The organism is Paenibacillus sp. BK720 (genome assembly GCF_011761545.1).
In the GTDB taxonomy this organism is placed as follows: domain Bacteria; phylum Bacillota; class Bacilli; order Paenibacillales; family Paenibacillaceae; genus Pristimantibacillus.
Genome location: NZ_JAASRQ010000001.1, coordinates 115,344 through 230,686 on the forward strand (window position 1 = coordinate 115,344; position 115,343 = coordinate 230,686).

Genomic DNA, 115,343 nt, shown 5'->3' on the forward strand with positions numbered 1-115,343 from the left:
GCTCACTTTGCTGAAGTGAAGCAGAACGGCGAGAAAGCAAACGCTGCTTGGAACGAGCAGTTCGAAGCTTACAAAAAAGCATATCCAGAGCTAGCGGCTCAATTCGAGCTGGCTACTTCCGGTCAATTGCCTGAAGGCTGGGATAAGGACCTGCCTAAATACACAACGGAAGACAAGCCGCTGTCGACTCGCGTAGCATCGGGTAACGCTCTGAACGGTCTCGTTCACAACGTACCTGCTCTGGCTGGCGGTTCCGCTGACCTTGAGAGCTCGACAATGACTCACCTGAAAGGTTTGGCACAATTCAAACCAGGCAGCTACGACGGCCGCAACATCTATTACGGCGTTCGCGAGTTCGGCATGGCTGCAGCAATGAACGGCATGAGCCTTCATGGCGGCATGAAAGTATTCGGCGGTACGTTCTTCGTATTTACCGACTACCTGCGTCCGGCTATCCGTCTGGCTGCCCTGATGAAACAACCTGTAACTTACGTTCTGACGCATGACTCGATCGCCGTTGGCGAAGACGGTCCTACGCATGAACCGATCGAGCAACTGGCTTCGATCCGCATCATTCCTGACCTGACGGTTATCCGTCCTGCTGACGCGAACGAAACTTCCGCGGCTTGGGCTTATGCGGTTGAGAACCAAAGCGGCCCGGTAGCGCTTGTTCTGACTCGCCAAAACCTGCCTGTACTGGAAGGTACGGTTGAAGGCGTTCGCGAGAACCTGAAGCGTGGCGCGTATGTGGTATCCGATGCGGCAAACGGTGCTCCGCAAGCTCAAATTATCGCTACAGGCTCCGAGGTTCAACTGGCGGTTGCGGCTCAAAAAGCGCTTGCTGAAGAGGGCATCCAAGTCCGCGTAATCAGCATGCCAAGCTGGGATCTGTTCGACAAGCAAGATCAAGCATACAAAGATTCCGTTATCCTGCCTGAAGTCAAAGCTCGCGTAGCCGTCGAAATGGCTCATCCGTTCGGCTGGGATCGTTTCGTTGGCGACAAAGGCGTGGTTATCGGCATCGACCGCTTTGGCGCATCCGCACCTGGCGACCGCGTGATCAAAGAATACGGCTTCACGGTTGAGAACGTAGTAAGCAAAGTGAAATCGGTTCTGTAATTTAATAAGCTATTGGCGTAGAGGAGCTAACCATACCATGTCGCAATTTGAAAACGTAACGGTTGTCAAAGAAGCAAATGTTTACTTTGACGGTAAAGTAACCAGCCGCGCTGTCCTGTTCGCGGACGGCACGAAAAAAACGCTTGGCATTATGCTTCCTGGCGACTACGAGTTCGGCACGGACTGCATTGAGATTATGGAAATTCTGGCTGGAGACCTGAAAGTGCTGCTCCCTGGCGAAACAGAGTGGGTACACATCCAAGGCAAAGGTGAATTCACCGTTCCGGCCAACACGAAGTTCAAGCTTCAAGTAGCGGCTGTATCCGATTACTGCTGCTCTTACATCTACGAATAGCATCAAATGACAAGGGGCCGTCCCATCGTCTTGACGATGGGACGGCCCCTTTTATTCGGTTAAACAGCAAAGTACGCATTCGAATGTTCTTCCGATCGCCATTGCTCGGGGATTCCATGAATGAATATAGAGTGGTTGGAATCCCCGAGCAAAAGCGAACACTAACGTTTCTCCAGAATCATTCGAATTGCTACCTTTGCAATTAACCTATTCATTTCAAAGGCAAGAAGAGATTATTATTTTTTTTCGCCGATCTTACGGCCGATCCATTGCTCGTAGGCTTGCGTTACGCTGCTCATGTCGAGCTCGCCGAGACCCATGGAGTCGCCGATCTGGAACAGGCTTTTTGCGGCCTCCAGCATCGGCGTAGGCACCTTCAGTCCATCCGAAAGCACGGAGGAGAGGCGGAGATCCTTCAGCATCAGCGCGAGGGAGAACTGGACGTCGTAATCGCTGGCAAGCACCTTCTCGCCCTTCAGCTCGGCCGTACGGCTTGCTGCGCCGCCGGATTGGACAAGCTCGAGGAATGCGCTGCCGTTGATGCCGCCGCTAGCCGCAATCGCCATGCCTTCGGCCAGGGCCGCCATATTGATGCCCACGATGGTATTATGCGCAAGCTTTGCCGTTGCGCCGCTGCCGTTATCGCCCATATAGATGATCTTACGGCCCATAGCGGTCAGAACCGTTTCGACCTCTTTCAGCTTCTTCTCGGGACCGCCAACCATAAACGTCAACGTGCCGCCTTCCGCCGCCGGCTTGCTTCCTGTAACCGGAGCATCAAGGAAAGATGCGCCCTTCGACTCTGCCGTTTCCGTAAGCTCTAGAGCGAGAGAAGGAGAAATGGTGCTGCTGTCGATCAGAACGGTACCCGGACGGACTGCGCCAAAAATCCCGTTTTCTCCATAATAAACTTCGCGGATTGCCGCATCGTTGCTGATCATCGTAATGACGATTTCGGCCTCGCGGACCGCGTCGGCCGGAATTGCCGCTTCGCTTGCCCCGCAAGCGATCAGCTCCCCGGCTTTGCCGGCAGTCCGGTTGTAGACCGTAACCTCGAAACCGCTGCGAAGCAGGTTCGCAGCCATCCCGTATCCCATAACGCCTAGGCCGATAAATCCGATTTTTTTCATGTACAGTTCCCTCCAGTGTATCTTTAGGTTCTAAGTAATAATCACTTTTATCTCCTATCATAGCTTAGATTCGGGCGGAATGAAACTTGCCCGGCCGTCAAGGGACGGTGAAGCCGTTTCACCTTATTAAGTTAAATATTACCTCAAGCCATAAAAGCTTTTACTAATCATTATAGATAATCTGCATACCTTTTTCATGGTTTGTTGCTTGTTTTTCAAATCTAAATCCGATATTCTAAAGGCTAAGTAAGACAGGTAATTGAAAAATAGTATCAGGGAGGCTTTTCTTTCATGAGTAAAACGGTAAAATTCGATTACACTAAAGCGCTTGGCTTTATTGGACAACATGAAATTGACAATCTGTCGGAACAAGTTCGTATCGCCCACGAACAATTACATAATGGTACTGGCGCAGGCTCCGACTACCTCGGTTGGATCGACCTTCCTAACAATTATGATAAAGAAGAATTCGCCCGCATCAAGCAATCCGCGGAAAAAATCAATTCCGATTCCGAAGTGCTCGTGGTTATCGGTATCGGCGGTTCTTACCTCGGCGCGCGAGCGGCGATCGAGATGCTCTCGAATTCCTTCTACAACCTGCAAACCAAAGAACAGCGCAAAACTCCGCAAGTTCTGTTCGCGGGCAACAACATCAGCTCGACTTACGTGACGCATCTGCTTCAATTGCTGGATGGCCGCGATTGGTCGATCAACGTCATTTCCAAATCCGGCACAACAACGGAGCCGGCTATCGCGTTCCGTATTTTCCGCGAAGCTCTCGAGAGCAAATACGGCAAAGAGGAAGCTCGCAAACGGATCTATGCTACCACTGACCAAGCTAAAGGCGCCCTGAAAAAGCTGGCGACCGAAGAAGGCTACGAGTCGTTTGTTATCCCTGACGACGTAGGCGGACGTTACTCCGTGCTCACAGCGGTAGGTCTTCTGCCAATCGCCGTTGCGGGCATCGACATCGACGCGATGATGCAAGGCGCGGCGGACGCATCGAAAGAATACAGCAACCCGAACCTCGCCGAGAACGAGGCCTATCAATACGCTGCGGCGCGCAACGCGTTGTACCGCAAAGGCAAAGTAACGGAAATCCTCGTGAACTACGAGCCTAACCTGCACTTTGTATCCGAGTGGTGGAAGCAGCTCTTCGGCGAAAGCGAGGGCAAAGACTACAAAGGGATCTATCCGGCATCCGTTGACTTCTCGACAGACCTGCACTCGATGGGTCAGTTTATCCAAGAGGGCAACCGGAATATCTTCGAAACGGTTATCCAAGTGAATGAAGTTTCCGAGCACATCACAATCGGCAACGATCCTGCGGACCTCGACGGACTAAACTTCCTGACAGGCAAAACGATGGACTTCGTTAACAAGAAAGCATTCCAAGGCACGCTTCTGGCTCATACGGACGGACAAGTACCTAACTTTATCGTCAACATCGCCGACATGACGCCTTATACGTTTGGTTACATGGTGTACTTCTTCGAGAAAGCCTGCGGCATCAGCGGTTACCTGTCGGGCGTGAATCCGTTCGACCAACCGGGCGTAGAGGCATACAAACGCAATATGTTCGCGCTGCTTGGCAAACCAGGCTACGAGAAGGAAAAGGCTGAGCTCGAAGCTCGTCTGTAATGCTGGAGCGTTATTCTACGGTTCGAGGTCCGGGCAGCGAAGAGGTCGTTATCAAGAAGTCCCGTTTCATCGGCTACGCAAAGCCGGTGGAGACGGAGGAGGAAGCCGTTTCGTTTATCGACGAGATCAAAAGGCTTCACCGGGCAGCCACCCATAACTGCTCGGCTTATGTAGTCGGAGAACGCGATCAGCATCAGAAAGCCTCCGATGACGGAGAGCCTAGCGGGACGGCCGGCAAGCCAATCCTTGAGGTCATCAAGCATAAAGGCTTAAAAAACGTGGCGGTTGTGGTTACCCGTTATTTCGGCGGGATCATGCTTGGTGCCGGCGGTCTGGTCCGCGCTTATACGGACGGCGCGGTAGCCGGAATCGAAGCAGCCGGCGAAATCGTGAGGGTGCTGCACCGGGAGGTTTTTGTCGACGTGGACTATACCTGGTACGGCAAAGTGGAGAACGAGCTCCACGGCCGGGGTACGCGTCTTGGCGGCACCGAATTTACGGACCGCGTTACGGTGAAATGCCTGCCCGTTGTATCGGAGGCCGACGCTTTCGTGGCGTGGATGACCGATTTAACGCAAGGACAAGCGGTCATTACGGAAGGCGAAGAGCTTTATTATATCGAAGGCGAATAAGAAAAGCCGCCCGTTGTCTTAGGTACAAGACAGCGGGCGGCTTTTTTCTATTTTCTAAGTAATATTGCTACAGTAAAATTGGACGGCCTGATTACGCATAAAATGTAAATATGGGATTGACTAGACCAGTTGTTCTCTGCTAAATTTAGAATACCAAGTGATCTAATAGGAATTCTGTATTTACTATTGATTAAGTATAAGCAAACACCTACGGTTCGAACCGGTGGTTTGGAGGTCATAAGCAGCATGAATGTCATGTTTCGCAGCAAATGGTGGAGCTTCGGATTCCGGAGCGCGATTATGCTCTATTTTATTGTATTAATTGTACTTCCCATTATCGGAATTTATACGCAGTCGCTATCCGGAGGGTTTGTTCCTTTCTGGGAGAGTATATCGGATCCCCTGGCTTGGAAGGCTGTACTGCTGACCATTAAGCTGGCGCTTATCGCAACTGTCATTAACGTGCTGCTGGGTTCTATGATCGGATGGGTGCTTATCCGGTATCGGTTTCCGGGAAGACGGATTTTGAACAGTTTGGTTGACCTGCCGTTCGCTCTACCGACAGCCGTAACCGGGCTAATGATTCTGCTTTTGCTTGGCCCGGGCAGCTTTGTCGGCGAACTGGCTTCGAAGATGGGCTTTACGATTGTTTTCCATCAGCCGGCGATTGTGATCGCAATGGTTTTTGTTACGTTTCCGTTTGTGATCCGGGCGGTTCAGCCGCTGCTTGAGGAGATCGACAAATCGGAAGAAGAAGCGGCCTACACGATGGGCGCAAGCAAATTCCGAACCTTTTTTAGCGTTATCTATCCTTCCATGCTGCCGGGAGTAATCAGCGGTGCGATGCTGGCCTTCTCAAGAGCGCTGGCGGAATTCGGGGCTGTTGTATTGGTAGCGGGCAATATCCCGGGCAAGACGCTGATTGCCGCCGTTTATATTTTTGGAGAAATTGAAAGTGACAATCCGCAAGGGGCCGCGGCGGTTTCGGTATTGCTGCTGACGCTTTCGTTTATCATTTTATGGACGGTCAACCTGATTCAATCGAGGAGGCCGGGAAAATGACAATTAGACGGACGTGGATTGGACTTTCTTATATCGTGTTTACCTTATTGCTGATTATTCCGCTTATCGAGATCTTTACGGGCTCATGGGCGGACGGCTGGAGCGGCTTTGTTGAAGGGTTAACCCGCAAGCAATCGCTTCATGCTCTGCAGATGACGGCCATTATCGTTGTTGTGGTAACGGCTATTAACACCGTATTTGGCGTTATGCTGGCGCTTTATCTGGTTCGCGCCCATTGGATCGGACCACGCATGAAGCGGCTGCTTAACAGCATCGTGGATCTGCCGTTTGCCGTGTCGCCGGTTATCGGCGGTTTGATGATTGTTCTGTTGTTAGGTCCTAATACCGTCATCGGTTCTTTTTTCGAGGATGCGGGATTTAAAGTCGTTTACGCCCTGCCGGGGATGATTCTTGCCTCCCTGTTCGTGACCTTCCCGCTGATGGTACGCGAGGTGCTGCCGGTTCTACAGGAGATTGGCGCCCAGCAGGAGGAAGCGGCCTCTACTCTAGGCGCATACTCGTGGTATACGTTCTGGAAGGTGACTTGGCCGTCTATCCGCTGGGGCGTGATCTACGGCGTTGTACTGACGGTAGCAAGAACGCTAGGCGAGTTTGGCGCGGTGCTTGTCGTATCGGGCAATATTATGAACAAGACGCAAACGGCTACTACGCTCGTGTATCAGGATGTCGAGAATTTTAATGTTGTAGAAGCAAACGGCGTAGCCCTAGTGCTTGCCGTATTCTCCGTAGGCCTTCTCCTGTTAATGGAATGGGCGAAAAAACGAAAGGAAGTGCATTAAGCCATGCATATTGAAGTTCGTAACTTGAGCAAAAGCTTTGGCGATTTCCACGCCGTGCAGGACGTCAGCTTCGAGATTGAAAAAGGTCATCTGATCGGGCTTCTCGGTCCAAGCGGCGGCGGCAAAACATCGATTCTTCGTATGCTGGCAGGCCTTGAGACGCCAACTTCCGGGGATATCCTGTTCCATGGGAAGCGGGTTAACGATCTGCCTCCGCAGGAGCGCGGGATTGGCTTCGTATTCCAGAATTATGCTTTGTTCAAGCATATGACCGTATATGACAATATCGCTTTTGGGCTGAAGGTGAAAAAGCAGACCAAAGAACAAATCCGCGAGCGCGTATCGACGCTGGTTGAGCTGACGGGTCTAAAAGGCTTCGAGCACCGTTACGTGCACCAGCTGTCCGGCGGCCAGCGCCAGCGTGTGGCTTTCGCCCGCGCGCTTGCCCCGGAGCCGCAGCTGCTGCTGCTTGACGAGCCGTTTGCGGCGATTGACGCCAAGATTCGTACCGAGCTGCGGACCTGGCTGAAAGAAATGATCGAGCGCGTAGGCATCACTTCCATCTTCGTTACCCATGACCAGGACGAAGCGATTGAAGTAGCGGATGAGATTATGATCATCGGCAAAGGCAAGCTGGAGCAGAAAGGCACGCCGTGGGAAATTTACAAAAATCCGGAAACGCCGTTTGTCGCAAGCTTTATTGGCGAATCGACGATCGTGGAGGACGTTAAAGTATTAAAAGGCTTTGATGCCGCATTGTCCTATCCGGGAACAAAAGCTCTCATTCGTCCCGAATATATCGAGATTGGCAAGCCGGGTGAGATCCGCCTGCAGTCCGCGACCGTAAACGCAACGGTAAAGGCCTTGCATTTCCGCGGCAGCGAGTGGATGGTCGAACTGCTTGTAGACAACGTAAAGCTTATTACGTACCGTTCGCTGGAGAAGGAAGTGCTGCAGCCCGGCGAGCAGGTTAGCGTGCTTGTCCATCGCGCGTACCTCTTTAACGATAACGACAGCTGGATTATGGAAAACAGTCTGAAGGTTGACCCAATGCCGATTCATATCTAAGTACTCATCTTAGTGGAAAGAGTTGTATACGAACATGAATATAAATCGAAGAGCAAGCCGGCGGATTGCCGTACTGCTCCTGGCCGTACTGCTGATTATGACAGCAGGCTGCGGCAAGGAGGAGACGAGGCAGCCCGCCGAGTCTACCGCACAAGACGGTGATGTAACGCTTGTCATCGGTGCCTACTCCGTAGTGAAGGATGCGTTCAGCGAGATTCTGCCGCAGTTCCAGGCTTATTGGAAAGAGCAGACAGGTCAGAAGGTTGTATTCCAGGAATCGTACGAAGCTTCGGGGACGCAGGCACGCGCCATAGCCGGAGGCTTCGAGGCGGATGTCGCGATTCTTGCGATGGAAGGCGATCTGGATAAAATCTCGGATGCAGGCTTCATTACGCATGATTGGAAGTCGCAGCCGAATAATGGCTTGATTACGAAATCGATCGTTGTCCTCGGGACCAGAGAAGGCAACCCCAAAGGGATTAAGGACTGGGATGACCTCCCCCGCAAAGGCGTAAAGGTGCTTTATCCGAATCCCAAAACGTCCGGCGGCGCGCAATGGGATATCAACGCCATTTATGGGGCAGGGCTTAAGAAATCGGAGGAAGAGACGGGGACAAAAGATCCGGCCTTTGCCAAGAAATATTTGGAGTCGATTCATAAGAACGTGGAGTCTCTCGATAAGAGCGGGCGCGCTTCCATGGCGGCGTTCGAATACGGAGTTGGCGATGTTATCGTCACTTACGAGAACGAGCTGCTTGGCCGCATTATGAATGGCGTCAAGTATGACGTCGTTGTTCCGAAGAACACGATCCTGATCGAGAACCCGGCTGCCGTCGTGGATAAAAACGTCGATAAACACGGTTCGCGCAAAGTGGCCGAAGCGTTTATCTCGTATCTGCAAAGCGAAGAGGCGCAACGTACGTTCGTCAAATACGGCTTCCGTTCGGTAGACGATAAGGTAGCCGAAGAGTCTAAGGACAAGTATGTCGTGCCGGAAGGTTTGTTCGATATCTCTTATCTGGGCGGCTGGAAGGAAGTCCGTCAGAATCTGTACTCGAAGAAGGGCATCTGGTATCAGGTGCTTGCGGGAATCTAGAACGGATAAGATAAAAAAACTCCATGGCGGAAGCGTCGCTTCCCCGTGGAGTTTTTTTTGAATTTCTCCGGATTGAAACGCGCCTCCCCACCGAAGGACGGCGAAGCCGTTTCACCTTATTGCGCCTGTTTATTTGGCTGCAGGCTGGAGCACGAATTTCTCGATGACATGACGAACGCCCTCTTCGTTATTCGTCAGCGTAATATAATCCGCGATTTCCTTCAGCTTCGGCGTGGCGTTGCCCATAGCGACGCCAAGACCGGCCGCTTCAATCATTTCATGGTCATTCCATGCATCGCCAATCGCGATGGTCTGCTCGACCCCGCAGCCCAAATGCTCGGCCATAAAGCGAAGAGCATGGCCTTTGGTGCCTTCCTTGTGCATAAACTCGAGATAATGAGGCTTGGATTTCGTAATATGGACTCGGTCGCCGATAATCGGCTTTAACTCTTCGGCCAGCCGGTCCAGATAGGCAGGATCGTCGATAATGAGCATTTTATTATTAGGCTTGTCGAGCAATGCTTCGAAATCCTCGGCCACGACATACGGGATATTCGTCAGCGTGGAATAGTTGACCGCTTTTTCGTTGGCTTCCTTCACGTATAAAATATCGTCCGCATAGAGCTGCAAATGCAGGCCGCGCTGCTCGGTGATCGCGTACAGCTCCTTCGCCGCATCCTGCGGCACGCAGCGCTCGTAGAGCACTTCTCCATCCAGGAGCGTCTTCACAAGCGAGCCCTGATAAGTAATGATCGGAACGTTCAGCCGGATTTGATCGGCGATTTTTTTGGCCGAGGCGTACATCCGCCCCGTAGCCAGAGTGACGGTTACGCCTAACGCAATGGCGTCCTCCATCGCTTTTTTCGTGCCTTCGGTCACGATTAATTCGTCATTAAGAAGCGTATCATCGACATCGATTGCGATTAATTTGTACATGTTCTCTCTCCTGTCTCTATTCGTCCAACAAAAGCTAGGTTGATTGTAGCGAAAAACATAGCCGTCTTCAACCCTATATCATGAAGGGGGATCATCCGGCCCATTTGCTCAGCGGACCCCAAATAAGCTACATTAGAATACAGAACATCAGTCATAGTCAGGAGTGACCTTAGTGAAAGAAATCTCGAATGAGGCAGCGAAGCAGCGGATTATAACGTTTGCGGTTCTTGGGGCATTACTATTTACGATTATCGGATTTATTCTTGGCTGGCTCTGGATGGAGGTACGGTACCCGATGCTGAAGGAGCCCGCATTCCGTAATTTCACGGTGTCCTATAACACCATCATGGATAAATACTTAAACGGCGCGAAGTCGGAGGACCTCATTAACGGCGCCTCCCAAGGCATGCTGGCGTCGCTTGGCGATCCTTACTCCAGGTATCTGGTCAAGGAGCAGGGCAGCGCTTATACGCAAGGCTACGAAGGGGAATTCTCCGGAGTGGGCATTACGCTTCAGGAAGCTGACGGCAAGTTTATCGTGGCCAGCGTGACGGAAGGCGCGCCGGCCGAGCGCGGAGGCGTTCATGCGGGGGATGAGATCGTAGGCGTGAACGGGGCCTCGATCAAAGGCAAGGAATACGATGACGTGATCACCGTTCTCCGTGGAGATGCCGGTACCAAGGTAAAGCTGTCCCTTCAACGGGGAGACGCAGCCAAGCCGATTGAGGTAGAGCTGACAAGGGAAGCAATCGCTGTACATACGGTAACCTCGGAAATGCTCAGCGGCGGCATCGGGCATGTAACGATCTCGAAGTTCGGGGAGAAGACCGACGACGAGTTCAAGACCGAGATAGAGAAGCTGCAAAAAGAAGGAATGAAGAAGCTGCTGCTGGACCTCCGCTCGAATCCCGGCGGCTTGCTGCAATCCACGATCCAGATCGCGAATATGCTTGTGCCTAAGGATAAGGCTATACTTGAGGTTGTCTACAAGAACAACTCCAAGACGATCACGTACCGGTCGAAGCAGGATAAGCCGTGGACGATTCCGATCGTTGTTCTTGTCAACGGTCAATCCGCAAGCGCCAGCGAGGTGCTGACGGCAGCGCTGAAGGAGTCCGCCGGCGCGACGGTTGTTGGCGAGAAGACCTTCGGCAAAGGCATTGTGCAGACCTTCCAGCAGTTCAAAGACAAATCGGTGCTCAGCCTGACGGAAGCCCAATGGAAAACGCCGGGCGGCACCTGGATCCATAAGCAGGGCGTGACGCCGGACGTGACGGTAGCGTTGCCCGCATTCGCAAGCCTCAGCCAGCTTCCGTTCGGAACGGAGCTTAAGACGGGAAGCTACGGCGAGAACGTCAAGACGCTCCAGCTGATGCTGCAGGAGCTGGGTTATACGCCTGTCGGAGATATCGGCTTGTTTAACGGGCAGACCGCGGATGCATTGATCCGATTCCAGAAGGATAACAAGCTGGAGGCAACCGGAACGTTTAACGACATGACGGGCTACCGGATTCTCGAGTTGTTAAGCGACAAGCTCAAGGGCGAGGATACGCAGCTTCGCAAAGGGATCGAAATTTTGAATAGTAAATAATTCTGCCGAATTCGCTATTGACAACGGGAATGATAATTATTATCATTCATAGAGGAAAGCATTACACCGTTGCGCAGCGAGGTGAGCCGGTTTGAAGAAGATCAAATATTGCACCCGGAATTTGAAGAACGGAACGAAGCCCGTTTACAAGGCGATGAAGAGCAAATATCCGGACATAAAGATGAAGAAGAAGGACTGTCTTGGCAACTGCAGAACCTGCAAGCGCGAGAGCTTTGCCATGATTAAATCCAGAAGCATCTGCGCGTCGAGCCCGGATCAGCTGTACAAGGAATTGAAGAAATTGATCGGCTAAGCAAATAATTTGGATAATATTGCATGGGACGGCTTTTGCCGTCCTTTCCGTTTGTGTTAGAATAAGACCAAACAAGAAAAAGAGGTGCATAAGCGATGAATGATAAATTAGCGGAAGCGCTCAATGAGCAGATGAATTTTGAATTTTATTCGGCGCATGTGTATCTTGCAATGGCAGCCTATTGCTCCGGCGAAAGTCTCGATGGATTCGCGAACTTCTTCATTATTCAAGCGGAGGAAGAGCGGTTCCATGGTATGAAAATATACAAATTCCTGAATGACCGCGGCCGCCGCGCTACGCTTACCGCGCTGGGCGAACCAAAGAACGAATACGAATCCATGCTTGACGCCTTCCAGCATGGCTACGCGCATGAGCAGCAAAATACGAAGCGCTTCTACAACCTGGCGGATCTTGCGCTTAACGACCGCGAGCACGCAACGATGTATTTCCTGAAATGGTTCATCGACGAGCAGGTCGAAGAAGAAGCGTTGTTCGATAATATTATCCAGAAGCTGAAGCGCATCGATAAAGACAGCAACGCCTTCTACATGCTGGACGCGGAATTCGCGCAGCGCTCGTTCGTAGCTCCGGCAGAATAATAGTCGTCATGAAGAAACGGGACCTGGCAGCAGGTCCCGTTTTTTTATGATAAAGATGGGGGAAATAGAATGTTTATCGCACAGCGCATTTTAGGATATGCGGCTCTTTTATTTGGTCTTCTGATTTCCTTTTCGGGACAAATTGCAGAAGCCGGGATGTTCGCCGCTGCCGGTTTTGTGCTTGTCTCGCTAGCCGAGCTGGTTCGGCTGCAGCAAGGAATGTATCATCTGGCCTTAGGTCTGCCGCTCAGAAATGAACAGATTCATAGAATACTTAGACGAACTCCGCCGGTCATAGTGACCTCAACGACCTTGTCGATTCATCCCTTTAATGAGACCGAATATCCGCTGCTGGAGCTTCAAGGGGAAGCCTATTTACGGGTAAAAGCTTTTATTCCCTATATCGAGCAGTCCGAAACGGAGTACCGTTTCACCTTTCCGGATTCGGCGCCTGTTCTGCTGATTTGCGATCCCCGTTACAGTCAAGGAAGCCGCTTGTTCCAATACAATGACCAAGTATTCGTCAAGCTGTCGGCGCTGCCTCTTTCGATAGAGAAGGAAGGAGACCGACTCCGGGTTGAGGTCGCAGCTCAGCGGCATCAGCTGTAAGCATTAATGATAAAAGAGGATACCGCCGCGGGCTTGCCGCGGTAATAAGCGGGGGAGCTGATATACAGCTCCTCTTCCGCTCTTGTGACGGCGACGTAAGCGAGGCGACGTTCCTCTTCCAGCGCAGCCTCCCCAACATTGTCGCCGGCCTGAATAGCGCTTCTGTCGCTATTCTTCTCAGCGGTGATGGCCGAGCTATGCGGAAGAATCCCTTCGGATACGCCGCATACAAAGACGACCGGAAATTCCAGCCCTTTAGACTTGTGAATGGTCATAAAGTTGACCGCGTCGGCATTGCGGCTGTCTGGCTTCATCCGTTTCATCTCTTCGTGCTTTGCCGCAATCTCGTCGATAAAAGCAAGGAAAGCCGCAATGCCGTCAAACCGTTTAGCCGATGCCTCAAGCTCGTCCAGCATTTCCTTCAAGGACTCCTTATGCTCGGTCAAGGCAGGTCCGCTTTTGTTCGCTTCAATAAATTGATCGTAGAATTCCATGCGAAGCCGCCGGATCGCCGTCTCCGGCTTCAGCTTTTCCAGGGAACGGATTAATTTGATCCGTTCTTTTATTTTATCCTGATGGAAAGACTTAATCTCGGGGAACCGGGTCAGATGGATAAGCGGCCATTTCTTGGCCTGCTTCTTATCCTCATTCCATATAAACGCCATCGCCTGATCCGGCTTGACGTACATCGTGGCGAGCATCGCTTCCATCGCGTCAAAGTTGCGGCGGTCGACGGACAAGCGCAGATGGGCGATAACCGGCTTGACGACCCATTGCTCATACAGAGATTCGCCGCTGCCGTAGTCGATAAAAGGGACCTGACGGATCACCAGCTGATCGAATACCGCCCGGCTGCTGCTGGCTGTCCGGAACAGAATGGCGAAATCGCGGAACGAGCGGCCTTTTTTCTCCTTCTGCTGAAGCAGCGTGTTAACGATCAGATCCGCTTCGTCGTCGCAGTTGCCGGGTCTCGCATACACGGGCGGAAGGCCGTGGGGCTTCGCCGTCAGCAGGGTTTTGCTGCGCCGCTGCTTATTATGACGGATAACGGCGTTGCCAAGGCCAACGATGCCGGAGCCGGAGCGGTAATTGACGTCGAGAATGATGTTCCTGGCGCCGGGGAACTGCTTCTCGAAATTCAGAATATAATCGTTGCGCGCTCCGTTAAAGGAGTATATCGTCTGATCGTCGTCGCCCACCACCATCAGATTCCGGTGGGTCTGAACGAGAAGCTTGATGATCTCGTACTGAATCGTATTGGTATCCTGGAATTCATCGATCATGACGTAACGGAACCGGTTCTGCAGCATGGCCAGCAGGTTCTCGTCCCGCTTCAGCAGCTGATACGCTTCAAGCAGCATATCATCGTAATCGATCAGGTCCAATTGGCGTTTCCATTCTTCATAACTGGTAAAGATAAGCTTAAGCTGCCGATCCTCTTCCGTCTTCTCCGGAAGTTCCGGAACGGCAATCATCTGCATCTTGTAGGAGGAGAGGAGCGAAATGAGCGTCTCCGGCTGGTACGTCTCGTGCAAATTCCGTTCGCGCAGCAGCCGTTTGAAGTAAATCTGCTTGCGTCCGGTTTCGCCCAGGATGTTCTGCTTGTATCCGCGTCTGCGCAGCATAAGAAGACAGAACGAATGGAAGGTGCGGGCTTCAATCCGGGATGCGGCCGCGCTTCCTATATCCGGGAGCTGGCTGATCCGCAGCTTCATTTCGTCGGCTGCTTTTTTGGAGAAGGTCATGAGCAGAAGCTGCTGGGGCGGGATGCCGCGGACGGCCAGCATGTACCCGGTCCGGCAGACGAGGACGGAGGTTTTGCCCGAGCCTGCGCCGGCTAATGTCAGGATGGGCCCGTCGATATGGCGCACCGCAGCGATCTGCCGCTCGTTCAGCCGGATCCCTTGCTTCTCCAAAGCGCGGAAATAGAAGGCGTCCTTGTCGGAAGGCGGGATCAGCTGCTCGCTTGTATCCGCGGAAGCGTGGGCGGCTGGTGTATAATTTTTGTTAACAACGCCGTATGGGCGTTTGTAATAGATCTTATTGTTGGAAGTTGTTGCTTTGTTCATCGTCTGTAATCACCTGTTGTCGATTATAGCATGATAGAATGGATGTTCGTACCGTATAAACCGAAATTACTAATAGTTGGAGAGGAATGAGGCAGCATGATTGGACCGGCAGGCAAGGAAGACGTGGAGCAAGTAATGCCGCTGCTGCATGAGGCTATCGGCAATATCGCCTGCTCGCTTGCGGGAGTGGAGGATGAAGCGGAAGCGATGCGGATCTTGGCGGAATTCTATATCGAAGAGGGGAACCGGGTCAGCTACAGGAATGTATTCGCGGACAAAAGAGACGGCGTGGTTGCCGGTATATTGGTTTGCTATCCGGGGGACGATGCCGAGCAATTGGATCAGCCCTTAGTCGAGCGCGTGGAGCGCGTAACCGGAATTCAGGATTATACGATTTTGACGGAAACGCGCCCGGGCGAGTTTTACCTGGACTCGATTGCCGTCCATTCCTCGTTCCGCAACCAAGGCATTGCCAAGGCGCTGATGGCTGCTTTCGAACGGGAGGCCGTGAAGCAAGGCTATCGGCTGGTCTCCTTGATTGTCGAAGAATACAACGGCCAGGCAAGGCTGCTTTACGAGAAAATGGGCTACAGCGCAGACGGCGAGCTTCTTATTAGCGGACACCGTTATACGAGAATGGTAAAGACTGTATCCGCAGAATAAAGGCGAGGAAAGAAGGAATGCGGCGAGTTATGTCGAAACTGTAGAACCGGCGTAATTATTACAAACGTAACGGGTGATACATAATGAACCTAATCCCTTCCTCTTGGAGTACCCCGACTTTTAGTTGTGAAGATTTGCAGCCATTTGAAATTGGTCTTGTGCAGGAGCTGTACATGGCAAGCGCGCCGGTTGTCTTGTGGGACGGGAAAGAGCATGATCCTCATTATATCGAGCGTTCCTATCATGAAGGCATACTGCCGGAAGGCGGCGTGAAGGACAAGTTCCGGATCCAGGCCATCAGGCTGAAAACAACGGAAGAAATCGTTGGGTTCCTTAGCGTTTATCACGGCTATCCGCATCGGGATTCGCTTTATCTGGCGATGATGTGCATCAGCGGGGACTTTCAGAATCAGGGCTACGGCCAGGAAGTCATGAAGCATTTTCTGCTGGAGATCGGTCTTCTTGGTTACTCGGAAGTCAGGGTGAACGTATCTCTCCGCAATTGGGCAGGCTTGCGCTTCTGGACCAAATCCGGATTCAACCGCATTAGCGGCATCTTTGGCGACAAAGAATTCGCGGAGGGCAAATTTGCGGATATCGAGCTGATTAATCGGTGGTCACTGTGAATTTTTAGATGTCATTGTGTAATAATGATAACTATGTTAAGATTATAATTATTCTAAATTATAATCATTCTAAATAAGCTTGAACACAGCGCATCGGATATTGAAACACAAGGAAAGGCGGGTGAGCTTTATTATGATCGAAGAACAAATGGAAACGATCAACCGTCAATTAAGAACAAAAGGCTACAAATTAACGCCGCAGCGCGCAGCGACTGTCCGCGTATTGCTGGAGAACGAGAAGGATCATCTCAGCGCGGAGGATGTCTACATGCTGCTGAAGCGCAGCAATCCGGATATCGGTCTGGCAACGGTTTACCGTTCCCTGGAGCTGCTGAGCGAGCTGCATGTCGTGGAAAAAGTGAATTTCGGCGACGGAGCGACGCGTTACGATCTGAGAAGCAACGATCAGGAGCATCACCATCATCATCTGATTTGTACCGAATGCGGTACGGTCGAGGAGATTATGGACGACTGGCTGCTTCCGATGGAGAACCGGATTGCGAAGGAATTCGGATTCAAGGTATTGGACCACCGCCTTGATTTCCACGGAATTTGCAAAGCCTGCAAAAGCAAAGCAAGCGACAACGACCGCAAAGCGGTGTCCTAACATAATAGGGAGCCTTGGATCATGAATGGGTCCAAAGGCTCCTTTGTTGTTTAAAAAGGCTTAACAACACGGCTTGCCGTTTATGTAGTAGCTGTCTTCCCGGTACGTTCGGAACGCAACCTCCACTTCGTCAATGCCGATCCGGGCGAGCTGCGCGGTAACGGCCTGCGCGAACCGGTCACGGACCGCTTGTCCGCGTTCGAACCAGCCCACCTCAACGAACGGATACGATTGTCCTTCCGTGAGACCGCCAAAGACGGCTGTCGTATGCAGGCATTCCATCGTAAAGTTGTCCGTTCCGCATTCGCATACGGAGGCCAGTTCCTCGGCAAGCGCCTGGCTAACCGTTGTGAGCCGGTCTGCGGGTACCCCGCGAAACAAAAGCTGCGGCATAATGCTCCCTCCTTAAAATATAGTAACTGCTTTAGCTTTCATCAACGGTGCTATCCCTTAGATTACCTTGACTTCGCCCCTCATTGCAACGGATGCGGAAGCATGGAGGGGGCGGTTGCAGAAGCCGATGCTCTTGCGTTATCGTAAAGACAAGAGCATAAAACGAAGGCCCCCTTCGGATAAGGGAGCCTGCACGCAGGGGTATCAGCTGTATTTCAGCCAAATATTGCTGAGGGCAAGAAGCGGCCAAATATAGTTGTTGCTGGCATAATGGGCATAGACGCTGCCGGGAAGAGCTCCGCCGGTCGGATACGTATAAGTCCAGTCGCGGCGGTCAAGGGACTGCAGGAGAGCTTCCACGCCGCGCTCCAAAGCGGGAGTAGGCTTAGGCAAAGCCGCGGTCAGCCCATCCAGCGCCCAAGCCGTCTGGGATGGCGTGCTGAAGTTTAAAGGAACGTAACGCCTGACTTTATCGCTGATACAGGATTCGCCCCAGCCTCCGTCTTCATTCTGGACCTGAAGCAGCCAGTCGACCCCTTTCTTGACCGCCGGATGATCCTCCGCGATGCCTACGGCCGTCAGCCCTTGAATGGCAGCGCTTGTGCCGTGTACGTAAGTAATGCCCCAGCGCCCGTACCAACTGCCGTTGCTTTCCTGCTGGGACAGGACCCAACGCAGCGTGGATTCGATCCAGCTGTTGCCGGCGTTCATGCCAAGCTCCTGGCCGAGAAATTGCAGCGTGCGCGAGGTCAGGTCGACCGTCGAAGGATCAACCGCGATATCCTTGGCCCCTTCGAAATGAAAGAAAGCTATCGGCAGCCGCGAGCCCTGCCGTTCAAACGCCGGCCAGCCGCCGTTATCATTGCGCATGGTCAGCACCCAATTCAGTCCGCGCTGCCAGTCCGCTTGCAGCTCCGGCGTGCGGGAGCTGTAGGGCTGGATGGCGCGAAGGGCGGCTGTGGTATCGTCCACATCCGGATAAAGGGTGTTTACGTTGGAGAAGCCCCAGCCTCCGGCTGGCGTGCCGGGGTTGCGGATTGCCCAGTCTCCAAGCTGGGTCTGCTGTCTTTGGCGCAGATAAGCCCCGGCGTTCTCCAGAGCGGTGGAGGTAGGATTTACTCCGGCCTTGCGCAGGGCATGAACCAGCATGGCCGTATCCCATACTTCCGAGGAGGCGATCTGCACATGGCTGTTGGCGCACATGACGGAACGGATGCCGGACACCATGCGGTGAATGAGCGGTGAATTTGTAGAATAACCAAGCATCAGAAGCGCCAGAATCATAAACATGGTAGCCGTTGTATAAGTAAGGAGCGTACCGTCCGGTTCCAGCCGTTCGAATAGAAATTGAACCGCTTTTTCCTGCGGGGTGGGCGATTCGAAAGGAAGCAGCTCCGATAGCGACAAGGAACCCACCAACGTAGCCAAGGCCGCAATCCATGGCGAATCGTTCTCGAATCGCTTGGAGCTGCCTTCGAACAGATCGGACAGATCGGGCATGGAGGCGCTATGCTGCACGAACTGGGCGTTAGCGAGCATAATGATCGGCACGATATGTACGCGGGCATGCCCGGACAAGGAAAAGAGATCGATGCCGATGCCGTTGTCGGAGAAAAAGACCTCGAGGGGAATGCGCATCGACTTTGGCCATGCCGCCTGACCTGCCGCGGCGAAGATCGCCTGCGTCAGGAGAGAGCGGATTTTGGACAAGCCGCCTTTGCTTAGAATAAACTGCTTCGCCAGCTGCATGCGGGGATCCAGTTTGTTCAAATAACCGGAATAGAGCAGCGCGAAATAAGCCTCCGCCGTCGCGTCCAGATTGCCGTCTTCTTCGTCGGGATAGATCTTCCAAGTACCGTTAGGAAGCTGCCTGCTCAGGATCCGGCTTGCGATTTGGCGGATAAGCGCCTCATCTTGGCCGTAGCCAAGCATCCGGAGAATAATGATAAAATAACTGTCCGGCATCGTGCCGGAATCAAAGCAAAGACGCCATGAGCCATCGGCTGATTGAAGCTGCAGGAGCTCGCTTCGCATCCGCTCGATCCTTGCGCGGATTCGATCCATATCCATAGTCCGCATTCATTCCTTTGCTGCGATGATATTGCTGCTAGTTATGTATATGCGGGAGCACGAAGGGAAAAGAAGAAGCCTTGCAACTTCAAGGCGTTATATTATGAAGGGAGATTCGGACCATATGTATGACATTACGATAGATTTATATAGAAATTGGATTGATACGGTGAAGGAAGTGTTCCGCGGCTCGGGACATCCGATCCCGGGGGACGTAAGCGATACGGAGGTAGCCATCCTGTATTTCCGGCAGACGGCCCAGTCGGACGAGGAGGCGGCAGTGCAGCAGCAGGCGAACGAGGAAAGGCTTCGCGGCATGCAGCAGGCGATTACGGACCATTTCGAATCGGTTATTTTGCCGGATATCCGGAAACGTACCCGCTATGAAGGCAACCGCTTCTGCTTCCAATGGGTATACAACAACGGCGAGCATATTATCGAGGAGTATTCGTCTTACCGCATCCCGGTATAGGCACGAAAAAAGAGGCTGACCAGTCAAATGACCGGTCAGCCTCTTCATCATTGCTCATCCGCTTCCTTGTAATGCTCCTTGCAGAAAGCAAGCAGCTCCTGCTCCTCGTCTTCCTCCAATTCGAAGTCGAGCAGCTTGTCCGTTACCCGCTCGATCAGCTCATGCTTGATCAGACGGCCGCCGCCTTCCTCTTCGCTGTATACGGCGCGGATATAGATGCCGTTCTTCGAATACAATTCATCTTCCTCATCCAGATCGATATCGATCAGAAACTCGTATCGGCGTCCGGACAGGATGCCGAACGGATCTTTAATAAACTCTACGCTGTAGGTCGTAATCTCAAGCATATGATCATCCTTTGCTTCTTCTGTCTGTTGTAGGCGCCCCGTTCCGGAGCGGATTGTAGAACAGCTTGGGGATGCCGGTATCAAATTTCAGCAGCTTCCCCGTTACCGGGTGCTCGAAGGCAAGAACACGCGCGTGCAGCCCAAGACGGCCGATCGGCTTAGTCTGCGAGCCGTATTTTTTATCTCCCGCGATAGGGTGCCCGATATCTTGCATATGAACGCGGATTTGGTTTTTACGGCCGGTCTCCAGATGGACCTCTATGAGCGAATAGGCTTTTCCCGCCTGCAGCAGCTTGTAGTGGGTTACCGCGTGTTGCCCGTCATTCGGGTGGGGGCTGGAATACATTCGGAGCGTTTTGCTTTCCTTCAGCCAAGAGGAGATGGTGCCCTCCTGCCGTTTCACTTCGCCCTCCACGAGCGCAACGTAAGATCGTTCCTTCACGATCGTCTGCCACTCTTCCTGCAGCCTTTGCTGCACGGCCTCGCTCCTCGCGAACATCAGCACCCCGGAAGTATCCCGGTCGAGGCGGTGAACGATAAAGATCCGGTTCTTCGGATCGGAATCGCGAACATAGGCCATCAACTGGCGGTAAGCGGTCATCTCGGTTTCTTTGTCCGAAGCTATGGTAAGAAGACCGGCCTCTTTGCTGGCCACAATGACATGCTCGTCCTCATGCAGAATCGTAAGTCCGACGAGGGGGAACTTCTCTTTTTCCCGTTCCTTGCGGATGACAACCGTTTGCCCGGGCTGAAGCGGGTAGTTATATTTCGTTTCAGCGCGGTCATTGACGTATACCTGACCATGCGCCAGCAGCGATTTGACGGAGTTGCGGCCCTGGTTCAGATGAGCCAGCAAAAAAGCGAGCAGCTCGGACTCCTCCGTAACGGCAAACGTCTTGTTTGGCGTGGCCGAGCTGTTTTTGGATGAAGCGCTTTTAGCCGGGCCGGGGCTATTAGGTTTCTTTGGCATGACTTTAAGTTCCTCCTGCGCTTGACTTGCTCAAGCTTGACTGCAATCACTATACCATGATCGGCTTTGCAAATTCTACACGGAACCCTTCACACTACGTTCATGTTGGGCCGATATAATAAGCATTGGCATGATTATCCTATGAAACCATTTTCATAGACAAACGAAGGCTGATAGTGGTACGATAGATTAATCTATCATTATCGCTGGTAATACAGTAAAAATTTGGAGGAAAAAGTAATCGTGAAGAAAAAAATATCCTATACCTTATTAACTCCGCTGCTTGCAGCAGGCCTCCTGCTTTCTCCTCTCGGGGCTCCGCAGCATGCCGCAGCCGCAACGTCTCCCGTGAAATTCGCAACTGCGGCCAAAGCTTCCGCCATCAGCGTCTACGTCGACGACAAGAAGCTTTCGCTCTCGAAAGCTCCCTATACGAAAAATGGCGTAACCTTCGTTCCGATGCGCGAGCTGTTCAAAGCCTTGAATGCCTCCGTAACCTGGGAAGAGAAGGCGCAGACGATTATCGTCCGCAAGGATAACACCTCCATTACGCTTACGATCGGCAACAAAGTAGCGCTAATCAACGGCAAGTCCGTGAAGCTGGATGCCGCGCCTGAAATCAAGAACAATACGACTTATGTTCCGGCCCGTTTCGTAGCCGAGTCGCTTGGCGGCACGGTGCAATGGGATAATGCCAAGCAGGCTGTGCGAATCACAACGGAGGAATACGAATACGAACAGGAATACGAGCAGCTTCAGGAGGAGCTGAACAACCGTCCGAAATATACGCCGCAGCAAATCGTCGACATGTACGACGACAGCGTGGTTACCATTACGACCAATTTGGGTCTCGGCAGCGGCGTAGTGATTGGCGACCGTTACGTTCTTACGAATTACCATGTGATGCAGGATGCCTCTTCGGCAACGGTTATTACCGTAAACAATAAGCAAATTAAGGTATCCGGCGTTGTTACATACAGCCAAAACAACGATTTGGCGATTATCCAGACCGACCAGTCGATTGGTTCGACCCCGGTCGAGGTAGGCTACAGCAGCCTGAACGTGAAAAAAGGCGATAAAGTTGTCGCGATCGGAAGTCCGCTTGGTCTTCAAAATACGGTTTCCGACGGTCTGGTCAGCAATGTCATCTACGAGGGCAGCACGCGTTACATCCAGACCAGCGCTCCGATCGACCATGGCAGCTCCGGCGGCGCTTTATTTGATGAATACGGCGAGCTGATTGGCATCACATCCGCGGGCTATACGTCGCAAGCGGATCTGAATTTCGCGGTCTCGACGGTCTATGCGGCGATGCTGATGGAGGATCTTCCGAAGGTGCCTTCCGACAAAGTGAAATTCCTGGATCCAACCTTGCCGGATACGCTTGTTGGTCAATCGGAGGATAAGATTGCGGCTTTATTGAAAGAGCAATTTGGTGTTTTCTCGACGGAACAAGGGGAAGCGGAGCTGAGTAATTGGAAGGTTACGCGTGATTCCCAAGGCTGGCTTGTCATTACGACGGATATGGATCCCGTCTTCTACACGTATTACGGCGGGCAGAACAAAGAGGGCCTTCGCACCTGGGCGATTAACCTGGCCAATGAGCTTCATCGGATGCTGCCTGGCGACAAGATTCAATTCCAGATTTATTACGACCGTATTTTCGGCTTCGAACCTCGCGGCTTTAACGCAAGCGAAGTGAAGGCGCTTGGCAATGACAAATGGGAGGTTCGCTTCCCGATTCTGGATATGCAGTTTAAAGATCAGCTTTATATCGATATGAGGGACTAATTCTCCATTATACAAAAAAGAGGCTTACCGCTAGGGCAGCATGGATGCTCCCGGCGGCGGGCCTCTTCTTTTTTTGCCGTGTTTTCGGTACAATAGGGGAAGCTTGCATGAGAGCAGAAAGAGGTACCGTGATGAAAGTTGTGTTATCCACGTTAAATGCCAAATATATTCATACTTCGCTTGCCCTGCGCTGCCTGAAGGCGTACAGCGGCGAGCATTTCGATATGGAAATCGCAGAGTATACCATTAAAGATCCCGTGATGAATATCGTCTCGGACATTTTTTCGCGCAAACCGGATGTTGTAGGCTTCTCCTGCTATATCTGGAATATTGAAGAGACGATTACCGTCATCAATATGCTGCGAAAAATCATGCCGGAGATCAAGATTGTCCTTGGCGGACCGGAAGTGAGCTACGATACGGAATATTGGATGGAGCGAATTCCGGAGGTCGATTTTATCGTCGTTGGCGAGGGGGAAGAGACCTTCCATCATCTGCTGACGGAGATTGAGGGAGCGGGCAAATACCATATGGTGTTCGGCATTGCTTACCGCAAGCAGCGCGAGGACCGGGTAGAGATTCTTCTCAATCCCGGCCGTCCGAAGCTGGATTTGGCGACGCTGCCGTCTCCGCACCGCTTCGAGGAGGATATTCCTCATCTGGGCAGCCGGGTTGTTTATTTCGAGACAAGCCGCGGCTGTCCGTTCAGCTGCCAATTCTGTTTGTCGAGTATCGAGGTTGGGGTCCGGTATTTCGATATGGAGCGAACGAAGGCCGATATTACGTATCTGATCGATTCCGGCGCGAAGCTGATCAAATTCGTGGACCGTACCTTCAACATCAAGCGGGACTACGCGCTCGAAATGTTTAAATTCCTCATCGAGAACCACCGCGGCTGCGTATTCCAGTTCGAGATTACCGCCGATATCATGCGGCCGGAAGTGCTGGATTATTTGGCGGAGCACGCGCCGCCGGGCGTTTTCCGCTTCGAGATTGGCGTTCAGTCGACCAATGATCCGACCAATGAAGCGGTGCAGCGCCGCCAGAACTGGAAGAAGCTTGTGCGGACCGTTACGAAGGTGAAGGAATCGGGCAAGATCGACCAGCATTTGGACTTGATCGCAGGCTTGCCGCTCGAGAATTACGATACGTTCCGCGGAACGTTTAACGACGTGTTCGAGCTGGGTCCTGAGGAGCTGCAGCTTGGCTTCCTGAAGATGCTGCGCGGAACGGGCTTGCGGCGGGATGCCGATAAATGGGGCTACATTTATATGGACCACGCGCCGTACGAAATGCTTGGCAACGAGTTGATGCCGTTTGCCGATATCGTGCGGATCAAGCGGGTAGAGGATGTGCTGGAGAAGTACTGGAACGCGCACCGGATGGATCGTACTTTGGGCTACCTGGTCACTGAGGTCTTTCCTTCTCCGTTCGATTTCTTCCAATCCTTCGGCGACTTCTGGGAGGAGAGAGGCTGGCAGAAGATCGGGCATCAACTGGAGGACTTGTTCTCAAGGCTCTGGGCGTTCCTGTCCGAGTACAAAGCGGGTGCGGCATCCGAAGAAGCGGCTAAGCTGGATCTGGACGTTGCGCTAGGCCTCATGAAGTACGATTACTTCCTGAACCATAACTACAAGCCGCGGAAAACTTGGTGGGAATTCACGATGGACAAATCGGAATGGAGCGGCTGGATGCGCCGCCTTGCCGAGCGTCCGGAGGAAGTATCCCGTGAATTTGCCGCTCTGCAGCTGAACGAGAAGGAGCTTTACAAGCATACGGTTATCGAGCTGCTTCCGTTTGACCTGCAGCATTATTTGGCGACGGGCGAGATTGTCAAGAGCAGCCATACGCTGCTTGCCGTCCTGTACGCGCTGGGAGGAGGAGAACGTCAAGCGAAGCCGACGCCTAAGCCGGTTATTATGAGGGTAAGCTCGGATGCCCTGTCCGTAGGTTTCTAGAAGAATCAAGGCCGCCCCGGGAGGCGGCTTTTTTTGCCTGCGCCCATATAAAACCATTGCTCGCGGCTGCTCATATGATACAATAGGAAGCTATGTGGAACGTTTGCCGCTCCTATGAGCGGAACAGCCGTTTACGCGGTAATAAAAGGAGTTATTATACATGGAACATGGCATTCCTTCTAATGCGCTTATTACGATAGCCGGTACGGTTGGGGTCGGCAAATCGACGTTAACGTCCGCTTTGGCCGAGCGTCTTGGCTTTCGGACTTCGCTCGAGCAGGTCGAGCATAACCCGTATCTGGAGAAGTTTTACCATGATTTTGAGCGGTGGAGCTTCCATCTGCAAATCTATTTTCTGGCTGAGCGCTTTAAAGAGCAGAAGGCGATTTTTGAAGCAGGCGGAGGATTTGTGCAGGATCGTTCCATATACGAGGACACCGGCATCTTCGCCAAAATGCATGCGGATCAGGGAACGATGACCGCAACGGATTACGCGACGTATACCAGCTTGTTCGAAGCGATGGTGATGACGCCGTATTTTCCGCATCCGGATATTCTGATTTATTTGGAAGGCAGCCTGCCGTCCATTCTGAACCGGATCGCGGCGCGCGGACGGGAGATGGAAATTCAGACGGAACGCGCTTATTGGGAGCGGATGCATGAACGCTACGCAGCCTGGATCGGCGAGTTTAACGCTTGCCCGGTGCTAAGACTGAACATTGACGAATACGATGTTCACGATCCGGCATCGCTGGATGGCATTATAGCGCAAATCAGCCGCGTAATCGGGTCGTCGCGGCTAACGAAGGCGCAGGCGGCTGCAGCAAGCGAATAGGGATAAAATAAACCTGCCGGGCATCCCGGCAGGTTTTTGCGCGTTTATATAGATTGATCTGTACCTGAACCCGAACCTGTGCTTGCGTGCGTCAGGCTGGTTTTTGACCGAAGGAAAATATTGAGCCGTTCCGTAAACAGGAGCATGGCTGCCGTGCACAGGACGATATAGAACGGGAAAATGCCGATTGTAATCGAGGAAGCCAATAAACCGAGAAGCGGCGGCATCAGCGTGCTGCCGGTGTAAGCCACGGCCATTTGGTAACCCATAATGGATTGCGATTGCTTTGTCCCGAACCGTACCGGCGTTTCGTGCAGCATGCACGGATAGATGGGGGCAAGGCCAAAGCCCACAACGATCAAGCCGGCAAGCGCAAAGCCTTCAGGCAGCGGAAGGAAGAGCAGCAGGGCACCGATTAAGGCGATTAGCTGGCCTCCGCGGATCAGATTGCGGTTGCTGACCTTGAAGGTGATAAAGCCCGTAATAAACCGGCCTGCCGTAATGCCTGCATAGTAGAGCGACACCCATTGCGCGGCCGTAGAAGCGGATACGTTTTTCATATTTACAAGATAGCTGCTGCCCCACAGACCTACCGCCGCTTCAATCCCGCAGTACAGCATGAAGGAAACAAGCGCGAGCTTGACGCCTCTGATTTGCAACGGATGGCCGGCTGAAGCTTCCTCCCCGCGCTCGTTTGCGGCTTCCTCCATCACGGCGCGGGACGAGGTTCTGCTGTGAATTTTGGCAACCCGGTCCCACAAGGGAAGGGAGAAGAACAGGATGACCACGAGAACGCATTGGATAGCCGCAACGGTTAGATAGCCGTATCTCCAGGCGTTATTGGAAATGAATTGAGCCATAATGACAGGTCCAAGCGTTGCGCCCACGCCCCAGAAACAATGCAACCAGCTCATATGATGCGCTTTGTAATGGGCGGCCACATAGTTGTTCAGGCCGGCGTCAACCGCTCCGGCTCCAAGCCCTAACGGAATCGCGCAAACGAGCAGCCAGACAAGGGACGGAGAGGTGGCATAACCAAGCAGGGCGCCAGCGGTCATAATACAGCTGACCAAGGTTACTCTTCCGGTGCCAAAGCGAGTAAGAATCGTGCCGCTTGCGAGACTGGAGACGATCGTTCCGGCGGCAATGGTCATATACAGCACGCCCGCCGCTCCAAGGGGAGCGTTCAGCTCCGGCCGCATGACCGGCCACGCCGTGCCGAGCAGGGAGTCCGGCAAGCCTAGACTGATAAAAGCCAAATAAATAATGATCAGAAAAAAAGTTGCCATACTCGTTCACCTGCTTCTTTAATCAATTGGAGATCATCAGATCCAGCCCAAGGCTTTGCAGGCCGTCCAGATAATCCTTCTTCATATCGCTTGCCTTCAGAAGGGGGAGATGCTCCATTGGGATATAATCGGCGCTTCGCTCCAGGATCCGTCCCAGAATGGCGTCATTCACCTCGGCGTTATTAAACACAATCGTATGCGGATTGATAATCGCCGCAAATGAAGCGATAAGTCTGCTGATGGCATCGAGCCTGCTGGCTCCGTCCTTTTTTTGTATCGCTTGTTGGAAGTTCAGCTCATCGTATTGAGGCACGAAGGAGACTTCTCCGGAGAAGAAGGTGCTGCCTCTTACGACATCCCCGTTGATCATAATGCCCGCGCCCGGGCCGAATTGCCCGAAATACAAATAGACGAGGGAAGGATTATTCTCGTGGCTTCCTGTTTTGTAATAGCCCAGCACGGCGGCATTCATATCGTTCTCCACCACGACAGGCAGGGAGAATTGCTCCTCCAGGTATTGCTTCAGGTTCATATTTTGGAAGTTGGAGTAATCCGGGATATGAATGACACGGCCGTTATTGACCGCGCCCGGTACCCCGATCGCTATGGATTTGATGGTTGGATGACTCAGCAGAAGCTGTTCGATATACAAGGTCAGGCTGGGGAGATCATTCATTAATGCGCTTGACGTGGTGCCCTGCTCCTTGATGTCTCCCGCACAGTTAAAGATCGTATAGCTGATCTCCGACTTCTCGAAAAAGAGAGCCAGCCCCAGCATAAACTCCGTATTGTACGCGTAGCGTTGAGCCCTTCTTCCGCCGCTCGAATCGTCCAGCCCTACGGTCAGCAGCTCGCCGGCTTCTTCCATTTGCGTCAGAAACTTGCTGATTGTCGGAAAGCTGAGGCCAAGCTTTTGGCTCAGCTCCGCTTTGGTCGCGCTTCCCATCGTCAGCAGGGCGGAACGCAGGCCGTATAGAATTACATTTTTCATCTCTTTAGGCGTTGCCGGAAAATCGCTCACGGTTGTTTACAACTCCTCTGCACAGACTTATTAAACGTCTTTAATAAGTTGGATTGATCGTATCAAAAATGCTTCCGGAGAGCAATAGGGTTGGCGTGAGAAAATGTTTTACGCTGGCGGCATCGTGTCGGAGGGAATGGGAATCGGGACGATAGATGCGCTTTGCGGGCTTAACGATGCGGGGCATCGTTAAGGTGATGCGCGGAGGCGGTGAAGCGGGAGAAATGTCCTTGCGATAAAAAGCGCGCCCGAAGGGTAATTAAAAAACCCTTCGGGCGCGCCACTTATATCTGCCGGGCAAGCGCCGGGCTGCGCTACCTCTTCTCCACCGCGATCAAATACGGCGCGGTGTCTCTTTGCGGCTGGCGGTACAGCACAGCCGCATACAAAGCCCCGGGCAGCTTCGCTGCCCAGTCGGCGACAATCGCCGCCTCCTCCGCGCCGCCCGGGTGCCCCGGGTACAGCGCGACAGTGACAATGCCGCCGCGGCGCAGCAGCGCCAGCGCCGCGTCAAGGGCGGCGATCGTTGTCGTCGGTACCGTAATGACCGACTCGTCGCCGCCCGGCAAGTAGCCGAGATTGAACATCACGGCTGCAACGTTTCCTCCGGCGGAGGGTCCAACCGCTTCCGCCATCAACGCGTGATTGCGCAGGTGAAGCCGCACCTGCGGCAGCTTGCCGCGCTCCTCCAGCGGGCGGAGCCGCTCGAGCGTCCGGTCCAGCGCATCCTGCTGGATGTCGAACGCGTGTACCGTGCCGCGCGCGCCAACCAGCTCGGCGAGCTTCAGCGTATCGACGCCCCCGCCAGCGGTAGCGTCAATGACAATGTCGCCCGGCTGCACGCGTTCGGCGATCCATTGATGCGCCATGCTGAGAATAGAAAGAAACCCCATTTTACACCGTCCCCCATAGCTTGCCTTGCCATGTACCGCGGCGTTTCAGCTCCGCGTCGATGGCATTCAGCACCACCCATTTTTGCATGCTCCACATCGGCCCGATGAGAAGCTCCTTTGGCGCATCGCCGGTCAGGCGGAGAATGATCATCTCCGGCGGCAGGAATTCCAGCGTGTCTACGATCAGCTTGACGTATTCGTCCAGCTCGAGGAAGCGAAGCAGTCCGGCTTCGTATTGCTTGACCATCGGCGTCTTGCGCATGAGATGGAGCAGATGGATTTTGATGCCCTGCACGTCCATCGCGGCAACCGCGCGGCCCGTCTCCAGCATCATTTCGTGCGACTCCTGCGGCAGACCGTAAATAATATGCGTGCATACGCGGATGCCCCGCTCTCGCAGTCGGCGTACCGCGTCGAGATAGCAGGCCGTATCATGGGCGCGGTTGATGAGCTCCGAGGTGGACTCATGGATCGTCTGCAAGCCCATCTCCACCCACAGGTAGGTGCGCTCGTTCAACTCGGCCAAATATTCGACGATATCGTCAGGCAGGCAGTCCGGCCGCGTCGCAATCGATAACCCGACCACGCCCGGCTGCTGCAAAATCACCTCGTAATGCTCCCGAAGCTCCTCAACGGGAGCATACGTATTGGTATACGCCTGGAAGTAGCCGATATAATTGGCCTCCGGCCATTTCTGATGCTGGCGGTCGCGGATTTTATTGAATTGGATAACGAGATCATCGCGCCGGCTGCCGGCAAAATCGCCGGACCCGCGGGCGCTGCAGAACGTGCAGCCGCCCTTGGCGATCGAGCCGTCCCGGTTCGGGCAGGTAAAGCCCGCATCTAGCGTCACCTTGAAGACTTTGCCGCCAAGCTGCTCGCGCATCTCGTAGTTCCATGTATGAAATCGTTTGTCGCCCCACAGCATCGGCTGCCCGGGCGTCAAGGATAAGGAATGTGCGTTCATGCGGTTCTCCTTTGGTAGGTACGGATAAGAATGGCATTCTCCATTTTATCGGAAAGAAGGGGGAATTGCCATGCCTGCTTGCAGGGGAAGGCCAGGGGCATTTTAAGGATATTCCGAGCCGTAGAACAAGCTGGAAATTATTTTAAAACCGGACCGAAATAGGCTTGCTATACCTTACATGATCTGTTATATTAAAAGTGCGACAAATCAATGAAAAAACCTTACATGCTTAATTCGTAATGATCGTCATAAAACGTCGATAAACTGGAAATGCTGTAGTAAAAAAATCGATGAGGTGATCCCAATGAGTCAACAATCAAGAATTCCGCATGGTGATGAGAAAGTAACGGTTGAATTAACGGTGAAAGAATTGATGGCGCTTACAGGAGTCCGGTTCCACAATAACCATCATATCGAAATTTCCGCGCGCAAGAAGCTGAACGAAATTATCGAGAACACGTACCGCGACATTCAATCCGAAGGTCCGATTGATTACCAATTGCTCGTATAATGATTATGCCAACATCCATACAAACCTAAAGCCTTGGCGATTCAAAAATCGTTAAAGGCTTTTTCTTTTGTCCTCGTCTCAACTGGCATCTTTACAAGGCGACCGAACTTGGGCACAATAAGGACTAGCTTAATTTGTAGGAGGATCTGTACAAGATGCGTTTAAGAGGAAGAAAAGGTATCCGCGAGTCGCTGGAAGCGCAGCCGGAATTAGTCGTATTGGATGCGAAGCCGCTCAAGGGGAAATGGCGCGAGTTTTTCGGCAACGATAAGCCGATCCATGTGGAGCTTGGCATGGGGAAAGGCCGTTTTATAAGCAATATGAGCTTCCGTAACCCAGGCAACAACTATATCGGCGTCGATATGTACGACGAGCTGATCCGCCGGGCAAGCGACAAGGCTCGCAACATTTGGGAGGAAAACGGAGTGGAAGAGCCGCCGAATCTGGCGCTGCTTCGTGCTAATATCGAGCATATCGAAGAAATGTTCGAGCCGGGCGAGATCGAGCGGATTTATCTGAATTTCAGCGATCCATGGCCAAAAAGCAAGCATGCCCGCCGCCGGCTGACGCATCCGCGCTTCCTGCGCAAGTATGCCCAGCTGTTGAATGAACGCGGGGAGATCCATTTCAAGACCGATTCGGAATCTCTGTTCGAGTTCTCCCTTAACAGCTTTGCAGAGGTGGAATTGCAGCTTCGCAATATTTCGCTTAATCTTCATAAAAACGGTCCGCGCGAGGATCTTGTGTTTACCGAATACGAGATGAAGTTTATGGAAAAGGGCCAGCCCATCTACCGCCTGGAAGCGGTAATCGGCGAAGCCGTGCTGCGCGAATACCGCGAAAGCAAGCTGGAGAACGCGCGCCGCGAAGAAGCGGAAGCCGAGCTTGCCGGCGACGACGAAGACGATTCGGCAGAATAACAAAAAGGCTGTTCCCGCCGGGAACAGCCTTTTTACAATTCAAAGTTTTTACAAGTTATTGCTATAAACATGGCTTGGAATTCTCGGGATTGGAACGCGTTCCGCCAAGCCGTTGAACTTGCTTCTAGAATAAAGTAAGAGTCCAGCCGTATTCGACGGTTATGGCCGTCAGCGTGCCGACAAGCGCACCGGCCGCCACGTCGGACGGATAATGCAGCCCGAGATACATGCGCGACCACGCAACCGACAGAGCGAGTACGGCCGCAACGGGCAGAATAATCGGGAACCATACTCCGCCCGCCCCGATAATCGGAACGACATAAGCGAAGATAGCGGTTGTGTGTCCGGAAGGGAAGGAGGAGTCGACGAGCGGGTTTTTACCCGTGTTTACTCCGTTTAACGCCTGATAAGGGCGAAGCCTTTTTAGTTTCCGTTTCACGACATAGACCGGTAGATGACTGATAAATACGGCAGTAAAGCATTGCCAGCCCGTCGTGCTCCAGGGATTAGGAGCAAACATGGCAACGAGGAAAGAGCTGATGAGTGTAAAGGACGCTCCTCCAACATGCGTCACCGTGCTTAAATAAACCCCAAGCAACCGGTGAAGCCTGCTTTGTGATCGGCGTTGATTCGCCCATAGGATCATTTGCAATTCCCGGGTTCGCAACCACCCTATCATTCTTCTCATCCGTTTCCTCCTAAAAGAATTGCGAAGCAATTCTGCTTCGTAAGCATAGACCTAAGATTTGCGATTCCCACACATTATAATCGATATTTGTCTATTATGGTTCAATTAATCAGCTTGTACAAGTTTTAAGTTTATACGAAGAGGCGGGATTTCGAAAGATTAACCAATCTTTAAAATGAGGTTGATTATTCGCTAACAGACCTCCTGTAGAATGGAACCGATCAAGGTTTCATTCCGAAGGAGGCGTTCTTCATGAGAGTTGCGCTTTTTACCGATACGTTTGAACCTGATGTGAATGGCGTGGCGCGCACGCTTGGCCGCTGGACCGATTATTTGAAGCGGCAGGGTGCCGAAGTGCTTGTGATGGCTCCGGATCCGGCCGCAGGCAAGCAAAGCGGCAAACAATCCGCCTCTGTCGAGCGCTTCGCCAGCCTGCCCTTTTTCCTGTATCCCGAGTGCCGCCTGGCACTTCCCAATCCCATTCATATCCGCAGGGCGCTAAAGGATTTTGCTCCAACGATCATCCACGTAGCTACTCCGTTCAACCTTGGACTTTGCGGCATTCATTATGCCCGCAAGCTCCGGGTTCCCCTGGTTGCGTCCTATCATACCCATTTTGATCAATATTTGCCGTTTTACAATTTGCAATGGATGGCAAAGCTGTTATGGAGATATATGGAATGGTTTCACCATGACTGCCGCTCCATCTACGTGCCTTCCCGTTCCACTTACGAGGATTTGAAGGAGAAGGGCTGGGATGACGGCCGGCTTGAAGTATGGAGCCGCGGCATTGATACGGAAGCCTTTCATCCGTCTGTCAACCGGGAGGAGTGGCTCCTCCGGCACGGAATCGACAGCGATCGATTTGTCGTCCTGTACGTGGGAAGATTAGCTCCCGAAAAAAATGTCGATATCGCCTTAGATGCTTTTGCGGAATTTCGGCAAAATATAAGCGAGGAAGCGGTTTTTGTCATCGCCGGCGACGGGCCTTCGTCCGATGGGCTGAAGGAACGGTGCCGCCGCGAAGGAATCGACGCCCGTTTTATCGGTTTTACGGCGATGCCGGATTTGCAAAAATGGTATGCTTCCGCCGATCTGTTCCTGTTTCCGTCGGCGACGGAAACATTTGGCAACGTTGTGCTGGAGGCGATGTCCTGCGGTACGCCTGTCATCTGCGCCGACAAGGGAGGCGTAACGGATTCCGTTCAGCATGGGGTAACGGGCCTGCTGTGCAATCCGGAGGATCCCCGTTCGTTTACGAATGCGATGGGGCTTTTGTACAGCAATCCGGAGCTTCGCTCCGCGATTGCCGAGCAAGGACGCATCTACAGCCAGAAGCAGTCCTGGAACGCTATTTTCGACAAACTGGCCGCCAGCTTTGAACGGTATTCGATCCCCGTACAGCCACATATTCGTCACAAAGCGGAGTGACGGACCGGGAACATTGTATCAACTCTTTACGTATGTATTGGACGTAAGGGCTAAAAAATTAGGAAATGGATGAAAATAAGGGCGATAGGGCGCAAAAGGAGGTAATGGAACCATCTGACTGCCATGCAAGCGTTTTACTGGCTGGATAACGGATAATGGCGGGAATTAGAGCTTTTGACAAAGATAATCATTGTGTGGAAAATCAAAATGTCCCGAGATTCGTTTACACAAACAAAAAAAACGGACCGGACACAAGAGAGAATTATGATAAAGAGCCTGTCGGCGCCTGATGGCAAGGTGTTCAGAACGGGCAATTAAAAAGGGGTCTCAAGGGGGCAGTACCGAAAAATGTTCAACACGATTATGCTTGTTTTCCAGATCGTATTCGCATTGCTGGGCTTGTACCAACTGTTTTTGACATGTTTTGGCTGGCACCGCAAGAAAGAAGATTTATCCCATCCGCCGCAAAAGACGTTCGCGCTTCTGGTTGCGGCGCATAACGAGGAACAGGTTGTCGGAGCGCTTATCGAAAATCTGCTGAAGCTGAAGTATCCTCGCGAGCTGTTTGACATTTTCGTCATCTGCGACAACTGTACGGACGGCACCGTCGATATTGTGAACAGCTACGACGGCGTTTATGCCTGCGTGCGCAATAACAAGAACCAACGGGGCAAAGGTTATGCCGTGGAATGGATGCTGAAGGAACTGTGGAAGATGCCGAAGAGCTACGACGGCGTTGCGATCTTTGATGCCGACAATCTGGTAGCGACCGATTTCCTGCAGTACATGAACAATGATTTGATTAACGGACACCGCGTTATTCAGGGCTACCTGGATACGAAAAACCCGAACGACTCGTGGATCAGCTCCGCTAACGCGATCAACTACTGGTTCTGCAACCGCCTATGGCAGCTGCCGCGCACGAATCTGGGTCTGGCCAACTTCCTCGGAGGCACGGGCATGTGCTTTGACGCCAAGCTGCTGCAGGAAATGGGCTGGGGCGCAACAAGCCTCGTAGAAGATCTTGAGTTCACGGTCCGCTGTATTCAGCGGGGGATTTATCCGAAGTTTAATTTCGAGGCGAAGGTGTTCGACGAGAAGCCGATTACGTTTCAGGCATCGGCACGTCAACGTCTGCGCTGGATGCAAGGACATTTCGACGTTACGCGCAAGTACATGCTGCCGCTTTTGTGGCAGGGCATTAAAGAACGCAGCATGACGAAGATCGACGCTGCGCTGTACGTATTTAACGCATACAACTATCTGGCCGGCTTCTTCATTGCAGCGATCATCTGGGGAGACATGCTTCTCTTTGGCGGCAACAATGTGGAATCGGTATACAACCTGCTGCCGATCTGGCTGAGCATTCCGTATATGGCTTATGTGTTTATCCAGATTCCTTTGTCGATGTATATGGCCAAGGTGCCATGGAAGCTTTACTTGCGGATTCCGACGTTCCTGCTCTTCACCGTGTCGTGGTGGCCGATTACGGTTCATGCGTTCTTCACGCAGAACAACAAGAAATGGAGCCATACGCAGCATACGCGCGTTATTCGTCTGGAGGACGTGCAGAGCAAACAGCTGTAAAAACGCATGGCATAATGGGTTGACACATAGAAATCCATTGTGTTATAGTAAGTCGGTAACGTTTTTGACAAAACATATTTGCACAAGCAGAAGCACCCGCTTCTCACCTTTCGGTAACGCCGGCTGGTTTGCGATAACTGATTAGCTTAACGAGTTGCTTCCCCGTGGAGTAACGAGGGCGGCCACAATGAACGGTTATAACAATGCGGGTTCGTGCGAACCCGCATTTTTTATTTTGCAACACCACACATAAACATCCTATCTTGGAGGTGGCACGTTATTAGCAGAGAACATCAAATCAACGATGAGATCCGGGCCAGAGAAGTACGACTTGTAGGCGCGGACGGCGAGCAAATCGGTATCAAATCGATCCGTGACGCTATGCAGATGGCAATTGACCTGAGCTTGGATCTGGTGAATGTAGCACCGACGGCTAAACCGCCGGTATGCCGGATTATGGACTACGGCAAGTTCCGTTACGAGCAGCAGAAGAAAGAAAAAGAAGCACGCAAGAATCAAAAAATCGTCGACCTGAAGGAAGTTTGGTTCCGTGCCAACATCGACGAGCATGACTATCAAACGAAATACCGCAATGTTGTGAAGTTCTTGGGCGAGGGCGATAAAGTTAAAGCCTCCGTACGCTTCCGCGGACGGGAAATCGCTCATGCTGCCATCGGCCAGAAAATTCTGGACCGTCTGGCGCAAGAGGTTGCCGAAATATGCAGCGTAGAACGTGCACCGAAGCTTGAAGGCCGGAGCATGATTATGATTTTGGCACCAAAAAGCAACAGCTAAATAAAGGGAGGATAATCGACATGCCTAAAATGAAAACACACAGCAGTCTGAAAGACCGCTTCAAAATTACCGGTACTGGTAAAGTGAAACGTTACAAAGCGTTCAGAAACCACTTGCTTTCCCACAAATCCGGTCGTCAAAAACGTGTTCTTGCCGGCCAGCCACTGATGGCAGCAGGCGACGTTCGTCGTATTCAACAAGGTCTCGCTAACCTTAAATAGTAGCAATCGTTCAGATAGCTTAATCAAATTCAACCTACGGGAGGTTTCCACTCATGGCAAGAGTTAAAGGCGGTTTTGTCCGCGCTCGTCGTCGTAAAAGAATTCTTAAACTGGCAAAAGGTTATTTCGGTTCGAAACACCGTCTGTTTAAAACAGCAAAGGAGCAAGTTGGCAAGTCGCTTCTTTACGCATACCGCGACCGTCGTCAAAACAAACGCGAATTCCGCAGACTGTGGATCGTTCGTATCAACGCGGCTGCTCGTCAAAACGGTCTTTCCTACAACAAATTCATGTACGGCCTGAAACTGGCTGGCATCGAAGTAAACCGCAAAATGCTGGCTGACCTGGCTGTTAACGACATCAACTCGTTCAACTCCCTTGCTGGCGTTGCAAAAGCGAAAATCAACGCTTAGTTTTAAGCGTGATATAGAGAAGAGGTTGTCCCTGAGGGGGACAACCTCTTTTTTGCGTTTATGCTAAAGCTCCCGCTCGGAAGAGGGCTGGAGCCGGTAAGCGCGGGGACTGACGCCGTAATAAGCGCTGAAATGGCGGGTGAACGGATGAATCGACGAATAGCCAAGCCGTTCGGCAATCGCGGTTACGGAATAATCCGTTTCGACAAGCAGCTGGGCAGCTTGCTTCATAAGAAGCCTATGGCGGTATACCTGCGGCGTAAACCCGGTCTCCCGCTGAAACAGGGAATGAAAGTAGGAGCGCTTAAGGCCGCACATGGCCGCCCAATCCTCTACTTGGGAGCGGGTCTCGGGATGCTCGTTCAAATGGGCGAGCAGCTTGACGATTCGGAAATCGCTTGGCTGGCGGGTGTGAACTACGTTGTACCAACTGAGCATCCAGGCATAGAGCATGCTGTTCACCAGCTCCGTGCGGTAATGCAGGCTGTTGTCAAACTGCCTGGAGAGCGTAACGAAAGCATCGTACAGCCACGGATAAGGTTGAAGCGAGAAGAAGCTTGGCAGCGAATCCAGCTCCGGGCAATACTCCTCGTCCGAGCTGGGCTCCAGCACAAACGGCTCCGGTGCATGGATGAATATCCGGTTATAAGAGTCGGAAGTCCCTTCCCACATATTGCAATACAGATTATACGAAGATAACGGCTGTCCTTTCCGGATATGGAAGGCATGAGGCTCGCCGGGGCGAAGGAAGATGAGTGTCCCGCGTTCAATCGGATAGAGCTTCCCGTTGACTTCCATTTCCCCGGGACCGTCTACGAACAGATGGAACGCGTATACGTTGCTGACGCGCAGCTTTTCATTCCAGCCTCCCACGTATAGATAACGCATGGAGTCCCCGACATAAGGTTTTATTTCATTTATCGTTTTCATTCGGTTCCCTGCCCTCGAATAAAAATTAGCGGATAAATCGTTAAATAATAGGACTGACGGACAAATACGTTGATTCTGTTCAATGTTACAATAATGCCATGAATTTCGAAAGGGCTTTCACTTTAAGAACGGACAATTAGCTAAAACTTGAGAGGATGAGCAGGATGAAAATGATATATACCGAGCCGGCCGCAGGCTGGAAGCAGGGACTTCCCTTGGGGAACGGACAGCTTGGCGCGGTGCTGCATGGCGGCATCGGCAGCGAAACCTGGAATATGACGGAAATCACCTTCTGGTCTGGCAAGCCGGAGCGGTTCGGCGGATCGCCGGATGCCAAGGAAAAGCTGAAGACGATGCGGGAGGCTTTTTTTAGCGGCGATTATGTACTTGGAGACAAGCTTGCAGCCGAGCAGCTGGAACCGGAGAAAGGCAACTTTGGAACCAATCTGTCCTTATGCGATATTCTGATCGGCTATAAGGATGAGGGCAGTCAGCTGGTGCGCGAGCTGGACCTGGAAAAGGCGGTTGCCGGGGTATCTTACCGAAGCGTTTCCGGAGCGGTTATGCGAAGGGAAACCTTTGCTTCTCACCCGGACGGCGTGCTGGTATCCCGGATTAAAGGGGAGCAGGCAGGCTCGGTATCCCTTGCGCTGCGTATACTGGGCAGAACAACCACGTTTGATGCCCGGCTGGATGGACCGGATAAGCTGGTTTTCCGGACGCAGGCGACGGAGAACATCCATAGCGACGGTACTTGCGGGGTATGGAGCGAAGGCGCTTTAAAAGCTGTGGTTACGGGCGGGCGCGTATTTGGGGAAGCCGGTTCGGTCATGATCGAGCAAGCCGACGAGGTTGTTCTTTATTTTGCGGCAGCAACCGATTACGGCCGAAGCGATGATGCGTGGAAGGCGGAAAGCTCGGAGCGTATAGAAGCGGCGGAGGCAAAAGGCTTCGAGCGGCTGCTGCGGGATCATATTGCGGATTATCAGTCCTTGTATGGCCGCGTAGACCTTGATCTTGGCGGGTCCAAGTCGTATGATTTGCTTCCCACAGACGAGCGCATCCGCAAGCTCAGAGCCGGCGAGTCGGCGGATAACGGACTAATCGCATTATTTTATCAATATGGACGGTATTTGACGATTGCCGGTACGCGGGCGGATTCCCGTCTGCCGCTTCATCTGCAGGGACTATGGAATGACGGCGAGGCTAACGCCATGGCATGGAGCTGCGATTACCATCTGGACGTCAATACGGAGATGAATTATTATCCGACGGAGATCAGCAATCTGGCGGAATGCCATATTCCGCTTATGAATTATATCGAGCAGCTTTCTTATGCGGGGCGAGCGGCCGCGGAAGATTTCTACGGCTGCGAAGGCTGGGTGGCGCATGTGTTCTCGAACGCTTGGGGATTCGCCTCGCCCGGCTGGGGACGCTCGTGGGGGCTGAACGTAACAGGGGGGCTCTGGATTGCAACCCATTTGAAGGAGCATTACGAATATAGCCGTGACCGCGGTTTTTTGACTCGTCAGGCTTACCCGGTCATGAAGGAAGCGGCTCTGTTCTTCCTGGATTATATGACTGTTCATCCGAAATACGGCTGGCTGGTGACCGGCCCGTCGACCTCGCCGGAGAACAGCTTCTATCCGGGACCGGCGGAGCAGGGCGAGCAGCAGCTTTCCATGGGCTCCACGATGGATCAGATGCTGGTCCGCGATTTGTTCGGCTTTGTGCTGGAATCGGCGGAGCTGCTCGCGGTTGACGAAGAGCTGCAAGAGAGGCTGAAGGAAGCGATGGAGCTGCTGCCTCCGCTGCAAATCGGCAGACGCGGACAGCTGCAGGAATGGCTGGAGGATTACGAAGAGGCGCAGCCGCAGCACCGGCATTTCTCCCATATGTACGGCGTTTATCCGGGGAACCAGATTACGCCGGAAAAGACGCCCGAGCTTGGCCAGGCTATGCGGCAAACGCTGCTCGGACGGATGCTGGTCGATGAGCTGGAGGATATCGAATTTACGGCGGCCTTGTTTGCCCTCGGCTTCTCCAGGCTCCATGACGGCAATCAGGCGGTGAAGCATATCCGGCATTTGATTGGGGAGCTTTGCTTCGATAATTTGTTGTCCTACTCCAAGCCGGGCGTGGCCGGCGCGGAGACGAATATTTTTGTCATTGACGGCAATTTCGGCGGAACGGCGGCCATTGCGGACATGCTGCTTCAAAGCCATGCGGGCTCCATTCATCTGCTGCCTGCTTTGCCGGCGGATTGGGCAAGCGGCTCGTACCGGGGACTTCGGGCAAAAGGCAACGCGGAAGCGGCGGCCAGCTGGGAGAACGGGCTGTTGAAGGGTGCGGTTATTACGGCATACTCGGATCTGGAGACGGCCCTGAAATGCGGAGGCAGCCAGATTCATTTGCGGCTGGAAGCGGGCAAGCGTTACGAGCTTGACGGCCAATTGAGGCTGCTTAAGGTTGAAACCATAAAATAGCTTTCCGTAAAAACCGCCAAAGGAAGGGGCAGAGGATGCTTCCTCTTCAAACTTTGGCGGTTTGTCGTATGGTTCGTTAAATATTGGGATTGTTCGAGCCCTGTCTCTATTTTACATTGAAAAGGCAAACTGAAAGCGCTTCACCACATTTCATGCGAACAGGAGGCTTGATGTAATGAAGAAAAAATTTGGGGCATGGTCCGGCAAAGGATGGTTTTTGCTGCTGGCAGCGGTCCTGGTCCTTCAATTGGCGGTAGGTACCTCCGGTCGGGAGGTTGAGGCGGCAAGCGCGGAGGTAACCGCCGCTGCCGATACAGCAGCTGCCGGCAGCTATTCCTTTGAGGCTGAATCCGCCGTTAACACGCTTTCGGGCAAAGCGGAGATCAAAGGATGCGCGGACGCAACCGGCTGCTCGGGCAGCCAAATCGTGGGAGGGCTGTGGGGCGGCTCGTCGCTCACCTTTAACGAAGTAACGGTGGATACAGCCGGCGTATATACGATGACGGTCCATTATATTTCGGGCGATCCGAGATCGGTTGGAGTCAGCGTCAACGGCGGCGCGATTGATCATTACGATTTGCCGAAAACCGCCGACTGGAACACGCTTGGCGTCTATGAACTAGAGCTGGAGCTGAAGGCGGGAAGCAACACGATCCGTCTGGACGATGAAGGCGGTTATTCCCCGGATATCGACCGAATCGAGCTTCGCTTGTCGGAGGGCGGCTCCGGCGAGCCGGGTACGGGTACGGCTTACGAGGCGGAAGCGGCGGGGAACGTTCTGACAGGCAATGCTTCCGTCAGCGGCTGCAGCGCGGCGACCGGCTGCTCAGGCGGGAAGAAGGTTGGCAACCTGTGGGGCGGCTCCACCCTGCAATTCCGTGACGTAATGGCGGAGAAAGCCGGCGTGTATACGCTTAGCGTCTCTTACATATCGGGAGATCCGCGTCCGGTATCGATCGCCGTTAATGACGGCCCTTCGGATAACTACGCTTTTCCGAAAACCGAGAACTGGGACACGCTTGGCGTATTCAAGCTGGAGGCCCAGCTGAAGGCGGGAGCCAATACGATCACGTTTAACGATGACGGCGGCTGGTCGCCGGATATCGACAAGATCGAGATTGCCTCTACGGAAGGTCCGGGCGAGGATCCGGGTCCGGTAGACAACATCGGCCAGATTGGCAAAGCCATTGACTCGAAGAAATACGGCTCGATTAAAGTGACGGCTTACGAAAAGGGAGCGATCTTTGCCTCCGGCAGCTACAGCATCACTTACAACACGGAGTCGGGTCTTTCGGCGTACGCCTGGAACGGCAAAACGCTTGTAAAAGGCGCTTACGCGAGCGCTCAGCTGGAAGATCAGCTGCTGGACAGCCGTAAATACAGCGAGCATAGCTTCAAGCTTGGCAGCGTGGAGAAAATCAAAGACGGACATGGCAAAGGCGTCCGCATTACGGTTGAAAACTATAGCGAAGGTCTGCCGGTGATGAAACAGATTTACCAGCTGTACGAGGATCAGTCCTACTTCCTTGTCTCCCAGCAGGTAACGGGCAGCTCCACAATCAGCTCGAACGATATGGCGCCGCTTGCCGTGAATGCCAGCGGCGGCGTGGATCTGGGAAGCAATGGCGACAACCGTGTCCTGATCACGCCTTATGACAACGATTCTTGGTCCCGTTATCAGGCACGTACGATCAACACGGCTCTGAACAACAATAACTATATCAGCTCCGAAATGACTGCAATCTATGACAATACGAGCCGTGCCGGACTTGTTATCGGTTCGGTAACGCATGACGTATGGAAAACCGGTATTTTCTGGAGCGGCTCGAATGACAAGCTGAACAAATTGAAGGTGTACGGCGGCTTCACTTCGCTTGCATCGACTCATGACAGCATCGGTCATGGCAAAGTATCCGGCAGAACGATCACATCGCCGCAAATTGCGGTTGGTTACTACGCGGATTACCGCGATGGACTGGAGAACTACGGGGAAGCCAACGCGGCGGTAGCGCCGCCGCTCAAGTTCGAGAAGGGCGTGCCTTCCGGCGTGCCGGTCGGCTGGAACAGCTGGGGCGCTTACGAAAGCTCGCTCAGCTATGACAAAGTCGTAGAGGTGTCGAACTTCTTCAAGGACAATCTGCAAAAGTCGTTTACGAATAAAGGCACTGTCTATATCAATATGGATTCCTATTGGGATAACCTGTCCGAGCAGCAGCTTCGCGACGCGGTGAAGGTCATCAAGAAAAACGGGCAAAAAGCCGGTATCTATTATGGACCGTTCGTATACTGGGGCGACAACATGTCGCAGCCGGTAGAAGGAACAAACGGCAAATACACGTACGGCGATATCGTGCTCCGCGATGCGAACGGCAACATTCTGCCGAAGGTGGACGGCGCGTATGCGATTGACCCGACGCATCCGGGCTCGAAGCAGCGTGTCGAGTATATTTTCAACAAGTTCCTGGATTACGGCTTTGAATACATCAAGATCGACTTCCTGTCCCATGGCTCCTTCGAGGGCAAGCATTATGATCCTAACGTGCAGACCGGCATTCAGGCTTATAATCAGGGTATGGCTCATATCGACAAGACGCTGGGCGGCAAAATGTTCATCAGCGCGTCCATCGCGCCAATGTTCCCTAGCCAATACGCTCACGCAAGACGGATTTCGTGCGATGTCGACGGCTCGCTTGGCCGTACGGAATACCAGCTCAACAATCTGACTTACGGCTGGTGGCAGAACGGCACGATCTATTCTTACACCGATCCGGACTACATGACGCTAGCAAAAGGCGGCTCGTTTAACGCAGCCCAGACGCGCGTTAATGCCGCTGCTATTTCCGGCACCGTCTATATGAACTCCGACGACGTCAGCAATGCGGAGACGCAAAAGCTGATGAAATCGCTGCTCACGAACAAAAACGTCAACGATATCGCCCTGCTTGGCGAAGCATTCCGTCCGGTTGAAGGCAACACGGGCAATGCCGCAGCGGATATCTTTGTCCTTCGGGACAACAAGGATTACTACCTTGCCGTGTTTAACTACACGAATGACGCGGTAACCAAAACCGTCGATCTGAAGCGTGCTTTTGGCATCTCGGCAACAACAAAAGTTGAGCTCACGGACGCTTGGACCAACTCCAAAGCCGAAGCGAAGGACACTCTTCAGGTGCAGCTCGACGGCGCTCAATCCAAGCTGTACAAAGTAATTATCAAGAAATAAGCTAAAAAGGCTGTGCCGGGTGAGTACCGGTACAGCCTTTTGTTATGATGGCGTCTTTTGTTTCCGCCCCTTCACGCGATGCGCCCATGCGCCGACCTTACTAGTGCTAGGTTGGATTTCGTCCACTAGAATGATACCCCAATGCACGAATTTAACACGTACGTTGGATTCTATCCTGCGTAAAAGTCCAAAAGCGGACTTAGACGGCCGAAAATGGCTAATTCCGTTGGATGAACTCCAATGAAGGTTAGCTCCGGAGCTCTAATGCATGCAAAACGTTGGACTATATCCAACGTAGCTACCTCCGATGGATTTATCTAAAAAAGTAGACGCGGATGCTCTTGCCAATGCGGGCGAGATGTTAGTCTTTAACAGCAAACGGCTGTGCCGGGTAACCCCGCACAGCCGTTTAAATGCATCACCCCAAAGTGGTGACGTTCTTTTTCTGGGTTTTAAGAACTTAACCTCTAGGTTAAGTGCAGGCGGAGCAATTAAATGATTCTGGAGAAGTGAAACGGTCGCTTTTGCTCTGGGGATTCCAATCCTATTGGAATTGTTCCAAGGAATCCCCGAGCAATGGCGATCGGAAGAACATTTAATTGCGCAGCATACCCTTTAACCTAATCATCAAGTTCTTACTTCCCAGGAATCCGAATCGTCACCGACGTCCCGATTCCAAGGCGACTAAATATCGACACCCCATACGAGTCGCCAAACAGCAGCTTAATCCGGTTATCCACGTTGCGGACGCCGTAGCCCGACAACGTATCCTCGCTTTGCGGCAGATCGCCGCTAGGCATCTTCATGCCCATGCCGTCATCGATAACCTTCAGGATGATGTCTTGTCCCTCGCGGTAAGCCCTGATGATGATATTGATGCCGCACTCATGATCCCAGATCGCATGATTGATGCAATTTTCCACGAAGGGCTGAAGGGTCAGCTTAAGAATCATGCAAGGCAAGACGGATTCCTCGATATCGTAGTGAACACGGAGCAGATTGGCGAACCGAACCTGCTGGATCGATACGTAATAACGGGTCAGCTGAATCTCCTCGTGGATGGACAGCGTGTTTTTTCCTTTGTTTAGAGAGATTCGGTAAAACTTGGCCAAATCGGTTACCATCTTGTTCATTCGCGGATCGTCGTTGCGAATGGCAAGCGAGGAGATCGAAGCAAGCGAATTGTACAGGAAATGCGGATTGATCTGGGCTTGCAGCACGTTAAGCTCCGCCTCCCGCTTGTCGATTTCCTTCATGTAGACGTCGGAGATGAGCGAGCTTAGACGCTGGCTCATTTTTCGCAGCGCATTGCCGATTTGACCGATCTCGTCCCGTCCAAGCGGCCGGATGTCGATAAGCTCGAAGTCCTCCCGTTCGATACGGCGGATCATGCCAACAAGCTTCTCCATCCGCTTGGTGAACAGCCGCGCGGTGACGTAGATCAGGATAGCCATTAGGCCAAGGCTGACCAGCGCGTAAGTCAGTATTCTTTTTGCCGTCAGATGAGCTTTGGACAAAAAGCTGCTGTAGGGAATAAGCGAAACGCTCTTCCAGCCGTATTTGGTCGTGTTGTAGACGACCAGCACCTTCTCCCCTTTATAAGTGCTGTCGAACCGTCCGCTATTCTCCGACGGGAACGGTTCAGGCAGGTCGATGGGCAGGTTCAGAAGGCTTTTGTCCTTGGCGGACATCACGATGCCTTCTTCATTAATAATGAGCACCGTCTTATCGCTTGCTTCCTTCTCCATCAGCCGGAAAATATCGGATTCCAGAATATTGATGGTTAATACGCCGTACGGATTGTTCATGCTGCTGATGTTGAGCAGCCGCGTCAGCGTGAACATCGGAGGCTTATCAGGCTCCGGAGGGGAAGTGACGAACCTTACGTCCCCAAAGCTGCCGCTAAGCGATTTGTAAGCAAGCGAGCTCCGGAATCTCTGGTCCATGGACTTGATGTACATGCCGTCCGTGGGAAGCGTCTCATTGTTAATATAGATGCTCATCGATTCGATGTCCGGATTCGTCGTCAGCATGTTGACGAACGAATTGTTGATGTATTTGTAAGCGTCAACGAACAGCGACGGATCCTTTGAATAATCGTTGGTCAGATAGGCGCGCATATTGGAGTCCAGATACAGCGTTGCGGACAGCTTCGTGTACGTGTCCAGCTTGTTCTCCAGGTTGGAATTGATTTGCGCGACCGTAGAGTTCGTATTGGCGATCATCTGCGAAGAAAGCTCGCTGCGAATCGTCTCGTACGAATATTGAACGAAAAAAAGCAGGGGGAGAATGCCCCCAAGCAAAAACATGACGAACAGCTTCTCGCGAAGCCGCCAATTATAAAACGGATTAATCAGCCATCCGGCCAGCTTCCTCATGATTTAAGACCACTCCAGCCTAAAGTTGCAATTTGCGGTATTCGTTGGGCGTGCTGCCTTTGTGCTTTTGGAATACCGAGCAGAAATAAGAGACATTCTCGTAGCTGACCCGGTGGGCGATGTCGCGTACCTTCAGCGACCGGTCCTTCAGCAGCTCCGCCGCATGATTCATGCGGATTCGGGTCAAGTAATCCAGGATCGTCTCGCCCGTCTTCTCTTTAAAGATGGTCCGCACGTAATTCGGGGACAAATAGACCTCCTTGGCGATATCCTCCACCGTAAGGGGCAGATGATAACGCTCGGCAATCAGCTTCATAATCTGTTCCGCAACCGACTGATGGCGGTCAAGGTCGCGCTCGGCTGCGGCTTTCAGCAGCTCTCTGCAAAAACGGAGCGCGTAAGCGTGATAATGGGCGATTGACGGGAGCGACGACAGCTCCTTCCAATGATCGGCGAGCAGCTGATCGCGAAGCGGCCCTACCATTAGAGAAGCGAAATGCTGCTCCAGTGCGGACAGCAGCTGAATAACCGCCCGGACGGCATAGTTCCGCTCGATTCGTTCCTGACGCATGCCGGAGAACCAGTCGTCCAGCAATTGGCCTGCGCGTTCGCTATCGCCGGCTTGCACGGCCGCAATAAGCGAAGCCGAGGTCGCTTCGACCGAGATATCGGTCTGCTTCACGTTTTCGTCGGTGCCGCTGCTGCGGATCACGGAGCCGGCCTGCCGGTACAGCTTCTCTTCATTGCAGCGCTGCGACTCCTCGAACGCTTCTTTTAACAGATGAAATCCTCTGTAAGGACCCGACAGGCCGATGGTCGCAAACGCCTCACCCTCCGAAGTTGCGGCCAGCAGCTCTTCCCGAAGCAGCTCCCAATAAGCCGTCTCCCACTGCTGGGGTTTTCCTTGAAAGAGGACAAACAGCGTGCTTGGTCCGGTCTCCAGTACAATGGCGGCATCCAACCTCCGCCTTAGCAAAGCGCGGGCCGCTTCCGCCGCATCCGCGGTCAGAATGGATGAAGAGGATGGCTGCGCCGGTTCTCCGTCTAATCCGCCGGACGGAAACGCGGGAGGCTCGACCGTCATGTAAGCGGCTCCAAAAGCCTGGTGCGCCACAAAGCCGGAAGCTCCGTTCTCCCATTGCCGGATCCATTCCATCCGGCGTTCCGGGGAAGGCTCGCGGACGATGCGCAGCAGCAGCCGCTCCAGCTGCCAGCCGCCTCCCTCGCTCGCCAGCTGCTCCTCTTCGAACTTCTTTTTCACCTTTGCCAAGAGCAGAAGCAGCTCCTCCATATCGATCGGCTTCAGCAAGTAGCCGGCTGCTTCGATATTAAGAGCGGACTTGATATATTGGAATTCGTTATGTCCGCTTAAATAAATGATTTTGACGCTTTTGTCGATTTGCTTCGCGCGCCTTCCGAATTCCAGCCCGTCCATAATGGGCATGCGCACATCCGTTACGATGATATCCGGTTTAAGCTCGGTTAGCTTCGCCAGCGCTTCTTTCCCGTTGCGTGCTGTCCCAACGACCTGAATGCCGGCCTGCTCCCAAGGAACGTAATGCTCCATGGTCTCCAGCTCAATCGCTTCATCGTCAACCAGAAGTACTGTATACATGTCGGCACCGCCTTTTTCTCAATAGAAATAAAACCTCATGCTGTACGATGATTCTAGTTTAACGGGTATGCCGTTATTCAACAATGGAGCTGGCGGAAGTGTGTGGGTTTCGAGCATGAATCGGTAGATCTTAATATAGAACGGCCGATTAGCCCGGCTATAATTAAGTCCATAAAGCGATGCAAACGGAAACTATATTCGCGGGAGGGCAACACGATGAACATGCAAACGAAAGCGCATCCACAAAGCAACGGAGCGCTTGCCGTCAAGAGAAACAAAGGCGGGCTGCTGGCGAGGCTCAAGGAACAGCGGCTGCTTTACGTACTGATGCTGCCCGCCATTATCCTGACTCTGATGTTCTCCTATGTGCCGATGTTCGGGTTGTATATGGCCTTCATTAATTATCAACCGGGCGGGGGAACGTTCTTCAAGCAATTTTTCACGACAGAGTTTGTAGGCTGGCAATGGTTTGATTACTTCTTCACCAACGGCGATTTCGTACGGATTATGCGCAACACGCTGGCGCAAAGCTTCCTGTCGCTGCTGTTCGGATTCCCGATGCCGATCATTCTGGCGCTTATGATCAATGAGCTGCGAAACGGCTGGTTCAAACGGACGTTCCAGACCGTCTCCTACATGCCGCATTTTATTTCCTGGGTTATCGCGGCGAACATTATTATTACGATGCTCTCGTCTGGCGGGGTCGTCAACAACATCCTGACCGGGCTTCATATCGTAAACGAGCCTATCCAATTTATGCAGAAGGGCCATCTGTTCTGGTGGATTATCGCCTTCGGGAATGCCTGGAAGGACATGGGCTTTAACGCCATTATGTATCTGGCCGCAATATCGGCGATTAACCCCGAACTGTATGAGGTGGCGAAGGTCGACGGCGCAAGCCGGCTGAAGCAAATGCTTCATATAACCTTGCCTTCCATTCGCCCGACGATTATCATTCTCGCGATTCTCGCGATTGGCGGTATTTTGAACGCCGGCTTTGACCAGCAATACCTGCTCCAGAACAATACGGTAATGGAATACTCGGAAGTTATTGATACCTACACTTACAAGTACGGTCTGCAAAACGGGATGTTCTCTTACGGGGCAGCCGTCGGATTGTTCAAATCGTTTGTGGCTTTCGTCCTTGTCATCAGCGTGAATCAGATGGCCAAAAGAATGGAACAGCAGTCGCTGTTCTAGAACAATAACGCAAAGAGGAGAACACGCTATGGTGAAAGACAAAAAAGATTTTCTGTTTATGGCTGCCGTTTACGCCTTTATCGTTGCGATATTCGTTATCACGTTTTATCCTTTCTGGAATATTTTCATTATTTCGTTAAACAGTGCGGAGGATACTCTACGAGGCCATTTGTATCTGTGGCCGAGAGAGTTCAGTCTCAAGAGTTACGAGCAGATACTCGGCGACAGCGAGATCTGGACAGCCATTCGGGTTACGCTGCTCCGGACCGTTATCGGCACGCCGCTCGCGGTTCTCACGATCAGCATGCTGGCTTTTGCGCTCAGCAAGAAGGAGCTTGTTGCGAACCGCTTCTGGACGCTGTACTTCGTCTTTACGATGTATTTCGGCGGCGGACTGATTCCGTACTACATGGTTCTCAAAAGCTATCATCTGATCGACAACTTTATGGTGTTTATCGTGCCGGGCTTAATGAACGTGTTCTATATGATCATCGTCCGGACGTTTATGCAGGGGCTGCCGCAGGAGCTGGATGAGTCGGCAAAGATGGACGGAGCGAATTATCTCCAGATTTTCTTCCGCATCATTTTGCCGCTGACAACGCCGGTTCTCGCAACGATTGGTTTGTTCACGGCGATCAGCCATTGGAATTCCTGGTTTGACTCGTACGTGTTTACGTATAAACCGGATTTGAAGACGCTGCAGGCCGTGCTAGTCAAAATCCTCAACCAGTATCAGACGGGTTCCATGGTTGGAGACGCGCAGGCGATGGCGAATTCGGCGAAACGCATGCAGGTATCGCCGGACACGATCCGGATGGCGGCAACCATGGTTGCAACGCTTCCTATTATCATGGTGTATCCGTTCCTGCAAAAATATTTTGTTAAAGGCATGACCCTGGGCGCGGTTAAAAGCTAATCCGCCCGGCTTAGCCGGATCAGATTACATGCGAGGAGGTGTGTCACGGCCGGGGATGCCCTGGCAGCTTGCCAATGCTATTATAAGTCCAAGATCAATCATAGGGGGATTACAGTATGAACTCGAAAAAATGGATGCTGTCTTTGCTTACGGCCGTTATGTCGGTTTCCTTGATTTCCGCTTGTTCTTCGAATTCATCGGAAAAACCAAGCAATAGCTCGAACACGGGATCCGCGAATACCGGCACCAATGACAGCGCGACAAAGGATCCAAGCACGGACCCGATTACGATTACCTTCTTTGATAAAAATACAGGCGACAAGTTTGACAACGCGATTGCCAAAGAGATTACGAAGCGTACCGGCGTAACGATTGAGATTCAGCAGCCGACGGGCAACCCGACGGAAAAGCTGAACCTGATGCTGGCGAGCGACGATTTGCCCGACATGATCATGTTCGACCGCTCCAGTGACCTGGTAGCGAAATATACGGAAGCGGGCTCGATTATCCCGCTGGACGATCTGATTGAGAAATACGGTCCGGATGTCAAAGAAATGTACGGCGACGTACTGAACAAAACGCGCTACAAAGACGGCAAGAACTACTACCTGTCCAACTGGTACGGTCTTGAGCATGAGCCGGTGTTTGGCTTCAACATGCGCAAGGACATCGTGAAGGAGCTTGCTCCGGATAAAGCGGATGGCGGAGTGCCGTTTACGCAAAGCGAGTTCAAACAGCTTCTGACCGACTTCAAAGCGAAATATCCGCAAATCGACGGCAAGGATACCATCGCTCTGACGATGGACGGCGAGAACTGGGGCGGAACGCTTGGCACGTTCAAAGGGATGTTCGGCCTGATGCCTTATTACGAGCATGACGGCAAGCTGCAATACGACGTGAAGGATCCGAAGTACAAGGATATGATTCTGTACATGAACGATCTGTACCGTTCCGGTCTTATGGATAAGGAATGGGCGATCAACAAACGTCAAGTGTGGGAGCAAAAAATCGCGACGGGCACGATTTTCTCCTCGACAGGCGCTTATTGGGATCTTGGCAACTCCAACACCATCCTCAAAAAGGATAAAGGCGAAGACTCGCAGCTGTTCGCGTACAAAGTGGTCGCGGACGGCGTAGATCCTTCGAAAACGACTTACGGCGGCCGCAGCTCGCTTGGCTGGGATGCGATTGCGATCACGAAGAAGAACAAAAATCCGGAACGCACGATGCAATTCATTAACTTCCTCGCAAGCGAAGAAGGCCAATACCTGCTCATGTGGGGGATCGAAGGCGTGCATTGGGATATGAAGGACGGCAAGCACGTACCGCGTCCGGAAACGCTGCAAGCGTTCAAAGACGACTGGGCTGCTTACACGAAAGAAACGGGTATCCGCAAGTGGACTTGGTTCATCAAGAACGGCCCGGGCAAAGACGGCACGCCTTATGACCTTCCAGGTCGTTACGAGCGCGCTCCGGTTGACCAAATGGCAATCAAGAATCTTTCCGACAGCGTATTCGATACCGCGATTTATGACGGCATAAGCCCGCAAGGCGGCACGCCGGAGGCTTTGTCCGAGCAAAAAATCAGCGATATCACGAAGCAGGCGATCACGAAAGCGATTATGGCGCCTACGGCGGAAGAAGCAAGCACGATTTTCGACAAAATGCTGTCGGATATGAAAGCTGCCGGCGACGAAAAAGTCGAGGCGGTATACACAACGAATTACGAAGCCCGCAAACAACTGTGGAATTAATTGGGATCATGTCATTTAATAGACAGTAGAAGGGAAGGCCAGCTGTGCTGGCCTTTTTCCTTCCATAGTCATTAGTAGGTTATAACTCTATGGAAGAAGGGGAGCGAGAAAATGATGACGACGGAGATGGGGCAATTCAAGCTGGAGCAGGCTTCGGGAACGTTTGCGGCGGATAACGGGCTGCTGAAGGTTACGGCAAATACGGAAGACGGCACGCTTGCGCTTGCCTGGAAGAGCGGCCAGACGATGACGGGCTTTTACGCGGAAGCGCGTGTTGGCGGTGCCGTTGTCCGTTCTTCCTGGTACGCTGGACATGCGGTTCAGGAAAGCTCGGTGCAAGAGGTGGAGGATCGCTTTGGCAAAGGGATTCGATTCAGCTTTGAGCATACCCAGCCGGGCAGGCCGTCGTTAAAGCAGCATATCCGACTGTATCAGGGATTGCCTTACGCTTTGATAGAGCTTGAGGCGTCAGACTCGCAGGAATGGGAAACCAATGAGTTGACGCCTCTTGCCTCCTATCTGAACGACAACGGCGTACTCGATTTCGGCGACGGTTCAAAGGAAGAGATCCGCTCGCTGTTTATTCCGTTCGATAACGACAAATGGGTGCGATTTGGCTCGCACGCCAATCCGTCCAGCGTCCGCAGCTATGAGGTGACGGCCGTCTACCGCGCCGAATCGCGCCGCGGCTTCGTTATCGGCTCGGTTACCCATGATACATGGAAAACGGCCATTGACGTGGAAGGAACCTTCTCGGAGGCCATCGGGCGCCTGCGGGTCATCTCCGGCGTCGCGGATCTGCAGACCCGCGATACGGCTCCGCATGGCTCGCTCCGCGGCACCTCCATCGTCTCGCCGAAGATACTTGTAGGCGCTTACGAGGATTACCGCGAAGGCATGGAAGCCTACGGAAAGGCCAATGCGGTCATTCAGCCCGCGCTTTCCTGGAGCGGGGGCGTTCCGATGGGCTGGAACAGCTGGTCGGCCGTTATGACGAAGCTGGACTACGACGTATATACGCATACTTCCGATTTCTTCGCGAAGGAGCTGCAGCAAAACGGGTTCGCCGATCAGGAAGGCAGCCTGTACGTCAACTTCGACGCCTTCTCGGATAATCTGAAGGAGGGCGAGCTTGAGGATGCGGTGCGCCGAGTGAAGGCTAACGGCCAGAAGCCGGGAACGTATTACACGCCGTTTGCGTTCTGGGGCAGCAACCCCGATACGCCCGTGGAAGGGACAAACGGTAAGGTTCTGTACCGGGAAATTTTGCTAAAGGACGAAGCTGGCAATCCGCTGCCGAAGCTGGACGGGGCCTTCCCGATTGATCCTTCGCATCCTGAAGCGATCGCGCGCATAATGCGCAAGCTTAATCAAATTGCGGCCGCCGGCTTTGAATATTTGAAAATGGACTTCCTGGCGCATGGCGCAATGGAAGGCATCCATCACGATCCTTCCATCCGAACGGGCATCCAGGCGTACAATTACGGCATGGCGGCTATTGCGGAAGCGTTAAGCCCGGAGAAGCTTGGCCGGCCGTTCCTGATCAACCTGTCCATCGCTCCGCTATTCCCGCATGGTTACGCGCATAGCAGACGCGTATCCTGCGATGCCTTCGGCCTGATCGGCGATACGGAATATATGCTTAACGCGCTGACGTACGGCTGGTGGATCAGCGACAATCTGTACCGCTTTAACGATCCTGACCATATCGTCCTGTTCAAGAGCGATAATCAGCGGGCGACGACGGAGCATGAAGGCCGCAGCCGCCTGAACTCCGGCGTGATTTCCGGTACTTCTCTGCTGCTTGGCGATGATTACCGGATGGAGGGAGCGGCGGAACGCGCGAAAGCCTGGATGACCAACCGGGAAGTTATGGCGCTGGCAAGGCGCGGCGAGTCCTTCCGTCCCGCCGAGGGCCGAAGCGGCATGGGAGGCGAGGATCTGTTCTCGCTAGCCGGCAATGGCGGTACATGGGTGGCCGTCTTCAATTTTGACGGGGAGAACGGGAAGTCGAAGGCAATCGACCTGTCCCGCGTCGGCATCGACGGCGCGAAGGGCTTGACGGTCCGCGATCTGTGGAGCGGGGAGTCGTGCAGCCTGAAGCCGGGCGCCTGCGAGCATGTGGTTGAGCTTGAGCCAGCAGAGTCGAAGCTGCTGTTCTATATTTAATAGAAGAAGCGGTGCAGGAGATATCCTGCACCGCTTTATTTCGCGCTAATCCGTATCTCAGCTCTATCACAGCCTCTCTCCCGGAAAATAGAACCCCCCGATTACAGCGGCGAGTGCTGAAATCGGGGGGTTCTTCATCCGTGGATGATATCTATTCCTGAATTATAGATGAAATAGGTTTGTGCTTAACCCCTAGCAAGGACAAATAAACAGGCAGCCGTGCTTCCTCCTGAATAATCTGTAGAATAACGGGAAGGGAGGGATACTCATGAGCAAAGTGAGCAAAGTTTCTAAAGCACAAGTAAAGAAGCTGATCGGCAAACCCATTTATGCGGTTCGCAAAGACGGAGCTATCGTTACGGGTAAGCTTGTGGAACTGCGGCAAAACAAGCTCGTATTAGCACCTCTGAAAAAAGAAAAGGGGAAAGTCGTTCGGACGAAAGCGATTTTGCCGCTTGTACTGTTTGATCTGCTGGCAATCGGTACGCTTGGATTCTGGGGCGGCGGCGGATGCGGATGCGGCAACGCTGGCTGCGGCGGTTGCAGTGGCGGCGGCTACGGCGGCGGATACGGTGGCGGATACGGTGGTGGCTACGGCGGCGGTTATGGCAGCGGCTACGGCGGCGGTCCGTACGGTGGCGGCGGATTCTATTAATAGGATGGATAAGATGAGGAAGCAAGCGGCTTAATCATCTCATAACAGCGGAGCTCCGGATAATACTGGATGGCCTGATAGCCGAGGCGGGCGTACAGATTCTTGGCCCCGGCATTAATGTCGTCCACGAAAAGTCTGGAGGCTCTGCAGTTTTGGGTTAAGCCGTAGGCTTCGGCGGCAAGCAGCAGCTTCCGGCCCCATTGCCGGTTGCGGTGATCCGGATGGACAACAAGCATATCCAGATACAGAAGCTCCCCCGTGACTTCGAAACGGATAAAGCCGTAAGGCTTGCTAGTTTTTCCTTCTGCGGCTACATAGGTAACACCCCGGCGAAAGCGCACGGGAAGATCCCGGATCGTCTGCGCATCAAGAGGATGCGCCGTATGCGACATCGGAATAAGCTCGGCTTGTATGAGACGGAATATTTCCTTATCGTCCGTTTTGGGGTTGCGTGCTCGTATCATCAGCGATCCCTTCCTGACCGAATGAAATTTCAAAAATTAGGCTATGTTATTGTATGAACGGATGGTCAAATATGCCTCACACAATTTTTCAAATTGTTAGGCACTTTAGCTTGACGAACAGATGTGCAAGGCATATAATAAAGAAAATCTTATCCAAGCATATGTTATCGGCAATGATGAGGACGAAGTGTTAAGGGCTCTTTTGCTCAGAGAGCGGATGGATCAGCTGCAACCATCGCCAAAACCCCTTTTCTACGAGCTCACCTCGGAGCTGTTTTCCTGAAAAGCAACACTGTCAATGTTGGTTATTAGGGAAAATCGCAAGACACGCGTTATTGTGTCAAAGGTATGGGCGTTTTGTGCGCACACGTTCATTACCTATGGAGGTTATGCATCGCAAGATGTATAACGAATTTGGGTGGTACCACGGAAGATATAACCTTTCGTCCCTCAGGCTTCTCTACATGAAGCTCGAGGAACGAAAGGTTTTTTTGTTGTTTTCGAGAGGAGGATGACTAATGGTCACGCAAAGTGCAACGCTGAAGTCAAAAGAAGAAATTATGGAACGGATGAGAAAGCCGGAAGTAATTTCCGGTTCCGAAATATTACTCCGCAGTTTGGTGCTGGAAGGCGTCGATTGCGTGTTTGGTTATCCGGGCGGTGCCGTATTGTACATCTACGATGCGATGCACGGGTTCTCCGATTTCAACCACGTACTCACTAGACATGAGCAAGGAGCGATTCACGCGGCGGACGGCTATGCTCGCGCAAGCGGCAATGTTGGCGTATGTATCGCAACATCCGGTCCTGGCGCAACCAACCTCGTAACGGGGATTGCTACGGCCTATATGGACTCTGTACCGCTCGTTGTTATTACGGGCAATGTTATTTCGTCCCTGATCGGAACGGATGCCTTCCAAGAAGCGGACATTACGGGCATTACGATGCCAATCACGAAACACAGCTACATGGTCCGCGATGTCGAGGATCTTCCTCGCATCATCCATGAAGCCTTCCATATCGCAAATACCGGCCGCAAAGGTCCGGTACTCATCGATATTCCGAAGGACGTATCCGCGGCAAAAACGCTGTTCAAGCCCGTAACGGAAGTGAACATCCGCGGTTACAACCCAACGATGTCGCCAAACAAGCTGCAAGTGGACAAATTGATCAAAGCGATCGAAGCGTCCGAGCGTCCGCTTATTCTTGCCGGCGGCGGGGTTGTATACTCCGGAGCGCATGAAGAGCTGCTGGAATTCGTAACGAAAACCGAAATACCGATCACCACGACATTGCTTGGTCTCGGGGGCTTCCCAAGCGGCAACGATCTGTGGCTCGGCATGCCGGGTATGCACGGGACGTATACGGCGAACAAATCGATTCAGGCTGCGGATCTTCTTATTAATATCGGAGCTCGCTTCGACGACCGCGTGACGGGCAAACTGGCAGGCTTCGCGCCGCATGCGAAGATCGTTCACATCGATATCGATCCTGCCGAAATCGGCAAGAACGTTCCGACCGATATTCCAATCGTAGGCGACGTGAAAACGGTTCTGCAGCAGGTTAATCAGCTTGCGAAGCGGGCGGATAAGGCAGATGCCTGGCGCCAGCAGATTCAAGAATCGAAAGCGCAATATCCGTTCAGCTACAAGGATTCGGATGTTGAACTGAAGCCGCAATGGGTTGTGGAAATGATCCACGACACAACAAACGGCGATGCTATCGTAACTACGGACGTAGGCCAGCATCAAATGTGGGCCGCGCAATACTATAAATTCAACAAACCACGCTCCTGGGTAACCTCCGGCGGTCTCGGCACAATGGGCTTCGGCTTCCCGTCCGCGATTGGCGCCCAAATGGCGAATCCGGATCGTACCGTTGTATCGATCAACGGTGACGGCGGCATGCAAATGTGCGCGCAAGAGCTTGCGATTTGCGCGATCAACAACATTCCGGTTAAGGTTGTTATCCTGAACAACCAGGTGCTCGGCATGGTTCGTCAATGGCAGGAACTGATTCACGAGAACCGCTTCAGCCATATCGATCTGGCAGGCAGCCCTGACTTCGTGAAGCTTGCAGAAGCTTACGGCGTGAAAGGCTTCCGCGCTTCGAACAAAGAAGAGGCGAAAGCTGTATGGGAAGAGGCGCTTCGCCATCCGGGCCCTGCAGTTGTCGAGTTTGTTGTTCGCAGAGACGAGAATGTATACCCGATGGTAGCGCAGGGTAGCACGATCGATCAGATGATCATGGGGGATGCAGAATGAAAAAGCACACGATCGCAGTCATTGTCAACGATCAGCCCGGCGTTCTGCAGCGCGTATCCGGCTTGTTCGGACGCCGCGGCTTCAATATTGAGAGCATTACCGTAGGTGCCAGCGAAGAGCAGGGCTTGTCCCGCATGGTTATCGTCACAACTGGCGATGACCATACGCTCGAGCAAATTACGAAACAGCTGTACAAGCTGATCGATGTCATCAAAGTTATTGACCTGAGCTCCAATCCGATGGTTTCCCGCGAGCTTGCGCTGATCAAGGTAAGCGCGGAGCCTTCGTCCCGTCCGGAAATTCTGGGCGTGGTAGACACCTTCCGCGCAGCGGTAGTGGATATCGGCACTCATTCGCTTATCGTACAGGTTATTGGCGATACGGAAAAAATCGATGCCATGGTAGAACTGCTGAAGCCTTATGGCATCCGTGAGCTTTCCCGTACTGGCGTAACAGCGCTTAACCGCGGTAACGTACGTTAATAAATTAGGAACGTCCCGTTTTGAACGGGAGTTTAAGGGGAGAATTTATAAGGTCCATTCTCTGCTTAAACACCCGTTCAAAAGGGTTAAATAAAAGGAGGCAATCATTAAAATGGCAGTTACATTGTATTATGAAAAAGACGCAGACCAAAGCGTACTTCAAGGTAAGACAATCGCAGTTATCGGTTACGGCAGCCAAGGCCACGCGCAAGCGCAAAACCTTCGCGACAGCGGTCTGAAAGTAGTTATCGGCCTTCGTCCGGGTAAATCCGCAGACGTTGCAGCAAAAGACGGTTTCGAAGTGTTGACTGTAGCTGAAGCGACTAAAGTTGCTGACGTTGTTCAAATTTTGCTCCCTGACGAAACCCAAGCGAAAGTATACGCGGAAGAAATCGAACCAAACCTGAAAAAAGGCGCGGCTCTGATGTTCTCCCACGGCTTCAACATTCACTACGGCCAAATCGTGCCTAGCAAAGACACGGACGTATTCCTGGTAGCTCCTAAATCCCCTGGTCATATGGTTCGCCGTACATACCAAGAGGGCTTCGGCGTTCCTGGTCTGATCGCAATCCACCAAGATGCTTCCGGCAACGCGAAAGCAATTGGTCTTGCTTACGCAAAAGGTATCGGCTGTACGCGTGCGGGCGTTATCGAAACTTCCTTCAAAGAAGAAACAGAAACCGACTTGTTCGGTGAGCAAGCCGTACTTTGCGGCGGCGCTTCCGCGCTCGTTAAAGCAGGCTTCGAAACTTTGGTTGAAGCTGGCTACGCTCCGGAAATGGCTTACTTCGAGTGCTTGCACGAGCTGAAGCTGATCGTTGACCTGATGTATGAAGGCGGTCTGGCTACAATGCGCGACTCGATCTCCAACACGGCTGAATACGGCGACTATGTAACTGGTCCTCGTATCGTTACCGAGGAAACGAAAAAAGAAATGAAACGCGTTCTGGAAGACATCCAATCCGGCCGCTTCGCGCGCGATTTCATCCTTGAAAACCAATCCAACCGTGCTATGCTGACTGCTACTCGCCGCAACGAGGCTGCTCATCCAATCGAGCAAACCGGCAAACAGCTGCGCGAACTGATGCACTGGATTAAGAAGTAATAATATCATAACCCGCAGATAAATGATCCCGGTTCGCCGGAGTGCGCGTAGGTTAGGGTCCAACTTGCCTGTCACGCGCTCTGTGCGGCCGGGATGATTCTGTTCCCGGAGGTGTAAGGCACAAATGCGAAAAATTTATATTTTTGACACGACGCTTCGCGACGGAGAGCAGTCTCCCGGTGTTAACCTGAACACAAAGGAAAAGGTTGAGATCGCGCTTCAGCTTGAGAAGCTTGGCGTTGACCGGATTGAAGCAGGCTTCCCTGCGGCTTCCCCGGGGGACCTCGCGGCGGTAAATGCGGTTGCGAGCGCAGTTAAGAATGCTACGATTATTGGCTTGTCACGCTCCCGCGAACAGGATATCGACGCGGTACGTGAAGCGCTGAAGGGCGCGCAGGATCCGTCCATTCACGTTTTCCTTGCAACAAGCCCCATCCACCGCAAGCATAAGCTTCGGATGGAGAAGGAGCAGGTGCTTGAAACGGCCGAACGTGCGATCACTTACGCGAAGAAGTATTTCAGCAAGATTGAGTTCTCGCTTGAGGATGCAGGGCGTACCGAACTGGATTTTGTCTGCCAAATGACGGACATGGCGATTCGCGCTGGCGCTTCCGTCGTGAATCTTCCGGATACGGTTGGTTATTTGAATCCGCTTGAATACGGCAATATCTTCAAGACGGTGAAGGAAAATGTACCAAACATCGAAAAAATTCAGCTTAGCGCCCACTGTCATGACGATCTCGGCATGGCAACGGCTAACGCCCTCGCGGCTATTCTGAACGGCGCCGACCAGATCGAAGGTACGATCAACGGTATCGGCGAACGGGCGGGTAACACGGCACTTGAGGAAGTCGCGCTGGCGCTCGAGACGCGTTTCGATTATTTTGGCGCAAAAACCGGCCTGAACCTGCAGGAAATCGCCAGAACAAGCCGTCTTGTCAGCAAGCTGACCGGCATGGTTATCCCTGGCAACAAAGCGATTGTTGGGGCCAACGCATTTGCGCATGAGTCCGGCATTCACCAGGATGGCATGCTGAAGGAGAAAACGACTTACGAGATTATCTCTCCGGAAACCATCGGTCTTCGCGATTCCAAGCTTGTTCTTGGCAAGCACTCGGGACGCCATGCGTTCCGCGAGAAGCTGATCGATCTTGGCTACGAGCTGGACGAAGAAGCGGTTAACGTTGCTTTCGCTAAATTCAAGGATTTGGCAGACCGCAAGAAGCATGTTACGGATGAAGATATCCGCGCCTTCTTGGAAGAGAAGCTGGTCGATACGCCGGAAGTTTATACGCTTGAAGCCATTCAAGTCAGCTACGGCAACCAATCTACGCCTAGTGCTTCCGTTCGCATCCGTACGGCTGAGAGCGAAACGCGCGAAGAAGTCGCCATCGGCAACGGCTCCGTGGACGCGATCTACAACGCGATCGATAAAGTTACGGCTGAAGCGGTTGAGCTTGAGGATTATTCCATCAAGTCCGTATCGCAAGGCAAGGATGCGCAAGGCGAGGTACACGTCGTGCTGAAGCAGGACGATATTTCCGCGCAAGGCCGCGGTCTCAGCACGGACATCCTTGAAGCGAGCGCACGTGCTTACATCGACGCGCTGAACCGCCTCATCGAGAAGCGCAAGTCCCCTGGACGACGCGACAAAATGAGCTTGATCTAACAAGCTAAAGCACCAACAAAAGCCAAACCGATAAAGTCTATTCAGACTTGCTCAGTTTGGCTTTTGCGGTTAGTTGAACAAAACAAATGAAGAATGGTACATAGGTTGAATGAAGGGAGCGGAATGAATGATTACCGAGACGCTGCAAACATCAAGAAGAGACGAAATGATTGATATTACGCGCAAGGTAGCTTCTATTGTTGCTCGCGAAGGGATCCAGGACGGGCTTGCCGTTGTGTACTGTCCGCATACGACGGCTGGGATTGCGATTCAGGAGAATGCCGATCCGGACGTGAAGCATGATATTCTGATGAGGCTCGATGAGGTATATCCCTGGGAGCATCCGAAATACCGCCATGCGGAAGGGAATACGGCCTCCCATCTGAAGGCGCTGACGACAGGGACAAGCCAGACGGTTATCATTAACGGGGGCAAGCTGGTGCTTGGCACTTGGCAGGGCATTTATTTCTGCGAGTTTGACGGGCCTCGTACGCGCCATTTTCATGTTAAGCTGATTGAGGGTTAAGGAAGAGGAACAGCCTTTATAAGCAGCACCTATAAAGATGATAGATTTTATATCTTGGATTTTCATGCTGCAAATGTGGTACAAAGGATAACAGAGTGAAAATAGCTTAATAGAGCGAATAAGAGGAGTGTTAAATAATGTCAGAAGTAAAAAAAATCGCTGTCATCGCCGGCGACGGTATCGGTCCAGAGGTTGTTGGCGAAGCGCTTAAAGTAATGAAAAAAACCGAGGAGCTGTTCGGTTACCAATTCGAATTCGAGCATGGACTGTTCGGCGGTATCGCCATCGACGAGAAAGGCACGCCGCTGCCGCAAGAAACGCTTGATATTTGCAAAAAGGCTGACGCTGTATTGCTCGGCGCTGTTGGCGGTCCGAAATGGGACAACAACCCGAAAGAGCTTCGTCCGGAAACAGGTCTGCTAGGCATCCGTAAAGCTCTGGGCTTGTTCTCGAACATCCGCCCAGCTAACGTGTTCGATTGCCTGAAGGAAGCATCGACACTGAAGCCTGAGGTTCTCGAAGGCACTGACCTGATCGTTGTCCGCGAGCTGACTGGCGGCATCTACTTCGGCGAGAAATTCCGCCGCGAAGGCGCAAACGGCGAAGAAGCGGTTGATACTTGCGTATACAACGTGCAAGAGGTTGAGCGCATCGTCCGTCAGGCTTTCGATATCGCGATGACCCGCAGCAAGCGTCTGGCTTCCGTCGATAAAGCTAACGTGCTCGAAACTTCCCGCCTGTGGCGTGAAGTGGTTAACCGGATCGCTCCTGAATATCCGGAAGTTGAGCTCGAGCATGTGCTCGTAGACAACTGCGCGATGCAATTGCTCCGTCGTCCTTCGAGCTTCGACGTTATCGTTACGGAAAACATGTTCGGCGACATCTTGAGCGACGAAGCAGCAATGCTGACGGGTTCGATCGGCATGCTCTCCTCCGCTTCCCTTGGCGAAGGCAGCTTTGGCCTGTACGAGCCGGTACACGGCTCCGCTCCTGACATTGCCGGTCAAGGCATCTCGAACCCGATTGCTACGATTCTTTCCGTTGCGCTCATGTTCCGCCTGACATTCGGCTACCATGAGGCGGCTCAAGTCATTGAAGACGCGGTTAAAAACGTTCTTGACGCCGGTCACCGTACGGGCGACATCGCGGTTGATAAAAGCACGGCAATCGGCACAAGCGCAATGGGCGATCTGATCGTTGCGGCAATGACAAAATAAGATCCTCTTATTTATAATTATTATAAATAAATATTAATTCCAATATTGACTTTATTCTAGGCTAGTGTTACTATTCTATAAGTAAGTCACGACTTAATAGTGACATTAACTATAAAAATTGTTGGATAGGTTAAGGAGGAATTGTATTATGGCAGAGCGTTTGGTTGGCCGTCCGGCTCCAGATTTCAAAATGGATACCGCAACAGGTGACGGTAAAGATTTCGGAACAGCATCCCTTGCTGATTACAAAGGTAAATGGCTGGTATTGTTCTTCTACCCACTCGACTTCACATTTGTTTGCCCAACTGAAATTACGGCTTTGAGCCTTGCTTCCGAGCAATTCAAAGCGCTGAATACAGAAGTTCTTGGCGTCTCCGTTGACAGCAAGCACAGCCACCGTGCTTGGATCAACACTCCGGTAAACGACAATGGCCTTGGCGAATTGAACTTCCCGCTGGCTGCCGACATCACAAAGAGCGTTGCTCGTGACTACGGCGTCCTGATTGAAGAAGAAGGCGTTGCTTTGCGCGGCCTGTTCATCATCGATCCGGAAGGCGAAGTGAAATACCAAGTCGTTAACCATAACGACGTAGGCCGCAGCGTTGACGAAACGCTTCGCGTACTGCAAGCTCTGCAATCCGGCGGTCTGTGCCCGATGAACTGGAAGCCAGGTCAACAGCACTTGGTTGCGAAATAAGTTCTGCTAAGCAGGAGAAAGCCCGTGCCACAATGTGGTACGGGCTTTTTATTGTTTTTTGGCCGATGAAGGTAAATCCTGGTTTGCATGTAGAACCAAGCCGGATTATGCTTGTAAAGCAGGAATTTCGGCAGGAAGAAGCGAATAGGTTTGAGAAGTAAGCATGCGCAAGTTAAGCTGACCCTTACGAAGTAGAATTATCGCAAAGACCGCGAGAATTCTTAGCTGATCCTTACGAAGCAGAATTTATCGCAAAGACCGCGTAAATTCTTAGCTGATCCTTACGAAGCAGAATTTATCGCAAAGACCGCGAAAAATTCTTTTAGGAGGTTGTCGCCCGATGAGCTTTTGTTGTGGAGCGAGTATGATCGGAACGAAAGGCACTTTGAAGCATATGCGAACTCATATTCATAATGTACCGATTCTTTTCTGTCCTGTATGCCACCGCGTAGAGATACATTATTTGATTGAGAATGAATATGAAATATTGGCTGAATACGCCCATGGGGACGGCGCCGCCGAAGTTGACTTCCAGGATTATGTGGAACAGGAAGGCAAAGCGTTGTATGAGAATTGCGTCAATCACGAGAATGAGGATCCCATGGAGGTTGTGTTGAGTCAAATCGATATATCGCTTGATCTGCTCAGCTTTGCGAAGCAGATTGGCGACGAGGCATGGGAAAACGAGCTTAAAACGCGTCTTGGTATGTTAAGCGGAAGACGAAATAAATTACGGCAGCGACGAACTTCTGTTTAACTTTTTAGCACGACCAAAGTTAAGCCTCCGAGTCGGGGGCTTTTTTTTCTAAGCATAAATACAACTGTACCATAGATTTCTCATATTAATTCTCATATTTCTAACATTTGCTAAGCGGGAACCCCCTAAAAAGAAAAGCATCTTATCGAAACTTATACAGAGAGGAGGATACTCTTCATGTTTAAACGGTTTTTGCGGAAATCACCCGCTAAAGCTGCGCATGACGAAAGATCAGCTCCTGAACAGATAATTAAACGAATTCATGACGGCGATGAACAATTGAGGGAAACGTTTATTTCCGATTACAAGCCGTATGTAGCGAAGGTGACGAGCGGATTCTGCAAGCGGTTCGTCGATCCCACCCGCGATGATGAGTTTAGCATAGCTTTAACGGCATTTAACGAAGCGATCACGCAGTTTTCCCCGGAGTCGGGCCGATCTTTCCTTAGCTTTGCCGAGACGGTCATGCGCCGCAGGCTTATTGACTATGTGCGCAAGGAGCAGCGTCATCTCAAGACGGTGCCGTATACGGCCTTTGACCAGCAGGATGAAGAGGAACAGACGTATAACCCGATCGATACCAAAATGGCTATCCAGGCTTATCAGCTGAAGCAAGACGGCGACGACAGGCGGCTCGAGATAGAGGAATATTCGAAGGAGCTGCAACAGTTCCAGATCTCTTTCATGGAGCTGGCCGACAGCTCGCCGAAGCATGCCGATTCCCGCCTGCTTCTGCAGGGTATTGCGCAGACGCTTGCGGGGCAGCGGGAGCTGTTTGCCCAGCTGTATGTATCGGGCAAGCTGCCGGTCAAAGAGCTCACGGAGCTATGCGGCGTATCGAGGAAAACGGTTGAGCGCAACCGTAAATATATTATTGCGATTTCACTTATTTTAAACGGTACATATCCGTATTTATCCGATTACTTAAACATTTCAGTGCCAATGCCAGGGAAGGAGGCGGGATTATGAAACGAGGGATTGTTCTCTCCATCGAAAACAAGAAGGCCGTCGTCATGACGGCGGATGGCCAATTCATTTCAATCCCGCATCAAGCCCATATGCGAGTCGGGGACGAAGCTTCGATTCCAGCGGAGACAGCCGCGCCGCCAAGGCGTAAACCAAAAAGAGTTTACTGGTATTCGGGGGCAGCAGCGGCCATCCTGCTCTTCTTTATTCCTTTCTTCTACCTGACTACGGCGGAAGCTCATCCGGTAGTTGCTTATGTGAGCCTTGACATTAATCCAAGCATCGAGATGGGCGTAGACCAACAGCAGCGCGTGCAGGAGCTGATCGGACTTAACCGCGACGGACAAGCGATCGTAAGCAAGATCAGCTATAAGGGCAAGTCTGTTGATACGGTTGCTGCCTCGATTATGAGTACGGTTGCGGCAGAGCATTACTTGGATAAACCGGATAAGGATATCGTGATTACAAGCTACATGCTGGAGGATAAAAGTCCCGGAGAAGAGCTTGAAAAGACGGTAACGAGTGCCGTCGACCAAATGATTCAAGAGGCAATCAAGGGGATTGACGCGGCTAAGGAGCCTAACGTAACGGTTCTGTCCGTTCCTTCGGAGGTGCGCGAGGAAGCATCCGCCAATGGCATTTCTTCCGGCAAGATGGCCGTTTATCTCATGGCCAAGGATGAAGGCTATCCTATTGAGCTCGAACAAATCAAGTCCCAGTCCCTGGCCGAAGCGACGAAATCAGTAGGCGGCGTGAAGAAAATCGTGGAGAAGGGTGTCACCAAGGAGAAGCTGAAAGAGCTTGCCGTCAAGGAAAAGCAAAACAATTCGCAAGCAACGGCTACGCCTGTTGCGGATAAAGCCGCATCCTCGCAAGGCGGAACAGCCTTAGGCGCAACCATCAACAAAACCGCGCCGGTCAAACCAACCGAGGGTCCGCTGAAGCATCCGAATAGACCGTCCCATACGGAAAAACCGTCTTGGTCCAGAGAGAATAACCCGCATAAGCCTTCCATCCCTGCGAAGCCGGTATCACCAAGCAAGCCGTCCGGCTCGGATCAGAATAAATGGCAAAGCGGGAATTGGCCTAAAGGAAAGAATAATTCGGATAAAGACCGTGACGACGATCGGGATGATGAAATAAACAGTTCCGATAAGGACAATTCGGTAAACGGTTCAAGCAAGCTTGAGAAGTGGACTTGGCGGAACGAGGATAACCATAATGACGATGAAGAGGGGGATGACCGCATACATAACCGTAATGACAATAAGAAGGACAATGACCGGGAAGGCCGCAGCAACAACCGGGATAAATAATAACTCGAATCATGGGACGTTGGACACGGGAATAAAGTCGGTTTTTCGATGGAAAAGACGTCCATCTTTCGACAAAGTCTCCGATTGACAGCTATTGGCAATAACTCCTATGATAATAGAGATATGTAAGGTTGTTAAATGTTGTAAATCGTTGTGGCCGGGGAGGGTTGATGATGCATTCCATTAGAAAGCGCTATTTCCCGGCGCTTGCCGAATATATTCGTGGCGGCGAGGAGCAGTCCCTCTACAAAGCATCAGAACTCGGTAGAGACATTAAAGGGTTCAACCCTGAGGAGATTATTGCTGTTCACGAGGAAAGTATCCAATATTTGGCCGCCAATGTGGAATCCGAAGAAGCGTTAAAGCTTTATAATCAATCATTCATGTTTCTAATAGAAGTGATGGTTGCCCACAGAATGAACGAAGTACCGGCTGAAACGGTCGAACAGAAGTTTTCGGATATGCGCGAGAGGCTTTTTCTTTCCAACCGCTCCTTTGAGATGGTTAAACATAAGTATGAGAACGTCCTCCAGCATATGGACAGCGGCATTGCGTTGTTTGACAGCGACGGGATCTTGTCATTTATCAACGTCCGGATGGCGAAGCTTCTCGATATTCCGCGCAAAACGTTAGTCGGCTGCAATTTGCGGGAGATTCTGCTGCATCCGCTGCTGAAGCGGTCTACCAAGCGAGTTATTCTCCGCCTACATAAGGAAATGATTCTAAAACGGAATGTGTACTACGAGTTCCAGGATAAGGACGGCAAGCATTTGCTTGTGTCCTTTACTTACGGCGATCAGATGAACGGCGATTTTTTAATCAGCGTGAAGGATGTTTCCGAGTATAAGCAAATCGAGCAGACCGCGCTGCAGAACGACAAGCTGGCCATGCTGGGCCGGATTGCGGCAGCGATTGCTCACGAGATCCGTAACCCGCTCACTTCTATTCGCGGGTTTATTCAATTACTGCGGCCTTATTTGATGCAGCTTGGCAAGGAAGAGTATGCCCGGATTATTCTTACGGAGATCGACCGGGCGAATGATATTATTTTCGAATTCTTGAATTCTTCCAAGCCGTCAGCGCCAATGAAGAAGTCCGTATCGATTAACCGGCTGATACAAGAGGTTATTCTTCTGACCGAAAGCGAAGCGCTGATGCGCAACTGCGACATTCAATTGGAAACCTACGAGAATGAACGTGATTTGATGGTCTCCATCGACGTGAAGCAGATCAAGCAGGTCATTCTGAATATCGTCAAAAATTCGATTGACGCCATTGAGTCGTTGCAGGAAGCGCGCAGAGGCCGGATTGATTTGGTGGTGAGATCGGATGGCCAATTTGCGGAGATTACGTTGAAAGACAACGGCAAAGGAATGGACAAAGCAACGCTTGCCCGTTTGTTTGATCCCTTCTTTACGACAAAGGAAGCAGGAACCGGTCTTGGCTTGTCCGTCAGCTACCGGATAATCCGGAATCATGGCGGCTCCATCCGGGTGGACAGTACCGAGGGCAGCGGTACCTCGTTTGTTATCTATTTGCCATTAGCGGAATAAACGATTAGAATCGGGGATAGATCGCTTATTAGGATGCGATCCCCGATTTTGTCATTGAAAGAGAGGAATTATTTGATGCGTACACATTTTACATATGAACCGGCGGCAACGGCAGGTTCAGCGGATGCGATCGTGAGACTGATTAACAGCGCCGAGCTTAAGGCCGGCAGCATGGCGGAGTGGGTGCAGCCGCAAATCGACGAGGCGGTTCGCGGACTGCATGCCAAGGGCTTGTTTAAGGCGGAGCCGGAACAAACCGAGACGTTGTCGACGCTTGGGCTTCATTCGGCTTCCCATGTTATTTTTGCGGGCTATGACGATAAAACCGGCTTGCAAGGCCTTCGTCTTGCGGCAGCGGCAGCCGCAAATGCCCTAAAGCGGATCAAAGCGCAAACCGCGCAAATCCGTCTGCCAGAGGCGATTATTTCGTCTGCCGACTATACCGCGCAGCAAGCTGCGCAGGCCTTGGTGGAAGGACTAACGCTTGCGGTATACGACCGTGTTCCGGAATTACGTCAAGCCAAGCAGCGTTATGAGCTTTCCCATGTATCTTTTGTGCCGGCAGCGGGAGCTGCGGTTCCGGCAGATATCGCGGAAAAGTGGAACGAAGGCATGATGGTGGGCCAGCTTTACGCGGAAGGCGTTAAGGTAGCGCGCGATTTGACCAATCTGCCCGGCAATCAGCTGGTTCCCGAATCTCTCGCCGCCCACGCGGAAGAGCTTGCCCGCGAATGGGATCTGGATATCGAAGTGCTCGATGAGTGGGCGGCGATTGAGCAGGGAATGGGCGGCTTGCTGGCCGTTGGCCAGGGCAGTGTCCATGCGCCAAGAATGATTGTTCTTCATTATAAAGGCGCTCCCGACAAGGAAGAGGCATGGGGATTAATCGGCAAGGGCATCACCTTTGATACGGGCGGCATTTCGCTCAAGAAAGGGCCTGGCATGGAGGAAATGATCTCCGATATGGGCGGCGCGGCAGCCGTGCTTGGCGCAATGCGCATTATCGGCGAGCTTAAGCCGGAAGTAAACGTCATTGCGGTTATCCCGACAGCGGAAAATATGCCGTCTGCCCAAGCGTTTAAACCGGGCGATGTCATTAAAATGATGAATGGCTTAACGGTTGAAATCGTCAATACGGACGCGGAAGGACGTCTTGTTCTTGGAGACGGCCTGACAACGGCAATCCGCAGAGGCGCGACGCAGCTGGTAGACGTAGCAACGCTAACAGGAGCGGTGATGGTCGCGTTAGGCACGGAAGCGACGGGCGCCATTACCAATAACGAAGCGCTGATGCAGCAGGTGTTCGAGGCTGCCGGGCGCAGCGGCGAGCGGATCTGGCAGCTTCCGGCATTTCCGGAGTATAAGAGACAGCTCAGAAGCGATGCCGCAGATTTGAAGAACAGCGGCGGACGCTATGCCGGAGCAACCACAGGCGGTTTGTTTATCGGCGCTTTCGCAGAGGAGCTTCCTTGGGTTCATCTGGACATTGCCGGTACGGCATTCCTTGATAAGAGCCGCGGACTGGAGCCAAAAGGAGCAACCGGCGTAATGGTTCGCACGCTGGTCGAGCTGGTAACGAAGAACGGGGGCTAATCCTTGAAACTGCTAGTTATGAACGGCTGAAATCCAGCCGTCATAGCTGGCTGTTTTTTTTATTATCTCGAGAGCCGTTTCTCTTTAATTCACAAAGAAAGTTCTATAGTTTCTTGGTATTGGACAAGGTTTAACCGCTTTATAATTTTCCCTATGAGCTTGGCTTAACGCAATAAGAGAAAATTTGAAATCGCTTACAGAATAAATGCTCTTTGTTCAAAAGACCTAACTATAGGAGAAAAACAGGTAATCGGAGCAGGATGTTTTCTATTAAGATTGCTTTTATAATTATTAATGTCATTAAGGATCGGCTTTAAAACGTCAGGGGGCTTCGCATATGTACAAAGTGCTTTTAGTGGATGATGAGATGTTTGTGCGCAAAGGGTTAAGAAATTTAATAGATTGGGAATCGCTTGGCTATGACATTTGCGATGAAGCGGGTAACGGACAGGAAGCCTTAGAGAAAATACGGCTGCTTAAGCCGGATCTTGTTATCGCGGATATCCGGATGCCGGTGCTGGACGGACTGGAGCTTATTCAAAAGGTTACCGAGGAAGGCGCGTACAGCCCCGCCTTTATTATCGTCAGCGGGTATCATGATTTCCAATATGCGCAGCGCGCTCTCCGTTACGGCGTCCATGACTATATATTAAAGCCTATCGATGAGGCTGAACTGGAAACAACCTTGAAGACGCTTTCCGGAACGCTGGGCTTAAAAAAGCTGACAACAATCGCAGGGGACAGCCTGGTTACCGACTCTATCGTGGAAACGCTTGTTCAAGGCCAGTTCTCGGAGGCCGATAACGGAGCTTTATGCGCCGCGCTGCAAATGCCGGAGTTCTCCAGCTTTGATTATGTGCTGGTTGAGCTTCATGCCGGTCCGCAATCCGCGTGCACCGACTGGCAGGCCAAGGAGCTGGCTGCTGCAGCGCAATCGGTGAGCGCTGCTCCGAACGGCAAAATTCCGGTCTATGAGCAGGCGAGCGGTTTATTTGGTTTGCTGATTGACCAGAAGACGTACTTTTCGCCGGAAACGCGGGCGGAAACCGTCTATAGCAGCCTTCAAGCAGCGATTACGAAGTCTTCCGGCAGACCCGTCACCTTGTATATCGGCAAGACCGTGGAACGGCTGCAGGAAATGCATCTTTCCTACAGGTCGGCAAATGAAGCCATGTCCTATAAATACGCCGAGCAAGGCAGCACCGTTATTTACGCGAACCAGGTACAGGGGACTCCGCTGTATTATTTCGATGTCGATTCGGAGCTGTACGGCAGATTGCTCGAGAGGCTGGAGGAGAACGACGCGGAATTGTATGAGCAGGATATTGAGCTGTTATTCCGCCAGTTCGTGGAGAAGCGGTTTGCGCCCAATGCGGTTGCCAATACCATTACCCGGTTTGCGATCGGGATTATTAATATTATCCGGAAGATGGAGGGTGACGAGAAGGGACTTAGCAAGCTCCCGTTCATCATGGATTGGCAGGGCAGCCATAGCCGTCTGCAGGATTTGAAGGGCCTCTTCACGGATTTCCTCCGCGAGGCTGCCGCTTATCTGGCCGAGCTGCGGAACGAGCAGTCCAAGGGCGGGATTGAACGCATCAAGAAATACATCGAAGCGAACTATACCGAGAATATCAGCCTTAAGAGCATTGCGGGCAAATTTTACATGAACTCCGTTTATTTGGGGCAGTTGTTCCGCAAAACCTACGGGATTTATTTTAATGATTTTTTACTTCATATTCGGATCGGAGAGGCCAAAAAGCTGCTTCGACAGACCGATTTCCGGATGTACGAGATTGCGGAGAAAGTGGGCTTTCAGAACGCCGATTATTTCGTGACCCAATTCGAGAAGCTGGAGAAAGTGACTCCGACCGATTACCGCAACAAGCTGCTGGGCAAAAAATAAACGGGTGGAGATTTGATGGGCAGATTTCATTGGAATCATCTTAAATTGCGGGACAAGCTTTTGCTGATGTATATCTTATGCGTATTTATCCCGATCGTATTGACTAACATCGTTTTTTATAACGTGACAACCAACAATATTAAAAACCAAAAATCGCATGACGCCGACATCGCCCTGGAGAAGCTTCAGGGCGAGCTTCGCGCTGTCATCGACGAGGCCGCGGGCATCTCGTACCTGTATTATATCGATCCGATGCTGAATCAGCTGCTGGACAAAAAATACGAATCCCAAATTGAATACGTAGAGGCTTTCAACAATATCCGAAGCGTCTTCAACAAATCCGAGCAGGCGTACAAAACGACCAGCGCCACGGTTATTTATACCGATAATCCAACCGTGCTTTCCTCCGGACCTATAATGCCTCTTGGCGAAGCGGAGAGGGAAGCCGACTGGTACCGGGATTTTATGAAGACGAATGTGTCTTATCCGTTGTTCATACAGGATGGAGACACGTTTAGCCTCGTTCAAAGACTGAACTATGTCAAAGGCAACGGCTATAACAATCTGATCAAGATTGATCTCAACATGGCGACGGTCAAGCAGCTGTTTGCGATATCCGGCTTTGAGGGCAGTGTGTACTTCCTGAATCCGGAAGGCACGGTCCTCTACTCCAATGACCCCGGCGTAGACTGGCGCTCACAGGGGCTTAAGATCGAAGCGCTGCCGATGCCGAAGAACTCACTCTCCTTTGACAAAGTTTACACCAACAACAATTACTTGAACGACTGGTCTCTGCATGGCGTCATTAACGAGAGAAGCTTCCTGCATGACGTGCGGAAATCCGGCTCCTTCGTCATCTATCTGGCGCTTATTAATTTCGTGCTGCCTTCTTTGATTATCGCCGCATTGTCCAGATCCATAAACAAACGTCTCGTCAAGATTGTAAAGCATATGAAAAAGGTAAAAAACCAGCATTTCGAGACGATCCCGCTTGACGACGCGCGCGATGAGATCGGCCAGTTGACAGGAGAATTCAACCGGATGACCAAGCGGATCGACAATCTCATTACCGACGTCTACCTCGCCGATATCCAGAAGAAGGATCTGGAGATTCGTCAACGGCAGGCCCAGCTTCATGCCCTTCACAGCCAGATCAATCCCCACTTCCTGTTCAATTCGCTCGAAACGATTCGGATGCGGAGCCTGATGAAAGGGGAGACCGAGACGGCAAAGACGATTCACTATATGGCAAAGATTTTCCGGAAGTCGATTTCCTGGAAGCGAAGCTGGGTATCGGTCCGCGAGGAGATTGAGCTGACCGAATGCTTCCTTGAAATCCAGAAATACAGGTTTGGCGATAAGCTGCAATACCAGATTACCGTTGAGGAAGCGGTTTACGATCAGATGATCCCGAAGATGACCTTCCTGCCGTTTGTCGAGAACGCCAGCATACATGGCATTGAAAGCTCTCCGGGAATCGGTCTTATTCAGATTCACATCGGGATTGCCGGCGGCAAGCTGATGTTCAGGCTGTCGGACAACGGGATTGGCATGTCCGAGGCCAAGCTGACGGAGCTGCTGAATTACCTGCGTTTGGATGATTCCATCGGAGACAATGTCGGCATGAAAAATGTGTATACCCGGCTGAAGCTATGCTATAAAGACTCCTTCGATTTCGACATTATCAGCGAAGAAGGCCATGGAACAACCGTTGAGCTGCGCCTTCCTCTCGACATGAACGGACAATAAAGGACAAAAAAGCTGAACTATGCTTTTCAAAGTACGAACTAAAGTTTGAGGGGTAATCAAGCTTTCGGATTCGTTTTATGATGAAAGTGCTTACAACAAACACGTTGAAATGACGAAAGGGGTCTAAACAGAAATGGTTAACAAAAAGCTTTTAACTGTCAGCTTGGCTGCTGCTATGTTAGCTGTTACGGCATCCGCTTGCGGTGGCAATAACGATAACAGCAATGGGAATAGCGGTAACTCCGGCAACAGCGGCAATGCAGCTTCCAACTCCTCTTCTCCGGAAGCGGATGACAAAACACCCGTCACTTTCTCGTACTACAGCTTCTCCAGCCAGAAGGACACTCTTGCGAGCGACACCGTTATCGGTAAAGAGCTGCAAAAGCAAACCGGCGTGGACTGGAAAATGGAATTCCTCGTTGGCGACCCGCAAACGAAATCCGGCGTTATGATCGCAAGCGGCGACTATCCGGACGTTATCGTTCCGGAAGGCGAAATCGACAAGCTGCTAGACGCCGGCGCTTTTATTCCTCTTGATGATCTGATCGAGAAATACGGTCCAAACATCAAGCGCGTATACGGTCCTTATTTCGATAAATTCAGACAAGCCGACGGCAAAATGTACTTCCTTCCGTTTGGCGCGAACCAAGGCTACATCGGCGATCCGGGCATCAGCCAAGGCGCATTCTGGATCCAGCGCTCCGTCCTGAAGGAAGCGGGTTATCCGAAGATCAAGACGCTTGACCAATACTTCGATCTGATCAAGCAATACCAAGAGAAGCATCCGCAAGTGGACGGCAAGGACACGATTGGCTTTGCCTCCCTTGCAGGTCCTGCCGACAGCTTCTTCTCGATCACGAACCCTTCCATGCACCTTGCGGGGTACCCGAATGACGGCGACGTTATCGTCGACATGAACACGCATGAGGCTAAAACCTACGCCGCTACGGACATCGAGAAAAAATGGCTGCAAAAGCTGAACGAAGTAAACGCGGAAGGCTTGTTCGATCCGGAGACCTTTACGGCGAACAAAGACCAATTCCTGGCGAAGCTGACTTCCGGCCGCGTGCTTGGCTACTTCAACTATGCATGGCAGGTTGGCGACGCGACGAACAACCTGAAGAAAGCCGGCATCGACGAGAAGCGTTACGCTCCGCTGCCAATCGTGTTCGACGAGAATACAAAAGACCAATACGTAGATCCGCCTAGCTTTGTTAACAACCGAGGTATCGGTATCTCGGTAAAAGCGAAAGACCCTGTACGCATCATCAAGTACTTCGATAACCTGCTTAAAGAAGAGAACCAGGTTCTCGTTCAGTGGGGCGTTAAAGACCAGAACTATACCGTGGACGCAAACGGCCGCTACGTAATGAGCGCGCAGCAAATCGCCGACCGCAACGACCCCGAGAAGAAACGCACCATCGGATGGCAGTATTTCGAATACAGCTGGCCGCGTTACGGCAACAACTCCGTACTGGCCGACGGCAACGCATACGGCGTAGGCAACCAGCCTGAAGTGGCTTACGCGGGTTACACGGACGGCGACAAAGCGCTGCTGGACGCCTATGGCGTGAAGACCTTCTCCGAATACTTCTCGAAGCCTGACGAGCGCGCTTGGTACCCGGCATGGAGTATCAACAAAGGCCAAGGCACGCCCGAGCAGATCTTCCAGCAAAAAGCCGGCGACCTGCAAAAGAAATTCGTTCCGAAGCTCGTTCTTGCCAAGCCAAGCGAATTCGATTCGATCTGGAACGACTATGTGGGCCAAATGGGCAAGCTTGACGTGAAGGGCTATGAAACCTTCGTAACGAAGGTGGTACAGGACCGCATCGCGGGCAAGTGGTAATGAGATAAAAGTAGACGGAAGGCCGGAAAGCTGATTCCGGCCTTCCGATCTATTGGATTCATGCAGGATGCTAGAGAGGGGAAGAGCAAGTGGAGAACATACAAAAAGCTGCACCATCTGTTGTCAGGAGTCCCAAAGCAAGCGAATCGCGGCTTCAACTGTTTTTCAAAAAGCTAATGCAGCAAAAAGTGCTCGTGTTTATGTCGATGCCGTTTGTATTATGGCTGTTCCTGTTTAAGTACGTACCGCTCTGGGGCTGGACCATTTCCTTTCAAAAGTTCAGACCGGCTAAGGATTTGTTCGATCAGGAATGGGTAGGCTGGAAAAACTTCCGCTTCCTGTTCAGCGACGATTCCTTCTACCGCGTGTTAAGAAACACGATCGTGATGAGCTCCATCAATCTCGTATTAGGTTTTGTTACCGCCATCGTACTGGCGATATTATTAAACGAGCTTCGCCAAGTGATGTTCAAGCGGGTCGTTCAGACGATCAGCTACTTACCGCATTTCATTTCCTGGGTCGTTGCGGCCAATATTATATCTTCGGCGCTTGCGCCGGAAGGGATCGTTAATATCCTATTGACGAAAATGCATCTGATTGATCAGCCTGTCTTATGGCTGGGCAAAGGGAATTACTTCTGGGGCATCCTTGGTGCGTCGGAGGTTTGGAAGAACGTCGGCTGGAACACCATTATTTATTTGGCGGCCATTACAACCATTGATCCTTCCCAATATGAAGCTGCCGAGATTGACGGGGCGAACCGCTTCCAGCGTATCCTGCATATTACTTTGCCGGGTCTGAAGTCGGTTATCGTGATCCTGTTGATCATGAACCTTGGAAATATTTTGGAATCGGGATTTGAGCCGCAATACCTGCTGGGCAACGGGATGACCGTGGACTATTCCGAGAACCTTGATATATTTGTGTTGAAATACGGCATGAACATGGGCAACTATTCCTTGGCTACCGCAGCCGGCATGTTCAAAACGGTCGTTAGCTTTATCTTCCTCTTGTCGGCCAACTCGATTGCGAAGCGGCTTGGCGAGAGCAGACTGTTCTAGATTGACCCGAAAGTTGGATGAAGCAAGGAGGCTATCGACATGAAAGAGAGTTCGGCCAAAGCCAGGTACAGCTCTTTACCGGATAAGATTTTTGATATAAGTAATATAGTTTTTATGTTGCTCGTCGTGACGGTTACGCTATATCCTTTCCTTAATATGTTCGCGTTGTCGTTCAACGATGCGAATGATTCGATCCGCGGCGGCATTTACGCTTGGCCAAGGATGTGGACTTGGGATAACTATCATTACATTTTTAATGAAGCATCGATCTATCACGCTACGCTGATCTCCGCCTTGCGTACCATTGCCGGAACGGTTACTTCCGTCTTCTGCACGGCTATGCTGGCTTATACGATCAGCCGCCAGGAGTTTGTTCTCCGCAAATTCGTAACGCTGGTCGCGATCTTCACGATGTACTTCAGCGGCGGTCTCATTCCCGGGTACCTGCTGATCAAAGAGCTTCATATGATTAACTCGTTCTGGGTTTACATTATTCCCGGCATCATCGGCGTCTTTAATATGATCGTTATCCGTTCCTTTATCGAGGGCTTGCCGGACGGCATTATGGAATCGGCGAAAATCGACGGCGCGGGAGAGTTCATCACCTTCATGCGCATCGTATTGCCGCTGACCGTGCCTGCTCTTGCGACCGTATCGCTCTTCGTGGCGGTGTATCAATGGAATTCCTGGTTTGACGTATTCTTGTACAACTCATCGCATCTTAACCTGAGCACCCTGCAATACGAGTTGATGAAAATACTGCAAACCTCCAATACGGCGGCATCGTCAACCAATGCAGGCGATCAGTTTGCAGCCGGACAAAGCGGCGTAACGGCGGTTACGCCAACCTCGATCCGAGCGACGATGACGATAGTTGCGAGTCTGCCGATTATTCTGGTTTATCCGTTCCTGCAGAAATACTTTGTTAAAGGGATGACCGTCGGCGGCGTTAAAGGTTAATCGCTTGAATCGCGCGTCCCTCGACTTGTATCGGGCGGGCGCGTTTTTGTTCGAATTCCGGCTGTTCGCGGGACAATTTCTATTAGGGGGATGAAAGATGGGAGACAACGGATACGCAGCATGGCTGAGATACGATCAGGTGAAGGACGAAAGGCTTGCCGAGCCATACAAAAGCTGGGCGGGCGAGCTTGTGCTGCCTTCGGGAGTGCCGGTTGAGGGGATCCTGAAGACGGCCGCTTTGGAATTGTCGCGGGGAATCCGCTCCATGCTGGGCGCAGCGCCTTCGGTTACGCATGAAGCCTCTTTGCAGCGGTTTATCGTGCTGGAGGTTCTCGGCGGCGACTCTTGGGTGGATCAGTCGGCCGGCGATGCGGCGGCTCTATCTGATGAGGGCTACCTCTTAAAAACCGTTCGGGAGGCGGAGAAAGAGTATATCATCGCGGCCGGCAAGTCCGAGAGAGGAGTATTGTACGCGGTATTCCATCTGCTGCGCCTGATGCAGTCCGGGGCTGCGATTGATCAGTTGAATCTGGCCGAGTCGCCGAAATACGGCCTGCGCATGATTAACCATTGGGATAACCTCGACGGCAGCGTGGAACGCGGTTATTCCGGCCGTTCGATCTTTTACGATAACAACCAGGTGCTGTCCGATTCGGAACGGATCCGCGATTATGCCCGTCTGATGGCATCGGTCGGCATTAACGGCATTGCCATTAACAATGTCAACGTGCACCGCGAAGAGACGTTTCTTATAACGGAAAAGCTTCTTCCGGATGTTGAGAGCATTGCCGGGGTGTTCGGCGAATACGGCATTAAGCTGTTCCTGAGCGTGAACTACGCCGGAACGATTGAGATTGGCGGCCTGGAAACGGCCGATCCTCTTGATCCGGCTGTGCGCGGCTGGTGGAAGGAGAAGGCGGCCGAAGTGTACCGTTATATTCCGGACTTTGGCGGCTTCCTGGTAAAAGCCGATTCCGAGAATCGTCCCGGTCCGTTTACCTACGGACGCGACCATGCGGACGGAGCCAACATGCTGGCCGAAGCCTTGGAACCGTACGGCGGACTTGTGCTCTGGCGCTGCTTCGTCTACAACTGCCATCAGGACTGGCGCGACCGTTCAACCGATCGTGCGCGTGCCGCTTACGATCACTTTAAGCCGCTGGACGGACGCTTCAAGGACAATGTGATTCTGCAGATTAAGAACGGTCCGATGGATTTCCAGGTCCGCGAGCCGGTCTCGCCGCTCTTTGGCGCAATGGAGCATACCAACCAGATGATGGAGTTTCAGATTGCCCAGGAATATACGGGCCAGCAGAAGGATGTCTGCTTCCTCATTCCGCAGTGGAAGGAAGTCTTGAACTTTGATACCCATGTCAAAGGCGCGGGCAGCACGGTCAAGGAGATTGCGGCAGGCAGCGTCCATGCCTATACTTATAGCGGCATTACGGCCGTCAGCAATATCGGCAATGACGAGAACTGGACCGGGCATCATCTCGCGCAGGCGAATTTGTACGGCTACGGCCGCTTGATCTGGAATCCGGAGCTGTCTTCGGAGGAGATTGCGGCGGAATGGGCTGTTCAGACGTTTGGGGGGGACAACAACGTCCGGGAGGTACTTGTTAACTTCCTGCTTGAATCCTGGTCCATCTACGAGAGTTATACGGCGCCGCTTGGCGTGGGCTGGATGGTTACGCCTCATTACCACTACGGACCGGATATTGACGGCTACGAATATTCCAAGTGGGGAACGTACCATTTTGCCGACCATAAGGGTATCGGAGTGGACCGTACGGCTGCGACGGGTACAGGCTACAGCAGCCAGTATACGCAGCCGATTGCCGAGGTCTACGACAGCCTGGAGACTTGCCCGGACGAGCTGCTGCTCTTCTTCCATCATGTGCCTTACACGCATCGGCTGAAATCGGGCAAGACGGTTATTCAGCATATTTACGATACGCATTTCGCCGGCGTGGAGCGGGTGGAATATTGGATGAGCCGCTGGCAGGAGCTTGAGGGTCTCGTTGACGGCAACCGGTTCCGCCATGTAATGGGCCGCATGAATAAGCAGCTGGAGAATGCCAAGCAATGGCGCGACATCGTTAATACGTACTTCTTCCGCAAATCCGGCATTCCGGATGCTCATAACCGGGTAATTTACTAATCCAGAAGGAAAGAGTTGATGCAGATTATGTCATACCTTTCGAAGCTTCCGGCACTTCATTCCGTTTATAAGGATTACTTTGATATCGGAGCAGCGGTTAATCTGACGACGATTGCCTCCCAGAAGGATGTGCTTACTGCCCATTACAACAGTCTGACGGCTGAAAATGATATGAAATTCGAGCGCGTGCATCCTTCCGAAGAGGCGTACACGTTCGAAGCGGCGGATAAGATCGCCGACTTTGCGGCGGCTAACGGCATGAAGCTGCGCGGGCATACGCTGGTCTGGCACAATCAGACGCCTGACTGGGTATTTGAAGCTCCCGGTGGTGAACCGGCCGACAGGGAAACGCTGCTAGCCCGGATGAAGAGCCATATCGATACCGTTGTTGGCCGCTATAAAGGCATTATTTATTGCTGGGATGTTGTAAATGAAGTTATTGAGGATAAAAGCGGCGTATGGCTCCGGGAGTCCAAATGGCTGAACCTGGCCGGTGAGAACTTTATCGCAAAAGCTTTCGAATATGCGCATGCGGCCGATCCTAACGCCCTACTGTTCTACAATGACTATAACGAATGCAACCCGGAGAAGCGGGACAAAATTATACGTCTCGTTCAATCGCTGCAGGCTAAACAGGTTCCGATTCACGGAATCGGCCTGCAGGGACATTGGAATCTGAACGGTCCAAGTCTTGCCGAAATCCGGGAAGCCATCGAGCGTTACGCGGCAACGGGGCTTAAGCTGCAAGTAACGGAGCTGGACATATCGGTATTTGATCATGACGATAAGCGGACGGATATGACGGAGCCTTCGGCGGACATGCTGGAGCGGCAGGCGGAACGTTACGGGCAGGTATTCGAGCTGTTCCGCGAATACAAAGAGGTAATTACCGCGGTTACGTTCTGGGGGGCAGCCGACGACTACACCTGGCTGGATAACTTCCCCGTACGCGGACGGAAAAATTGGCCGTTTGTATTTGATGGGAAGCATGAGCCAAAAGCATCCTTTTGGAAAATTACGGATTGGCGGAAATAAGCATAAACCTGAAACGGAGTCCTTCGCAGGGGCTCCGTTCCTTATCTTAATCGGGAAGCGGGGCAAATCGATTCATGACACGCGCGTTAACAGGCAAAATCACGTACCGGAACCCGGTACTGCCGGGCTTTTATCCGGACCCAAGCGCCGTTCGGGTTGGCGAGGATTATTACATGGTGACCAGCACCTTTGAATATTTTCCGGGCGTTCCGGTGTTTCGCAGCAAGGACTTGGTTCATTGGGAGCAGATTGGTCATGTATTGACGAGGGAAAGCCAGGTGAATCTGCTAAGCCGCAACAGCTCGGAAGGCATCTATGCGCCTACGCTTCGTTATCATGAAGGCGTCTTTTATATGATTACAACGGATGTGTACGGGATCGGCAACTTTTATGTAACCGCAACGGACCCGGCAGGGCCATGGTCCGATCCGATTCGCATCCCTTACGGCAATATCGATCCTTCGCTTTTTTTTGACGATGACGGCAAAGTATACGTATCCGCGCAGGCGGGCTTTGGCGAGACATCCCATATTATCCAATACGAAATTGACATCCTGACGGGCGAGGCCTTATCGGAGCCGGTTGTCGTATTTGAGGGAGATGAAGGGCCCTGGGTCGAAGGACCGCATTTGTACAAAATAAACGGCTTGTATTACATGATGACGGCATCGGGGGGAACGGGGCCGATGCACCGGGAGATTATCGGACGCGGCACCTCCCCGTACGGACCTTTCGAAATGCTGCCGTACCCCATTCTGACGCATAACGGGTTAAAGGATCATCCGATTCAATATACCGGCCATGTTGAGCTGCTTGACGACGTGAATGGCCGGTGGTGGGCACTGTTTCTTGGCGTCCGGCCGCAAGGCGGCAAGGGCAGCGTGCTTGGGCGCGAGACGTTCCTTGCCCCCGTTCGCTGGAGCGAAGACGGTTGGCCGATAATAGACAATAACGAAGGTCACGTATCAATGGTTATGGAAGGTCCGGCTATCCGGGAGAGCAAACCCTCCCCGTCCGGCTTGGACAAGTCGGTGACCACCAAGTTCTCTTCCGAAGGGCTTGGCCTCGAATGGATGTATAACCGCGTGATCCCCGGGCAGGAGGAGCTGTCGTTAACGGAGAGGGAAGGCTGCCTTCGACTAAGCGGCAATGCCAACGGTCTTCGCGACGGTGGAGCCCATGTATTCGTATGCCGCCGCCAGCAGCATCATCGGATGAGCATCGAGACCCGCCTGACCTTTGTTCCTGGAAGAGATGGCGAGCAGGCGGGAATTGCCGCTCGGCTGAGCGACAAGTCTTATTGCGCGATAGGCATAACGAAGAAAGCCGGACAGACCGGCATTCTTGTAACGGCGATGGCGCAAGGAAGCGGGACGGAAGCTTTTACCCCGATTGAGGAGCAGGTTCCCGTACGCCTGTCGATCCGTACGGACGAGAAGGAATACGAGCTGCTGTATACCTTGGGCGGAGCGTCCGCGGAGTGGGTTAGCCTTGGAGCCTTGCCGGCGGAAGCCTTAACGCCGGATGCCGATGGAGCTTTTACAGGCGTATGCCTTGGCATGTTTGCTGCGGGAACGGAGGAGGGACCTTCCGCTCCGGCTTATTACGATTATTTCGAGTATCGTCCCGAATGTGATTAATACGCAAATAAGGACTGTAGCGATGCTGAGTTTCCGACTCTCCATCGCTATTTTTTTGTTTCTGTAGCCGCTCCTTTTTATGGGCAGAATAGAAGAGCGTAAAAAATGACAATTATTTGCTTGACTTCGCTAACTGTATATAATATTATTACAGTAACAAAAGTTGTTACAGTTAGCGCGCGAAAAAGAGAATACGATAGGAGTGGAGTTTTTGAAACAGAAATTCAAACCTTTATTCGAATCCTTTACTTTCCCAAGCGGCGTGGAAGTAAAGAACCGCATTGTAATGGCGCCTATGACGCACTCATCCTCGAATGACGATGGAACGGTAACGGATGCGGAGCTGGAATACTACGCCCGCCGCTCCGAAGGCGCTGGGCTGGTTATTACGGCATGCATCTATGTCACGCCTAACGGTAAAGGATTTCCCGGGGAATTCGCAGGCGACAGCGATGCCATGATTCCGGGGCTTACTCGTCTTGCGGAGACGATTAAAGCCAAAGGGGCGAAGGCCGTTCTCCAAATTTTCCACGGCGGCCGCCGGGTACCGCCTGCATTGGTGCCTAATGGCGACGTGGTCAGCGCTAGCGCCGTTGCGGCGGCGGAAAGTCCTGACGTTGTTCCGCGCGAACTGACGCATGAGGAGATTGAATCGATTATCTGCGATTTTGGCGAGACGACCCGCCGCGCGGCGCTTGCCGGCTTCGACGGCGTCGAAATTCACGGCGCAAACACTTATCTGCTGCAGCAATTTTATTCTCCGCATTCCAACCGCAGAAACGATCAATGGGGCGGAGATATCGACCGGAGACTTACATTCCCGCTTGCCGTCGTCGATGAGGTGAAACGCGCGGTGGCTGAGCATGCCAAAGGGCCGTTCCTGGTCGGATACCGGTTCTCGCCAGAAGAAGCGGAGACACCGGGGCTTACGATGGAGGATACGTTCCGCCTGTTGGATGAGCTTGCGCAGAAGGATTTGGATTATCTTCATGTCTCGTTGTTTGATTTCCGTTCCAAGCCGGCGCGTGGTGCGGATGATAGCAAAACAAGGCTGGAATGGATCGCGGAGCGAGTAGCCGGCCGCGTACCGGTTATTGGCGTAGGCTCCATTCATTCGGCGGATGATGCTCTTGAAGCCAAGCAAACGGGTATACCGCTGGTCGCGATTGGCCGCGTACTCCTTACGGACCCGGATTGGGTACAGAAGGTGGAAGAAGGACGCGAGGATGAGATTCAGTCCCGCTTAAGCTTAAGCTCGCAGAAGCGGCTTGTAATTCCCGACGGTTTATGGCGCATGCTGACCGCAAGAGAAGGTTGGCTGTCATTTACCGATTAATATAAATGAGGGCTGACAATGCGGCGCATGATGCGCTGATTGTCAGCCCTTTTTGTCATTCCAAGAATTCACCGGAATGAAATCGCCCGGCCTAGGATGGCGATAGCCGTTTCACTTCGTTTGCGCAAGTCTTGCCCCGAGCAGTATACTCGTAGCATATGACCGTTGTAAATGGAGGCCAAGAAATGACCTTTGATGAAGTTTTGCAGGCGTTAGAGGAAATGGGAAGCGAGCAGACCAAGAGTACCTACGTGCGGCATGGCGCGAAGGAGCCTTTCTATGGCGTGAAGATCGGCGATATGAAGAGGCTGGTCAAGGAGGTCAAGAAGGATCAGGAGCTGGCGTACAAGCTGTACGATTCCGGCAATCATGATGCCATGTATTTGGCAGGTCTGACCGTTAATCCGAAAACAATCCCCAAGGAGATGCTCCGGCATTGGGTGAAGCAGGCTTATTGGTATTCGCTTGCGGAATATACGGTCGCGAATGTAACGGCGGAGAGTCCTTATGCGCGTGAGCTTGCCATGGAATGGATGTTGTCTCCGGAAGAGATGGTCGCGGTAGCCGGATGGAGCGCCTATGCGAATTACGTGACGATCGCTCCGGATGAAGAGCTCGATTTGACGGAAATCCGCGGGCTTCTAGAGCAGATAAAGAAGACCGTTCATGAAGAGCGGAACCGCGTGCGGTATACGATGAATACGTTTGTTATTTGCGTCGCGTCTTACGTCGCACCCCTGACGGAGGAAGCAAAAGCCGTAGCGGACGCGATTGGCGCCGTAAAAGTTGAAGTCGGCGATACCGCCTGCAAAGTTCCGCTCGCCTCCGACTATATCGCCAGGACGGAAGCTAGAGGAAAGATCGGCACGAAGAAGAAAACTTGCATATGCTAGCGAAAAGCTGCGCCACCGGACGGTGAACGCAGCTTTTTCCTATACTGTGCTTCTATTTTATTAACGAAACGCAGGCTGCCCCTCCTAAGGACGGCGCAGCCGTTTACGCTTATCCCGCAGCCTGCAGGGCTGCTTTTTTGGCCGAGCGGTCGAGACTGTAGCTGTAGGCTGTAGCGGCAAAAGCAAGCAAGGCGAGTACGGCCGCTGCCCACGGAAGATAACGCAAACCATAATGACCGGTAACGAAGGCGCCGATCGAGGAGCCGACCGCAATCCCGATATTGGCGCTGATGGGCAGCAGGGAAGAGGCGAAATCCTTCGCTTCGGGCACGTATTGCTCGGTCAGATGGATGAAATACAGCTGGCAAGCCGCATTGATCGAAAATGAAATAAGCGCAATAGCCATCAGGCTGACGATGCCAAGCCACGCGAACGATAAGGTAAAGCCAAAGATGACGTAAACGACGGCATGGACCAGGAACAGCGTTTTCAGCTTCGCGACATAAGTGCCGCTTGCGATTTTGCCGCCAAGTATATTGCTGACGATCGTTACCGCTCCGTAGACAAGCAGGATGGTGCTGGTTCGTTCTTCCGAGATATGCATAACGTCCAGCATAAGCGGATTAATATAAGTGTAAATGACGAATATGGCCGCAACCCCGATTATCGGGATAAAGAAGGCAAGCAGCACTCTCGGGTTTGTCATTAACCGAAACTGATTTCTGAGCGAGCTTTGAACGGCGGGCAAATCCTTCGGGACGATTCGATACAAAAGCAGGAGGCTGATAATCCCGCAAGCCGCAACCAGCCAGAAGGCCGCAGGCCATTCGAAGTGCAGGCCTACGAAGGTACCGATCGGGACGCCAAGCACGTTGGCGATGGTGAAGCCGCCAATAATATAGGAGAGGGCCAGCCCTCTTCGCTCAGGCGACACATAATCCGTGCAGATGGACACGGCCAGGGAAACGCTCAGTCCGCAGAAGACAGCCGTTGCCATCCGGGTAAGAAACAATACGGGATAGGAGAAGGACAAGGCGCTTCCCATCGTGAACAAAACGACCAATGAAGCACCTAGCAGCAAGGCGCGGCGTTTCGTAAAGTAACCGGCCGCCATCATGACAAAAGGCGTACCGGCCGCATAAGCAATCGCAAAGCCGGAGACCATAATGCCGGTCTGCGCAACGGAGACGCCAAGGCTGCTCGCAATGGGCGTAAGCAAACCAACGATGACATATTCGGTCGTGCCCAGGATAAAGGCCAGCAAGGTAAAGGTAAAAATAAGCAGGTTTTCTCTTTTCATGTTGAAGATCCTCCAGGTTTATCGCTTCTATTGCTTCTACCAACGCTCGGAGCCAAGAAGCTTATTGCCCCTTGTGGACAGATAAGCTTGATTCCGGCTAGCCGTCCAGCTTCGCAGCCGCTCCTTCAGCATGGACCGATTATCGGGGACTGCCGGAAAGTAGGAGATCGGAAGCCAGCTGTAATCCGGCAGGCCGTCCAGATCCACGCTGCAGGCTTTCGCGTTATATATAAATAAATCGCCGATATTTGCAATGCTCCAATGGTTGACCGGAACTTGAACCGATTGCTGGAGGCATATCCCGCCTTTGACGGGAGCGGGCTCGCCAGGGCAGAGATGCGCCCAAAGTTCGGTTGTACCGAGTATTTCGCTAAAGGCCTGATAGACAGGCTCATACATACGTATATCCCATAAATATTGATGGTGAATGTCGTAAGGCTGATCTACGGGAAGCTCCTTCACCCATAGAAGGTAACGCAGCGCATAAAAGTGCGTCACCGCTCTCGGAAATAACGCAAAGCCATGCTGCTCCCAGCATTCCATCTCGCGCATGATATCACCTCTTTTGGCTTGCTCTCTACAGTCAAAGCTTAATGGAAGGCTTAAGCAGCGGCAATGAAGCATCTTGCCGGATATGTTTGCAATGTGATATATCTTGCTGTATAGACAAAGGATATTGGGAAAGAGGGAGTAGATGAAGGCATGCGCCGCCGGAGAGGAAATACAAAGTCACCTGCTGTATGCCGGAAAAGTAAGCGATGCGCCCAACTGGAATTTTCCAAGCCACAAGCATGATGATTTACACGAAATTATCGTTGTATGCGGCGGCCAAGGGATGTTTACGATTGGAGGACAATCGTATAACGTAAGCGGGGGGGACATTCTGGTCTACAATAAAGGGGTACTGCACGAAGAACAGTCATCAACGGGCAATCCGTTAATCACCTATTACTGCGGATTCTCGCTGCCCAAGGCAAGCCCGGCCGAGGATTGGGTTATTCCGCCGGATGTCGAGCCCGTGATTCGGTCCAGCCGCGTATTCTCGGAAATTGAGGCCTTGATGAAAATGATCGTCGATGAATCCTCCATCAAGGAGGAAGGATACGAGGGGATCAGCCGTTATTTGATTAATTCCGTTATTCTGCTCCTTAGAAGAGCGGTGAGGAATCAACAGCATATCAAGCAGGAATCCAATACCGGACTAGCCGAGCAGATCAAGGATTATATCGACAGGAATTTTACGCAAAATATAAGTCTCAAGGATTTGGGTCGGCAATTTCACGTCAATCCGTACTATATTTCTCACGTCTTTAAGGATCATTATCGGATCTCCCCGATTAACTACGCCATTCACCGCCGGATCGGTGAGGCGACCAGACTGCTCGTCACGACGGAGATGAAGGTATGGGAGGTGGCAAAGCTTCTGGGCTACGACAATCCGAATTATTTCTCGATTATTTTCCGCCGGGTGACGGGGCTCTCTCCCAACCGGTTCCGGGAAAGCAATCAGCAGAATCTGTTTCCACGTTAAAAGACCTTTCAATCAAAAAGCGGCAGCTTGTGGTTATTAGCCATTAAGCTGCCGCTTGCGCAATTTTTAAATTATGAAGTCAAGGCTTCCGCTCCTGCTGCCGTTGCGGCATCCTCGCGGACAAGCTTCAGAAACTCGCGCATAAAGCCGGGAAGATCCGGCCAAGCATGGCCGGTTACAAGCTTGCCGTCCACATGAAGCGTTTCGTCCGCATAGCAAGCGCCAAGGCGCTCGACTTCCAGACGCGAAGCGTTATAGGCCGTCATGGTGCGGCCATTAAAGTAGCTGTAATCAGGCAGCGACAGGAATACCTGCGCACCGTGGCAGATCGCGCCAATCGGTTTGTCGGCATCGATAAAATGCTGCAGAATGCGGGGCAGCTCCGTGTTGCCGCGAATATATTCCGGCGCTCTTCCCCCGGGAATAATAATCGCAGCGTATTCGGACGGGTCTACATCGGCGAAGCCCAAATGGGACTGCAGCTGATGAGCGGGCTTTTCCGTATACGTATCCCAGCCCTCGATAAAATCGTGACAGACGGTATGTAAGGTTTTTTGCGTCGGGGAAGCGATAACAGCCTCGTAGCCTTCCTCCAGCAGCCGGTAATAAGGATAATACACTTCCAAAACTTCCGCGGCATCGCCGGTTACAATAAGCACTTTGTTCGACATAGGATCACTCCTTAAAAGAATTGTGAAGCAATTCTTACTTCGAAAGCATGGGCTTAAAGAATTGTGAAGCAATTCTTACTTCGAAAGCATGGGCTTAAAGAATTGTGAAGCAATTCTTACTTCGAAAGCATGGGCTTAAAAGAATTGTGAAGCAATTCTTACTTCGAAAGCATGGGCTTAAAAGAATTGTGAAGCAATTCTTACTTCGAAAGCATGGGCTTAAAGAATGGTGAAGCAATTCTGAACACACAGCTATTATGCCCTCCCCCTTTGCGTCAGTCAATATTTTCCTTTTTCAATCTCGAAAAATCGGTCGTTTCTACTAGAATCAACGCTTGAAGTGCGTGAAATTACCTATACAATAAATAAGAATAGCCATACCGCTGTATTACATATTTGCTATATTTAAAGGAAGGAAGCTGGGGGTGCGTCATCATGAGAACGGGCTTTTCCAATCCAATGACCAAGCTAAGCGTGAAGCAGCAGCTGCTGTTATTGTTCCTGCTTATGGTCAGCCCGATATTCATTCTTCACAGCTACGGAAATTCGGAGGCCGAACAGATACTCAAACGCCACGTGACGAATGCCTATGCTGAATTGAACAAACAGAACCATACGCTGATCGACCGGGATATCGATACCGTCAACAAAATCACAACGACGATTATCCAGAACCCGACTGCTCAGCAGCTTGTACCCGATGACGATGAAACCGTCATTGAACGCGTCCGCAAATACGAGAAAATGGACGCTTTGCTGGCAGGCTATTCAACCGCCTTAAACGGCGGGGAGGCTGTTTATTACAGCCTGTATATCTACGATCCGAACAACTATTATTTTTTCGCGCCTAAGGTTCAGATGATTCAAAGCGGCGTTTATTTCTTCTCCGACGCCAATAAGCCGAAATGGTTCGATAAGGCGGTAGGGCTGAAGGGTCAAGGCTTTATGGAGATTATCGAAAATAACGACATGCTCGTCAAGAAGCGCACTCTGGCTTATATCCGGGCGGTGAATACGGTTAGTCAAGGGCATAGCGTCATCGGCGTGCTGATCGCAACCAACATGGATAAGAAGCTTGCCGAATCGATGCAGTCGGTCTCCTTGCCCGGCGGAGAAATCTTTTTCACGGATAAGCAAAATTATATTCTAGCCTCCACGAGTCCGAGGACCATGGGTTCCACGGTTGAACTTCCTGTAACCGCTTCCGGCGAGGCGGAAAGCCTTAGCAAGCCGATTATGACCTCGGAATACATCTATATGGCCAGTGACAACGAGCTGCTGCAGCAGCGGCTTATCTACAAGATTCCGATCAAATCGCTCCTTCAGCAGCAAAATGAAGTGAAGCGGGTTATTCAGCTGATATCGGTGGCGTACATCCTGTTCGGCTGTATCGTCATTTTCTATTTCTGGCGTTCGTTAATGACGCCGTTGCAAAGACTGGCAACGTTTGTCCGCCGTTACGAGCCTGGCAAGAGAGTGCCGGAGACGCCTGGCAAAGGCAGAAACGACGAGGTGGGAGTATTGATTGGAGCTTTGTATGATATGGCCCGCCGGCTCAATGGACTTATTCATGACAAATACCAGATGGAGATCAAGCAGCGGGAAAGCCAGCTTCAAATTTTGTATCAGCAGATTAATCCTCATCTTCTCTACAACACGCTTGAAAGCATTTATTGGAAAAGCTCGCTCGAAGGCAACTCCGAATCCGCGGAAATGATCAAGGAGCTGTCGAAGCTGATGAAGATCAGCTTAAGCCGCGGCCGGGAGTTGATTACGCTGGCGGAGGAGCTGGAGCATGCGGCTGCTTACGTGAAGCTGCAGCAGAAGCGTTACGACTATGACTTCCGGGTCATCTGGGCGGTACCTGAGGAGATGATGAATCATCTCATTCCGAAGGTTACGCTTCAGCCGTTGATCGAGAATGCCATCATCCACGGCGTCAAGAACATGGGGGAAGACGGCGAGATTCATATTAACGCGGAATACGAAGGCGACAAGCTGCTGATCCGCGTGGAGGATAACGGTTATAAAGAGGTGGATCATAAAGCGATTGAGTCTCTATTGAACGAGCCGGCGGCACAATCCTCTTCCGGATACGGCGTTAAAAACATACATCAGCGGCTTCAGCTGCATTTCGGAAATGTTTATGGCATTCAGTACAAAAAAAGAAACGGCGGCGGAACGATCGTTACGATCCAGCTTCCGGCCGCCGGCGAAAGGAAGGAACTAGGCGATGTATAACATACTGGTGGTGGATGACGAACCGCTTATTTGCAAAGGTCTAAGCAGCGTACTGGCTTCTTCCGGCATTGATATTTCCGCCATTCATATGGCTCATAACGGTTACGAGGCGCTCGACGTCCTTCGGACCGACGATATTGATCTGCTTGTTACCGACATTCAGATGGGAACGATGAACGGTATCGAGCTGATGCAGCAGGCGAAGTTAATTAAGCCGTGGGTGCAGACGATTATTATTTCGGCCCACGAGACGTTTCATTATGCCCAGATGGCGATCCGTCTCGGGGCTAAGGACTATTTAATCAAGCCGCTGAACAACGAACAGTTTCTGGATTCCGTGCGCAACGTTTTACTTAAGCTGCATAAACCCGAGCCTGCCGAACAGGGAAAACTGATTGCGGGCATGCAGGAGCATTTCCATATGGATGAGCTGAATCCGCAATCCGTGGATTGGCTTAATCAGCTCGTAAACAGTCAGACAGCGCTTAAGGTGCAGGACATCGTCCGAATATTGAAGGAGAAGCACGGGATCCGGCTGGAGGGGCCTTATTTCTCCATGATCCGCATCCGGCTTCATCTGACGGACCGTAACCGCGAGTTAACGAAGACGGATGAGAGGCTGCTCCGTTATGCCGCGCTTAATATCGTAAATGAGCTCTTTGACGAGCATTGGAATCATACAGCCTTTTATGCTTCGGATCGGGAAATCAATATTGTGTTGCAATGGAATGAGACGTTGTACGGGGAGACGGCTTCTTCCGGCATTATGAACGAGCTGGATATGATTGGCCGCAGCCTGCACTTCAATATCCAGAAGTATCTGGGAATCACGAGCGTAATCGGCATCAGCCAAATCCTGAAGGGGATCGAATTTATTGACGTCCTTCACGATCAGGTCATCAAAGCGCTCAGCTGCAATGAGCGTCATAAGGACCACTATGTGTTCTATTACGGGGATTTCAATTGGAACCAATATTCCCAGCGTCCAACCGAGGAAGAGTTCACAGCCCAGACCAGCCTGATTGTCGAGAAAGCGATGGAGTACATCAACCGGAATTTCGCGCAGAAGGGCTTAACCCTGCATGAAGTCGCGCAGAACAACCATGTCAGCCCGAACTACCTCAGCTACCTCTTCAAGAAGGAGACCGGCTATAACCTGTGGGAATATGTCGTTAAGCTGCGGATGGAGGAGAGCAAGCGGCTCCTTCTTCATACGGACATGAGACGTTACGAGATTTCGGAGAAGGTTGGTTACGAATCGCCGGAGCATTTCAGCAAAATTTTCAAAAAATATTACGGCATGAGTCCAAGCGAGCTAAAGAAGTAGAATTACTCATCATTGCCTTGGATACGCACATTACCTCGAGAGGCTCCTTTTTTTACAATAAGGAAAGAGGATTGTTAAAGAAAAGAGGGAGACTTGTATGGAGCAACACGCTGTCGCAAACGCGCCTCTCGAGCGTAAAGGCCGGTTTGCCGTATTTTTGAGGAAGCATTTCTGGGGACTATTGTTCCTGCTTCCCGCCTTTATTATTTTTATCTTGTTTCTATGGGTCCCGATCTTCAAAGGATTCATCTACAGCTTTTACCACATTGACTTTGTAAAAGGAAACAGCTTCGTCGGATTCGACAACTATAAAGTCGCGCTTCACGATAAAGACGCCTGGACGGCGGTGAAAAACACCGTTTATTATATGTTCCTCTGTCTTGTGATCGGCTTCTGGATTCCGATTGTATTCGCCATCGCGATCTCCGAGCTTCGCCGGTTCCAAGGCGTTGTCCGCGTAGCCGCTTATCTGCCGAATATTATTCCGGTAGTCGTTTTGTACGGATTGTGGCGCTGGTTCTACGATCCTGTCGGACCGATCAACGGGGTGATAACAGGTTGGTTTGGCGCGGATGAACCGGTATCGTTTATGACGGATACCAAATGGTCGATGATCTCCCTCGTCATTATGGAATCATGGCAGCAGTTCGGTTCGGCGATGCTCATCTATTTGGCCGCCGTGCTCAGCATTCCGCGCGACTGGTACGAAGCGGCGGAAATCGACGGGGCTGGCGTATGGAACCGAATCCGTCATATCACGCTGCCTTCGATTAAAGGCCTGCTTGGCCTGCTTCTCATTCTGCAGCTGATCGGCACCTCGCAAGGGTACCAATCCCAGCTTGCGATGCTGGACGGCGGACCTAACAATGCGACGTTGACTTACGCGCTGCTCATTGTAAAATACGCCTTTAACCAGCAAAATTACGGGGTTGCGGCCGCGCTTGGCGTTCTGATGTTTATCGTGCTGGGCTTGCTCGCCATCGTTCAATACAGGCTTCAAGGCAAGGAGGGAGACGTACGATGAAACAGATGGACAGAGGGATACTCTCTTCGTTTGACCTGAAGAAGAAACCGATCTTGATCGGCTACTCGATTATGGTGCTTGTACTGGTCGTCATGTCCTGTTCGATGATTTATCCGATTCTGACGACGTTCTTTAACGGCCTCAAAACCAACGTGGAGGTCAACTCCTTCCCGCCGAGGTTCCTGCCAAGCGAATGGCATTTCGACAACTTTAACAAAGGCTGGAAGTTTATCGATCTTCCGGAGTTTCTAAGAAACACGCTTTATATTTTCGGAGGCAATCTGGTCATTACCGTAGGCGTTCTTGGCCTTGCATCCTTCAGCTTGTCGAGGCTGAACGTGCCTAAGCGCAAAGCGGTCTATTTCTTTTTTATGATGACCTTGTTTATTCCGCCAACCACGTACATCATTCCGAACTTCGTGAACCTGAAGGACCTGGGCCTCATGAACTCGTTTGCGGCCTTCTGGCTGCCGGCAGGCGCAAATGCCTTCTTCCTGCTGCTTCTGAAAAACTTCTTCGACGAGATCCATTACGAAATCTTCGAAGCGGCGCGTATTGACGGCGCTTCGGACTGGAGAAGCTTCGCGCAGATTGCGCTGCCGCTGTCGGTGCCGATATTCTCGACGCTTGCGATCTTTATCTTCTCGTCTTCCTGGAACGACTGGTTCTGGCCATCGCTCATCATGCATAACGACAGCCATTATCCGCTGGCGACGGCGATCTACAAATACGTGATTAACGCCAAAGGGCTGGCGCTTAATATCCGGTTTGCGATTCTGACCATGGTTATGCTTCCGCCAATCGTCGTGTTCCTGATCTTCCAGAAGTACATCATGCGCGGATTGCATCTGGGCGGCGTGAAAGGATAGTATTCAAATCGTAATCGTGCACATGATCGGAATAGGAATACACCTCGCAGGCGCCTATCCCTCTCCACTATGATGAGGGTGTAACAAATAAACGAACTCGAGAAGGGGAGTTACAATGAGAAAGAGCGTCTTTACGACAGTAGCTGCGGTATTACTTTGTTCGACTCTTGCTGCGTGCGGCGGCAACAATAATACGTCGAACAACGGCAACAAGCCGGCTGAAAGCGCAAATGCAAGCACAAACACGGCAACGGCCACTCCGCAACCATCCGAAGATATTACGCAAAAGAAAATTAAAATCAGCATTTATTATCCGCTTCCTGACCAGGTGGAAAACCGCAAGCTGGAAGACGACAAGATCGCACGCTTCAACAAGGTGTATCCTAACGTCGAGATCGTGAAGAGCGACTGGCATTACGCACCTAACGAAATCGGCATCAAAATGGCTGCCAACGAAGCGCCAACCTTCTTCAACACTTACGCAACCGAAGCGAAGTTTCTCGTTGAAAAAGGCTGGGCAGCCGACATTACGGATCTGTACAACAGCTACGAGTTCAAGGATCAAATCAACCCGGTCCTTCAAAACCAGTTCATCATTGACGGGAAAGTATACGGTATCGCCCAAAAAGGTTATGTAACGACGACGGTTGTGAACAAAAAAATGCTGGATGACAAAGGCGTAGCCGTACCTTCGTACGACTGGACTTGGGACGACATGGTGAATACGGCTAAAGGCGTTGCCGATGCGAAGAAAGGGATCGCGGGTATCGCTCCAATGGGCAAAGGCAACGAAGCAGGCTGGAACTGGACCAACTTCCTTTTCGAAGCAGGCGGAGAAATCCAGAACGTAGCAGACGGCAAGGTAACGGCAACGTTCAACTCCGAAGCCGGCAAGAAAGCTCTCGATTTCTACAACAAGCTGAGATGGGATGCAGACGTTATTCCGAAAGACTGGGCTCTTGGCTGGGGCGACGCCGTAGGCGCGTTTGGTCAAGGACGCACGGCAATGGTTATCGCCGGCGCGGAAGGCGTACTGGAGCAAGCGCTGAACCAAGGCGGCATGAAGATCGAAGACGTGCTGACTTATCCAATGCCGGCAGCCGAAAAAGGCGGCAAACATACGGGCGTTTTGGGCGGCGACTATCTCGTTATCAACCCTAACGCTACAAAAGACGAGCAGGAAATGGCGTTCCGTTACATCACGTTCGACTACTTCACGGACGACTATCTGACTTCGATCGAAAAAGACATTCAAGCTCGCAAAACGGAAGGCAAATACTTCATTCCGCCGCACATCAACTACTTCAGCCCGGATTCGGAGTATGGCAAAAAAGTTCAAGCGATCTTCGACAAGTACGACAACGTATACAAATACAACGCGGAGTCCAATGCTTTGCTCGACGGCAAGCCTGAGGCTCAGTACAACACGCAAGAATACTACGGCTCTATGACGAACGTCTTGCAAGAAGTATTCTCGAAAAAAGGTACCGACACGCAAGCTCAGCTCGACGCGGCAGCGAAAGAAATGCAAACGAAGTATTACGACGCAATCAAGCCTTAAACGGACGGGAGTATCTCCTCGATTTAACCTAATAAGCGGCCGTGCAGATGAATTTGAATCTGCACGGCCGTTTTTTTATTACGGATTCTCCTCGTTAATTGAAATGATAAAAAACACCTATCAAAATATTGACATATTCAATATATCGTTTATATTGTGATTGTGAACGTATGAGCTGTCAGCCAATTAGATAGGAGAGATAACATGGATCGTTACAGGCCTAGGTATCATTTTACGGCACCTCGCAACTGGATGAATGACCCAAACGGGCCGTTTCAGTTAAACGGCGAATACCATTTGTTTTACCAGCATAACCCGTCAAAGCCCGAGTGGGGCGACATTCATTGGGGGCATGCCACAAGCACGGACCTGGTGAATTGGACGCATCTGCCTATTGGAATGGCTCCATCGTATGAGCTTGGCGAGGCCCACTGCTTCTCCGGCTGTTCGGTTGCACATGACGGTGAAGTGAAGTTGTTCTATACAAGCATTGGCGAAGGGGATCGAAATGCGGCTACAGGAGCGCAGCAGTGGATAGCCCGCTCGACGGATTTACGCACTTGGCATAAACCGGATATTAACCCGGTTCTTAGCTTGGATCTGCACGGAGACCTTGAGATTCGTGACTGGCGGGACCCTTATGTCTGGAAGGCGGAAGACGGGTGGAGAATGATCCTTGGCGGCATCCATGAGGAAAAAGGCTGCGCTTTTATCTATCACTCCGAGGAATTGGAGAAGTGGAGCTTCAAAGATATTTTTTATAAGGGTGAAGAATGGATCTGGGAATGTCCGCATTTGTTCCGTTTCGGCGATAAAGCGGTATTGTTCTATTCCCCAAGCGGTCCCGTCCGTTATCTCTCCGGTACCATCAGCGGAGATAAGCTTATCGACGTGCAAAAGCACGGTACTGTCGACCATGGCGGCTGGGAGGGCTATTACGCTTCTACCGGATTCGTGGACGAGAACGGCCGCCGCATTGTGCATGGCTGGATTCCGGAAGGCAGCAGGGGCGAAGAGTTTCCCGAGAACCTGGATTGGGCCGGGGCGCTGGCGCTGCCCCGTGTCGTAGATCTGAAGGCAAGCGGTGCGCTTTCCATGATCCCCGTGCCAGAGGTGGAGTCGCTGAGAGGCGAGAATTACAGCTTTAAAGATCTAAAAGTCGGACAAACGCCAGTCCGAACGGGAGTACAATCGAGATCCTTCGAATGCCTGCTCGAAATCGACAGGAAGTCGATCGATGCAACGGCTCTTACCATTTCCGTATTCGCTTCCGCCTGCGGCAAGGAGCATACGGACGTACGCCTGGATCTGGCCTCCAATACGATTACGATCGACCGGTCGAATTCAAGCCTGCTTCCAAAAGTGCATAAAACGCCGGTCCAGGGTGATCTGCCATCTGCAGATGGCGCGGATCCAATCAAGCTGCGTGTATTCGCAGACCAATCGATTATCGAAGTGTTCGCGGATGACGAGACCTGCCTGACGGCAAGAGTTTATCCGACTCTGGAAGACAGTAACGGCATCCAGCTCCGAACGGACAGCGGTGAAGGCATAGCCGCAAGCCTTCAGATTTGGGAGATGAAGGCTGCGGAAATCAAATTTGAAAGCTAAATTAAAAAAGCTGGGCGAAATCAATCGCCCAGCTTTTTGCTTATTTTAAAAAGGTAATCGGTTGAGGAAAGGGGTATCTCCCGAGGAGCGAAGCGTTCGCCTTTGCCACTTGTGAAATTTACATAATAAAATGGATTCATGGCAACAGCGACAGAAGGAGATACCCCGTCCACGGAGCGATAACTTAAAGTCTTATTTCCCGTTCCAGGACGCCTCGATTTCCTCGAGCGACTTGCCTTTCGTCTCCGGTACAACGCGCATCGTAAACAGGAACGTAATCAGCGACATGACGCCAAAGATCCAGAACGTAACGGCTGGCCCTGCGGATTCCAGCATGGGCGGGAACGACTGCGATACGACGTAGTCGGCAACCCACAGCGCCATCGATGCGATTGCGGTAGCCCGGCCGCGGACGCGGTTCGGGAAGATCTCGCTAAGGACGACCCATACGACGGGTCCAAGCGATACGGCGAAGGCCGCAACGTAGATCAGGATAAAGATCAGGACAAGCGAGCCGGTGGTATGGCCGGTATGGAACGCAATCCCGATAACCGCCAGACAGACCGTCATGACAGACGAACCAACAAGCAGCAAAATTTTTCGGCCGACTTTATCGATCAGCCAGATTGCAAGAATGGTAAACAGGAAGTTAACGAAACCAATCAAGATGGTTTGAAGCAGCGAAGAGTCCGTCCCGGAGCCCATCGACTTGAAAATTTCCGGCGCGTAATACATGACCGCATTAATGCCGGTTACTTGCTGAAGAACGGCGAGCACGACGCCAACGATGAGCGCAAGGCGGATGCCAGGGCGGAAAATCTCTTTGAGAGAGCTGCCTTTTTCTTCAGCGAAAGAGGCTTTAATATCGAGAACCTCTTGCTTTGCATCTTCCTCGCCGTGGATGCGAAGAAGGATATTGAGCGCTTGCTCCGGCCGGCCTTGCTTGATCAGCCATCTTGGGCTTTCCGGCACAAGGAAGAGCAGAACGAAGAAAATAACGCCTGGCACAACGCCTACGCCAAACATCCAGCGCCACGCGTTCGCAATATCCCAAGCATCGTCGCCATAGCCGGCGATACCCGAGTTGACGAAGTAAACAAGGAAAATCCCCGTAACCGTCGCGAATTGGTTCAAGGCAACGAGACGGCCGCGGTATTTCGCAGGAGCAATCTCCGCGTTGTACAGCGGGCAGAGCGTGGACGTAATCCCGATGCCAAGACCGCCGATCATGCGGGCGATGATATACATCGAGAACGTATCCGGAATCGCGGAGCCAATCGAACCGATAATGAACAGGGCTGCTGCCGCGATAAGTGCTTTTTTGCGGCCGAAACGGTCGCTCAGTACACCGGAGAATCCCGCGCCAACCACGCATCCGATAATAAGCGAGGATACGGCCCAGCCGACTTCCACCTCGTTTAAGTCAAATCGGTCTTGCATAAATCCGATTGCTCCCGATACGACAGCGGTATCGAAGCCGAATAATAATCCGCCGAGGGCGGCAATCATCGAAACGAGCGTAACAAACTTCATGCTTTTGCCGCTCACATTTGCAGTTAAGCTGCTCACTTTATTTATTCCCCTTCCATCATGTGACTGCTTGAATAAATGGTTGCGTTTATTGAAACGAGTTTCATTATATCACCGGACTGAAGGGGATTAGCGGTCATTCGTCTGCACTTATTTGTGTTGTTCCAGCATGGAATAGCTGCTTGACCGGGTACATTGGAGAGAGCTTGAAACGAGTAGCATTTTATTAGTTTGCCAAAACAAAAAAGTCCATGCCTCTCTGGCATGAACTCCCTGTATATCCTGATCATTTTGCTTGACTGCGGTATTCGGTCGGGGTAAGACCGGTTACCCTCTTGAACACCCGGCTGAAATAATTCGGGTCTTTATAACCCACCTCGAAGCATACTTCCTTCAAAGCCAGCTCGTCGGCGGACGAGATCAGCTGCTTGGCCTTCTCGATCCGCAGCCCCGTCAAATAATCGATAAACGTGGCTCCTGCCTGCTGCTTGAACACTTTGCTGAAGTAGTGGGGGTTCAGATGGACATGCTCGGCGGTTTCCTCGAGTGATAATTCCTCCGTAAAATGCTGCCCGATATAGTGCTTGGCCTTATCCATCACGTTAATCGTCTGCTGCTCCCGCTGCTCCCGGATTCGCTGCAGGGCGGAAATGACATAGGAGCGCTGATCCTCCGGACCGGAGCCATCACCCGCAGTAAAGGGATCGGCGGGTAATGCGGCCGCCCCCTTCACCAACTCCTCGAAATCGCGGACCTCGCCAGCATGCCGGTCAACGTCGGAAGCGAATACGGCCTCGAAATACGATTTGCGCCAGCCGTCGGCGCCGGATTGCACCGACCCGATTCCAACGGTAATCGGCAGCTCGAATTGGCGCTCGGCCAGCCTGCACAGCTTCTCGCCGAACGGCTTGATGCCGCTTTTCCAGGAACGCTCCTCCGCGTCAACCCGTATGAAAACAGCCATATGCAGGTCGATTAAGGAGCTGACAATGCAAGACACCCCATAGGTCTTGGTAAAGCTGCGGAACGTTTCGTACAGCTTTTTCTTGTCCAGCGTATAAATCTGCTTCGGGAAGGCGACAACAACCGCACAGCCCTCATCAAGCGGGAAGCTCAGCCAGTCGGATAGCTTCTCCTCATCCGCGCCCAATACCTGATCCACCATGAGCAGGAGTGACAGCTCGTTTTCCACCAGCGGCTGCAGCTGGGATACCTTGTCCCGCAGAAGAAGCTCTTCGTTCCGCTTGGATTTGTCGCGCTCCAGCTCTTCAATGAGCAGGTTCAAGGTCGAAGAGATTTGCTCGCGTCCGGCAGGCTTGACGATATATTCCTTTACGCCAAGCGACACCGCTTCTTTGGCATAGGCAAAAAAGTCATAAGCCGTTACCAGTATAAACTTGGTATCCGGGAGCCGCGATTTAATTTCCCTTATGGCTTGCAGACCTTGAATACCGGGCATATTAATATCCATCATAATGATATGGGGGCGGAATTCCTCCGCCTGTTCAATGGCTCTCCGGCCATTATCGGCAAACGCGATCTGGAACATGTCCGGCAGCATGCGGTGAATCAGATGCTCCAGCCCTTCGCGTTCCAGCGCTTCGTCATCGGCGATCAATAGACGGTACATCGTGCTCCGGTCCTCCTTTCTGCTCAACATCCGCTTCGTTAGGCAGGAGGAGAATAACCGAGGTTCCCCGTCCTGGCTCGCTTTCGATATTAACAACATCCTGCCGGTTATAGAAGAGCCTCAGCCGCTTAATCACATTCCGCGTGCCAAAGCCCATGGAGTTTTTCTTCGCCGGAGCGGGATTTGCGGGCTCTTGCAAGGCAAGAAGCGCGTCGCGTTCCTCCGTCTTCATTCCGGCTCCGTTGTCCTTAATAACTATTCTAACCCTATCGCCGGACCGCTCGATAGTAAGCTGAATTCTTCCGCCGGACTCCAAACGCTCCACGCCGTGTACGAATGCGTTCTCCACCAGAGGTTGTATCGTCAGAGCGGGAATGAGCATGTTAAGTGCGGATTCGTCGATCTGCTGGCTAATTTCTACGCGGTTGCGGAACCGGGCTTGTTGAATCGTGAAATATTCCCGGACATGCTTAAGCTCGTCGCCAAGCGTAACCGGGCGGTCCAATTGGCTTAAGTTATAACGGATCAGCTTGGACATCGACACAATAAGGTCGCTTGTCCGGTCGGCCCCTTCAAGCAGCGCCAGCTTGGACAGCACATTTAGCGTATTGAACAAAAAATGCGGGTTGATCTGGCTTTGCAGAGCCTGAAGCTCGAGTTCTTTCACCAGACGCTCCGATTCCAAACGTTCTTTGTCCCGACCCATCAACTCAGTCAAATCCTTAATCATGTGGCGGAACGCTTCCGATAGGATACCAAGCTCGTCATTCGAGCGTTCGGGGAGATAAGCCGCATCCAGCTGCCCTTTGGCCAGATGCCGCGCCGTTAACACGAGACGGTCTACCGGCTCCGTAATGCTTCTTGAGATCCATAACGCAACAACGATACTTAGCAGCGTATTGATTATAAATACGGCTGGCCCCAGCCAGTCCATTCGTACGATTTCCAATTGGATGCTCCGGTATACGGGCTCATATGCGCTTAGCTCCAGATCAATGAGACGGCGCTCTTCCTCTCTTATGAAAGAGCCCGTCCGCTCCGTGTCCTCATAGTAACCAAGTGCCTCGTCCGGAGCGGCAGACTTTTCGGCCGACTGTACCTGCTCCGCCAGCGTCTGAAGCATATGAACATAACCCTCCAGCACGCCGGCGATGTCGGATTCCGTCCGCTGTTTATCCAACTGCCCGCTGATTTGCGTCAGCTCCGCTTGCTGCTCCAGAAGCGAAGTCCGGCTGTTGTCCTCGGGATTAAGCAGATACGCGTACAAGGCCTGCACATTCGCATCGGCCGTTTGGGCCGATTGGGTATACAGCAGCATGCGGTCCATCATCGTATTATAGCTGTGCTGTACCGTTTTGGAGCTCTCGAACAGGAAGAACGTGACGCCGTTGGTCAGGAGCACCAGCAGCGGAATAAAGAGCAGCAGCTTTTTGCGGAGGGTCATGGGGCGGCAACCTCCTTCTCCGTAACGACGGAGATTGGAGTGTACTGCTTGGATGAGACGTCTTTTCCCTGAAAATATTGATTGAGCAGCGACATCGCTTCATAGCCCATTTGGGAGGGCTGCTGAACAATCGAAGCTTCGATCTGCTTCTTCTTAATAGCGATCAGCGTATCCTCCAGGTCATCGAAAGCAAAGACCGCGACCCCCCCGGGCTTTACGCGGGCAACGGCTTCCGCTATGCCGATTCCGTCAAGGGAGCTGAAGCCGACCATGTAATTGATCTCCGGATGGTCCTTCAGCATTTGCTCCGCCTGCTGCGCGGCTTGAAGCCGGGAAATATTCGATGAGCGGACATCGGCGATAGACAGCCCCTTGTAAGAATGAATGACCGATTGGAATCCTTCCAGTCGGAGCCGCTGGTTGGCCGCTTCCTTGCTGCCTACTAGAACGCCTATTGCGCCGCGGGGTTCCTTCCGACCGCCTTCCGCAATCAGACGGCCCATCTCTTGGCCGGCTAAGGCGTTATTGGTGCCGACATAAGCGAGTCGCTTACTGCCGGGTTCGTCCGTGTCGACGGTAATGACCGGAATGCCAAGCCGGCTGGCTTTTTCGATTAACGCTTTGTCCTGCGAGGTTCCGATCCCCTGCAAAATAATCCCGTCCATCTTCGAGGCAATGGCCTTCTCCAGCAGCTTCATCTGCTCCTCCGCGTTAATGCGGAACGGCCCCATATATTGCAGCTCCATCCGGTATTCACCGGCCGCTTTCTGCGCTCCCTGCTCGACGGACCGCCAGAACGGATTGTCCAGCTCCTGCGAGATGAGGGCAATCTGCCGTTTGGGATGAACCTGATCGCTTGCCTCCAGCGGGGTTACGAGTCCCCTGATCCGTTCGGTAGACCAATAAAACTGGACCAGTACATATGCAAAAATAATAAGTAATAGAAGGACGCCGACGTTCCATCTTCTTCGGTTGGCCATATGGCTTTCAAGCTCTCCTCGGTGTCGGAATAATAGCCACATTATACATGAATGGTCTTTAAACCCAAAATTAATCTAATTTCAATGGTCATGTTAGCAGGGGATTCCGGCATTTTGTGGAATTGAATGGAGTAGCGATCACTTTGACTTCGAAAAGGTGGAAAAATTCGAATGGACAAGCATGGTCATATAATGAAGCATACGTTTATGGAATCGATATGGAACAATATCCCCGACGGGATTGTCGTCATAGATTTGAACGAGAATATCCTGGATGTCAATCCGGGGTTTGAAGCGCTTCACGGCTGGACTAGGGAAGAGCTGGTCGGCAGACCCTGCTGCTTTACGCCGGTTCATCTTCTGGAAGAGCGAAGGCTGATGATCGAGAAGGCCAAGCTTGGCGAAAGTCTGCAATGCCAGGAGACGTTTAAGCTCCGGAAAGACGGCACCATGGTCTATGTCAGTCTTACCCTTACGGCTCTTAGGGATGACAGCGGGACTATCATCGGGATTGTTGGAATCGAGAGGGATATTTCGGACCGGATCAAGATGGAAGCCTCGTTGTTTGAAGCGGAAAGCCTTTACAGTCATTTGGCTGACAGCGCGTTGGCCGGCGTGTTTGTCGGGCAGGAAGGCCGCATTTTGTACGCGAACCCTTATCTTGCGGCGCTTTATGGGTATACGAATGAGGAATTGCTGCAGATTGAGTTGGGAAAGCTGATGCTGCCCGGTGAGCTGGAAGTCGTTACGCGGGACGCGCAAGCAACCTTGATGGAGCAAAAACAGATTTATTATCATTTCAACATTACAGGGGTCAAGAAGGACGGCTCCCCTGTTCACCTCGAAGGCAACTCCTGCCTGATCTCCTTTCAAGGCAAGCCGGCGCTGCTGGGCACGGTACAGGATATCACGATCAAGAAGGAAAAAGAGCGTTCCCTTCGCGACAGTGCCAACATGTATCAGCGTATTATCAAGTTCCTTCCCGAGCCTATTGTTCTGATCGATAATGGCGAGATTGTATATGCCAATAAGTTAGCAGTCAAGCTGATTGGCGCTGCCGATGATTCCGAGATGGTCGGGCGGCCTATCCTCGATTACGTAGATCCCGCTTACAGCGATGATCTCATGGATGTACTCAACAAGGTGATTCATACCGACGATCCCACGAATTTTATCGAAAACAAGATGCTGTGCAATGACGGCCAGACGATCGACGTAGAAATGTCGAGCATCCGGATTCACAATTACCGGGGGAAAATGGTGATCTTGACCGTCATCCGGGATTTGACGGACCGTAAGCGGTCGGAAGAAATGCTGGTCCGCTCCGAGAAGCTGTCGGTGATCGGACAGCTGGCGGCAGGCGTAGCGCATGAAATCCGAAACCCGTTGACCGCATTAAAAGGATTTACCCAGCTGCTGAAATCCAAGGCGGAGGGGAATTCGTTCTATTACGACATCATGACCAATGAGCTGGACCGGATCAATTTTATCGTGAATGAATTTATGACGCTGGCAAAGCCGCATTTCTCCAAATTCAGCACGCGCAGGCTGGACCATATTTTGCATGCGGTCATCTCGATATTGGAGACGCAGGCGATTCTGATGAACGTGTCGATTCGTACGGAGTTCGAGAACTGTATTCCGTCGATTTATTGCGATGAGAATCAGCTGAAGCAGGTCTTTATCAATATTATTAAAAATGCGATTGAAGCGATGCCGCTTGGGGGACAGATTACGATCACGGCGGCCATGGAGCCGGATCATGAGCGGGTGCGCCTGACGATCCGCGATGAAGGCATGGGCATTCCGGACGAGATTATCCGTCAGATCGGACAGCCGTTTATAACGACCAAAGAGAAGGGAACGGGGCTTGGCCTGATGATCAGCTCGCGCATTATCGAGCAGCATCAAGGGCTCATGAATATATCAAGCATACCGGGCGAAGGGACAACGATTGAAATCATCCTGCCGTTAACGACGGAAGAGCAATGATAAAGAAAAGGCTGGGCGTTTATTACGCTCAGCCTTTTTTCTTTTTACAAGGTGGAGACCGACCGGCGGATAATGAGCTCCGCTGGCAGGACGATTTTTTTCCACGGTCCGGCTTCCTCTTTGTTCTGAATGCGGTCTATGAGCATCTGCATGCCCAGGTAGCCGAATTGATAGGCCTGCTGCGCGGCAACCGTCATAAACGGGTCCACCTCGGAATACGGGCCGAAATCGTCAAAGCAGACGATGGAGATATCTTCCGGGATGCGCATATTCCGTTTTCTCAGCAGGCGGATGGCTTCGATCGCCAGGACGTTGTTGCCGGCCACGACGGCGGTCGGGAGCGGTTCAAGCGAATCCAGCCAGGCTTCCATTTCCGACAGATCGGTACGGGGACCGTAGCTGGTCTCAAAGACGATTCGTTCGTCATAAGTCAATCCGTTCAAGATTAACGCTTCCTTATAGCCTTCCAGACGCAGTCTCGCGCTTGAGATCGTATCGGAGCCGTTCACCATCGCGATGCGGCGATGGCCCTGCTTGGCCAGATGGTTAACCAGCTGGCGGGCGCCTTCCTTGCTGTCCCCAAGCACGATGTCGCATTCGACGCCGGGCACCTCGCGGTCCAGCAGGACAAATGGGATGTTATGCCGCTGCAGCGATTCGAGATGGGGCAGAGACGGGTCTCCTGCAGGGGCAATCAGCACGCCGTCCACCCGGGTCGTCAGAATGGTGTTCATATAATCGGCTTCCTTTTCCAAGCTTTCGTCGCTGTTGCCGAACAGCAGCCGGTAGCCGTTCTTGGTGGCACCGTCTTCGGCTCCCCGGGACAGCGTGGTATAGAACGGGTTCGTTATATCGGTAATCAGCAGGAACAAGCTTCGGGTCTGCTGCAGGACAAGGCTGCGGGCCATCTGGTTCGGAACGTAGTTCAGCTCCTCCATCACCTTCTTGACCTTGGCTCTTGTTTTCTCGCTTATTCTGCCTGTGTTATTGATAACTCTGGAAACGGTCATCGCGGATACGTTAGCCTTCTCCGCAATATCATAGATTGTAACCATACCTACTGCTCCTCATCGACAATTCATGCTTTTATCTTACAAGAGAAAACGATTGACAGCAACAGGACGCCTTGCTAAATTAGAGTTATCGGTAACATTTTATTTGCCAGATTCGTTATTATTCATTCATTTGGAGGGGTATTTATGACGGACATCGCTTATCGCTTTCAGAATGGTTTTCCGAAGATCGGGATTCGGCCGACGATAGACGGGCGCCGCAAGGGAGTTCGCGAATCGCTTGAGGTTCAAACCATGAATATGGCTAGATCGGTCGCGAATCTGATTGCCGAGAATTTGCGTTACCCGAACGGCGAACCGGTGCAATGCGTCATTGCGGACACAACGATCGGCGGGGTGGCGGAAGCGGCGGCATGCGCGGACAAATTCGCCCGCGAGAATGTTGGGGTATCGATAACGGTTACGCCATGCTGGTGTTACGGTACGGAAACGATGGATATGAATGCTTCCATCCCGAATGCGGTATGGGGCTTTAACGGGACGGAGCGTCCGGGTGCGGTTTATTTGGCTGCCGTTCTGGCTGGCTACGCGCAAAAGGGCATTCCGGCCTTTGGCATTTACGGCGAGGAAGTGCAGGAAGCCTCCGATACTTCCATTCCGGATGATGTGCGGGGCAAGCTGCTATCCTTTGCCAGAGCGGGCCTTGCGGTTGCTTACATGCGCGGCAAATCGTATTTGTCGATGGGTTCGGTCTCGATGGGAATCGCGGGTTCGATTGTAAGCGATTCCTTTTTCCAGGAGTATCTCGGCATGCGGACGGAATACATCGATATGTCCGAGTTTGTACGCCGTTTCGAAGAAGAAATTTACGATACGGCCGAATTTGAGCGAGCTCTCGCTTGGGTGAAGGAGAACTGCGCGGAGGGTCCGGACAATAACCCTGAGGCTATTCAAACCTCCCGCGAGAAGAAAGACCGGGATTGGGAGACCGTTGTCAAAATGACGATGATTGCCCGCGACCTGATGATCGGCAATCCTCGCCTTGCTGAGCTTGGCTTCGGTGAAGAAGCGATGGGCCATAACGCGATCGTTTCCGGCTTCCAGGGACAACGCCAGTGGACGGACCATTTCCCGAACGGCGACTTTATGGAAGCGATTCTGAACTCCTCCTTTGACTGGAACGGCATCCGCCCTCCGTTTATCGTGGCAACGGAGAACGACAGCCTGAACGGCGTCGTTATGCTATTTGGCTATCTGCTGACGAATACGCCGCAAATTTTTGCGGATGTGCGCACGTACTGGAGCCCGGCTTCGGTAGAGCGGGTTACGGGGCATAAGCTTGAAGGCCATGCGGCTAACGGCATTTTGCATTTGCTTAACTCGGGCTCGGCAACGCTTGACGGTACCGGCGAGCAGCAGCTGGACGGCCAGCCGGCGATGAAGCCGTTCTGGGAGATTACGGAAGACGAAGCGGCGGCTTGTCTTGCGGCTACCTCGTGGAGACCGGCGGGCGTTGAATATTTCCGCGGCGGCGGCTTCTCCTCCGACTTCCTGTCGCGCGGCGGCATGCCGATGACGATGTCCCGGATCAATTTCGTAAAAGGCGTTGGGCCGGTTCTTCAAATTGCGGAAGGCTACTCCGTCGAGCTGCCAAGCGAGGTGCATGACAAGCTCGACAAGCGGACGGATCCAACCTGGCCTACAACCTGGTTCGCTCCGACTCTGACAGGCAAAGGCGCCTTCACCTCCGTGTACGACGTGATGGATAACTGGGGAGCCAACCACGGCTCGATCAGCTTCGGCCATATCGGCGCTGAGCTGATTACGCTTGCTTCGATGCTGCGCATCCCGGTCAACATGCATAACGTTCCGGAAGAGAATATTTTCCGTCCGCGGGCATGGGGACTGTTCGGCACCAACGACAAAGAGGCGGCGGACTACCGCGCATGCTCGAACTTCGGACCGTTGTACAAGTAGGAAGCATGCTTTCGAAGCGAGAATGGTGCACTCGTGGTCCAAAAATATGGAAATGGTAATGGGGGATGAACGGATTGGATATTCGGCAGGAGCTGTGCAAATACGCGAGAAAGACGGTTGCGAACAAGCTGGTCGTTGGACCGGGCGGCAATATCAGCGCAAAGCACGAGGGTAAAATGTATCTGTCGCCAAGCGGCTTTGCCCTTGACGAGATTGAACCGGAGCAGTGGGTAGCCGTTGATATCGAGACCGGTGAAGTAGAGGATAACGGGCTCCGTCCGTCCTCCGAGGTGCTGATGCACCTCTACGCTTACCGCGCGAATCCGGCGATTGGGGCCATTGTTCATACCCATCCGCCATACTGTATTGCTTTTACCCTGGTGGAAGAGGAGCTTCCGATTATGTTCCCGGACCAAGCGGCGCTTGTCGGCAAGACCGTCTACATTCCTTATGTGCTGCCTACTACGGAAAAGCTGGCGGATGCCCTTGTCCCTAAAGTGAAGGAAGCAAGCAGCATTTTGCTTGGCAACCATGGCCTTGTCACAACCGGGCGCAACCTGCGCGAGGCGTATTACCGTACGGAGGTTGTGGAGGAGAGCGCGAAGATCTTCCTGATCGCCAGCCAGGTTAAGGAACCTAAGGTGCTGACGAAGGAAGAATTCGAGGAGATTGCGTCGCTTGAGAGCGAAGCATATCGGATCAAGCTGCTGCAGAAGCAGCAATAACTTGATGACAGCGGCTGCCGCTGCAAGGAGGAATTCAGGCATATGGAACAAGCAACCACCGTATTGGCGTTTGATCTTGGAGCAAGCAGCGGCAGGGCGCTGATTGGCAGGCTGACGGGCTCCGCTTCAGCGGAACGCAGGCTGGAGGTTGAGGAGATACACCGTTTTCCGAATGTCGCGGTTCAGGTTGGCCGTCATTTGCACTGGGATATTCTTAGGCTGCTGCAGGAGATGAAGCATGCGCTGCGCAAGGCGTTTCAGCTAGGGTATAAGCCGGCGACGTTTGGCGTGGATACATGGGGCGTCGACTTTGGCCTTCTGGATGCGAATGGCGAGCTGCTTGGCAATCCCTATCACTACCGGGACCCGCATACGGAAGGGCTGATTGAGGAGATCGAAGCCAGATTTGGCAGAGCAGAGCTGTTCCGGCAAGGCGGTCTGCAATTCATGCCGTTTAATACGGTTTATCAGCTGTACGCCATGAAGAAGGCAGCCTCGCCAAAGCTGCAAGCGGCAAGAACGATGCTGCTGACGCCGGATCTGCTTGTCTATTTGCTGACGGGGAAGCGAGTTTGCGAGTTTTCGATGGCGACGACCACGCAGCTGCTTCATCCCGAGACCCGGCAGTGGAACAAGGCTCTAATGGCTCAGCTGGGAATTCCGGAGGAGGTATTTCTTGAGCCCGTTTATCCGGGAACCCGGATCGGACCTTTGTCCCCGGAGGTTTGCGAGGAGCTTGGCATACCTGCCGTGGAAGCTGTAGCCGTGGGTACTCACGATACGGAATCGGCCGTTGCCGCCATCCCGGCAGCCGCTGAGCCGTTTGTGTATTTGGTATGCGGCACTTGGTCTCTGGTGGGAACGGAGCTTGAGCAGCCTTTGTTAACCGAAGAAGCGATGGAGCTGGAGTTCTCGAATGAGGGCGGAGTTGGCGGCAAATACCAGCTGCTCAAAAACATCATGGGGCTGTGGATTTTGCAGGAGTGCAGGCGGGAGTGGGAAGAGCAGGGGACGGCGTTTTCTTTCGGCGAGCTTGCGGTCATGGCCGAGCAGGAAGCGGCATTCCGCTATCTCGTTAATCCGGATGACCTGCGGTTCTTCGGCCCGTCCAACATGACGGAGAAGGTAAGAAGCTTTTGCCGCGAGACGGGGCAGCCCGTTCCGGAATCGGCGGCTGAGGTTGCAAGGTGCATTATGGATAGTCTTGCTCTTAAGTACCGGAATGCGCTTGAGCAGATCGAGAAGCTGACGGGTAAGTCTTATGGCGGCATGCATATGGTCGGCGGCGGCATTCAGAACAAGCTGCTGTGCCGTCTGACGGCAAATGCGATTGGCCGCCCGGTATGGGCCGGACCAGTGGAAGCAAGCGCGATTGGCAACATGCTGGCACAATTTATGGCGCTTGGAGAATGCGTCAATCTGGAGGAAGCGCGGCAATTGTCGGCCGCATCCTTCCCGGTTGAAATCTACGAGCCGGCGGAAATGGATGTATGGAATGAGGCTTATGCACGATTCAAGCAGCTGCTGCAGGCTGATCTACATGGGGAGGACCACTAGCGATGTTAAACGGTATTCCGAAGATCATTTCACCCGAATTGCTGAAGATCCTGATGGAAATGGGGCATAGCGACGAAATCGTGTTGGCTGACGGCAATTTTCCCGCGGTAAGCCATGCCCAGCGTCTCGTCCGCTGCGACGGACACGGCGTGCCTGAACTGCTGGATGCGATTATGCAGCTATTCCCGCTTGATCAATATGTCGAGAAGCCGGCTGCTCTCATGCAGGTTGTGCCGGGCGATCCGGCGAAGACGCCAATCTGGGACGAGTACAAGGCTATTATCACGCAGCGCAGCGGGCTGGAAGAGCCATTCGAGGAAGTGGAGCGGTTCGCCTTCTACGAGCGCGCGAAGAAAGCCTACGCCATCGTCGCAACCGGCGAAAGCGCCATCTACGCCAATCTGATTTTGAAAAAAGGCGTTATTAAATAGTTCTTGATGGAGAAAGCTGCCCTGCTGGGCAGCTTTTTTCGTTAGCGCTGCCTAACGATGCCGTGCATCGTAAAGGGGCCAGTGATGCAGGGGAAAAGTCCGAAATTCGCTGATTTTGTGGAGCTTAGCGATGTGCGGCATCGTTAAGATAGCCGTAACAGGGAAATTAACAGATATTAACGATGTGGCACATCGTTAAAAGGATAAGACGGAAAAACCGTGCTACTGGGGGTCTGGCAGGTCAACGCGAAACAAGAGTAGCCAGTTAAAACTGAAAAACCGTGCTGCTGAGGGTTGGGCGGACGTTGGGCCGGTCAACGTGAAGGGGACGCGGGTACGAAAAGGCCGTGCCGGTTACCCGGCACGGCCAACAAGCCCTAAGTCGTTTTAAACGTATACGATTTGCGGGAAGCTTCGCGGTTCTTGGAATCGAAGACAATAACCTCGATTTTATGGCTGCCGGCCTTCAGCTTGTCCGGCTGGATCGAGAAGGTATACGGATACTGCTGGCGCGTCAGCACAACGGCGCCGTCCAGCTTGATGACCACCTTGCTGATATAAGGGTCGTAAGTTTTCACCCATACGACGCCGGTAGCCGGCTTGCCGATTGTGCCTTGGTTCGCGAACTTGCTTACGGTTTTCGTGTAACTGCTGGTACCCGATGCAACCTTCGATAAGTAGTACGGATCTTGGATCATTTTGCCGTAAGAAGCGAGCAATGCAGGACTTTCCGTCAGACTGAAGTTGTTCAGGCTGCGCTCCGCGCTGTAGGAATCCGTCAACGTGTTCAGACTGAACCAGTTGATCGATTTTACGCGTGGATATTTCAGCTTTGCGCCATGGTAGAGCATATTCATCTTCGTAATGGCGAAATTGACGGCGGATGTATTACCCGCCTTGCTGAAGTGCGTCGCGCCGAATTCGCTGATCATTATCGGCTTGCGGGAAGCGTACAGCTTGTACGTATAATCCACGGAATCAAGCGGATTCACCTGATCGGCAGGCTCATTCACGTTGCCGTTGAAATATTTGACGCTGTAGATGCTGAGGCCAACCCAGTCGACCCAATCGTCTCCCGGATAATAAGCCGCGATTTTTTGCTTTGGATTCGCCGCCGGCGACCAGACCATCGCCACATTTGGCGCTTCTTCCTTCATCACCTTCGAGACAAGGCGGAACTTCTCGATATAGAGCGAAGGATTGCCGTTCCATTTCACCCAGCTGCCGTTCATCTCGGAAGCAAACCGGAGGAAGACCGGAACGCCTGCTGCCTTTGCATTCCGCGCGAATTTGCGTAAATACGCATCATCCTTCACCGCGCTTAACCCGTCATCCGGCTGCAGCGCGATCTGAATCGCGCCGCCGGCTTCTTTTACGGTCTCCGCCCAATGATAAGGGAAAGGATTGCCGTATTTATGATAGTTGAAAAATACGGCATGCTGCTTGCCGGCAAGCTTGTTGAAGGCGTCAAACTTGCCGTCCTTTTGCTTCTCGACGCCGCTGTCTTTCTCTACATAGGCACCGATGTACATGCCCGACGCCGGTTCGAACTTCGCTAAATGGCTGCTTCCGGATACGGAGGAGGCTGCATCTTTCTCGAGATAAAGATCAATTTCCGTATTCAAAGCGTCGGCTTTTGCCAGTACGGCAAAATACGTGTTTAGATCGCCGGATTTTTCCCCGATCGCTTTGTGGATTTTGGCTTCCCGGTAATACGTATCGGCTGCCTTCTGGAACTGGTTGTCCAGCGTATAAGCCTCTGCCAGCTTACGCAGGTAACCGGCCTGCTCCGACTGGGCTACGGCAAGCTCGAATTCCTTGATTGCGAGCTTGATCTTGCCTTGATTCATATAAGCAACACCATTCGTGTAATGCTTCCAGTGGTGAACCGTGTCTGCCGCTTGCGCGGTTTGTGCGAGCGGCTGTACCGTCAAGGCCAGAATAAACGCCATCGCAAGAATGAAGCGCAATCCCCTCCAGCCTTTGTTCCGAGCGGTTGTCATTTGTCATGCCCTCCTTATTTGTCTTATAGCTTGTTGTATTTGCCTGGAATAGGCATTTCTTTCTTCAATTATCGGTTTCGCGTCTGTACGGGTGAATACTTGTCCGAAATAGGAGTCTTTAGTCCTATTAACTTCTTATACACGTAGACCAAGGTACATGAAACGGAGGATGGTAAAAAGCCGATTCGTCCATCCAAGCAACCTTTATCTGGAAAAAAGAGTCTAGATGATAAAGGCCAAAAGGGGAGGCTTAACGAATGAAGCTTACTATCCTCGCAAACACCGTCTTAATGAGTGCGTTACTATTAACGGGCTGCAGCTCGAGCTCGAGCCCCGGTCCGTCAACCTCTGCCTTGCCAATAGCCCGGGAAGAGATTCAGCCTTCGGACATGCCTTCGGCAATTGCCAAGCCATCCGCCAATAAAGAGTTGCTGATTAGCCTAACGAAACATGATAAAGGGTTCTCCTTTCCTTTACATGATTCGCAAGGAGCTAACGGTTTTGTCGCACAAACATTTCCAGTTCCCCATGATCAAAATCTGGTTGCCCATCTCGTAAAACGAACCGTCTACGACCCGGAGGGGATTAGATATCGGCTGGACGTCGTTGCCGTTAAGCCCAAAGAGCAAACCTACAGTTTGTATCCGGTAGCGGATATGATCGTAAAAGATGATTATTCGGTCGATTCCGTCGCGGAAGCCTACGGATTTACGAGTCAGAATCAGCTCGTGCTCGTCCAGCCCAGGAAGCGGGACGACGGGCAGGAGGGAATTCAATACGATATTGTATCGCTGGATTTATACAACGGGCGGATGAAGACCATAGCGGCGAACGCGGTGCCGGATGTGTCGCCGTCCTTTTACGCAAAGGGATGGATGAATGAGGAAGGGCAGTTGTATCTGAACAGCTATTCCGACGGGCGTCTCTGGTCGGTAGATGTGAATACGGGCGAGGTCCGGTCGATAGAAGGACAATTCAAGCACGAATGGCCGCTAAATCTCGTAACGCCTTCCCCCGACGGCAATCTGTTCTGGCATGAACAAGCAGATGGCTTCCGTCTATACGACCGGAATGGCAAAGAGCTTAAGGTTATTCCGCCAACGCTTGGTTATCATTCTTACCCGGCATTCGAATGGAGTCCGGACAGCCGGTTTGCGGCGTTATCCTTTACGAAGAGCGACAGTCATGACAATGTTCTTGGCGGGGAAGAGACTTACATCATTGCTCCCGAAGGAATCGCTTTTTATGACGAGAAAGGGGACTTGACGTGGGATGTGCAGGCTAGGCCGAAGGAAGGCCTGACAAATGTGGACTGGAACGGCTGGCTTGCGAATGGAGCCGAGGGCGTGCTGTCCTGGTACGGGCTGAATCGTTCCGAGGAAGGAGCGGCTCCCCGCAAGACAGCTCTGAGCTACGGCTTGGCTAACGTGGCAACGGGCCAAATAAAGAAGCTGGCGCAAGCGGAAAAGCTGGAGGATTTGAAAGCGCCGGAGACGGTGGTCAACGGATCCGGAACGCTTCTGTTCGTGGACCGCGATCAAGAGCTTTACTGGTCTCCAACGGAGGATCCGGCCAATGCAAGCATGGATTATGTCCTGCTGTCGGAACCGGGAGAGCCGGAGCTCATTTGGGCCGCTTGCGATTATAGTCTGGGGAAGACCTCCATAACCCGCTACAATCCGGCGAATCACGCCGCATCAACGACGGAATTCAACGAACAGCTGGGATATCGGCTTCGGTTGATCAACGACACGCTTGTTGTCGACGACAAGATGAACTATAGGTGGATTCATTAAAACAAGGCGAATAGCCTGCCCTCGAATTACCGGTGGCAGGCTATCTTTGTGGTCATGCTATATAAGTGCCGCATCAGCTTCCGCTGCCTATGCGTGCATTCTGCTGTTGTTTGCATATGATTTTTCGTAAGCTGTCCCCGGATAAAAAGTAAACCCGCTCAAGGTCAGCGATTGACCGCCCTTTGCAATATTCCGCGTAGATCTCACCATTGCGATCGTTGATCCGCGCTTTGGTGCCGCTTAGCTGTCCCCAGCCTGCGCGCTCTTCGCTTTGCTTCGGAATGTAAAGCAATTCGCCATCAATATATTGCTGGATTTGCCTAAGCAGAGTCGGGGGAAGCACATCTTTTCCGTTTTTGTAACGCCCCATCGAGGCCCTCCTTCGATATTTGGTTCCATTGGCTTTCGTTGGCTTGTTTTGCGTCAAACATGGCTAACCCTCCTCCTTTCGTATTTTGCGTTGCAATTATGATCAAATTTGATGGGGGAACCGGGCAGGTTCCCCATATATGGGACATTCGCTTACGCGAATGCCACCTCCTGGATCTGAATCATTTCGTTCAGCCTCCTTTCCGTTCATTTCGTCGGCCCGACATCTATATTAACGCATAGAAAGGCGGTATCCCGCAAGGGCAAAAACGGTTAAATTTGTATTTTGCCATAATCCAATTCCAAAACTTGCCCATACGCCTCTCAGCCGAATGTAACGCGCCTCCAGTTGACATTCTTAAAATATTTAAATAATATTCACCTATCTGATAGGCATAAAGGATGGTTGAAGGATGAATCGTAAAATTAAGAAGCAGCATACGCATGAGCTCGTATCGGAAGAGATCATCAGATATATCGCGGACAAAGGGCTGGAGGAAGGGGACAAGCTTCCGTCCGTGGACGAGCTTGTATCGCTGTTCGGGGTCGGCCGGTCTTCCTTGCGCGAAGCGCTGCGCTATTTGGAGGCCATTGAAATCGTGAAGGTCATTAACGGCAAAGGCATTTACGTGACCGATTCCGGCTCTTACCGGTACAGCGGGAAAGTGAAAATCGACGACGAGAAATCGTTCTTGCTCGATATTCTGGATGTTCGGAGAGCGCTGGAGGGCAAAGCGGTCGAGCTTGCCGCGAAACGGATTACGGACGCCAAAATCGGGGAGATGAAAGTGTGCCTTGCGGAATACGACGAACGCAAGCAGAAAGGATTGGATACGTCGGCGATCGACTACGAATTTCATCAGCATATTTACGATGCCGCGGCCAATCCGCTGCTACACAGCGTGTATGATTCCATCTCGGAGCTGATCAAGAAGTTCTTCTCGGGTCCGTTTGGCGTAAAAGAGCTGTTCGATAATACGTACCCGTTCCACCGCACGTTATTCGACGGGATTGCAAACCACGATTGGAAGCATGCGTTACAGGAATTTAACAAAATGATGGACATTATCGAAGAGACGATACGGGAATATTGACAGAAAATTTAGATATTGACAACTTGTAAATGCCTCACTTATATTAAACCTATCAGACAGGTAGACAGTATGATACTCACTCATTAAAAGGGGGATTCCAATGCAACACATGTCTTGGAAGAAATCGCTGTTATCCGTATCAATGATTGGTGTAGCGCTAAGTTTGACCGTATCGGCCTGCAGCTCGTCCGGATCCAAGAACGGAAACGGGGGAGGAGACAAGGTGGTTACGCTGCGCATGATCGAAAGCTTGACCAGCCCTAATCGCACAGCCATCATCCAAGAAGGCATTAAGGCATTTATGGATCAGAATCCGAATATCAAGGTCGAATTGATTTCGCCGCCGTTCGATCAGGCGGACAATAAAATCAGAACGATGCTGAACGCCAAGCAAGACCTTGACGTGCTGGAAGTTCGCGACCTCAACGTAGCGGAATTCGTGAACAACGGCTACGTGGAACCTCTAAACGAATATACGAAAAATTGGGATGACTTCGGCACCGTCACATCCGTTGCCCAGTCCGTCGCCACCGTTGGCGACAAGCTCTATTTCATCGCAAACGGTCTCTATCAGCGGCAGCTGTTCTATCGAGCGGATTGGCTCAAGGACGCGGGCATCGCCGTCCCTGCTACATACCAGGAGTTAATCGATGCCTCCGTGAAGCTGACCGATCCTTCCAAGAACCGCTTTGGCTTCTCGTTCCGCGGAGGATCCGGCGCCAACGCCGTTCCGGATACGATGATTCAGGCGTACGACTCGGAGAAAATCGATATCGACGACGCGATGTTCCTTAAGGACGGCGGAACCATCTATTCGTCTCCCGAAGCCAAGGAAGCGGTTGAACAGTACGTGAAGCTGTATAAGGAAGGCTCCCCGCCGGACTCCATTAACTGGGGCTTCCAGGAACAAGTGCAGGCGTTCACTTCCGGCGTGACGGCATTCCTGCTGCAGGATCCGGATGTGATCCAGACGTTGACGGACAGCATGGAGGAAGGCACATGGGCAACGGCTCCAATGCCTAAGGGCCCGAACGGCAAAGCGCTTATTTCCGCCGGCGGCGCGGGATGGGGCATCACCTCTTACTCGAAAAACAAAGAGGCGGCTTGGAAGCTGATCAGCTTCCTGTCTTCGCCGGAGCAGAATACGAAGCTGTCCAAGGCCCACGGCACGGTGCCTATACATTCTTCCGCCACGGAGGACGCTTTTTTTCAAAGCGGACCATACAAGACGCTGCTCGATATGACGAATCAGCCGGATACGTTCGTAAACTTCAAGGCGCCTTTCCAATATCCCGCGAACGGACAATGGGGCACGGTAGCCATGGAATCCGGTCAGAGCATGCTGCTTGGACAGACGAGCGTGGAAGATACGCTGAAAAAATGGGACGATTACTGGGTAAAAGCGAAGGCCGAACTGAAAAAATGACCTTAAATACGCGGCGGGCGGCATGGGAACCGCCCGCCGCATTTTACTAGCGGGGAAGGTGAGATGGCATGAGCAAGCAACGAAGATACATATTACTCAGTTTGCTTCCTGCATTGGCATTGCTGCTGGCGTTTACGTTCTATCCTTTTTTGCAAGGGGTAGTCATGGCGTTTCAAAACTACGTGCTGTTTGATTTGACGAACGTTCAGTTCATCGGATTGCAAAACTTCG

Annotated in this window: 98 protein-coding genes (2 of these 98 cut by a window edge); 72 read left to right on the forward strand and 26 right to left on the reverse strand. The window is 52.2% G+C overall.

What is annotated here, in order from left to right; genetic code table 11:
* Positions 1-1,119, forward strand: partial view of a transketolase gene (gene tkt, locus FHT67_RS00540; protein ID WP_167194753.1) — the 3' portion only. The gene continues 900 nt to the left of window position 1, outside the view; only the last 1,119 of its 2,019 coding nucleotides appear in the window; its start codon lies off the left edge, out of view; its stop codon occupies positions 1,117-1,119.
* A 37-nt stretch (positions 1,120-1,156) separates the two neighbouring features.
* Positions 1,157-1,474, forward strand: a complete 318-nt coding sequence (gene ppnP / locus FHT67_RS00545) for a pyrimidine/purine nucleoside phosphorylase (RefSeq protein ID WP_015842878.1) — start codon at positions 1,157-1,159, stop codon at positions 1,472-1,474.
* A gap of 236 nt (positions 1,475-1,710) precedes the next feature.
* On the opposite strand, the gene FHT67_RS00550 is transcribed toward ppnP, so the two are convergent.
* Positions 1,711-2,604: an NAD(P)-dependent oxidoreductase gene (locus tag FHT67_RS00550; RefSeq protein ID WP_167194756.1), complete on the reverse strand. Its 894-nt coding sequence runs from the start codon at positions 2,602-2,604 to the stop codon at positions 1,711-1,713.
* Between the two features lie 291 nt (positions 2,605-2,895).
* Here FHT67_RS00550 and FHT67_RS00555 point away from each other — a divergent pair, with 291 nt between their 5' ends.
* From FHT67_RS00555 to FHT67_RS00580, 6 genes are all read left to right on the forward strand, one after another.
* Complete coding sequence (locus tag FHT67_RS00555; protein WP_132303099.1) at positions 2,896-4,245, forward strand: glucose-6-phosphate isomerase; 1,350 nt, start codon at positions 2,896-2,898, stop codon at positions 4,243-4,245.
* A complete protein-coding gene (locus FHT67_RS00560) occupies positions 4,245-4,877 on the forward strand; it encodes a YigZ family protein (protein ID WP_132303100.1) in 633 nt (210 codons plus the stop codon). The genes FHT67_RS00555 and FHT67_RS00560 overlap by 1 nt, the downstream gene beginning before the upstream one ends.
* Positions 4,878-5,123: 246 nt before the next feature.
* A complete protein-coding gene (gene cysT, locus FHT67_RS00565) occupies positions 5,124-5,939 on the forward strand; it encodes a sulfate ABC transporter permease subunit CysT (RefSeq protein ID WP_132303101.1) in 816 nt (271 codons plus the stop codon).
* Between the two features lie 2 nt (positions 5,940-5,941).
* The gene (locus FHT67_RS00570; RefSeq protein ID WP_132305182.1) at positions 5,942-6,739 is read left to right on the forward strand and encodes a sulfate ABC transporter permease subunit; all 798 of its coding nucleotides are present in this window, start codon (positions 5,942-5,944) and stop codon (positions 6,737-6,739) included.
* A 3-nt stretch (positions 6,740-6,742) separates the two neighbouring features.
* Positions 6,743-7,807, forward strand: a complete 1,065-nt coding sequence (locus FHT67_RS00575; protein WP_167194759.1) for a sulfate/molybdate ABC transporter ATP-binding protein — start codon at positions 6,743-6,745, stop codon at positions 7,805-7,807.
* Between the two features lie 34 nt (positions 7,808-7,841).
* A complete protein-coding gene (locus FHT67_RS00580) occupies positions 7,842-8,903 on the forward strand; it encodes a sulfate ABC transporter substrate-binding protein (protein ID WP_167194762.1) in 1,062 nt (353 codons plus the stop codon).
* 129 nt (positions 8,904-9,032) lie between these two features.
* Here FHT67_RS00580 and FHT67_RS00585 read toward each other — a convergent pair whose 3' ends face one another.
* Positions 9,033-9,839: a Cof-type HAD-IIB family hydrolase gene (locus tag FHT67_RS00585; protein ID WP_132303104.1), complete on the reverse strand. Its 807-nt coding sequence runs from the start codon at positions 9,837-9,839 to the stop codon at positions 9,033-9,035.
* Between the two features lie 172 nt (positions 9,840-10,011).
* Between FHT67_RS00585 and FHT67_RS00590 the strand changes: the two genes are divergently transcribed.
* The 4 genes from FHT67_RS00590 (at position 10,012) to FHT67_RS00605 (ending at position 12,951) form a co-directional block, all read left to right on the forward strand.
* Positions 10,012-11,430: a S41 family peptidase gene (locus FHT67_RS00590; RefSeq protein WP_132303105.1), complete on the forward strand. Its 1,419-nt coding sequence runs from the start codon at positions 10,012-10,014 to the stop codon at positions 11,428-11,430.
* Between the two features lie 91 nt (positions 11,431-11,521).
* Positions 11,522-11,743 carry a DUF1450 domain-containing protein gene (locus FHT67_RS00595; protein ID WP_132303106.1) on the forward strand — a complete coding sequence of 74 codons (222 nt, stop codon included), beginning with the start codon at positions 11,522-11,524 and terminating at the stop codon, positions 11,741-11,743.
* Positions 11,744-11,838: 95 nt separating this feature from the next.
* A complete protein-coding gene (locus FHT67_RS00600; RefSeq protein ID WP_167194765.1) occupies positions 11,839-12,342 on the forward strand; it encodes a ferritin in 504 nt (167 codons plus the stop codon).
* 69 nt (positions 12,343-12,411) lie between these two features.
* A complete protein-coding gene (locus tag FHT67_RS00605) occupies positions 12,412-12,951 on the forward strand; it encodes a hypothetical protein (protein ID WP_167194768.1) in 540 nt (179 codons plus the stop codon).
* Here the strand turns inward: FHT67_RS00605 and FHT67_RS00610 are convergent.
* Positions 12,942-15,020, reverse strand: coding sequence for an ATP-dependent helicase (locus FHT67_RS00610; protein WP_167194771.1), 2,079 nt, complete (start codon positions 15,018-15,020; stop codon positions 12,942-12,944). The two genes, FHT67_RS00605 and FHT67_RS00610, sit on opposite strands and share 10 nt — an antisense overlap.
* 96 nt (positions 15,021-15,116) lie before the next feature.
* Here FHT67_RS00610 and FHT67_RS00615 point away from each other — a divergent pair, with 96 nt between their 5' ends.
* From FHT67_RS00615 to fur, 3 genes are all read left to right on the forward strand, one after another.
* Entirely contained in the window at positions 15,117-15,683 is a 567-nt protein-coding gene (locus tag FHT67_RS00615) for a GNAT family N-acetyltransferase (RefSeq protein ID WP_167194774.1), read from the forward strand.
* Between the two features lie 134 nt (positions 15,684-15,817).
* Positions 15,818-16,309, forward strand: coding sequence for a GNAT family N-acetyltransferase (locus tag FHT67_RS00620; protein ID WP_243711534.1), 492 nt, complete (start codon positions 15,818-15,820; stop codon positions 16,307-16,309).
* Positions 16,310-16,445: 136 nt separating this feature from the next.
* Positions 16,446-16,916 carry a ferric iron uptake transcriptional regulator gene (gene fur / locus FHT67_RS00625; RefSeq protein WP_132305186.1) on the forward strand — a complete coding sequence of 157 codons (471 nt, stop codon included), beginning with the start codon at positions 16,446-16,448 and terminating at the stop codon, positions 16,914-16,916.
* Between the two features lie 60 nt (positions 16,917-16,976).
* On the opposite strand, the gene FHT67_RS00630 is transcribed toward fur, so the two are convergent.
* Positions 16,977-17,309, reverse strand: a complete 333-nt coding sequence (locus FHT67_RS00630; RefSeq protein ID WP_167194777.1) for a DUF1904 family protein — start codon at positions 17,307-17,309, stop codon at positions 16,977-16,979.
* A 204-nt stretch (positions 17,310-17,513) separates the two neighbouring features.
* Positions 17,514-19,373 carry a prenyltransferase/squalene oxidase repeat-containing protein gene (locus tag FHT67_RS00635; protein WP_243866851.1) on the reverse strand — a complete coding sequence of 620 codons (1,860 nt, stop codon included), beginning with the start codon at positions 19,371-19,373 and terminating at the stop codon, positions 17,514-17,516.
* Between the two features lie 109 nt (positions 19,374-19,482).
* Between FHT67_RS00635 and FHT67_RS00640 the strand changes: the two genes are divergently transcribed.
* Complete coding sequence (locus tag FHT67_RS00640) at positions 19,483-19,851, forward strand: hypothetical protein (RefSeq protein ID WP_243866852.1); 369 nt, start codon at positions 19,483-19,485, stop codon at positions 19,849-19,851.
* A gap of 47 nt (positions 19,852-19,898) precedes the next feature.
* On the opposite strand, the gene FHT67_RS00645 is transcribed toward FHT67_RS00640, so the two are convergent.
* Together FHT67_RS00645 and FHT67_RS00650 are read right to left on the reverse strand one after the other, a co-directional pair.
* Positions 19,899-20,198 carry a DUF6509 family protein gene (locus FHT67_RS00645; RefSeq protein WP_167194779.1) on the reverse strand — a complete coding sequence of 100 codons (300 nt, stop codon included), beginning with the start codon at positions 20,196-20,198 and terminating at the stop codon, positions 19,899-19,901.
* A gap of 4 nt (positions 20,199-20,202) precedes the next feature.
* Positions 20,203-21,168: an RluA family pseudouridine synthase gene (locus FHT67_RS00650; RefSeq protein WP_167194782.1), complete on the reverse strand. Its 966-nt coding sequence runs from the start codon at positions 21,166-21,168 to the stop codon at positions 20,203-20,205.
* Positions 21,169-21,411: 243 nt separating this feature from the next.
* On the opposite strand from FHT67_RS00650, the gene FHT67_RS00655 reads away from it, so the two are divergent.
* The 3 genes from FHT67_RS00655 (at position 21,412) to FHT67_RS00665 (ending at position 25,752) form a co-directional block, all read left to right on the forward strand.
* Positions 21,412-22,959: a stalk domain-containing protein gene (locus tag FHT67_RS00655; protein WP_167194785.1), complete on the forward strand. Its 1,548-nt coding sequence runs from the start codon at positions 21,412-21,414 to the stop codon at positions 22,957-22,959.
* 131 nt (positions 22,960-23,090) lie between these two features.
* Positions 23,091-24,917, forward strand: a complete 1,827-nt coding sequence (locus FHT67_RS00660; RefSeq protein ID WP_167196783.1) for a B12-binding domain-containing radical SAM protein — start codon at positions 23,091-23,093, stop codon at positions 24,915-24,917.
* A gap of 160 nt (positions 24,918-25,077) precedes the next feature.
* The gene (locus tag FHT67_RS00665) at positions 25,078-25,752 is read left to right on the forward strand and encodes a deoxynucleoside kinase (RefSeq protein ID WP_167194788.1); all 675 of its coding nucleotides are present in this window, start codon (positions 25,078-25,080) and stop codon (positions 25,750-25,752) included.
* 44 nt (positions 25,753-25,796) lie between these two features.
* On the opposite strand, the gene FHT67_RS00670 is transcribed toward FHT67_RS00665, so the two are convergent.
* The 4 genes from FHT67_RS00670 to mnmL form a co-directional block, all read right to left on the reverse strand.
* A complete protein-coding gene (locus FHT67_RS00670; protein WP_167194791.1) occupies positions 25,797-27,041 on the reverse strand; it encodes an MFS transporter in 1,245 nt (414 codons plus the stop codon).
* 22 nt (positions 27,042-27,063) lie between these two features.
* Positions 27,064-28,062 (reverse strand): ROK family transcriptional regulator, encoded by a 999-nt coding sequence (locus FHT67_RS00675; protein ID WP_132303117.1) that lies wholly within the window; start codon positions 28,060-28,062, stop codon positions 27,064-27,066.
* Positions 28,063-28,376: 314 nt separating this feature from the next.
* Complete coding sequence (mnmM, locus tag FHT67_RS00680) at positions 28,377-28,955, reverse strand: tRNA 5-(aminomethyl)-2-thiouridylate-methyltransferase MnmM (RefSeq protein WP_167194794.1); 579 nt, start codon at positions 28,953-28,955, stop codon at positions 28,377-28,379.
* A 1-nt stretch (position 28,956) separates the two neighbouring features.
* Positions 28,957-29,922, reverse strand: coding sequence for a tRNA modification radical SAM protein MnmL/YtqA (gene mnmL, locus FHT67_RS00685; RefSeq protein ID WP_167194797.1), 966 nt, complete (start codon positions 29,920-29,922; stop codon positions 28,957-28,959).
* 304 nt (positions 29,923-30,226) lie between these two features.
* Here mnmL and FHT67_RS00690 point away from each other — a divergent pair, with 304 nt between their 5' ends.
* Both FHT67_RS00690 and trmB read left to right on the forward strand, forming a co-directional pair.
* Positions 30,227-30,433, forward strand: coding sequence for a hypothetical protein (locus FHT67_RS00690; protein ID WP_132303120.1), 207 nt, complete (start codon positions 30,227-30,229; stop codon positions 30,431-30,433).
* A gap of 155 nt (positions 30,434-30,588) precedes the next feature.
* On the forward strand, positions 30,589-31,353 hold the full coding sequence (trmB, locus tag FHT67_RS00695; RefSeq protein ID WP_132303121.1) for a tRNA (guanosine(46)-N7)-methyltransferase TrmB: 765 nt from the start codon (positions 30,589-30,591) through the stop codon (positions 31,351-31,353).
* A gap of 124 nt (positions 31,354-31,477) precedes the next feature.
* Here the strand turns inward: trmB and FHT67_RS00700 are convergent, their stop codons facing one another.
* Positions 31,478-32,041 (reverse strand): phosphatase PAP2 family protein, encoded by a 564-nt coding sequence (locus FHT67_RS00700; protein WP_132303122.1) that lies wholly within the window; start codon positions 32,039-32,041, stop codon positions 31,478-31,480.
* Between the two features lie 252 nt (positions 32,042-32,293).
* On the opposite strand from FHT67_RS00700, the gene FHT67_RS00705 reads away from it, so the two are divergent.
* The 5 genes from FHT67_RS00705 (at position 32,294) to rplT (ending at position 36,488) form a co-directional block, all read left to right on the forward strand.
* Positions 32,294-33,472 (forward strand): glycosyltransferase family 4 protein, encoded by a 1,179-nt coding sequence (locus FHT67_RS00705; protein WP_167194801.1) that lies wholly within the window; start codon positions 32,294-32,296, stop codon positions 33,470-33,472.
* Between the two features lie 348 nt (positions 33,473-33,820).
* Positions 33,821-35,059 carry a glycosyltransferase family 2 protein gene (locus tag FHT67_RS00710; protein ID WP_132303124.1) on the forward strand — a complete coding sequence of 413 codons (1,239 nt, stop codon included), beginning with the start codon at positions 33,821-33,823 and terminating at the stop codon, positions 35,057-35,059.
* 255 nt (positions 35,060-35,314) lie between these two features.
* Positions 35,315-35,854, forward strand: coding sequence for a translation initiation factor IF-3 (gene infC, locus FHT67_RS00715; RefSeq protein ID WP_174806518.1), 540 nt, complete (start codon positions 35,315-35,317; stop codon positions 35,852-35,854).
* A 20-nt stretch (positions 35,855-35,874) separates the two neighbouring features.
* Positions 35,875-36,075: a 50S ribosomal protein L35 gene (gene rpmI / locus FHT67_RS00720; RefSeq protein WP_091186665.1), complete on the forward strand. Its 201-nt coding sequence runs from the start codon at positions 35,875-35,877 to the stop codon at positions 36,073-36,075.
* A gap of 53 nt (positions 36,076-36,128) precedes the next feature.
* Positions 36,129-36,488 carry a 50S ribosomal protein L20 gene (gene rplT / locus FHT67_RS00725; RefSeq protein WP_127490829.1) on the forward strand — a complete coding sequence of 120 codons (360 nt, stop codon included), beginning with the start codon at positions 36,129-36,131 and terminating at the stop codon, positions 36,486-36,488.
* A gap of 63 nt (positions 36,489-36,551) precedes the next feature.
* Here the strand turns inward: rplT and FHT67_RS00730 are convergent, their stop codons facing one another.
* Positions 36,552-37,418 (reverse strand): helix-turn-helix transcriptional regulator, encoded by an 867-nt coding sequence (locus tag FHT67_RS00730; RefSeq protein ID WP_132303125.1) that lies wholly within the window; start codon positions 37,416-37,418, stop codon positions 36,552-36,554.
* Between the two features lie 164 nt (positions 37,419-37,582).
* Between FHT67_RS00730 and FHT67_RS00735 the strand changes: the two genes are divergently transcribed.
* The 3 genes from FHT67_RS00735 to FHT67_RS29620 all read left to right on the forward strand — a co-directional run bounded on the left by FHT67_RS00735 (position 37,583) and on the right by FHT67_RS29620 (position 43,626).
* On the forward strand, positions 37,583-39,904 hold the full coding sequence (locus tag FHT67_RS00735) for a glycoside hydrolase family 95 protein (protein WP_347813044.1): 2,322 nt from the start codon (positions 37,583-37,585) through the stop codon (positions 39,902-39,904).
* Between the two features lie 175 nt (positions 39,905-40,079).
* Complete coding sequence (locus FHT67_RS00740; protein WP_132303127.1) at positions 40,080-43,127, forward strand: CBM35 domain-containing protein; 3,048 nt, start codon at positions 40,080-40,082, stop codon at positions 43,125-43,127.
* A 307-nt stretch (positions 43,128-43,434) separates the two neighbouring features.
* On the forward strand, positions 43,435-43,626 hold the full coding sequence (locus tag FHT67_RS29620; protein WP_208403071.1) for a hypothetical protein: 192 nt from the start codon (positions 43,435-43,437) through the stop codon (positions 43,624-43,626).
* A 136-nt stretch (positions 43,627-43,762) separates the two neighbouring features.
* Here the strand turns inward: FHT67_RS29620 and FHT67_RS00745 are convergent, their stop codons facing one another.
* Entirely contained in the window at positions 43,763-45,505 is a 1,743-nt protein-coding gene (locus tag FHT67_RS00745; protein ID WP_132303128.1) for a sensor histidine kinase, read from the reverse strand.
* A gap of 19 nt (positions 45,506-45,524) precedes the next feature.
* On the reverse strand, positions 45,525-47,120 hold the full coding sequence (locus tag FHT67_RS00750; protein ID WP_132303129.1) for a response regulator transcription factor: 1,596 nt from the start codon (positions 47,118-47,120) through the stop codon (positions 45,525-45,527).
* 216 nt (positions 47,121-47,336) lie between these two features.
* Here FHT67_RS00750 and FHT67_RS00755 point away from each other — a divergent pair, with 216 nt between their 5' ends.
* From FHT67_RS00755 to FHT67_RS00775, 5 genes are all read left to right on the forward strand, one after another.
* Positions 47,337-48,320 carry an ABC transporter permease gene (locus tag FHT67_RS00755; RefSeq protein WP_167194803.1) on the forward strand — a complete coding sequence of 328 codons (984 nt, stop codon included), beginning with the start codon at positions 47,337-47,339 and terminating at the stop codon, positions 48,318-48,320.
* 28 nt (positions 48,321-48,348) lie between these two features.
* A complete protein-coding gene (locus tag FHT67_RS00760; protein WP_132303131.1) occupies positions 48,349-49,236 on the forward strand; it encodes a carbohydrate ABC transporter permease in 888 nt (295 codons plus the stop codon).
* Positions 49,237-49,352: 116 nt separating this feature from the next.
* Positions 49,353-50,990, forward strand: a complete 1,638-nt coding sequence (locus tag FHT67_RS00765; protein ID WP_132303132.1) for an ABC transporter substrate-binding protein — start codon at positions 49,353-49,355, stop codon at positions 50,988-50,990.
* Between the two features lie 111 nt (positions 50,991-51,101).
* Positions 51,102-53,159, forward strand: coding sequence for an alpha-galactosidase (locus FHT67_RS00770; RefSeq protein WP_167194806.1), 2,058 nt, complete (start codon positions 51,102-51,104; stop codon positions 53,157-53,159).
* 268 nt (positions 53,160-53,427) lie between these two features.
* Positions 53,428-53,814, forward strand: coding sequence for a hypothetical protein (locus FHT67_RS00775; RefSeq protein ID WP_132303134.1), 387 nt, complete (start codon positions 53,428-53,430; stop codon positions 53,812-53,814).
* On the opposite strand, the gene FHT67_RS00780 is transcribed toward FHT67_RS00775, so the two are convergent.
* On the reverse strand, positions 53,811-54,278 hold the full coding sequence (locus FHT67_RS00780) for a GNAT family N-acetyltransferase (protein WP_167194810.1): 468 nt from the start codon (positions 54,276-54,278) through the stop codon (positions 53,811-53,813). The genes FHT67_RS00775 and FHT67_RS00780 overlap by 4 nt on opposite strands.
* Positions 54,279-54,796: 518 nt before the next feature.
* Between FHT67_RS00780 and ilvB the strand changes: the two genes are divergently transcribed.
* From ilvB to FHT67_RS00890, 22 genes are all read left to right on the forward strand, one after another.
* Positions 54,797-56,542, forward strand: a complete 1,746-nt coding sequence (gene ilvB / locus FHT67_RS00785; RefSeq protein ID WP_167194813.1) for a biosynthetic-type acetolactate synthase large subunit — start codon at positions 54,797-54,799, stop codon at positions 56,540-56,542.
* A complete protein-coding gene (ilvN, locus tag FHT67_RS00790; RefSeq protein ID WP_132303137.1) occupies positions 56,539-57,024 on the forward strand; it encodes an acetolactate synthase small subunit in 486 nt (161 codons plus the stop codon). Before ilvB ends, ilvN begins: the two co-directional genes overlap by 4 nt.
* 112 nt (positions 57,025-57,136) lie before the next feature.
* Positions 57,137-58,129 carry a ketol-acid reductoisomerase gene (gene ilvC, locus FHT67_RS00795; RefSeq protein ID WP_132303138.1) on the forward strand — a complete coding sequence of 331 codons (993 nt, stop codon included), beginning with the start codon at positions 57,137-57,139 and terminating at the stop codon, positions 58,127-58,129.
* Between the two features lie 124 nt (positions 58,130-58,253).
* Complete coding sequence (locus tag FHT67_RS00800) at positions 58,254-59,798, forward strand: 2-isopropylmalate synthase (protein ID WP_116393954.1); 1,545 nt, start codon at positions 58,254-58,256, stop codon at positions 59,796-59,798.
* A gap of 127 nt (positions 59,799-59,925) precedes the next feature.
* Positions 59,926-60,324, forward strand: coding sequence for a secondary thiamine-phosphate synthase enzyme YjbQ (locus FHT67_RS00805; protein ID WP_167194816.1), 399 nt, complete (start codon positions 59,926-59,928; stop codon positions 60,322-60,324).
* A 137-nt stretch (positions 60,325-60,461) separates the two neighbouring features.
* Positions 60,462-61,541: a 3-isopropylmalate dehydrogenase gene (gene leuB / locus FHT67_RS00810; protein WP_167194819.1), complete on the forward strand. Its 1,080-nt coding sequence runs from the start codon at positions 60,462-60,464 to the stop codon at positions 61,539-61,541.
* 148 nt (positions 61,542-61,689) lie between these two features.
* A complete protein-coding gene (locus FHT67_RS00815; RefSeq protein ID WP_132303142.1) occupies positions 61,690-62,238 on the forward strand; it encodes a peroxiredoxin in 549 nt (182 codons plus the stop codon).
* Positions 62,239-62,578: 340 nt separating this feature from the next.
* Positions 62,579-62,995 (forward strand): hypothetical protein, encoded by a 417-nt coding sequence (locus FHT67_RS00820; RefSeq protein WP_015842935.1) that lies wholly within the window; start codon positions 62,579-62,581, stop codon positions 62,993-62,995.
* A gap of 177 nt (positions 62,996-63,172) precedes the next feature.
* On the forward strand, positions 63,173-63,964 hold the full coding sequence (sigI, locus tag FHT67_RS00825) for an RNA polymerase sigma factor SigI (protein WP_167194822.1): 792 nt from the start codon (positions 63,173-63,175) through the stop codon (positions 63,962-63,964).
* Positions 63,961-65,277, forward strand: a complete 1,317-nt coding sequence (locus FHT67_RS00830; RefSeq protein ID WP_167194825.1) for an anti-sigma factor domain-containing protein — start codon at positions 63,961-63,963, stop codon at positions 65,275-65,277. The genes sigI and FHT67_RS00830 overlap by 4 nt, the downstream gene beginning before the upstream one ends.
* Positions 65,278-65,450: 173 nt before the next feature.
* Positions 65,451-66,830 carry an ATP-binding protein gene (locus FHT67_RS00835; RefSeq protein WP_132303145.1) on the forward strand — a complete coding sequence of 460 codons (1,380 nt, stop codon included), beginning with the start codon at positions 65,451-65,453 and terminating at the stop codon, positions 66,828-66,830.
* A 75-nt stretch (positions 66,831-66,905) separates the two neighbouring features.
* Positions 66,906-68,423 (forward strand): leucyl aminopeptidase, encoded by a 1,518-nt coding sequence (locus tag FHT67_RS00840; RefSeq protein WP_132303146.1) that lies wholly within the window; start codon positions 66,906-66,908, stop codon positions 68,421-68,423.
* A 337-nt stretch (positions 68,424-68,760) separates the two neighbouring features.
* Positions 68,761-70,329, forward strand: coding sequence for a response regulator (locus FHT67_RS00845; protein WP_132303147.1), 1,569 nt, complete (start codon positions 68,761-68,763; stop codon positions 70,327-70,329).
* Positions 70,330-70,344: 15 nt separating this feature from the next.
* Positions 70,345-72,078 (forward strand): sensor histidine kinase, encoded by a 1,734-nt coding sequence (locus FHT67_RS00850; RefSeq protein ID WP_167194828.1) that lies wholly within the window; start codon positions 70,345-70,347, stop codon positions 72,076-72,078.
* Positions 72,079-72,211: 133 nt separating this feature from the next.
* Positions 72,212-73,924 carry an ABC transporter substrate-binding protein gene (locus FHT67_RS00855; protein ID WP_132303149.1) on the forward strand — a complete coding sequence of 571 codons (1,713 nt, stop codon included), beginning with the start codon at positions 72,212-72,214 and terminating at the stop codon, positions 73,922-73,924.
* A gap of 89 nt (positions 73,925-74,013) precedes the next feature.
* A complete protein-coding gene (locus tag FHT67_RS00860; RefSeq protein WP_167194831.1) occupies positions 74,014-74,985 on the forward strand; it encodes an ABC transporter permease subunit in 972 nt (323 codons plus the stop codon).
* A 39-nt stretch (positions 74,986-75,024) separates the two neighbouring features.
* The gene (locus FHT67_RS00865) at positions 75,025-75,945 is read left to right on the forward strand and encodes a carbohydrate ABC transporter permease (RefSeq protein WP_132303151.1); all 921 of its coding nucleotides are present in this window, start codon (positions 75,025-75,027) and stop codon (positions 75,943-75,945) included.
* A gap of 97 nt (positions 75,946-76,042) precedes the next feature.
* Positions 76,043-78,106, forward strand: a complete 2,064-nt coding sequence (locus tag FHT67_RS00870; RefSeq protein WP_167194834.1) for an alpha-glucuronidase family glycosyl hydrolase — start codon at positions 76,043-76,045, stop codon at positions 78,104-78,106.
* 27 nt (positions 78,107-78,133) lie between these two features.
* A complete protein-coding gene (locus tag FHT67_RS00875) occupies positions 78,134-79,141 on the forward strand; it encodes an endo-1,4-beta-xylanase (RefSeq protein ID WP_167196786.1) in 1,008 nt (335 codons plus the stop codon).
* Between the two features lie 74 nt (positions 79,142-79,215).
* Positions 79,216-80,781 carry a glycoside hydrolase family 43 protein gene (locus FHT67_RS00880; RefSeq protein ID WP_132303153.1) on the forward strand — a complete coding sequence of 522 codons (1,566 nt, stop codon included), beginning with the start codon at positions 79,216-79,218 and terminating at the stop codon, positions 80,779-80,781.
* 211 nt (positions 80,782-80,992) lie between these two features.
* Positions 80,993-82,117: an NADH-dependent flavin oxidoreductase gene (locus FHT67_RS00885; RefSeq protein WP_167194837.1), complete on the forward strand. Its 1,125-nt coding sequence runs from the start codon at positions 80,993-80,995 to the stop codon at positions 82,115-82,117.
* Between the two features lie 185 nt (positions 82,118-82,302).
* On the forward strand, positions 82,303-83,010 hold the full coding sequence (locus FHT67_RS00890) for a DNA alkylation repair protein (protein ID WP_167194840.1): 708 nt from the start codon (positions 82,303-82,305) through the stop codon (positions 83,008-83,010).
* Between the two features lie 109 nt (positions 83,011-83,119).
* On the opposite strand, the gene FHT67_RS00895 is transcribed toward FHT67_RS00890, so the two are convergent.
* Entirely contained in the window at positions 83,120-84,310 is a 1,191-nt protein-coding gene (locus tag FHT67_RS00895) for an MFS transporter (protein ID WP_167194843.1), read from the reverse strand.
* A gap of 36 nt (positions 84,311-84,346) precedes the next feature.
* Positions 84,347-84,862: a hypothetical protein gene (locus FHT67_RS00900; RefSeq protein WP_167194846.1), complete on the reverse strand. Its 516-nt coding sequence runs from the start codon at positions 84,860-84,862 to the stop codon at positions 84,347-84,349.
* Between the two features lie 142 nt (positions 84,863-85,004).
* Between FHT67_RS00900 and FHT67_RS00905 the strand changes: the two genes are divergently transcribed.
* Positions 85,005-85,841, forward strand: coding sequence for an AraC family transcriptional regulator (locus tag FHT67_RS00905; RefSeq protein ID WP_167194849.1), 837 nt, complete (start codon positions 85,005-85,007; stop codon positions 85,839-85,841).
* Positions 85,842-85,912: 71 nt separating this feature from the next.
* Here the strand turns inward: FHT67_RS00905 and FHT67_RS00910 are convergent, their stop codons facing one another.
* Entirely contained in the window at positions 85,913-86,512 is a 600-nt protein-coding gene (locus FHT67_RS00910; RefSeq protein ID WP_167194852.1) for a DJ-1/PfpI family protein, read from the reverse strand.
* Between the two features lie 435 nt (positions 86,513-86,947).
* Between FHT67_RS00910 and FHT67_RS00915 the strand changes: the two genes are divergently transcribed.
* The 6 genes from FHT67_RS00915 (at position 86,948) to FHT67_RS00940 (ending at position 95,145) form a co-directional block, all read left to right on the forward strand.
* A complete protein-coding gene (locus FHT67_RS00915; RefSeq protein ID WP_132303161.1) occupies positions 86,948-88,753 on the forward strand; it encodes a cache domain-containing sensor histidine kinase in 1,806 nt (601 codons plus the stop codon).
* The gene (locus FHT67_RS00920) at positions 88,746-90,080 is read left to right on the forward strand and encodes a response regulator (RefSeq protein WP_167194855.1); all 1,335 of its coding nucleotides are present in this window, start codon (positions 88,746-88,748) and stop codon (positions 90,078-90,080) included. Before FHT67_RS00915 ends, FHT67_RS00920 begins: the two co-directional genes overlap by 8 nt.
* A 97-nt stretch (positions 90,081-90,177) precedes the next feature.
* A complete protein-coding gene (locus FHT67_RS00925) occupies positions 90,178-91,104 on the forward strand; it encodes a carbohydrate ABC transporter permease (RefSeq protein ID WP_015842957.1) in 927 nt (308 codons plus the stop codon).
* The gene (locus FHT67_RS00930; protein ID WP_132303163.1) at positions 91,101-91,973 is read left to right on the forward strand and encodes a carbohydrate ABC transporter permease; all 873 of its coding nucleotides are present in this window, start codon (positions 91,101-91,103) and stop codon (positions 91,971-91,973) included. The genes FHT67_RS00925 and FHT67_RS00930 overlap by 4 nt, the downstream gene beginning before the upstream one ends.
* A gap of 115 nt (positions 91,974-92,088) precedes the next feature.
* Entirely contained in the window at positions 92,089-93,534 is a 1,446-nt protein-coding gene (locus FHT67_RS00935; RefSeq protein ID WP_132303164.1) for an ABC transporter substrate-binding protein, read from the forward strand.
* A 204-nt stretch (positions 93,535-93,738) separates the two neighbouring features.
* Positions 93,739-95,145 carry a glycoside hydrolase family 32 protein gene (locus FHT67_RS00940; RefSeq protein ID WP_167194858.1) on the forward strand — a complete coding sequence of 469 codons (1,407 nt, stop codon included), beginning with the start codon at positions 93,739-93,741 and terminating at the stop codon, positions 95,143-95,145.
* A gap of 192 nt (positions 95,146-95,337) precedes the next feature.
* Here the strand turns inward: FHT67_RS00940 and FHT67_RS00945 are convergent, their stop codons facing one another.
* The 4 genes from FHT67_RS00945 to FHT67_RS00960 form a co-directional block, all read right to left on the reverse strand.
* Complete coding sequence (locus FHT67_RS00945) at positions 95,338-96,714, reverse strand: sugar porter family MFS transporter (protein ID WP_167194860.1); 1,377 nt, start codon at positions 96,712-96,714, stop codon at positions 95,338-95,340.
* Positions 96,715-96,961: 247 nt separating this feature from the next.
* Positions 96,962-98,305: a response regulator gene (locus FHT67_RS00950; protein WP_132303167.1), complete on the reverse strand. Its 1,344-nt coding sequence runs from the start codon at positions 98,303-98,305 to the stop codon at positions 96,962-96,964.
* Entirely contained in the window at positions 98,280-99,749 is a 1,470-nt protein-coding gene (locus tag FHT67_RS00955; protein ID WP_132303168.1) for a sensor histidine kinase, read from the reverse strand. Before FHT67_RS00955 ends, FHT67_RS00950 begins: the two co-directional genes overlap by 26 nt.
* Entirely contained in the window at positions 99,746-100,729 is a 984-nt protein-coding gene (locus FHT67_RS00960) for a substrate-binding domain-containing protein (RefSeq protein ID WP_167194863.1), read from the reverse strand. Before FHT67_RS00960 ends, FHT67_RS00955 begins: the two co-directional genes overlap by 4 nt.
* Positions 100,730-100,900: 171 nt before the next feature.
* Here FHT67_RS00960 and FHT67_RS00965 point away from each other — a divergent pair, with 171 nt between their 5' ends.
* On the forward strand, positions 100,901-102,721 hold the full coding sequence (locus tag FHT67_RS00965) for a PAS domain-containing sensor histidine kinase (protein ID WP_167194866.1): 1,821 nt from the start codon (positions 100,901-100,903) through the stop codon (positions 102,719-102,721).
* Between the two features lie 44 nt (positions 102,722-102,765).
* Here FHT67_RS00965 and FHT67_RS00970 read toward each other — a convergent pair whose 3' ends face one another.
* Positions 102,766-103,776 carry a LacI family DNA-binding transcriptional regulator gene (locus FHT67_RS00970; RefSeq protein ID WP_167194869.1) on the reverse strand — a complete coding sequence of 337 codons (1,011 nt, stop codon included), beginning with the start codon at positions 103,774-103,776 and terminating at the stop codon, positions 102,766-102,768.
* Positions 103,777-103,920: 144 nt separating this feature from the next.
* Between FHT67_RS00970 and FHT67_RS00975 the strand changes: the two genes are divergently transcribed.
* The 4 genes from FHT67_RS00975 (at position 103,921) to FHT67_RS00990 (ending at position 108,424) form a co-directional block, all read left to right on the forward strand.
* Positions 103,921-105,711, forward strand: coding sequence for an L-fucose isomerase (locus tag FHT67_RS00975; RefSeq protein WP_167194872.1), 1,791 nt, complete (start codon positions 103,921-103,923; stop codon positions 105,709-105,711).
* A 65-nt stretch (positions 105,712-105,776) separates the two neighbouring features.
* Positions 105,777-106,436 (forward strand): class II aldolase/adducin family protein, encoded by a 660-nt coding sequence (locus FHT67_RS00980; protein ID WP_132303173.1) that lies wholly within the window; start codon positions 105,777-105,779, stop codon positions 106,434-106,436.
* A gap of 42 nt (positions 106,437-106,478) precedes the next feature.
* On the forward strand, positions 106,479-107,993 hold the full coding sequence (locus tag FHT67_RS00985) for a rhamnulokinase (protein WP_132303174.1): 1,515 nt from the start codon (positions 106,479-106,481) through the stop codon (positions 107,991-107,993).
* Between the two features lie 2 nt (positions 107,994-107,995).
* On the forward strand, positions 107,996-108,424 hold the full coding sequence (locus tag FHT67_RS00990) for an RbsD/FucU family protein (protein WP_132303175.1): 429 nt from the start codon (positions 107,996-107,998) through the stop codon (positions 108,422-108,424).
* Between the two features lie 377 nt (positions 108,425-108,801).
* Here the strand turns inward: FHT67_RS00990 and FHT67_RS00995 are convergent, their stop codons facing one another.
* A complete protein-coding gene (locus FHT67_RS00995) occupies positions 108,802-110,427 on the reverse strand; it encodes a glycosyl hydrolase (protein ID WP_167194875.1) in 1,626 nt (541 codons plus the stop codon).
* Positions 110,428-110,684: 257 nt separating this feature from the next.
* On the opposite strand from FHT67_RS00995, the gene FHT67_RS01000 reads away from it, so the two are divergent.
* Positions 110,685-112,223, forward strand: a complete 1,539-nt coding sequence (locus tag FHT67_RS01000) for a TolB family protein (RefSeq protein ID WP_167194878.1) — start codon at positions 110,685-110,687, stop codon at positions 112,221-112,223.
* A gap of 73 nt (positions 112,224-112,296) precedes the next feature.
* Here the strand turns inward: FHT67_RS01000 and FHT67_RS01005 are convergent, their stop codons facing one another.
* A complete protein-coding gene (locus tag FHT67_RS01005; RefSeq protein ID WP_015842974.1) occupies positions 112,297-112,593 on the reverse strand; it encodes a CD3324 family protein in 297 nt (98 codons plus the stop codon).
* A 412-nt stretch (positions 112,594-113,005) separates the two neighbouring features.
* On the opposite strand from FHT67_RS01005, the gene FHT67_RS01010 reads away from it, so the two are divergent.
* The 3 genes from FHT67_RS01010 to FHT67_RS01020 all read left to right on the forward strand — a co-directional run.
* Positions 113,006-113,686 carry a FadR/GntR family transcriptional regulator gene (locus FHT67_RS01010; RefSeq protein WP_132303178.1) on the forward strand — a complete coding sequence of 227 codons (681 nt, stop codon included), beginning with the start codon at positions 113,006-113,008 and terminating at the stop codon, positions 113,684-113,686.
* Positions 113,687-113,795: 109 nt separating this feature from the next.
* Positions 113,796-115,112 (forward strand): ABC transporter substrate-binding protein, encoded by a 1,317-nt coding sequence (locus tag FHT67_RS01015; RefSeq protein WP_243866854.1) that lies wholly within the window; start codon positions 113,796-113,798, stop codon positions 115,110-115,112.
* 68 nt (positions 115,113-115,180) lie between these two features.
* Positions 115,181-115,343, forward strand: the beginning of a protein-coding gene (locus FHT67_RS01020) for a carbohydrate ABC transporter permease (protein ID WP_132303180.1). 719 nt of this gene lie beyond the right edge of the window; 163 of the gene's 882 nt are visible here — the first part of the coding sequence; it begins with the start codon at positions 115,181-115,183; its stop codon lies beyond the right edge, outside the window.

What these genes read in the sequence shown, in the direction of transcription:
- ppnP (WP_015842878.1), top strand. Translation starts at nt 1,157, where the DNA reads ATGTCGCAATTTGAAAACGTAACGGTTGTCAAAGAAGCAAATGTTTAC.
- FHT67_RS00550 (WP_167194756.1), bottom strand. Translation starts at nt 2,604, where the DNA reads ATGAAAAAAATCGGATTTATCGGCCTAGGCGTTATGGGATACGGGATG.
- FHT67_RS00555 (WP_132303099.1), top strand. Translation starts at nt 2,896, where the DNA reads ATGAGTAAAACGGTAAAATTCGATTACACTAAAGCGCTTGGCTTTATT.
- FHT67_RS00560 (WP_132303100.1), top strand. Translation starts at nt 4,245, where the DNA reads ATGCTGGAGCGTTATTCTACGGTTCGAGGTCCGGGCAGCGAAGAGGTC.
- cysT (WP_132303101.1), top strand. Translation starts at nt 5,124, where the DNA reads ATGAATGTCATGTTTCGCAGCAAATGGTGGAGCTTCGGATTCCGGAGC.
- FHT67_RS00575 (WP_167194759.1), top strand. Translation starts at nt 6,743, where the DNA reads ATGCATATTGAAGTTCGTAACTTGAGCAAAAGCTTTGGCGATTTCCAC.
- FHT67_RS00580 (WP_167194762.1), top strand. Translation starts at nt 7,842, where the DNA reads ATGAATATAAATCGAAGAGCAAGCCGGCGGATTGCCGTACTGCTCCTG.
- FHT67_RS00585 (WP_132303104.1), bottom strand. Translation starts at nt 9,839, where the DNA reads ATGTACAAATTAATCGCAATCGATGTCGATGATACGCTTCTTAATGAC.
- FHT67_RS00600 (WP_167194765.1), top strand. Translation starts at nt 11,839, where the DNA reads ATGAATGATAAATTAGCGGAAGCGCTCAATGAGCAGATGAATTTTGAA.
- FHT67_RS00605 (WP_167194768.1), top strand. Translation starts at nt 12,412, where the DNA reads ATGTTTATCGCACAGCGCATTTTAGGATATGCGGCTCTTTTATTTGGT.
- FHT67_RS00610 (WP_167194771.1), bottom strand. Translation starts at nt 15,020, where the DNA reads ATGAACAAAGCAACAACTTCCAACAATAAGATCTATTACAAACGCCCA.
- FHT67_RS00615 (WP_167194774.1), top strand. Translation starts at nt 15,117, where the DNA reads ATGATTGGACCGGCAGGCAAGGAAGACGTGGAGCAAGTAATGCCGCTG.
- FHT67_RS00630 (WP_167194777.1), bottom strand. Translation starts at nt 17,309, where the DNA reads ATGCCGCAGCTTTTGTTTCGCGGGGTACCCGCAGACCGGCTCACAACG.
- FHT67_RS00635 (WP_243866851.1), bottom strand. Translation starts at nt 19,373, where the DNA reads ATGGATCGAATCCGCGCAAGGATCGAGCGGATGCGAAGCGAGCTCCTG.
- FHT67_RS00640 (WP_243866852.1), top strand. Translation starts at nt 19,483, where the DNA reads ATGAAGGGAGATTCGGACCATATGTATGACATTACGATAGATTTATAT.
- FHT67_RS00645 (WP_167194779.1), bottom strand. Translation starts at nt 20,198, where the DNA reads ATGCTTGAGATTACGACCTACAGCGTAGAGTTTATTAAAGATCCGTTC.
- FHT67_RS00650 (WP_167194782.1), bottom strand. Translation starts at nt 21,168, where the DNA reads ATGCCAAAGAAACCTAATAGCCCCGGCCCGGCTAAAAGCGCTTCATCC.
- FHT67_RS00660 (WP_167196783.1), top strand. Translation starts at nt 23,091, where the DNA reads ATGAAAGTTGTGTTATCCACGTTAAATGCCAAATATATTCATACTTCG.
- FHT67_RS00665 (WP_167194788.1), top strand. Translation starts at nt 25,078, where the DNA reads ATGGAACATGGCATTCCTTCTAATGCGCTTATTACGATAGCCGGTACG.
- FHT67_RS00670 (WP_167194791.1), bottom strand. Translation starts at nt 27,041, where the DNA reads ATGGCAACTTTTTTTCTGATCATTATTTATTTGGCTTTTATCAGTCTA.
- mnmM (WP_167194794.1), bottom strand. Translation starts at nt 28,955, where the DNA reads ATGGGGTTTCTTTCTATTCTCAGCATGGCGCATCAATGGATCGCCGAA.
- mnmL (WP_167194797.1), bottom strand. Translation starts at nt 29,922, where the DNA reads ATGAACGCACATTCCTTATCCTTGACGCCCGGGCAGCCGATGCTGTGG.
- FHT67_RS00690 (WP_132303120.1), top strand. Translation starts at nt 30,227, where the DNA reads ATGAGTCAACAATCAAGAATTCCGCATGGTGATGAGAAAGTAACGGTT.
- trmB (WP_132303121.1), top strand. Translation starts at nt 30,589, where the DNA reads ATGCGTTTAAGAGGAAGAAAAGGTATCCGCGAGTCGCTGGAAGCGCAG.
- FHT67_RS00700 (WP_132303122.1), bottom strand. Translation starts at nt 32,041, where the DNA reads ATGAGAAGAATGATAGGGTGGTTGCGAACCCGGGAATTGCAAATGATC.
- FHT67_RS00705 (WP_167194801.1), top strand. Translation starts at nt 32,294, where the DNA reads ATGAGAGTTGCGCTTTTTACCGATACGTTTGAACCTGATGTGAATGGC.
- FHT67_RS00710 (WP_132303124.1), top strand. Translation starts at nt 33,821, where the DNA reads ATGTTCAACACGATTATGCTTGTTTTCCAGATCGTATTCGCATTGCTG.
- rpmI (WP_091186665.1), top strand. Translation starts at nt 35,875, where the DNA reads ATGCCTAAAATGAAAACACACAGCAGTCTGAAAGACCGCTTCAAAATT.
- rplT (WP_127490829.1), top strand. Translation starts at nt 36,129, where the DNA reads ATGGCAAGAGTTAAAGGCGGTTTTGTCCGCGCTCGTCGTCGTAAAAGA.
- FHT67_RS00730 (WP_132303125.1), bottom strand. Translation starts at nt 37,418, where the DNA reads ATGAAAACGATAAATGAAATAAAACCTTATGTCGGGGACTCCATGCGT.
- FHT67_RS00735 (WP_347813044.1), top strand. Translation starts at nt 37,583, where the DNA reads ATGAAAATGATATATACCGAGCCGGCCGCAGGCTGGAAGCAGGGACTT.
- FHT67_RS00740 (WP_132303127.1), top strand. Translation starts at nt 40,080, where the DNA reads ATGAAGAAAAAATTTGGGGCATGGTCCGGCAAAGGATGGTTTTTGCTG.
- FHT67_RS29620 (WP_208403071.1), top strand. Translation starts at nt 43,435, where the DNA reads ATGGATTTATCTAAAAAAGTAGACGCGGATGCTCTTGCCAATGCGGGC.
- FHT67_RS00745 (WP_132303128.1), bottom strand. Translation starts at nt 45,505, where the DNA reads ATGAGGAAGCTGGCCGGATGGCTGATTAATCCGTTTTATAATTGGCGG.
- FHT67_RS00750 (WP_132303129.1), bottom strand. Translation starts at nt 47,120, where the DNA reads ATGTATACAGTACTTCTGGTTGACGATGAAGCGATTGAGCTGGAGACC.
- FHT67_RS00755 (WP_167194803.1), top strand. Translation starts at nt 47,337, where the DNA reads ATGAACATGCAAACGAAAGCGCATCCACAAAGCAACGGAGCGCTTGCC.
- FHT67_RS00760 (WP_132303131.1), top strand. Translation starts at nt 48,349, where the DNA reads ATGGTGAAAGACAAAAAAGATTTTCTGTTTATGGCTGCCGTTTACGCC.
- FHT67_RS00765 (WP_132303132.1), top strand. Translation starts at nt 49,353, where the DNA reads ATGAACTCGAAAAAATGGATGCTGTCTTTGCTTACGGCCGTTATGTCG.
- FHT67_RS00770 (WP_167194806.1), top strand. Translation starts at nt 51,102, where the DNA reads ATGATGACGACGGAGATGGGGCAATTCAAGCTGGAGCAGGCTTCGGGA.
- FHT67_RS00775 (WP_132303134.1), top strand. Translation starts at nt 53,428, where the DNA reads ATGAGCAAAGTGAGCAAAGTTTCTAAAGCACAAGTAAAGAAGCTGATC.
- FHT67_RS00780 (WP_167194810.1), bottom strand. Translation starts at nt 54,278, where the DNA reads ATGATACGAGCACGCAACCCCAAAACGGACGATAAGGAAATATTCCGT.
- ilvB (WP_167194813.1), top strand. Translation starts at nt 54,797, where the DNA reads ATGGTCACGCAAAGTGCAACGCTGAAGTCAAAAGAAGAAATTATGGAA.
- ilvN (WP_132303137.1), top strand. Translation starts at nt 56,539, where the DNA reads ATGAAAAAGCACACGATCGCAGTCATTGTCAACGATCAGCCCGGCGTT.
- ilvC (WP_132303138.1), top strand. Translation starts at nt 57,137, where the DNA reads ATGGCAGTTACATTGTATTATGAAAAAGACGCAGACCAAAGCGTACTT.
- FHT67_RS00800 (WP_116393954.1), top strand. Translation starts at nt 58,254, where the DNA reads ATGCGAAAAATTTATATTTTTGACACGACGCTTCGCGACGGAGAGCAG.
- FHT67_RS00805 (WP_167194816.1), top strand. Translation starts at nt 59,926, where the DNA reads ATGATTACCGAGACGCTGCAAACATCAAGAAGAGACGAAATGATTGAT.
- leuB (WP_167194819.1), top strand. Translation starts at nt 60,462, where the DNA reads ATGTCAGAAGTAAAAAAAATCGCTGTCATCGCCGGCGACGGTATCGGT.
- FHT67_RS00815 (WP_132303142.1), top strand. Translation starts at nt 61,690, where the DNA reads ATGGCAGAGCGTTTGGTTGGCCGTCCGGCTCCAGATTTCAAAATGGAT.
- FHT67_RS00820 (WP_015842935.1), top strand. Translation starts at nt 62,579, where the DNA reads ATGAGCTTTTGTTGTGGAGCGAGTATGATCGGAACGAAAGGCACTTTG.
- sigI (WP_167194822.1), top strand. Translation starts at nt 63,173, where the DNA reads ATGTTTAAACGGTTTTTGCGGAAATCACCCGCTAAAGCTGCGCATGAC.
- FHT67_RS00830 (WP_167194825.1), top strand. Translation starts at nt 63,961, where the DNA reads ATGAAACGAGGGATTGTTCTCTCCATCGAAAACAAGAAGGCCGTCGTC.
- FHT67_RS00835 (WP_132303145.1), top strand. Translation starts at nt 65,451, where the DNA reads ATGCATTCCATTAGAAAGCGCTATTTCCCGGCGCTTGCCGAATATATT.
- FHT67_RS00840 (WP_132303146.1), top strand. Translation starts at nt 66,906, where the DNA reads ATGCGTACACATTTTACATATGAACCGGCGGCAACGGCAGGTTCAGCG.
- FHT67_RS00845 (WP_132303147.1), top strand. Translation starts at nt 68,761, where the DNA reads ATGTACAAAGTGCTTTTAGTGGATGATGAGATGTTTGTGCGCAAAGGG.
- FHT67_RS00850 (WP_167194828.1), top strand. Translation starts at nt 70,345, where the DNA reads ATGGGCAGATTTCATTGGAATCATCTTAAATTGCGGGACAAGCTTTTG.
- FHT67_RS00855 (WP_132303149.1), top strand. Translation starts at nt 72,212, where the DNA reads ATGGTTAACAAAAAGCTTTTAACTGTCAGCTTGGCTGCTGCTATGTTA.
- FHT67_RS00865 (WP_132303151.1), top strand. Translation starts at nt 75,025, where the DNA reads ATGAAAGAGAGTTCGGCCAAAGCCAGGTACAGCTCTTTACCGGATAAG.
- FHT67_RS00870 (WP_167194834.1), top strand. Translation starts at nt 76,043, where the DNA reads ATGGGAGACAACGGATACGCAGCATGGCTGAGATACGATCAGGTGAAG.
- FHT67_RS00875 (WP_167196786.1), top strand. Translation starts at nt 78,134, where the DNA reads ATGTCATACCTTTCGAAGCTTCCGGCACTTCATTCCGTTTATAAGGAT.
- FHT67_RS00880 (WP_132303153.1), top strand. Translation starts at nt 79,216, where the DNA reads ATGACACGCGCGTTAACAGGCAAAATCACGTACCGGAACCCGGTACTG.
- FHT67_RS00890 (WP_167194840.1), top strand. Translation starts at nt 82,303, where the DNA reads ATGACCTTTGATGAAGTTTTGCAGGCGTTAGAGGAAATGGGAAGCGAG.
- FHT67_RS00895 (WP_167194843.1), bottom strand. Translation starts at nt 84,310, where the DNA reads ATGAAAAGAGAAAACCTGCTTATTTTTACCTTTACCTTGCTGGCCTTT.
- FHT67_RS00900 (WP_167194846.1), bottom strand. Translation starts at nt 84,862, where the DNA reads ATGCGCGAGATGGAATGCTGGGAGCAGCATGGCTTTGCGTTATTTCCG.
- FHT67_RS00905 (WP_167194849.1), top strand. Translation starts at nt 85,005, where the DNA reads ATGAAGGCATGCGCCGCCGGAGAGGAAATACAAAGTCACCTGCTGTAT.
- FHT67_RS00910 (WP_167194852.1), bottom strand. Translation starts at nt 86,512, where the DNA reads ATGTCGAACAAAGTGCTTATTGTAACCGGCGATGCCGCGGAAGTTTTG.
- FHT67_RS00915 (WP_132303161.1), top strand. Translation starts at nt 86,948, where the DNA reads ATGAGAACGGGCTTTTCCAATCCAATGACCAAGCTAAGCGTGAAGCAG.
- FHT67_RS00920 (WP_167194855.1), top strand. Translation starts at nt 88,746, where the DNA reads ATGTATAACATACTGGTGGTGGATGACGAACCGCTTATTTGCAAAGGT.
- FHT67_RS00925 (WP_015842957.1), top strand. Translation starts at nt 90,178, where the DNA reads ATGGAGCAACACGCTGTCGCAAACGCGCCTCTCGAGCGTAAAGGCCGG.
- FHT67_RS00930 (WP_132303163.1), top strand. Translation starts at nt 91,101, where the DNA reads ATGAAACAGATGGACAGAGGGATACTCTCTTCGTTTGACCTGAAGAAG.
- FHT67_RS00935 (WP_132303164.1), top strand. Translation starts at nt 92,089, where the DNA reads ATGAGAAAGAGCGTCTTTACGACAGTAGCTGCGGTATTACTTTGTTCG.
- FHT67_RS00940 (WP_167194858.1), top strand. Translation starts at nt 93,739, where the DNA reads ATGGATCGTTACAGGCCTAGGTATCATTTTACGGCACCTCGCAACTGG.
- FHT67_RS00950 (WP_132303167.1), bottom strand. Translation starts at nt 98,305, where the DNA reads ATGTACCGTCTATTGATCGCCGATGACGAAGCGCTGGAACGCGAAGGG.
- FHT67_RS00955 (WP_132303168.1), bottom strand. Translation starts at nt 99,749, where the DNA reads ATGACCCTCCGCAAAAAGCTGCTGCTCTTTATTCCGCTGCTGGTGCTC.
- FHT67_RS00960 (WP_167194863.1), bottom strand. Translation starts at nt 100,729, where the DNA reads ATGGCCAACCGAAGAAGATGGAACGTCGGCGTCCTTCTATTACTTATT.
- FHT67_RS00965 (WP_167194866.1), top strand. Translation starts at nt 100,901, where the DNA reads ATGGACAAGCATGGTCATATAATGAAGCATACGTTTATGGAATCGATA.
- FHT67_RS00970 (WP_167194869.1), bottom strand. Translation starts at nt 103,776, where the DNA reads ATGGTTACAATCTATGATATTGCGGAGAAGGCTAACGTATCCGCGATG.
- FHT67_RS00975 (WP_167194872.1), top strand. Translation starts at nt 103,921, where the DNA reads ATGACGGACATCGCTTATCGCTTTCAGAATGGTTTTCCGAAGATCGGG.
- FHT67_RS00980 (WP_132303173.1), top strand. Translation starts at nt 105,777, where the DNA reads ATGAACGGATTGGATATTCGGCAGGAGCTGTGCAAATACGCGAGAAAG.
- FHT67_RS00985 (WP_132303174.1), top strand. Translation starts at nt 106,479, where the DNA reads ATGGAACAAGCAACCACCGTATTGGCGTTTGATCTTGGAGCAAGCAGC.
- FHT67_RS00990 (WP_132303175.1), top strand. Translation starts at nt 107,996, where the DNA reads ATGTTAAACGGTATTCCGAAGATCATTTCACCCGAATTGCTGAAGATC.
- FHT67_RS00995 (WP_167194875.1), bottom strand. Translation starts at nt 110,427, where the DNA reads ATGACAACCGCTCGGAACAAAGGCTGGAGGGGATTGCGCTTCATTCTT.
- FHT67_RS01000 (WP_167194878.1), top strand. Translation starts at nt 110,685, where the DNA reads ATGAAGCTTACTATCCTCGCAAACACCGTCTTAATGAGTGCGTTACTA.
- FHT67_RS01005 (WP_015842974.1), bottom strand. Translation starts at nt 112,593, where the DNA reads ATGGGGCGTTACAAAAACGGAAAAGATGTGCTTCCCCCGACTCTGCTT.
- FHT67_RS01010 (WP_132303178.1), top strand. Translation starts at nt 113,006, where the DNA reads ATGAATCGTAAAATTAAGAAGCAGCATACGCATGAGCTCGTATCGGAA.
- FHT67_RS01015 (WP_243866854.1), top strand. Translation starts at nt 113,796, where the DNA reads ATGTCTTGGAAGAAATCGCTGTTATCCGTATCAATGATTGGTGTAGCG.